Annotated in this window: 92 protein-coding genes and 2 tRNA genes (2 of these 94 running past the window's edge); 62 read left to right on the top strand and 32 right to left on the bottom strand. The window is 33.2% G+C overall.

Annotated elements, in window-relative coordinates; translation table 11 throughout:
- A protein-coding gene (gene fabF, locus ACM55K_RS01140; protein ID WP_416848390.1) for a beta-ketoacyl-ACP synthase II crosses the window boundary here: on the bottom strand, positions 1–1179 show its 5' portion. Its footprint begins 75 nt before the window's first position; the window shows 1179 of its 1254 coding nt (coding positions 1–1179); its start codon is at positions 1177–1179; its stop codon lies beyond the left edge, outside the window.
- Between the two features lie 179 nt (positions 1180–1358).
- The gene (locus tag ACM55K_RS01135; RefSeq protein WP_007137004.1) at positions 1359–1595 is read right to left on the bottom strand and encodes an acyl carrier protein; all 237 of its coding nucleotides are present in this window, start codon (positions 1593–1595) and stop codon (positions 1359–1361) included.
- Positions 1596–1769: 174 nt separating this feature from the next.
- Between ACM55K_RS01135 and purN the strand changes: the two genes are divergently transcribed.
- From purN to ACM55K_RS01115, 4 genes are all read left to right on the top strand, one after another.
- A complete protein-coding gene (purN, locus tag ACM55K_RS01130) occupies positions 1770–2339 on the top strand; it encodes a phosphoribosylglycinamide formyltransferase (protein WP_416848389.1) in 570 nt (189 codons plus the stop codon).
- Between the two features lie 2 nt (positions 2340–2341).
- Positions 2342–2824: a ribonuclease HI gene (gene rnhA / locus ACM55K_RS01125; protein WP_416848388.1), complete on the top strand. Its 483-nt coding sequence runs from the start codon at positions 2342–2344 to the stop codon at positions 2822–2824.
- 105 nt (positions 2825–2929) lie between these two features.
- On the top strand, positions 2930–3853 hold the full coding sequence (locus tag ACM55K_RS01120) for a PfkB family carbohydrate kinase (protein WP_416848387.1): 924 nt from the start codon (positions 2930–2932) through the stop codon (positions 3851–3853).
- Positions 3854–3995: 142 nt separating this feature from the next.
- Positions 3996–5894, top strand: a complete 1899-nt coding sequence (locus ACM55K_RS01115) for an amidophosphoribosyltransferase (RefSeq protein WP_416848386.1) — start codon at positions 3996–3998, stop codon at positions 5892–5894.
- Positions 5895–6191: 297 nt separating this feature from the next.
- On the opposite strand, the gene ACM55K_RS01110 is transcribed toward ACM55K_RS01115, so the two are convergent.
- Both ACM55K_RS01110 and ACM55K_RS01105 read right to left on the bottom strand, forming a co-directional pair.
- The gene (locus ACM55K_RS01110; RefSeq protein WP_416848385.1) at positions 6192–6800 is read right to left on the bottom strand and encodes a superoxide dismutase; all 609 of its coding nucleotides are present in this window, start codon (positions 6798–6800) and stop codon (positions 6192–6194) included.
- A 289-nt stretch (positions 6801–7089) separates the two neighbouring features.
- Positions 7090–7773, bottom strand: a complete 684-nt coding sequence (locus ACM55K_RS01105) for a ComF family protein (protein ID WP_416848384.1) — start codon at positions 7771–7773, stop codon at positions 7090–7092.
- A 97-nt stretch (positions 7774–7870) separates the two neighbouring features.
- On the opposite strand from ACM55K_RS01105, the gene ACM55K_RS01100 reads away from it, so the two are divergent.
- The 5 genes from ACM55K_RS01100 (at position 7871) to ACM55K_RS01080 (ending at position 13915) form a co-directional block, all read left to right on the top strand.
- Positions 7871–9412: a glycine--tRNA ligase gene (locus tag ACM55K_RS01100; protein ID WP_416848383.1), complete on the top strand. Its 1542-nt coding sequence runs from the start codon at positions 7871–7873 to the stop codon at positions 9410–9412.
- A 378-nt stretch (positions 9413–9790) separates the two neighbouring features.
- Positions 9791–10603 carry a LytR/AlgR family response regulator transcription factor gene (locus ACM55K_RS01095; protein ID WP_416848382.1) on the top strand — a complete coding sequence of 271 codons (813 nt, stop codon included), beginning with the start codon at positions 9791–9793 and terminating at the stop codon, positions 10601–10603.
- A 175-nt stretch (positions 10604–10778) separates the two neighbouring features.
- Positions 10779–11060 (top strand): 3-oxoacyl-ACP reductase, encoded by a 282-nt coding sequence (locus ACM55K_RS01090; protein ID WP_416848381.1) that lies wholly within the window; start codon positions 10779–10781, stop codon positions 11058–11060.
- 99 nt (positions 11061–11159) lie between these two features.
- The gene (locus ACM55K_RS01085; protein ID WP_416848380.1) at positions 11160–13223 is read left to right on the top strand and encodes an ATP-binding protein; all 2064 of its coding nucleotides are present in this window, start codon (positions 11160–11162) and stop codon (positions 13221–13223) included.
- Positions 13220–13915 carry a response regulator gene (locus ACM55K_RS01080; protein ID WP_416848379.1) on the top strand — a complete coding sequence of 232 codons (696 nt, stop codon included), beginning with the start codon at positions 13220–13222 and terminating at the stop codon, positions 13913–13915. The genes ACM55K_RS01085 and ACM55K_RS01080 overlap by 4 nt, the downstream gene beginning before the upstream one ends.
- Before the next feature lie 68 nt (positions 13916–13983).
- On the opposite strand, the gene thiL is transcribed toward ACM55K_RS01080, so the two are convergent.
- Positions 13984–15030, bottom strand: a complete 1047-nt coding sequence (gene thiL, locus ACM55K_RS01075) for a thiamine-phosphate kinase (RefSeq protein ID WP_416848378.1) — start codon at positions 15028–15030, stop codon at positions 13984–13986.
- A 107-nt stretch (positions 15031–15137) separates the two neighbouring features.
- On the opposite strand from thiL, the gene ACM55K_RS01070 reads away from it, so the two are divergent.
- Positions 15138–16070, top strand: a complete 933-nt coding sequence (locus ACM55K_RS01070; RefSeq protein ID WP_416848377.1) for a 1-phosphofructokinase family hexose kinase — start codon at positions 15138–15140, stop codon at positions 16068–16070.
- Between the two features lie 58 nt (positions 16071–16128).
- On the opposite strand, the gene lepA is transcribed toward ACM55K_RS01070, so the two are convergent.
- Complete coding sequence (lepA, locus tag ACM55K_RS01065; protein ID WP_073209088.1) at positions 16129–17925, bottom strand: translation elongation factor 4; 1797 nt, start codon at positions 17923–17925, stop codon at positions 16129–16131.
- Between the two features lie 294 nt (positions 17926–18219).
- On the opposite strand from lepA, the gene dusB reads away from it, so the two are divergent.
- Both dusB and ACM55K_RS01055 read left to right on the top strand, forming a co-directional pair.
- The gene (gene dusB / locus ACM55K_RS01060) at positions 18220–19212 is read left to right on the top strand and encodes a tRNA dihydrouridine synthase DusB (protein WP_416848969.1); all 993 of its coding nucleotides are present in this window, start codon (positions 18220–18222) and stop codon (positions 19210–19212) included.
- A gap of 22 nt (positions 19213–19234) precedes the next feature.
- Entirely contained in the window at positions 19235–19594 is a 360-nt protein-coding gene (locus ACM55K_RS01055) for a hypothetical protein (protein ID WP_416848376.1), read from the top strand.
- Positions 19595–19671: 77 nt separating this feature from the next.
- Here ACM55K_RS01055 and ACM55K_RS01050 read toward each other — a convergent pair whose 3' ends face one another.
- Together ACM55K_RS01050 and rbfA are read right to left on the bottom strand one after the other, a co-directional pair.
- On the bottom strand, positions 19672–20871 hold the full coding sequence (locus tag ACM55K_RS01050; protein ID WP_416848375.1) for an ABC transporter permease: 1200 nt from the start codon (positions 20869–20871) through the stop codon (positions 19672–19674).
- Between the two features lie 3 nt (positions 20872–20874).
- Entirely contained in the window at positions 20875–21267 is a 393-nt protein-coding gene (gene rbfA, locus ACM55K_RS01045) for a 30S ribosome-binding factor RbfA (RefSeq protein WP_416848374.1), read from the bottom strand.
- A 231-nt stretch (positions 21268–21498) separates the two neighbouring features.
- Between rbfA and ACM55K_RS01040 the strand changes: the two genes are divergently transcribed.
- From ACM55K_RS01040 to ACM55K_RS01025, 4 genes are all read left to right on the top strand, one after another.
- The gene (locus ACM55K_RS01040) at positions 21499–25143 is read left to right on the top strand and encodes a UvrD-helicase domain-containing protein (protein ID WP_416848373.1); all 3645 of its coding nucleotides are present in this window, start codon (positions 21499–21501) and stop codon (positions 25141–25143) included.
- Between the two features lie 45 nt (positions 25144–25188).
- On the top strand, positions 25189–26382 hold the full coding sequence (kbl, locus tag ACM55K_RS01035; protein ID WP_416848372.1) for a glycine C-acetyltransferase: 1194 nt from the start codon (positions 25189–25191) through the stop codon (positions 26380–26382).
- A gap of 133 nt (positions 26383–26515) precedes the next feature.
- Positions 26516–27949 (top strand): OmpA family protein, encoded by a 1434-nt coding sequence (locus ACM55K_RS01030; protein WP_416848371.1) that lies wholly within the window; start codon positions 26516–26518, stop codon positions 27947–27949.
- Positions 27950–28014: 65 nt separating this feature from the next.
- The gene (locus ACM55K_RS01025) at positions 28015–30789 is read left to right on the top strand and encodes a PD-(D/E)XK nuclease family protein (RefSeq protein ID WP_416848370.1); all 2775 of its coding nucleotides are present in this window, start codon (positions 28015–28017) and stop codon (positions 30787–30789) included.
- Here the strand turns inward: ACM55K_RS01025 and ACM55K_RS01020 are convergent.
- A complete protein-coding gene (locus ACM55K_RS01020) occupies positions 30786–31568 on the bottom strand; it encodes an alpha/beta fold hydrolase (RefSeq protein WP_416848369.1) in 783 nt (260 codons plus the stop codon). The genes ACM55K_RS01025 and ACM55K_RS01020 overlap by 4 nt on opposite strands.
- 106 nt (positions 31569–31674) lie before the next feature.
- Here ACM55K_RS01020 and ACM55K_RS01015 point away from each other — a divergent pair, with 106 nt between their 5' ends.
- On the top strand, positions 31675–32913 hold the full coding sequence (locus ACM55K_RS01015; protein WP_416848368.1) for an AbiH family protein: 1239 nt from the start codon (positions 31675–31677) through the stop codon (positions 32911–32913).
- A 34-nt stretch (positions 32914–32947) separates the two neighbouring features.
- Here the strand turns inward: ACM55K_RS01015 and ACM55K_RS01010 are convergent, their stop codons facing one another.
- From ACM55K_RS01010 to aceB, 4 genes are all read right to left on the bottom strand, one after another.
- On the bottom strand, positions 32948–33748 hold the full coding sequence (locus ACM55K_RS01010) for a TIGR00266 family protein (RefSeq protein ID WP_416848367.1): 801 nt from the start codon (positions 33746–33748) through the stop codon (positions 32948–32950).
- A 277-nt stretch (positions 33749–34025) separates the two neighbouring features.
- Complete coding sequence (locus tag ACM55K_RS01005; RefSeq protein WP_416848366.1) at positions 34026–35318, bottom strand: aminopeptidase P family protein; 1293 nt, start codon at positions 35316–35318, stop codon at positions 34026–34028.
- 161 nt (positions 35319–35479) lie between these two features.
- Positions 35480–36760 carry an isocitrate lyase gene (gene aceA, locus ACM55K_RS01000; RefSeq protein ID WP_416848365.1) on the bottom strand — a complete coding sequence of 427 codons (1281 nt, stop codon included), beginning with the start codon at positions 36758–36760 and terminating at the stop codon, positions 35480–35482.
- Positions 36761–36790: 30 nt separating this feature from the next.
- Positions 36791–38392: a malate synthase A gene (aceB, locus tag ACM55K_RS00995; RefSeq protein ID WP_416848364.1), complete on the bottom strand. Its 1602-nt coding sequence runs from the start codon at positions 38390–38392 to the stop codon at positions 36791–36793.
- Positions 38393–38511: 119 nt separating this feature from the next.
- Here aceB and ACM55K_RS00990 point away from each other — a divergent pair, with 119 nt between their 5' ends.
- Positions 38512–39993 carry a helix-turn-helix domain-containing protein gene (locus tag ACM55K_RS00990; protein WP_416848363.1) on the top strand — a complete coding sequence of 494 codons (1482 nt, stop codon included), beginning with the start codon at positions 38512–38514 and terminating at the stop codon, positions 39991–39993.
- 78 nt (positions 39994–40071) lie between these two features.
- Here the strand turns inward: ACM55K_RS00990 and ACM55K_RS00985 are convergent, their stop codons facing one another.
- Positions 40072–41433, bottom strand: coding sequence for a hydroxymethylglutaryl-CoA synthase family protein (locus tag ACM55K_RS00985; protein ID WP_416848362.1), 1362 nt, complete (start codon positions 41431–41433; stop codon positions 40072–40074).
- Between the two features lie 368 nt (positions 41434–41801).
- Between ACM55K_RS00985 and ACM55K_RS00980 the strand changes: the two genes are divergently transcribed.
- From ACM55K_RS00980 to ACM55K_RS00965, 4 genes are all read left to right on the top strand, one after another.
- A complete protein-coding gene (locus tag ACM55K_RS00980; RefSeq protein WP_416848361.1) occupies positions 41802–42467 on the top strand; it encodes a succinate dehydrogenase cytochrome b subunit in 666 nt (221 codons plus the stop codon).
- A gap of 12 nt (positions 42468–42479) precedes the next feature.
- Positions 42480–44480 (top strand): fumarate reductase/succinate dehydrogenase flavoprotein subunit, encoded by a 2001-nt coding sequence (locus ACM55K_RS00975; RefSeq protein WP_416848360.1) that lies wholly within the window; start codon positions 42480–42482, stop codon positions 44478–44480.
- 53 nt (positions 44481–44533) lie between these two features.
- Entirely contained in the window at positions 44534–45280 is a 747-nt protein-coding gene (locus ACM55K_RS00970) for a succinate dehydrogenase/fumarate reductase iron-sulfur subunit (protein WP_416848359.1), read from the top strand.
- Positions 45281–45361: 81 nt separating this feature from the next.
- Positions 45362–46132: an amidohydrolase gene (locus ACM55K_RS00965; protein ID WP_416848358.1), complete on the top strand. Its 771-nt coding sequence runs from the start codon at positions 45362–45364 to the stop codon at positions 46130–46132.
- A gap of 5 nt (positions 46133–46137) precedes the next feature.
- Here ACM55K_RS00965 and ACM55K_RS00960 read toward each other — a convergent pair whose 3' ends face one another.
- Entirely contained in the window at positions 46138–47790 is a 1653-nt protein-coding gene (locus ACM55K_RS00960; protein WP_416848357.1) for an Ig-like domain-containing domain, read from the bottom strand.
- Positions 47791–48017: 227 nt separating this feature from the next.
- Here ACM55K_RS00960 and mce point away from each other — a divergent pair, with 227 nt between their 5' ends.
- The 10 genes from mce to ACM55K_RS00910 all read left to right on the top strand — a co-directional run bounded on the left by mce (position 48018) and on the right by ACM55K_RS00910 (position 57343).
- A complete protein-coding gene (mce, locus tag ACM55K_RS00955; protein WP_416848356.1) occupies positions 48018–48419 on the top strand; it encodes a methylmalonyl-CoA epimerase in 402 nt (133 codons plus the stop codon).
- Positions 48420–48561: 142 nt separating this feature from the next.
- Positions 48562–48635: transfer RNA gene (locus tag ACM55K_RS00950), tRNA-Ile, on the top strand.
- Between the two features lie 166 nt (positions 48636–48801).
- On the top strand, positions 48802–49530 hold the full coding sequence (locus ACM55K_RS00945) for a hypothetical protein (protein WP_416848355.1): 729 nt from the start codon (positions 48802–48804) through the stop codon (positions 49528–49530).
- A 92-nt stretch (positions 49531–49622) separates the two neighbouring features.
- Entirely contained in the window at positions 49623–49910 is a 288-nt protein-coding gene (locus ACM55K_RS00940) for a helix-turn-helix transcriptional regulator (RefSeq protein ID WP_143376224.1), read from the top strand.
- 101 nt (positions 49911–50011) lie between these two features.
- Entirely contained in the window at positions 50012–51190 is a 1179-nt protein-coding gene (locus ACM55K_RS00935) for a VapE domain-containing protein (protein WP_416848354.1), read from the top strand.
- A 184-nt stretch (positions 51191–51374) separates the two neighbouring features.
- Positions 51375–52262 (top strand): toprim domain-containing protein, encoded by an 888-nt coding sequence (locus ACM55K_RS00930; RefSeq protein ID WP_416848353.1) that lies wholly within the window; start codon positions 51375–51377, stop codon positions 52260–52262.
- A gap of 208 nt (positions 52263–52470) precedes the next feature.
- Positions 52471–52989 carry a BfmA/BtgA family mobilization protein gene (locus ACM55K_RS00925; protein ID WP_416848352.1) on the top strand — a complete coding sequence of 173 codons (519 nt, stop codon included), beginning with the start codon at positions 52471–52473 and terminating at the stop codon, positions 52987–52989.
- A complete protein-coding gene (locus ACM55K_RS00920; protein ID WP_416848351.1) occupies positions 52989–54239 on the top strand; it encodes a DUF5712 family protein in 1251 nt (416 codons plus the stop codon). Before ACM55K_RS00925 ends, ACM55K_RS00920 begins: the two co-directional genes overlap by 1 nt.
- 579 nt (positions 54240–54818) lie before the next feature.
- Positions 54819–56894, top strand: coding sequence for a PIN domain-containing protein (locus ACM55K_RS00915; RefSeq protein ID WP_416848350.1), 2076 nt, complete (start codon positions 54819–54821; stop codon positions 56892–56894).
- Positions 56894–57343, top strand: coding sequence for an ASCH domain-containing protein (locus ACM55K_RS00910; protein ID WP_416848349.1), 450 nt, complete (start codon positions 56894–56896; stop codon positions 57341–57343). The genes ACM55K_RS00915 and ACM55K_RS00910 overlap by 1 nt, the downstream gene beginning before the upstream one ends.
- A gap of 398 nt (positions 57344–57741) precedes the next feature.
- Here the strand turns inward: ACM55K_RS00910 and ACM55K_RS00905 are convergent, their stop codons facing one another.
- The gene (locus ACM55K_RS00905) at positions 57742–58149 is read right to left on the bottom strand and encodes a helix-turn-helix domain-containing protein (protein WP_416848348.1); all 408 of its coding nucleotides are present in this window, start codon (positions 58147–58149) and stop codon (positions 57742–57744) included.
- Between the two features lie 180 nt (positions 58150–58329).
- On the opposite strand from ACM55K_RS00905, the gene ACM55K_RS00900 reads away from it, so the two are divergent.
- From ACM55K_RS00900 to ACM55K_RS00870, 7 genes are all read left to right on the top strand, one after another.
- The gene (locus ACM55K_RS00900) at positions 58330–58890 is read left to right on the top strand and encodes a hypothetical protein (protein ID WP_416848347.1); all 561 of its coding nucleotides are present in this window, start codon (positions 58330–58332) and stop codon (positions 58888–58890) included.
- 35 nt (positions 58891–58925) lie between these two features.
- Entirely contained in the window at positions 58926–60548 is a 1623-nt protein-coding gene (locus ACM55K_RS00895; protein ID WP_416848346.1) for a hypothetical protein, read from the top strand.
- Positions 60549–60984: 436 nt separating this feature from the next.
- A complete protein-coding gene (locus ACM55K_RS00890; protein WP_416848345.1) occupies positions 60985–63681 on the top strand; it encodes a tellurite resistance TerB C-terminal domain-containing protein in 2697 nt (898 codons plus the stop codon).
- Positions 63678–64991: an ATP-binding protein gene (locus tag ACM55K_RS00885; RefSeq protein WP_416848344.1), complete on the top strand. Its 1314-nt coding sequence runs from the start codon at positions 63678–63680 to the stop codon at positions 64989–64991. The genes ACM55K_RS00890 and ACM55K_RS00885 overlap by 4 nt, the downstream gene beginning before the upstream one ends.
- Entirely contained in the window at positions 64991–67126 is a 2136-nt protein-coding gene (locus tag ACM55K_RS00880; protein ID WP_416848343.1) for a DEAD/DEAH box helicase, read from the top strand. The genes ACM55K_RS00885 and ACM55K_RS00880 overlap by 1 nt, the downstream gene beginning before the upstream one ends.
- 332 nt (positions 67127–67458) lie before the next feature.
- A complete protein-coding gene (locus ACM55K_RS00875; RefSeq protein ID WP_416848342.1) occupies positions 67459–69279 on the top strand; it encodes an ATP-binding protein in 1821 nt (606 codons plus the stop codon).
- Between the two features lie 18 nt (positions 69280–69297).
- Entirely contained in the window at positions 69298–69603 is a 306-nt protein-coding gene (locus tag ACM55K_RS00870; RefSeq protein WP_416848341.1) for a hypothetical protein, read from the top strand.
- Positions 69604–69687: 84 nt separating this feature from the next.
- Here ACM55K_RS00870 and ACM55K_RS00865 read toward each other — a convergent pair whose 3' ends face one another.
- Both ACM55K_RS00865 and ACM55K_RS00860 read right to left on the bottom strand, forming a co-directional pair.
- The gene (locus ACM55K_RS00865) at positions 69688–73044 is read right to left on the bottom strand and encodes a TM0106 family RecB-like putative nuclease (RefSeq protein WP_416848340.1); all 3357 of its coding nucleotides are present in this window, start codon (positions 73042–73044) and stop codon (positions 69688–69690) included.
- Between the two features lie 1245 nt (positions 73045–74289).
- Positions 74290–75516 carry a phage integrase SAM-like domain-containing protein gene (locus tag ACM55K_RS00860; protein ID WP_416848339.1) on the bottom strand — a complete coding sequence of 409 codons (1227 nt, stop codon included), beginning with the start codon at positions 75514–75516 and terminating at the stop codon, positions 74290–74292.
- 386 nt (positions 75517–75902) lie between these two features.
- On the opposite strand from ACM55K_RS00860, the gene ACM55K_RS00855 reads away from it, so the two are divergent.
- On the top strand, positions 75903–76115 hold the full coding sequence (locus ACM55K_RS00855) for a hypothetical protein (protein ID WP_416848338.1): 213 nt from the start codon (positions 75903–75905) through the stop codon (positions 76113–76115).
- 38 nt (positions 76116–76153) lie between these two features.
- Here the strand turns inward: ACM55K_RS00855 and ACM55K_RS00850 are convergent, their stop codons facing one another.
- Positions 76154–76741: a riboflavin synthase gene (locus tag ACM55K_RS00850; RefSeq protein WP_416848337.1), complete on the bottom strand. Its 588-nt coding sequence runs from the start codon at positions 76739–76741 to the stop codon at positions 76154–76156.
- Between the two features lie 58 nt (positions 76742–76799).
- On the opposite strand from ACM55K_RS00850, the gene pdxA reads away from it, so the two are divergent.
- The 9 genes from pdxA (at position 76800) to ACM55K_RS00805 (ending at position 84208) form a co-directional block, all read left to right on the top strand.
- Positions 76800–77849, top strand: coding sequence for a 4-hydroxythreonine-4-phosphate dehydrogenase PdxA (gene pdxA, locus ACM55K_RS00845; protein ID WP_416848336.1), 1050 nt, complete (start codon positions 76800–76802; stop codon positions 77847–77849).
- A gap of 84 nt (positions 77850–77933) precedes the next feature.
- On the top strand, positions 77934–78485 hold the full coding sequence (locus tag ACM55K_RS00840) for a YceD family protein (RefSeq protein WP_416848335.1): 552 nt from the start codon (positions 77934–77936) through the stop codon (positions 78483–78485).
- 9 nt (positions 78486–78494) lie between these two features.
- Complete coding sequence (gene rpmF / locus ACM55K_RS00835) at positions 78495–78689, top strand: 50S ribosomal protein L32 (protein ID WP_007137315.1); 195 nt, start codon at positions 78495–78497, stop codon at positions 78687–78689.
- A 173-nt stretch (positions 78690–78862) separates the two neighbouring features.
- A complete protein-coding gene (locus ACM55K_RS00830) occupies positions 78863–79861 on the top strand; it encodes a beta-ketoacyl-ACP synthase III (RefSeq protein WP_416848334.1) in 999 nt (332 codons plus the stop codon).
- 22 nt (positions 79862–79883) lie between these two features.
- Positions 79884–80363 (top strand): acetyl-CoA carboxylase biotin carboxyl carrier protein, encoded by a 480-nt coding sequence (gene accB / locus ACM55K_RS00825; protein WP_416848333.1) that lies wholly within the window; start codon positions 79884–79886, stop codon positions 80361–80363.
- Positions 80364–80455: 92 nt separating this feature from the next.
- On the top strand, positions 80456–81802 hold the full coding sequence (gene accC, locus ACM55K_RS00820; RefSeq protein ID WP_416848332.1) for an acetyl-CoA carboxylase biotin carboxylase subunit: 1347 nt from the start codon (positions 80456–80458) through the stop codon (positions 81800–81802).
- Positions 81803–82086: 284 nt separating this feature from the next.
- Positions 82087–82398, top strand: coding sequence for a hypothetical protein (locus ACM55K_RS00815; RefSeq protein WP_416848331.1), 312 nt, complete (start codon positions 82087–82089; stop codon positions 82396–82398).
- Positions 82399–82438: 40 nt separating this feature from the next.
- Positions 82439–82744, top strand: coding sequence for a hypothetical protein (locus ACM55K_RS00810; protein WP_416848330.1), 306 nt, complete (start codon positions 82439–82441; stop codon positions 82742–82744).
- 126 nt (positions 82745–82870) lie between these two features.
- Positions 82871–84208, top strand: coding sequence for a sigma-54-dependent transcriptional regulator (locus ACM55K_RS00805; protein ID WP_416848329.1), 1338 nt, complete (start codon positions 82871–82873; stop codon positions 84206–84208).
- On the opposite strand, the gene ACM55K_RS00800 is transcribed toward ACM55K_RS00805, so the two are convergent.
- Positions 84205–86637: a hybrid sensor histidine kinase/response regulator gene (locus ACM55K_RS00800; protein WP_416848328.1), complete on the bottom strand. Its 2433-nt coding sequence runs from the start codon at positions 86635–86637 to the stop codon at positions 84205–84207. The genes ACM55K_RS00805 and ACM55K_RS00800 overlap by 4 nt on opposite strands.
- 118 nt (positions 86638–86755) lie before the next feature.
- On the bottom strand, positions 86756–88609 hold the full coding sequence (locus ACM55K_RS00795; RefSeq protein WP_416848327.1) for a S9 family peptidase: 1854 nt from the start codon (positions 88607–88609) through the stop codon (positions 86756–86758).
- Between the two features lie 202 nt (positions 88610–88811).
- Here ACM55K_RS00795 and ACM55K_RS00790 point away from each other — a divergent pair, with 202 nt between their 5' ends.
- A complete protein-coding gene (locus tag ACM55K_RS00790; protein WP_416848326.1) occupies positions 88812–89924 on the top strand; it encodes an NAD(P)/FAD-dependent oxidoreductase in 1113 nt (370 codons plus the stop codon).
- A complete protein-coding gene (gene mtgA, locus ACM55K_RS00785) occupies positions 89924–90664 on the top strand; it encodes a monofunctional biosynthetic peptidoglycan transglycosylase (protein WP_416848325.1) in 741 nt (246 codons plus the stop codon). The genes ACM55K_RS00790 and mtgA overlap by 1 nt, the downstream gene beginning before the upstream one ends.
- 87 nt (positions 90665–90751) lie before the next feature.
- Here mtgA and ACM55K_RS00780 read toward each other — a convergent pair.
- Positions 90752–90825: transfer RNA gene (locus ACM55K_RS00780), tRNA-Ala, on the bottom strand.
- 127 nt (positions 90826–90952) lie between these two features.
- On the opposite strand from ACM55K_RS00780, the gene ACM55K_RS00775 reads away from it, so the two are divergent.
- From ACM55K_RS00775 to ACM55K_RS00760, 4 genes are read left to right on the top strand one after another with little or no spacing between them, the layout of a single operon-like run.
- Entirely contained in the window at positions 90953–91720 is a 768-nt protein-coding gene (locus ACM55K_RS00775; protein ID WP_416848324.1) for an enoyl-CoA hydratase/isomerase family protein, read from the top strand.
- A gap of 6 nt (positions 91721–91726) precedes the next feature.
- Positions 91727–91900 carry a hypothetical protein gene (locus tag ACM55K_RS00770; protein ID WP_416848323.1) on the top strand — a complete coding sequence of 58 codons (174 nt, stop codon included), beginning with the start codon at positions 91727–91729 and terminating at the stop codon, positions 91898–91900.
- A 36-nt stretch (positions 91901–91936) separates the two neighbouring features.
- Positions 91937–92401 (top strand): 6-pyruvoyl trahydropterin synthase family protein, encoded by a 465-nt coding sequence (locus ACM55K_RS00765; protein WP_416848322.1) that lies wholly within the window; start codon positions 91937–91939, stop codon positions 92399–92401.
- Between the two features lie 4 nt (positions 92402–92405).
- Entirely contained in the window at positions 92406–93164 is a 759-nt protein-coding gene (locus ACM55K_RS00760) for a UDP-2,3-diacylglucosamine diphosphatase (protein WP_416848321.1), read from the top strand.
- On the opposite strand, the gene ACM55K_RS00755 is transcribed toward ACM55K_RS00760, so the two are convergent.
- From ACM55K_RS00755 to ACM55K_RS00730, 6 genes are all read right to left on the bottom strand, one after another.
- Positions 93161–93517, bottom strand: a complete 357-nt coding sequence (locus ACM55K_RS00755; protein ID WP_416848320.1) for a hypothetical protein — start codon at positions 93515–93517, stop codon at positions 93161–93163. The genes ACM55K_RS00760 and ACM55K_RS00755 overlap by 4 nt on opposite strands.
- A gap of 231 nt (positions 93518–93748) precedes the next feature.
- A complete protein-coding gene (locus ACM55K_RS00750) occupies positions 93749–95020 on the bottom strand; it encodes an MFS transporter (protein WP_416848319.1) in 1272 nt (423 codons plus the stop codon).
- A 13-nt stretch (positions 95021–95033) separates the two neighbouring features.
- Entirely contained in the window at positions 95034–96722 is a 1689-nt protein-coding gene (recJ, locus tag ACM55K_RS00745) for a single-stranded-DNA-specific exonuclease RecJ (protein WP_416848318.1), read from the bottom strand.
- A gap of 51 nt (positions 96723–96773) precedes the next feature.
- On the bottom strand, positions 96774–97118 hold the full coding sequence (locus ACM55K_RS00740) for a HopJ type III effector protein (RefSeq protein ID WP_416848317.1): 345 nt from the start codon (positions 97116–97118) through the stop codon (positions 96774–96776).
- Positions 97119–97125: 7 nt separating this feature from the next.
- Positions 97126–97839 carry a 16S rRNA (cytidine(1402)-2'-O)-methyltransferase gene (gene rsmI / locus ACM55K_RS00735; protein WP_416848316.1) on the bottom strand — a complete coding sequence of 238 codons (714 nt, stop codon included), beginning with the start codon at positions 97837–97839 and terminating at the stop codon, positions 97126–97128.
- A gap of 123 nt (positions 97840–97962) precedes the next feature.
- Positions 97963–98934, bottom strand: coding sequence for a hypothetical protein (locus ACM55K_RS00730; RefSeq protein WP_416848315.1), 972 nt, complete (start codon positions 98932–98934; stop codon positions 97963–97965).
- 197 nt (positions 98935–99131) lie between these two features.
- Between ACM55K_RS00730 and ACM55K_RS00725 the strand changes: the two genes are divergently transcribed.
- The gene (locus tag ACM55K_RS00725) at positions 99132–99722 is read left to right on the top strand and encodes a thymidine kinase (protein WP_039108599.1); all 591 of its coding nucleotides are present in this window, start codon (positions 99132–99134) and stop codon (positions 99720–99722) included.
- A gap of 184 nt (positions 99723–99906) precedes the next feature.
- Here the strand turns inward: ACM55K_RS00725 and ACM55K_RS00720 are convergent, their stop codons facing one another.
- From ACM55K_RS00720 to ACM55K_RS00705, 4 genes are all read right to left on the bottom strand, one after another.
- Positions 99907–101217 carry a fibrobacter succinogenes major paralogous domain-containing protein gene (locus tag ACM55K_RS00720; RefSeq protein WP_416848314.1) on the bottom strand — a complete coding sequence of 437 codons (1311 nt, stop codon included), beginning with the start codon at positions 101215–101217 and terminating at the stop codon, positions 99907–99909.
- A 259-nt stretch (positions 101218–101476) separates the two neighbouring features.
- Entirely contained in the window at positions 101477–102943 is a 1467-nt protein-coding gene (rpoN, locus tag ACM55K_RS00715) for an RNA polymerase factor sigma-54 (protein ID WP_416848313.1), read from the bottom strand.
- An 83-nt stretch (positions 102944–103026) separates the two neighbouring features.
- Positions 103027–104463 carry an asparagine--tRNA ligase gene (gene asnS, locus ACM55K_RS00710; RefSeq protein WP_416848312.1) on the bottom strand — a complete coding sequence of 479 codons (1437 nt, stop codon included), beginning with the start codon at positions 104461–104463 and terminating at the stop codon, positions 103027–103029.
- Positions 104464–104900: 437 nt separating this feature from the next.
- The gene (locus ACM55K_RS00705; protein WP_416848311.1) at positions 104901–107273 is read right to left on the bottom strand and encodes an efflux RND transporter permease subunit; all 2373 of its coding nucleotides are present in this window, start codon (positions 107271–107273) and stop codon (positions 104901–104903) included.
- Between the two features lie 197 nt (positions 107274–107470).
- Here ACM55K_RS00705 and ACM55K_RS00700 point away from each other — a divergent pair, with 197 nt between their 5' ends.
- From ACM55K_RS00700 to ACM55K_RS00675, 6 genes are all read left to right on the top strand, one after another.
- Positions 107471–109741, top strand: a complete 2271-nt coding sequence (locus tag ACM55K_RS00700) for a cation:proton antiporter (RefSeq protein ID WP_416848310.1) — start codon at positions 107471–107473, stop codon at positions 109739–109741.
- A gap of 2 nt (positions 109742–109743) precedes the next feature.
- Positions 109744–110073 carry a DMT family transporter gene (locus ACM55K_RS00695; RefSeq protein WP_416848309.1) on the top strand — a complete coding sequence of 110 codons (330 nt, stop codon included), beginning with the start codon at positions 109744–109746 and terminating at the stop codon, positions 110071–110073.
- Positions 110074–110118: 45 nt separating this feature from the next.
- On the top strand, positions 110119–110889 hold the full coding sequence (locus ACM55K_RS00690) for a sensor histidine kinase (RefSeq protein ID WP_416848308.1): 771 nt from the start codon (positions 110119–110121) through the stop codon (positions 110887–110889).
- Positions 110852–111571, top strand: a complete 720-nt coding sequence (locus tag ACM55K_RS00685; RefSeq protein WP_416848307.1) for a LytR/AlgR family response regulator transcription factor — start codon at positions 110852–110854, stop codon at positions 111569–111571. The genes ACM55K_RS00690 and ACM55K_RS00685 overlap by 38 nt, the downstream gene beginning before the upstream one ends.
- A gap of 121 nt (positions 111572–111692) precedes the next feature.
- Positions 111693–113963 carry a cation:proton antiporter gene (locus tag ACM55K_RS00680; protein WP_416848306.1) on the top strand — a complete coding sequence of 757 codons (2271 nt, stop codon included), beginning with the start codon at positions 111693–111695 and terminating at the stop codon, positions 113961–113963.
- Between the two features lie 510 nt (positions 113964–114473).
- On the top strand, positions 114474–115343 hold the 5' portion of the coding sequence (locus tag ACM55K_RS00675) for a T9SS sorting signal type C domain-containing protein (RefSeq protein WP_416848305.1). 2520 nt of this gene lie beyond the right edge of the window; the window shows 870 of its 3390 coding nt (coding positions 1–870); its start codon is at positions 114474–114476; its stop codon lies beyond the right edge, outside the window.

Here is a 115343-nt window from a genome sequence, read left to right as displayed (position 1 = left end):
CATTTCTCTTTTTTGAGGAACATTAAAAGTAAAATTTAATTTACTATCAATACTTTCGTCATTAGTAAAATGATTTATTGTAGGTGGTACTATTCCGTATTTCATAGAAAGAATCGAAGAAATAGTTTCAATTGCTCCGGCAGCACCAAGTAAATGACCTGTCATTGATTTAGTTGAATTCAAATTCATGGTATAAGCATGTTCTCCAAAAACATGTAAAATAGCTTTAGATTCTGCCATGTCTCCAAGAGGAGTAGATGTTCCGTGCATGTTTACACCATCAACATCACTTGCCTGTAAACCTGCGTCTCTTAAGCAATTCAACATTACATTTTTGGCACCTAATCCTTCAGGATGTGGAGCTGTAATATGATGTGCGTCTGCTGACATTCCGCCACCACCAATTTCGCAATAAATTTTTGCGCCACGAGCTACAGCATGTTCATATTCTTCAAGGACAAGAGCACCAGCTCCTTCACCTAGTATAAATCCATCTCTGTCTTTATCCATTGGTCTTGACGCTGTTTTTGGATCATCATTTCTTGTAGATAAAGCATGCATGGCATTAAATCCACCCATTCCCGCAATAGTTACCGCAGCTTCAGAACCACCTGTAACCATAGCATCTGCATGACCTAATCTTATGTAATTAAAAGCATCAATAATAGCATTTGTAGAAGAAGCACAAGCTGAAACGGTTGTGAAATTGGGTCCTCTAAAGCCATATTTTATTGAAATATGACCACCAGCTATATCGGCAATCATTTTAGGGATGAAGAAAGGATTGAATTTTGGTGTTCCGTCACCAGCAGCGAAATTAAGAACTTCTATTTGAAAAGTTTCTAATCCTCCAATTCCAGATCCCCATATAACACCCACTCTGTCTTTATCTAATTTTTCAAAATTGAAACCAGCATCAAGTACAGCTTCATCAGATGCAACCATAGCATATTGTGCATAGCGGTCCATTTTTCTGGCTTCTTTTCTATCTAAGAAATCTTCGGCATTAAAATTTTTCAATTCGCATGCAAATTGTGTTTTAAATTTTGAAGCATCAAAATAAGTTATTGGTGCTGCTCCACTAACGCCGTTAATGAGGCCATTCCAATACTCTTCAATATTATTCCCAATAGGAGTAAGAGCGCCTAAACCTGTTACAACAACTCGTCTTAATACCATAAATTCTTTATTTTGTTATCTTTAAACAAATAAAACCCATGCTTTCTTTATTGTATTATTCCTACAAAAGAGCCATGGGTATTACAATAAATATATTTTGATTGAAGTTCAATCTCGAATTTAATTTTTTAAAAAATAATAACACCCGTTTACAGTATTGCAAACGGGTGTGTAATTTATTATTTCTTAGCTTCCTCTATATAAGAGATTGCTTGACCTACAGTAGCAATGTTTTCTGCTTGATCGTCTGGAATTTGAATGTCAAATTCTTTTTCGAATTCCATAATAAGCTCAACAGTGTCTAATGAGTCAGCTCCTAAATCATTAGTGAAGCTTGCTTCTGTTACAACTTCGTTTTCGTCAACACCTAATTTGTCTACGATAATCGCTTTTACTCTTGATGCAATGTCTGACATAATCTTTAATTTTAGAATTTAATTTGTTGGCAAAAATAAAAAACTTTATTTGAAAACAACTATTTAGTTAATAAATGTGAGGTCTAATTTATAAAATATATTTGACAAAGGCTTCTGAATGTTATTTAATTTCATTTTTTATGCCTTTTTTTGCGTAATTAAAATTGTCAGGTTATGAAAAAAATAGTGATTTTTGCCTCTGGATCGGGGACTAATGCTGAAAATATCATCAAATATTTTGCTGCAACTGAAATTGCAAGAGTTGAAGCGGTGTTTACAAACAACCCAAATGCTAAAGTGATTGAAAGGGCTAGAAATTATGGTGTATCAACAGATATTTTTTCAAAAGAAGAATTAAATGAAAGCAAAGTATTACAAATAGTAAATAACATTCAACCTGATTTGATTGTTTTAGCTGGATTTTTATTAAAATTCCCGGATAACATTATCGCGACATATCCTAATAAGATAATAAATATTCATCCTGCATTGTTGCCAAAATACGGTGGAAAAGGAATGTATGGTATGCATATACACAGAGCAATTGTTGGGAATAAAGAAAAAGAAACCGGAATTACCATTCATTATGTGAATGAAAATTATGATGAAGGAAATATTCTTTTTCAAAAAAATGTAGTTTTATCAGGCGATGAAACTCCTGAACAAGTTGCCGAAAAAATTCATGAATTGGAGCAAAAATATTTTCCGGAAGTGATTGAAAAACTGTTAAGACATAATTTATAATTTTGAATACTCACGACGTACATATTTATACGGATGGCGCTGCCAAAGGAAATCCGGGTCCCGGCGGTTACGGAGTTGTGATGGAATGGGTAGGCAAGCCTTATAAGAAGGAATTCTATGAGGGTTTTCGTCATACCACTAATAATAGAATGGAATTGCTTGCGGTAATTGTGGGTCTTGAAAAATTAAAAAATCCAAATACCCGAGTTTTAGTTGTTTCCGATTCTAAATATGTGGTGGATTCCGTTGAGAAAAAGTGGGTTTTAGGCTGGGAAAAAAAAGGGTTTGTGGATAGGAAAAATTCTGATCTGTGGAAACGTTTTCTGGTTGTGTATAGAAAACACAAAGTTAATTTCAAATGGATAAAAGGACATAATAATCATGTTCAAAACGAAAGATGTGACGAGTTGGCAGTTATGGCCTCGATGCAAAAGCAACTTTCTGTAGATGCTTTTTATGAAAAAGAAGAAGGAAAGTTGTTGTAAAACAGTGGATTCCAGTAAAATAAATTAGCAAAACTTTACGACTGAGACCCTTTGCAATTTTACAACTTATGAACTATCTTTGCGCTTTAATTCGAAACACAAAAAATGAATAAATTATTGATTGTTGGAACTGTAGCTTTCGACGCAATTGAAACTCCTTTTGCAAAAACAGATAAAATCTTAGGCGGCGCAGCAACATACATCGGACTCTCAGCTTCTTATTTCAATTTACAATCTGCAATAGTTTCTGTAGTTGGCGATGATTTTCCACAAGAATATTTAGATTTATTAACCGCAAGAAACATAGATATTTCGGGTGTCGAAGTTGTAAAAGGAGGAAAAACTTTCTTTTGGAGCGGTCGTTACCATAACGATTTAAATTCAAGAGATACTTTAGATACTCAATTAAACGTTTTGGCAGATTTTCAGCCAAAAGTTCCTCAAAATTTCAAAAATTCGGATGTGGTGATGTTAGGAAACTTGCATCCATTAGTGCAAAGCAGTGTTTTAGATCAAATGGAAACACAACCTAAATTGGTAGTTTTGGATACTATGAATTTTTGGATGGACTGTGCTTTACCAGAATTATTGGATGTGATTAAACGTGTAGATGTTATTACCATAAATGATGAAGAAGCAAGACAACTTTCGGGAGAATATTCTCTAGTGAAAGCTGCTACAAAAATTCATGCCATGGGACCAAAATACGTGGTGATTAAAAAAGGAGAACACGGTGCTTTATTGTTTCATAATAAAGAAGTTTTCTTTGCTCCGGCATTACCATTAGAAGAAGTTTTTGATCCAACAGGAGCAGGAGACACTTTTGCAGGTGGATTTGCAGGATTTATTACTCAGAGTGAAAATATTTCATTCAAAAACATGAAAAACGCAATCATTTATGGTTCTAATTTAGCTTCATTTTGTGTGGAGAAATTTGGAACGGAAAGAATGATTGATTTAGATAAAGAAGAAGTGCTGTCAAGATTGAAGCAATTCAAATCATTGACGCAATTTGATATAGAATTATAATACATGAAACCTCGGAAACGAGGTTTTTTTTTAAATAAATTTGGCAAGAAATTACAGGGTTTAATTTTGGCCTAATTATAGATGTTCTTTTAAGGACAATAATTAGTGTATATCAACAAACACAACAACAAACAACAACACAATGAGCGACGCTTTACAACACGAATGTGGAATAGCCCTAGTTAGACTACTTAAACCGCTTGAGTTTTACAAAGAAAAATACGGAACAGCTTTCTACGGAATACAAAAAATGTATCTCCTTATGGAAAAGCAACACAATCGCGGGCAAGACGGAGCTGGTTTTGCAAGTATTAAAATGGATGTTGAACCCGGTGAGCGATATATAAGTCGCGTGCGATCAAATCATTCTCAGCCCATTCAAGATGTATTTAAACAAATAAATGAAAGAATAAATGAAGAAATGGCATCTCATCCTGAATATGCAGATGATGTTGCGCTTCAAAAAGAAAATATTCCTTACATAGGGGAGTTGTTTTTGGGACATGTGCGTTACGGAACTTTTGGAAAAAATAGTATCGAAAGCGTTCATCCATTTTTACGCCAAAGCAATTGGATGCATAGAAATCTGATATTGGCCGGAAATTTCAATATGACCAATGTAAAAGAACTTTTTCAAAACTTGGTAGAATTAGGGCAACATCCAAAAGAAATGGCGGATACGGTTACGGTTATGGAAAAAATTGGACATTTTCTGGACAAAGAAGTGATGCAATTGTATCAAGATTGTAAAGAAGAAGGTTTGTCTAAAAGAGAAGCATCTCCTGTTATTGCGGAACGCTTAGATATTGCAAAAATTTTGAGACGTTCTTCTAAAAATTTAGATGGAGGTTATGCTATGGCAGGACTTTTAGGACACGGAGATTCATTTGTATTTAGAGATCCTGCAGGGATACGTCCGGCTTATTTTTATCAAGATGACGAAGTAGTTGTTGTTGCTTCTGAAAGACCGGTTATACAAACCGTTTTCAATGTGCCTTTTGAAAAAGTACAAGAAATAGAACCTGGAAATGCATTAATAATTAAGAAAAACGGAACTGTTTCAATGGAAGAGATTCTTCCTCCAACAGTTAAAAAAGCATGTTCTTTTGAACGTATTTATTTTTCAAGAGGAAGTGATGCTGAAATTTATCAAGAAAGAAAAAATTTAGGAAAACTTATTTTGCCTGCTGTTTTGGAAGCTATTGATGAAGATACGGATAATACTGTTTTTTCTTATATTCCAAATACTGCTGAAACATCTTTCTACGGATTAGTTGAAGCGGCTCAAGATTTTTTAAACCAAAGAAAGAATAATTACATCCTTGAAAATAGAAATACTTTAACTAAGGATTCTTTACAAGAATTGCTTTCGGTAAAAATCCGTACGGAGAAAGTAGCGATTAAAGATGCGAAACTAAGAACATTTATTACAGAAGACAGTAGCCGTGATGACTTGGTTGCCCACGTTTATGATGTAACTTACGGCGTTATCAAACCAACAGATAATCTGGTGATTATTGATGATAGTATCGTACGTGGAACAACACTGAAAATGAGTATCATCAAAATGATGGATCGTTTGAATCCAAAACGTATTGTGATCGTTTCTTCTGCGCCACAAATTAGATATCCTGATTGTTACGGAATTGATATGGCTAAACTGGAAGGTTTGGTGGCATTTAAGGCAGCATTAGAATTGTTAAAGGAAAGAAACTTGTATCACATTGTTGATGAAGTGTATTTGAAATGTAAAGCACAGGAAAATTACATTGACAGCGATGTTGTAAATTATGTAACGGCAATCTATGAGCCTTTTCAACCACAAGAAGTTTCAAACAAAATTGCTGAAATGTTAAGCTCTCCTGAAATCAATGCTGAAGTAAAAATAATATTCCAAACTGTGGAAGATTTACATATTGCTTGTCCTAAAAACTTAGGGGATTGGTACTTCACTGGAGATTATCCTACACCTGGAGGAAATCGAGTAGTGAATCGTGCATTTATGAATTTTTATGAAGGAAAAGATGCTAGAGCATACTAGTAATTGAGCAAATTAAGTTCTTAATCGGTTTTATGTGTTGTTTGTCTAATTTATTTGTTTTGATTAAACAACTGATATAAATTTGAATCACCATAACATTAGTAGGTTAAGTTTATGGTAGATTTGGGGCAAAAAAGGTGGAAGAAATTCCACCTTTTTTATTGGAATAAAGTCAAAAATAGGATAAACAAAAAGCGCCGATTTCAAAATTTGAAATCGGCGCTTTTTGTTTTAAAATGAAAGAACCTAGACAACATTCATTTTTGAAGTCTTGATTCTTTCATCCTGTCTCTATTTTTATTTCTCTAAAGCATATCTTCTAGCTACTTCCGTCCAGTTAATTACATTGAAAAAAGCTTCAATATAATCTGGTCTTCTGTTTTGGTAATGTAAATAGTAAGCATGTTCCCAAACATCCATTCCTAAAATTGGAGTTCCACCACAACCTACACCTGGCATTAAAGGATTATCTTGGTTTGGAGTTCCACAAACATCCACTTTTCCACCTTTATGTACACACAGCCAAGCCCATCCAGAACCAAATTGAGTAGCTCCAGCTTTGCTGAATGATGCTTTAAATTCTTCAAAAGTTCCAAAAGCAGCTTCGATAGCAGCCAATAAATCTCCAGTTGGAAGTCCGCCACCGTTTGGTGTCATTACAGTCCAAAATAAGTTGTGATTGTAAAACCCACCACCGTTGTTACGGACCGCTGCGTTTTTCAAATCAAGATTAATCAAAATATTTTCAATTGTCTTACCTTCCATATCCGTCCCAACTATTGCGGTATTAAGATTGGTAGTGTAAGCATTGTGATGTTTAGAATGGTGAATTTCCATTGTACGCGCATCAATATAAGGTTCTAATGCGTCATACGCATAAGGTAATTGTGGTAATTCGAAAGCCATAATTATGATTGTTTAAATGATTTATAAAAAATTTTATCAAATTTATACATTTAACTTTGGAAACGGAAACTCTATTTTGTTATAATTTCATTAAATTAATTGATAGTTTGCTCTTTTTAATTGTAACAGACTTATTTTCAGGAGCCATTTCTTGCTTTCCGCTGTAATCTTTTTATTTGTCGGAAAGGCAAATAAAAAGGATTTTCACTTCAATCAGGACTAAAAAACGACTGTGATTTAAATTGCCATTCTATTTTAAATATACGTTTTTAAAACCAAAATTTCCAAATTAAGACTGTGCCATTGCCATACAAATAATGCTGATTTTTATACCGGGAATTTTCAATAAAGCATGGGAACAAGCTTCTAGTGTGGCTCCGGTTGTGATAACGTCATCAATTAAAAGAAAATGTTTATGATGGTCTTTTTCGGTAAAGGAAACATCAAAAATAGTTTCAATTCCTTCCGTTCTTCCTAATAGATTTTTCTTGGATTGGGTTTTTGAATAGACATTCCGAATCAATAGCGAATCATTATAATCTAAATTTAAACTCGAAGAAAGCGCTTTTCCAAAAGCTGTTACTTGATTGTATCCTCTTTCTTTTAGTTTTCTTCGATGCAATGGAACGGGGATAATTTCATCAACAGTTTTTAATAATTGGATATTCTTTAAATCTTCGGCGTACCATTCTCCCAAAATTGTTCCTATTTCCTCGTGCCCTTTATATTTCAAATTATGAATGAGTTCTTGAACAATTCCCTTTTTATGAAAATAAAATAATGCAGAAGTGTGAATTACAGGAATTCTTCCGTAAAATTTTTTGAAAGCATCATTCACTGGATTCAAATGATGATTGGTCAATGGAATATCATGTCTGCAAACCGTACAAATCACATTTTCATTTACTACTAAAAACGAGCTGCAACCAGAACAGACTTTTGGAAAAAAGAGATTTATAATGCTTTCAAACATGTAATCAAGGATTTATTTATAAAAATAGACAAATCAATGCTTCAATCTTTAACAATTTTCTTTTTTTTAAGTTCACTTTTTATATTTTTGCACTATTATGGCAAAACAAGAAGATTTATTTAAGAATGTAATTTCGCACGCAAAAGAATACGGATTTATTTTTCCGTCAAGTGAAATTTACGATGGTTTAAGTGCAGTCTATGATTATGCACAAAACGGAGTGGAATTAAAAAAGAACATACGCGAATATTGGTGGAAGGCGATGGTTCAAATGAACGATAACATTGTTGGTCTTGACGCTGCAATATTAATGCATCCAACCACTTGGAAAGCTTCAGGTCACGTAGATGCCTTCAACGATCCATTGATTGACAACAAAGATTCGAAAAGAAGATATAGAGCCGATGTTTTGATTGAAGATTATGCCGAAAAGCTGAATCAAAAAGCAATCAAAGAAATTGAAAAAGCGCGTGCCCGTTTTGGTGATGCTTTCAATGAACAGGAATTTGTGACAACAAATGCCCGTGTTATGGAGTATAAAGCCAAAGAAAGAGAGATTCTGGAAAGAATGGCACGTTCGCTTGGTAACGAAGATTTGGAAGATGTAAAAGCTTTAATTGAAGAATTGGAAATTGCTTGTCCGGAATCAGGTTCAAGAAATTGGACCGAAGTACGTCAATTTAACTTGATGTTCGGAACAAAATTAGGAGCATCAGCGGATACGGCAATGGATTTATACCTACGTCCAGAAACTGCTCAGGGTATTTTTGTGAATTTCCTGAATGTTCAAAAATCAGGAAGAATGAAAGTTCCTTTTGGAATTGCACAAACTGGAAAAGCTTTTAGGAATGAGATTGTAGCAAGACAATTTATTTTCCGTATGCGTGAGTTTGAACAAATGGAAATGCAATTTTTTGTACGTCCAGGCGATGAAATGAAATGGTACCAGCATTGGAAAACAGCTAGACTTAACTGGCATTTGTCTCTTGGTTTAGGAAGAGAGAATTATCGTTTTCACGATCATGAGAAATTAGCACATTATGCGAATGCAGCCGCTGATATTGAGTTTAACTTTCCTTTTGGATTCAAAGAATTAGAAGGAATTCACTCTCGTACTGATTTTGATTTGAAAGCACACGAACAGTTTTCAGGTCGAAAATTGCAATATTTTGATGCTGAATTGAATCAAAACTATGTTCCTTATGTAGTGGAAACTTCAGTAGGATTAGACAGAATGTTCTTAGCTGTTTTTGCAACTTCACTAAAAGAAGAAACATTAGAAGATGGCTCTACTAGAACAGTCCTGAAATTACCGGCAGTTTTAGCACCTACAAAAGCAGCAGTATTCCCATTGGTTAAAAAAGACGGATTGCCAGAAATAGCTCATAAAATCATTGAAGATTTAAAATGGGATTTCAATGTGGCTTATGATGAAAAAGATGCTGTAGGAAGACGTTACAGAAGACAAGATGCATTAGGAACCCCTTTTTGTATTACCGTGGATCATCAAACTATCGAGGATCAAACCGTAACAATTCGTCATAGAGATACGATGAAACAAGACCGTGTAAAAATTGCGGATTTGAAATCAATTATTGAGAATGAAGTTTCGATCAAAAATTGGTTGATGAAAATGTAATTGTTTTTTTGTTTATATAAGAAAAGCTTTCCGAAACGGAGAGCTTTTTTATTTTGCATAGGCCAGTAATTTTTTTAATGCACAATTAATTATAAAAGAAATAGTTATTAATTTCTTTTATAATAAGAATTTATGCGCTTTATCGGATTTATTTGCGCTTCATCTTAATGTATCAACATTTGTTAAAAACATATTAACAAGATCTATTAAAAAACGGTTAAATGCTTATTTTTAGACTGTTAAATAAAGGTTTTTATGCAATATTTTATGCTTTTGTTTAATTAGTTTCCCAAAACTACCAATATTACTTAATAATTTGAAGTGCATTTTACTTTGGAAATCTGATGTCATGCCTAACAATTTTAGGAATAGCCATTGATGAATTACTCGTACATTATTATTGACGATGATCAAGAAAGTGTTTCGAAAACGAAAGCCATTGCTGATAGTTTTTCGGAGCTTACTTTTGTGGCATCAGCAAATAATTACACGGATGGTTTAAATCTTATTTTAGAACACACTCCTCAATTAGTTTTTCTTGAAATTGACCCTACTAATAAGGAAAGTAATTTATCGTTAATACTCATTAATGAGTTATACAGGTACCTTAAAGTAATTCCGAAGATTATTGTTACTACCACAAAGAAAGATTTGGCTTTTGAGGCTATTCAATATGAAGTGGCAGATTATTTATTAAAACCATTGACGCGTATCGATATTGTAAAATCAATTTTAAAATTGAACAAATCGAATAACGCAGAAGAAGTTCTTTCGAAACAATCACCAGCCCTTGATGAAAAACCTACAGTTTCAGTTAGACAAGAAATACCAAATCAGGAGCAACCTCTTATTCTATGTATAAAATCATATGGTGATTACAGGTATATTGATGCTAAAGATATTTGCTATTTCCAAGCGGATAATAATTCTACTGATATACACCTAAATAATGGTGAAATGATAACTGCTTTCAAAACATTAAAGCATTTTGAGGGAATTTTATCTTTTCCTTTTATCAGGATCCATAACAGTTATATTGTAAACCGAAATTATATTTCTAGAATTCATACAGGAAATACGGTATGTTATATTAAAAATACCACTACAAAGCTTCCTTTCTCCAAATCGTATAAGGCAAATATTGACCTTATTATTTCCGATTTCTCTAACGGAAATTACTTGGAAATTTAAAAAATAGTCATTTACCATAATTTGAGTGTCATTCACTATCAAACGGCTATATTCTACCATATACGTCTTTTTTTGTAGGAATTTTTAAGATTACCTATGTAGTTTTACGAAACAATTTCCTGCAAAAGGAAGCGAAAAAAAGTAAAAAAACATAACAACATAAAAACCCCAAATTATGAAAAAAGCAATCTTAACAATCGGTTTATTCTCTTTAGTAATGATCTTAACATCATTCACTACACCAGAAACAAATAATAATACTGTAAAATCTGACACTAATGTTAATATTATTGGTGGAACTTCGACAGGAGGAAATGTTAAAGTAGATATTATTGGCGGAACTTCAACAGGAGGAAATGTTAAAGTAGATATTATTGGTGGGACTTCAACAGGAGGAAATGTTAAAGTAGATATTATTGGAGGAACTTCTACAGGAGGAAATGTTAAAGTAGACTAAATTTTTTCAAATTATATTTTAGGCTATCAATTATTTGATAGCCTTTTTTTATGTCAATAGTTTTATTTTACTATTTTTGATAAAATTCATTAGCGACTATTGAAAAAAAAATACTTCATATATCTATTATTGTTTCTGTTGTTTATTTTTTTTGGTTGTTCCAAAAAAAAAATAGAAAATATTACCGTTACTTCTTCTTCTTCAGAGGATAGTCTTTCTATTTATTTTTCATTAGCTAATGATTTCGGTTTGCCTAGAGAAAAAAGACAACAATATAATAATAAAGCGTTTGATATAGTTGTGAATCAAGAGAATGATTCGCTAAATCGAGTAAGTCTATTCAAAGTTGCTAACCGGTATTATAATATAGATAATTGGAAAGATTTTAATAAAACAGTGCATCTTGTTTTAGAAAAGTCTGAAAGTGCGAAGGATACTATAAATATAACGAAAGCGTACACCTATTTAGGCGATTATTATGAGTCACAAGCGGTTTTAGACAGTGCTTTTTTGTTTTATTATAAATCAGAAAAAATGTATACTAAACTGGGTGATAACTTTAATTTAGGAAAAACATTAATAAATAAAGCAAATTTGCAATATAAGGCAGGTGATTTTTTAGCTTCTGAAAAATCAGTTTTCAGTGTGTTGCGGATAATTAAAGGAGAAAAGCAAATAAATAATATTTTATACGATGCGTATAACCTTTTGGGAATAATATATGGTGAACTTGGCGAATACGAAAATGCAATAACCTATCATAATAAGGCATTATTAATTAGTGATGACGAAATAATACCTAAGGAATTTCAGTCCAAAGCTACCACTTTTAATAATATTGGGTTTCTTTATTTGAATTCACAAAATTATTATTTAGCGAAAAATTATTTTCAAAAGGGATTGGGACAAAAAAATTTGAGTAGTCAAAAACCTGCATTATATGCAATGTTATTGGACAATTTAGCCTATTCAAAATTCAAATTGAAAGATTCGGATGAGTTACCAAATTTATTTTTTCAATCCCTAAAATTACGAGATAGTTTAAAATTAACTTCAGGGATATTTATTAACAAGATCCATTTGTCAGAATATTTTGCTTCAAAAAAGGACAATATCAAAGCTTTACAGTATTCTAAAGAAGCATTATTACTTGCTCGAAACACCAATATTTCGCAAGATATTCTAGTTGCACTTAAACAATTAGCTATTATAGAGCCTGAAAAAGCATCTGTTTATTCAAAAGAATACATTCATATCAATGAAAATTTACAAAAAAGTGAACGTAAAATGGGGGATAAATTCTCTCGCATAGAATATGAAACAGATCAAATAAAAGGTGAGAATACGGATCTGGAAACTAAAAATAGGAATTTATTATTTGGGTTTAGCGCTTTTACTATGTTAGGTTTGTTTTTGTATATTATTAAAGCTCAAAAAACGAAGAATAGAGAGCTGTTGTTCAAACAAGAGCAACAAAAGGTAAATGAGGAAATCTATAATTTAATGATTTCACAGCAAAGCACTATTGAGACGAATAGAATTGTTGAGAAAAAAAGAGTTGCGCAAGAATTACACGATGGGGTGTTAGGAAGAATGTTTGGTGTACGTATGAATTTAGATGGCTTGAATAAATTTAATGATGACATTGCCGTTAATCAAAGAAATAGTTATTTGTCAGAATTAAAAAATATAGAACAGGATATTCGTGAAATTTCACATGATTTGAATAGAGAAAAATCAGAATTAATTAATAACTTCGTTGCCATTGTAAATAATTTATTTGAGGAACAAAAAAAGACATTTGAACCAAAATTAGTTACGATCATTGATCCTGCTATAAAATGGGAGTCATTAAGTAATGCTGTTAAAATAAATTTATATCGAATTATTCAGGAGTCGCTTCAAAATATTAATAAGTACGCTGATGCGAATACTATTAAAGTTAAAATCAAGAAAAAAGGGGATGATTTATTTTTGTCAATAAATGATGATGGCGTTGGGTTTAATGTGAACAAAGCTAAAAGAGGTATTGGTATACAAAATATACAATCTCGAACAAATGAATGTGATGGAACAGTAGAGATAAAATCAAATAAAGGAGAAGGAACAACTATTACAATTACAGTCCCAATAGAACAGAAACAAATACTTACAGAGAAATGACAATTGCCTCAACTGAAAAGATAATGATTCAAAATAATATATTAATTGTTGATGATCACCCTTTTATTATTGAAGGGTATAAGAATGCGATTACAAGATATAATCCTAAGGAATTTCAGTTTTTTATTAGTCAAGCTAAGGATTGTAAATCGGCATACGATATTATTACAAATCCAGATACTTTAGCTTTTGATATTGCTTTTTTAGATATTAGCATGCCACCTTATGAAGAAAAAGGTCTTTATTCTGGAGAAGATTTGGCTAAATTGATTAATGAAACCATGCCTGATTGCAAAATCATTTTGCTTACCATGTATACAGAATTGCTAAAAATAAAGACCATTATTAAAACAATAAATCCAAATGGGTTAGTAATAAAAAATGATCTCACATTTGACGAATTACTATTTGCCTTTGATAAAGTCATAAATAATAAAATTTATTATAGTCAATCTGTTCAAAAAATGTTAGACTTAGGAGAAAAGGACACAATAGAAATTGATCAATTTGATAAGCAAATTTTATTTCATTTGTCAAAAGGCACTAAGCTGAGTGAGATTCCGCAGTATATTCCGATTTCATTAGGAGAAATTGAAAGAAGAAAGCTAAATCTAAAAGAGTTATTAAAAATAGGGAATGATAGTGATATTGATTTAATACGCGAAGCAAAAAATCAAGGATTGCTTTTTTAGCTCTAAATGAATTTTTAACAAAAAACGACACTTTTTCAGGTGTCGTTTTTTATTTATTTTAGAGATTTCTATTCGCTCAAAGCATCCCAACCACGCGCTTTTAAAGCAATTTTTGTATTGGCACGAGTGACTAAATGGATTCCTTCACTTTCTTGTGTCATGTGACCAATAATCGTGAAATTTGGATTTCCTTTTATTTTTTCAAAATCCTCCATAGCAATGGTGAAAAGCAATTCGTAATCTTCTCCTCCATTAATTGCAACAGTTGTACTGTCGATGTTGAATTCTTCACAAACATTAATAAATTGAGGATCGATAGGTAGTTTGTCCTCATATAAATTACAACCCACTTTAGACTGCTTGCACAAATGCATAATTTCAGATGATAATCCATCAGAAATATCAATCATAGAGGTTGGTTTTATTTCCAAAGCGTGCAATAAGGTACGGACATCTTTTCTCGCTTCTGGCTTTAATTGGCGTTCTATTAAATAGGTATACGCATCTAAATCCGGTTGTGAATTTGGATTAACCTGAAAAACTTGCTTTTCTCTTTCTAAAACTTGTAATCCCATATAAGCAGCTCCAATATCTCCTGTAACCACTAATAAATCGGTTTGTTTAGCGCCATTTCTATATACGATTTCTTCTTCATCAGCTTCGCCAATTGCAGTAATGCTAATAATTAATCCTTTTTGTGATGAGGTAGTGTCTCCACCTATAACATCTACATTATATTCACGTGCTGCATGCGTAATTCCTGCAAATAATTCATCTAATGCTTCCAAAGGAAAACGGTTAGATACCGCAATGGACACCGTTATTTGTGTTGGTTTGGCATTCATCGCGCAAATGTCAGAAACATTGACAACAACTGCTTTGTAGCCTAAATGTTTAAGGGGCATATAAGCCAAATCAAAATGTACACCTTCAATCAACAAATCTGTTGAAACGACTATTTTTTTATCTTTGAAATCCAAAACGGCAGCATCATCTCCAATTCCCTTTAAAGTAGAAGGTTGATTAATTTCAAAGTTTTTTGTCAAATGGTCTATCAATCCAAATTCTCCTAATTGAGCAATACTTGTACGTTGTGGGGTTTTATCTTCGATCATTTTTTTTCATTGTTTTGAGGTTGCAAATATACAAAGAAATATTCGCCTTGAATTCTATCAAATTCTATCAATTTTATCCGACCTTTAGAGTATTAAATTCGTGAAAAATGAAGTCATTTGATATAGTTACCCTTACAGTTAATCCTGCTTTAGATAAAAGCACTCATTTTAAAGGGTTAGTCCCGGAACAAAAAATACGATGTGATGAGCCTCGGTATGATGCGGGAGGTGGCGGAATTAATGTTTCTAAGGCAATCTCCCGTCTAGGAGGAACATCTTTAGCAGTATTTACTTCTGGTGGACCAATGGGTAAAATGCTTGAAGAATTGGTGGCCAAAGAATCCGTTGAATTTAAAGCAATCGAAGTCCAGACTTGGACCAGAGAAAGTTTTGTCGCTGTAGATGACAACACCAATTCACAATACCGATTTGGGTTTACAGGCGGAAAAATTACGGTAGAAGAAAGCAAAAGAATATTAGAAACCATAGCTAACTTTGAACTAAAATTCCTAGTAGCCAGTGGCAGTTTGAATGAAGGTCTATCAGTAGATTTTTATCAAAAAATTGCTGAAATCGCAAAAAAATCAAATGCTAAATTAATTGTGGACACTTCTGGTGAATCATTAAAAAAAGCATTAGAAATTGGTGTTTATATGATCAAACCCAATGTTGGTGAGCTGGCAAAATTAATAGGTGTGGAGCGATTGGAACTGGGAGAAGTAAACGAAGCCGCAAAACAAATAATTGCTAAAGGCGGTGCCGAAATCGTAGTCGTTTCTCTTGGTCCACAAGGCGCAGTATTGGTTACAAAAGATTCTTATGAATTTGTTCCAGCTCCTAATGTTGCCAAAAAAAGTACTGTTGGTGCCGGTGACAGTATGGTAGGCGGAATGGTTTGGGCGCTTTCGCAAAATAAAAGCCTGAAAGAAGTGATCCGTTGGGGAGTCGCTTGCGGATCGGCAGCGACGATGAATGAAGGAACCCAATTGTTTAAATTCGAAGATGCAAAACGATTGTTTGAATGGTTGAAGAATAAATAAAAACAAAAAAACCTGATAATTTTACATCATCAGGTTTCTATCTTAATACTCAAAAATACTAGTCATTCAACTTCAAAACAGCCATAAACGCTTCTTGTGGAATTTCTACATTTCCAACCAGTCTCATACGTTTTTTACCTTTTTTCTGTTTTTCCAATAATTTACGTTTACGGGAAATATCTCCACCATAACATTTAGCGGTAACATCTTTACGCAACGCTTTTATCGTTTCACGTGAAATCACTTTTACCCCGATAGCCGCTTGAACAGGAATGTCAAATTGCTGGCGCGGAATTAATTCTTTCAGTTTTTCACACATTTTTTTACCAATAGAATACGCATTATCGGCATGCATCAACGAGGACAAAGCATCCACAATCGTTGCGTTCAATAAGATATCAACTTTAACCAAATTAGAAGTTCGCATCCCAATTGGCGTATAATCAAAAGAAGCATATCCTTTAGAAACTGTTTTCAAACGGTCATAAAAGTCAAATACAATCTCTGCTAACGGCATATCAAAAGTCAACTCTACACGTTCCGTTGTCAAATACGTTTGATTGGTAATCAACCCACGTTTTTCAATACACAAACTCATTACATTTCCAACATAATCAGATTTGGTAATGATAGTTGCTTTAATAAAAGGTTCTTCAACATGATCTAAACGAGAAGGCTCCGGCAAGTCCGAAGGGTTATTTACTATAAGTGGTGTTGTAGGATCTTTTTTGGTGTAAGCCAAATACGAAACATTGGGAACGGTAGTAATAACAGTCATGTTAAACTCTCTCTCCAAACGTTCTTGGATAATTTCCATGTGTAACATTCCTAAGAATCCGCAACGGAAACCAAATCCCAAAGCTGCTGAACTTTCCGGTAAAAACACTAACGAGGCATCATTCAACTGCAATTTTTCCATAGAGTTTCTCAACTCTTCATAATCTTCGGTATCTACAGGGTAAATCCCTGCAAAAACCATTGGTTTTACATCTTCAAAACCTTTAATTATATTCGTTGTTGGCGTTTTTGCATCGGTCAACGTATCTCCTACTTTTACTTCTTTCGCTTCTTTAATTCCAGAAATTAAATACCCAACGTCACCTGCTGAAATTACTTGTTTCGGAACTTGGTTTAATTTCAAAGTACCAATTTCATCTGCAAAATATTCATTTCCGGTAGCCATGAATTTAATCTTTTGGCCTTTTTTAATCTGTCCGTTTTTCACACGAAAAATAACTTCGATTCCTCGAAACGGATTGTAATGCGAGTCAAAAATCAACGCTTGTAAAGGCTCATCCACATTTCCTGATGGAGGCGGAATTTTTTCGATAATTGCTGCCAATATATTTTCTACACCAAAACCAGTTTTACCCGAAGCGTGAATAATATCTTCTAATTTACAGCCAAGCAAATCAATAATATCGTCACTTACTTCTTCAGGATTGGCACTTGGTAAATCCACTTTATTCAAAACCGGAATAATTTCCAAGTCATTCTCCAAAGCCAAATATAAATTCGAAATCGTTTGTGCCTGGATACTTTGTGCAGCATCCACAATCAAAAGTGCGCCTTCACAAGCCGCAATTGAACGAGAAACTTCATATGAAAAATCGACGTGTCCCGGAGTATCAATCAAATTCAGGATGTATTCTTGTCCTTTATAGGTGTATTCCATCTGAATCGCGTGACTCTTAATCGTAATCCCACGTTCGCGTTCTAAGTCCATGTTATCAAGCAATTGTGCTTTTTCTTCACGAGCGGTAACGGTTTGTGTTGCACCTAATAATCGGTCAGCAAGCGTGCTTTTCCCGTGATCAATATGTGCAATAATGCAAAAATTCCTAATATGTTTCATGTTCTGTTGATATCAAATTTATTTGGGTTTACCCTAAATTTATTTCAGGGCGTGACCACAAGGGTCGGGCTTTCCGCTACAATCTTTTCCTTTTTAAAGAAAAAAGGAAAAGGATTTCCACTGCAATCCCTCACGCAATCGCCAAACAGCGACAATTAATCTGCAAATATAAGCTAAATTCAACAGTTTCAAAGTCCCGAATTCGCAAACTAATCGCTTTAATACTAAGTCTTTCTTCTTTCTTCTTTTATCCTTTCATCTAAAAAACGTAATTTTGCACCAAATTAAATGATGATGGTCAAGATTGGCAACATAATATTACCCGAATTTCCTTTACTTCTCGCACCTATGGAAGATGTGAGCGATCCACCTTTTCGCAGATTGTGCAAAGCCCATGGCGCCGATTTGATGTATTCAGAATTTATTTCTTCCGAAGGATTAATTCGCGATGCCATCAAAAGCCGAATGAAATTAGACATCTTCGATTACGAACGCCCTGTAGGAATCCAGATTTTTGGTGGTGACGAAGAAGCTATGGCGATGTCCTCCAAAATTGTTTCCGCAGTAAACCCTGATTTAATAGATATTAATTTTGGTTGCCCTGTCAAAAAAGTCGTTTGCAAAGGAGCCGGAGCCGGCGTTTTAAAAGACGTTGATTTGATGATTCGTTTGACTCAGGCTGTTATTAATAGTACCCATTTGCCTGTAACCGTAAAAACCCGTTTGGGTTGGGACGATAATTCCATTAATATTGATGAAGTTGCGGAGCGTTTGCAAGACATTGGTGTTGCAGCTTTGAGCATACACGCCAGAACTCGTGCCCAAATGTACAAAGGCCATTCCGACTGGTCTCACATTGCCCGAGTAAAAAATAATCCTAGAATCACAATGCCAATTTTCGGAAACGGCGATATCGATTCTCCGGAAAAAGCATTACATTATAAAAACGAATACGGTATTGACGGAATAATGATTGGTCGTGCTGCGATTGGTTATCCTTGGATTTTTGACGAAATCAAACATTACTTCAAAACAGGAGAACATTTACCAAAACCTACCGTTGTCGATAGAGTAGAAGCCGTGCGAAATCACCTCACTTGGGCTATGGAATGGAAAGGCGAGAGATTGGGAATTGTTGAAACGAGACCACATTATACCAATTATTTCAAAGGAATTCATTCTTTTAAAACCCACAAACAAAAATTAGTAACCCTAGATCGTCCTGAAGAGTTGTTCGCCGCTTTGAATGAAATCGAAGAGGTTTATGCGGGTTATGAGGTTGTTTAACTAAATCATATAACGGACTACTATGAAAAATTTAAGGCTAATTATTTGTACTTGTTTGATTATATTTTTTACTTTTTTTTATTTCAAAGGAAAAATTAGCGGTGAAAAATTTGATTCTAAATTATGGAAAACTGCAGATCTTAACACTGAAAACAATATGTCTTTGCGATGGGATATGATGAATAGTTTGAGAAATAATTTCGATTTAATAGGGAAAAGTAAAAAAGAAATTGTCGATTTACTTGGAAAACCTTTGAATGAAAAGAGTTTTATTTATGATTATTATTTAGGGTACTCACACACTGGAATTAATACAGGATCATTAAAAATCATATTTGACACAAAGGGAAGAGTTTCTGAAATAATAGTTTGGCAAGGATAATAATTCGCGACAATAAATTAAAATTATTTTTTGTGTTTTTTTTTAAATCTGAAATCAAAAATCATTAATCTGAAATCTTACTCCAACAACTTCTTGCTCACGCGACTACTTGCAATCAATGAAGCAATGAATCCAAGTGTGACAATCGTTCCCATAACAATCAGTACATTTTCGAGAGAGAAAACTACGGGATACGCCAGTGTAGGCGTAATCATAACTAGTTGAAAATGTTGTTGCAGTAACACAATTATAATCCCTAAAACCAGTCCGATAATTCCGCCGAAAACACTCAATAGAGTACCTTGCAGCAGAAATATTTTTCGTAAATCTTTGATTTCGGTTCCAAGATTGAATAAGGTTTTTAGGTTTCCTTTTTTATCCAAAATCATCATAATCAGTGCACCAATCAAGTTGAAAAGCGCCACAACAATCACCAAGGTAAAAATTAAATACACCGCAATATTCTCTGTATTCAGCATTTTGTACAAGGATTCATTGAGTTGCGCCCTGTTTTTTACTGTAATGGTATTATTGAAAATAGTTTGAAGTTGGTCGATGATGGCACTTTCATCAGCGCCCGCTTTTTCTTTGATTTCAATCCCCGAAACCTGATTGGTTTTGTATTCCAATAATTCCTGCGCTAAACCTAAATCGGCAAAAACATATTTCGAATCAAGATCTTCGCTGATGGCATAAATCCCAACAGGAATAATTTCCGTTTTATTAAAAGCTTGTTCGGGATTTTCGATAGCGCCTTTCCCAGGTTTTGGGACTAAAACTTCCAATTGATGATTAAAATCAAACAGTCCCATCGAGAATTTCTGGGCAATTCCATAACCAACCACTACTTGATAGGTATTCGGTTTGAGCCATTGCCCGTTGAAAAGTTTCTTTTCAATAGCATTTACTTTGCTAAAGTTGGAATCAACTCCTTTTAAGTAAGTAACTTCCTGTTTTCCGTCAAAAGTGAATAAAACCCGCTCTTCTATTATTTTAGTATACGAAGCGAGCCCATCAATTTCGTTGATTTGGCTTTCTTGATTCGGAGAAATAAGGAGTGATTTCCCTAAAGTACTGCTTATTTTTAAATCGGGATCAATGTCATTCGTAAACGAAAGACTAAAAACTTTCAACCCGCTAAAAACAGATAAAACCACAAACAAAGCCATTGCGCCAACAATAATTCCCATGCTGGCAATCCGATTGATGATATTGATCGCATTGTTTTTACTATTGCTACGAATATAGCGTTTGGCTATGTAAAGGGGGAAATTCAAATTTTATTGAAATCTGCGTTTGTCCAAAAGATCTCTATTCTCAATAGGATTGTCTTTGTTAGCTAAGGCATTGTCAATTTTTTCGATATAGTCCAAAGAGTCGTCGATAAAGAAAACCAAATTGGGAACTTTTCTTAATTGTAAACGAACACGTTGTGATAAATCATGTTTTATTGTTTTAGAATTGGACTTAACTGCCTCTAAAATCTCTTTTGCTTTGTCCTGAGGGAAAACGCTTAAATGCACTGTAGCCACGGATAAATCTGAAGTTACAACAACCTTGGATACCGAAATTATCAAATTTGTAACTCCGTTTTTTCTCACTTCACCTTGTAGAATGTCAACCAAATCTTTTTGGATAACCCCACCTATTTTTTTCTGTCTATTTGTTTCCATGCTGCAAAAATACTACTTTTAAGTTTTATCCCGAAGTTTCGGGACAAATTTTAAAAGTAACCTAAAAATTGTTGTGTTTTTAGAAGCTATTTCCTGCTATTCGCTATATCTTATTTGCCGAACCCCGGCACATAAGGATGTCGCTGCTATCAGGGCTAGGGGATTTGGGAAATTAGAACGCTAATTCTAAACCCGAAATCTAAAATCGTTAATCAGAAATCTAAAATCGCAATGCAAAGACCTTCATTTTCCATATACGACGCATCGGCAGGTTCCGGGAAAACCTACGCGCTTGTCAAAGAATATCTGAAAATCATATTGGTTGCCAAAAAAAATGATGCCTACCGAAACATTCTCGCCATTACGTTTACCAACAAAGCGGTACACGAAATGAAAAGCCGAATCGTAGGTAGTTTATCCGAGTTTGCCAAAGACGAACCAAGTTCAAAAGCACAGGATTTAATGCAGGATTTGTCCATAGATACGGAACTTTCTATCATTGAAATAAAAACCAAATCACAGCAAATCATCAAGCACATTATTCATAATTATGCCGCTTTTGATATTTCGACGATTGATAAATTCACGCATAAAGTCATTCGGGCTTTTGCACACGATTTGAATTTACCCATGACTTTTGAAGTCACATTGGATACCGAAAATTTATTAATAGAAGCCGTCGATGCTATTATCGCGCAAGCCGGAGAGGATGAAACATTAACCAAGTTGTTAATTGATTTCACGATGGAAAAAACTGACGACGACAAATCTTGGGATATTTCTCGTGAAATTCTTGAAACTGGTCGGTTGGTTTTAAATGAAAATAATCGAAACGAAATCACTCATTTTCAAGATAAATCCATCGCTGAGTTTGTTGAAATCAAAGCCAAATTAACCGAAGCTTGTAAAGTTTTGGAAAAAGAAAGTGTCGTTTTTGCAGAAGAAGGGTTATTGCTAATCGAAAAAAATGGAATTGACACGAAATCCTTTTCCGCGGGACATTTTCCAAAACATTTGTCGAGTATTCAAGAAGGAAAATTCAATCCAAAAAACAAAACCTATCACGAATTTGATGACATAAAAATCAATAAAACTGCAAAAGATCGTGCGATTATTGAAAATATAATTCCTGATTTATTGCAATTTCTAGACAAAGTTTACAAAACTTTCGAAAAGATAAATTTTTATAAAGCTTTCTTGAAAAACATTACACCTTTATCATTATTAAATACGGTCAGTAATGAATTAGCCAAAATTCAGGAAGAACAAAACGTACTTTCCATTTCCGAATTTAATGCGATTATTCATCGTGAAATTCAAAATCAGCCCGCTCCTTTTATATATGAACGATTGGGCGAGCGCTACCGTCATTTTTTTATTGATGAATTTCAGGATACTTCCGAAATGCAATGGCAGAATTTAATTCCGCTCATTGATAATGCGCTTTCGGGTCAGGATGATTTTGGGGTAAAAGGAACTTTGATGATTGTGGGCGATCCCAAACAATCCATTTACAGATGGCGTGGTGGAAAAGCGGAACAATTTATTGAATTGAGTAAAGACCAAAATCCATTCAACAATCCCGATAAAAAACTGGAGCATTTAGATAAAAATTACCGCAGTTATTCTCAGATAATCGAATTCAATAATGATTTCTTTAAATTGTTATCGAATGAATTCGAGCATTTGGATTATAAAGATTTGTATGAAAATCACAGTCATCAAAAATCCAATGACAAAACCGGAGGTTATGTGAATATTTCTTTCATCCCAAAAGTAGAGAAAATAGATAATAATCACGAAGCTTCGGCAGATGAAGAGGCTTTGGATAAAACTGATTTGTATGTTTTAGCAACTTTAAATACCATTCAAAAAACGTTAAAACAAGGGTTTCAATACAAAGATATAGTGATTCTGACTCGAAAACGAGACCAAGGAATTGCGATTGCCAATTATCTGACGGAGCAAGCTATTCCGCTTTTGTCGTCAGAAACCCTAATGATTCAAAATGCCACCGAAGTCCGATTGATTATTCATTTATTAAAATACTTGAAAAACAGTTCTGATTTGGAATCCAAAGCAAATTTTCTTCAATATTTAGCGCAAAACAGTCAGGATAAATTACCGATTCATGATTTTATCGCTCAAGGAATGGCGTTATTTCAGGAAACTGATTTCGAAGACTGGTTGGTGAGTTTTGATGTTTTGCTTTCGTTTCAAAATATTAGAAAAAAATCATTGTATGAAGCGGTGGAAACTATAATAAGTAAATTCCTCTCCCCAGCCCTCTCCAAAGGAAAGGGTGACGGAATAGTGAATCGTGTGGATAAATTAGGGTACATGACTGGTGGAAATTATTCTCATCTTTTAATTGAAAAAGCAAAAGAGATGAGGAAACAGCCAACTCATGCCGAGAAAGTTCTTTGGATGGAGCTCAAATCTAAATCATTAGAAGATTATAAATTCAGGCAACAACATTTGATAGATGATTTTATTGTTGACTTTGTTTGTTTGTCAAAAAAACTGGTTGTTGAAGTAGATGGGGATTATCATTTTACCGAAGAACAAGTTGAGTTAGATAATAATAGGACAATTACTCTAAATAAATTAGGCTATAAAGTCATTCGATTTACCAATGAGCAAGTTATAAAGAGTATTTCAGAAGTTTTGAAAAGAATACAAGAAGAATTAATTCAACAAGAAGAAATTCAAAATTCCAACTTATCGGTTTCGTCTCCCTCCCCTTCGGGGAGGGTTGGGGAGGGGAATGCCTACGTCCAATATTTTCTAGACATTGTTCTGGAACGAGACATTCGCAATCAAGCAGGGATTTCTGATTTCCTGAATTTTTGGGATAAAAATGCAGAGAAATTCAGTATTCCATCTCCGGAAGGGACTAATGCCGTTCGAATTATGACGATTCATAAATCGAAAGGATTGGAGTTTCCGGTGGTTATTTTTCCTTTTGCTGAGGAAGATTATAATCGAAAACCAAAAGATAAATTATGGCTTAATGCTGAGGAACAAGATTTTGGTTTGCCAAAAGTTTTAATCGACAATAGCAGTGCGGTAGAAGGATTTGGCGAAGAAGCTGCTGGCGTTTACAATCAAAAAAAGCAGGAAGAATTATTAGATAATATCAATGTTTTATACGTTGCTTTAACAAGAGCTGAGGAGCAGTTGTATGTAATATCAAATATGAATTTATCTAGTAAAGGAGAAATTCCAAAGAATAATATGTGTAGTTTTTTTATTAATTATTTGGGTAACAAAGGCCAATTTGATGAAAATAAATTGGAATATGAATTTGGAAATGTAACGAAATTATCTTCAGTAAAACAACACATCGATACTTCAAAAACGATTCCTTTGGTTTCAGAAATTCTAAATCCAAAGAATATAAAAATAGCACAGCGAGAAGCATTAATGTGGGGGACACTCCAACAAGAAGCCATAGAGTATGGGAATGTCATTCACGAAATTTTATCTTTTGTAAGAACTAAAAACGATATTGATTTGGCGATTACAAAATCTATTGAAAATGGATTAATTACCCTGAATCAAAAAGAATTAGTTTATAAAACGATTCAGGAAATTGTCAATCATTTAGAACTTTCAACTTATTTTGCTGAAGGAAATGAAATTTTGAATGAGCAAACAATCATTCAAAAAGAAGGAAAAACAGTAAAACCGGACCGAATGGTTTTAACTAAAGATAAGGAAGTATTGTTACTGGATTATAAAACTGGAACGCATAATGTTAAATACCAACAACAATTGGAGAATTATCAGGATGCTATTGAGAAAATGGGATACAAAGTAGTTAAAAAGGCATTGGTATACATAGGGAAAGAAATCGATGTAGTAAATTTGTAAGCTACTATTGAAAGGAATAAATAACGGCTTTAATAAACTTATAAAATGTACGGAAAAATCAAAGAATACTTACAGTCAGAATTGCAAACTATTGAAGATAACGGAATTTTCAAAAAAGAAAGAATCATCACTTCGCCACAAGGAGCAGAAATCACTATTTCTACAGGTGAGAAAGTTTTAAATTTTTGTGCTAATAATTATCTTGGATTGTCATCGCACCCAGAAGTAATTCAGGCTGCTAAAGATGCTTTGGATACACACGGTTTCGGAATGTCATCAGTTCGGTTTATTTGTGGGACTCAAGATATCCATAAAACATTGGAAAAAAAGATTTCTGAATTTTATGGGACAGAAGATACTATTCTTTATGCCGCCGCTTTTGATGCTAACGGTGGTGTTTTTGAGCCGTTGCTAGGAGAAAATGATGCAATAATTTCAGATAGTTTAAATCATGCTTCTATCATAGATGGGGTTCGTTTGTGTAAAGCGGCTCGCTATCGTTATGAAAATAGCAATATGGAAGATTTGGAGCAACAATTAATCAAAGCTACTGAGGCTGGAACTCGTTTCAAATTAATTGTTACTGATGGCGTTTTTTCTATGGACGGAGTTGTGGCCCCTTTGGATAAAATCTGTGATTTAGCAGATAAATATGATGCAATGGTAATGGTGGATGAATGTCATGCTGCCGGATTCATAGGCGCAACCGGAAAAGGGACACTTGAGGCAAAAGGCGTAATGGGAAGGGTAGATATCATTACTGGAACATTAGGTAAAGCCCTTGGAGGAGCAATGGGTGGGTATACTACTGCTAAAAAAGAAATTATCGAAATATTGCGCCAACGTTCCAGACCTTACTTGTTTTCTAATTCCCTTGCGCCAGCCATTGTTGGAGCTTCTATAAAGGTTTTTGAAATATTAGAAAGAGATACTGTGTTACGCGATAAGTTAGAATGGAATACAAATTATTTCAAAGAGGGAATGAAAAAAGCTGGTTTCGATATTATTGATGGTGATTCAGCAATCGTTCCTGTGATGCTTTATGATGCAAAATTGTCCCAAACTATGGCAAATGAGCTTTTAAAAAGAGGAATTTATGTTATTGGCTTCTTTTTTCCTGTGGTCCCTAAGGATAAAGCAAGAATCAGAGTGCAGCTGTCTGCAGCACATACAATCGCTCATTTAGATAAGGCAATTAGTGCTTTTATTGAAGTTGGCAGAATGTTAAATGTTGTGTAATTTTGATTTGAAGTTATATAATTTCCACTTTTAGCGATTTTTATAGGTTTTTTTTAACATTTCATTTTGTAGTTAAAAATTTACGAGTTACTTTTGTCTGTAATTAACTAAATTGTAATTAAAAAAATTAAGTATGAAACATCTTAACAAACTTTTAGTTGCCGTAATGATGGTGATGGGTTTAAGCTCTCACGCACAAGACAGTAACAATCCATGGGCAATCTCTTTTGGGGTTAATGCCGTTGACACTAAAACTAGTGCTGGTGGTGGGCATAATTGGTTAGACCGACATTTTTCTCAGCCTTTCGCTGTTAAAGACAACTGGAACATTCTTCCTTCTGTGTCATACATTAGTGTATCTAGATACATAGGTGATAATTTCTCTTTTGGACTTACTGGTTCTGTAAACAAAATTGATAAATATGTGAAATTTGCTCCAACTGCTGTTGGTCATGATTCTCGTGGATACATAGTTTCTAATCCTGGAGACCTAATGTATTACGGTGTTGACGCAACTATTAAATACAGTTTGATGAACTTAATCAACTCTAAAGTAATTGATCCGTCATTATCTGTTGGTGGAGGATATACATTCTTTGGAGACAGTAGTTATGGAACTCTTAATCCAGGTGCTGGTCTTACTTTATGGTTTACTGAAAACATTGGATTAGAACTTGCAACAAAATACAAAAAATCTTTTGGTGATAGAGAAGATGCTTCGGGAACTCCTGACGCTCCATCACATTTTCAACACAGTGCAGGTCTTATTTTCAAATTTGGAGGTAAAGATACTGATGGTGATGGAATATATGACAAAGATGATGCGTGTCCAGAAGTTGCTGGTTTAAAACAATTCAATGGTTGTCCTGATACTGACGGAGATGGAATTCAAGATAGTGCTGATGCTTGTCCAGATGTTGCTGGTTTAGCTGCATTGAACGGATGTCCTGATACTGATGGAGATGGAATTGCTGATAAGGATGATGCTTGTCCAGAAGTTGCTGGTTTAGCTGCATTAAAAGGTTGTCCAGATTCTGATGGAGATGGAGTAGCTGATAAAGATGATAAATGTCCAACTGTTGCAGGTCCTAAAGAAAACGCAGGTTGTCCTTGGCCAGATACTGATGGAGATGGTGTTTTAGACAAAGATGATAAATGTCCAGACGTAAGAGGAACTGTTGCTAATCAAGGTTGTCCAGAAGTTTCAGAAGAAGTTATGAAAACTTTAAATAACTATGGTAAAATAATCTTGTTTGATTCTGGTAAAGCTACTTTCCAAAAAGGTACCTACACAGTTTTACAATCAATCACTTCAATCTTAAAAGAATATCCTTATTCAAGATTCATGATCGAAGGTCACTGTGATAGTGATGGTAGTAATGAACTTAACCAAACGTTATCTGAGAACAGAGCTGCTGCAGTTAAAAATTATTTAATTGAAAACGGAATTGCTGCTGATAGACTTAGATCTACAGGTTTTGGAGAAACTAAACCAATTGCAACTAACAAAACTGCAAAAGGTAAAGCAATGAACAGAAGAGTTGAAATATCTTTGATTAAAGAATAATTTCTTTCTAAAATATTTATGGAAAACGCCTCGATTTATCGGGGCGTTTTTTTTATTTTTATAGAATGACAAATACTTCTTTTTTAGATAAAATAGCCGCAGTTTTAATTAATAACTATTCAGATAATCTATCCAATACGATTGTTGTTTTACCAAACAAAAGGGCAAAAATATTTTTAATTGAAGCGCTGAAAAATCAGGTAACCTCAAATATACTTTCTCCTGAAATTATAAGCATTGAAGACTTTGTTCAAGACATAGCAGGCATTCGTACTATTGATCCGATTGAGCTCTTATTTGAATTTTATGAAGTATACCTATCTATTACTGATAAAACAAACCAACAATCATTCGAATTATTTGCCAATTGGGCTAAAACACTATTACAGGATTTTAATGAAATTGACCGGTACTTATTAGAACCTTCCCATGTTCTTTCGTATCTGAAGGATATCGAAGACATAAAAAAATGGGGAATTGAAGTTGAAAATAAGACTGTATTATTAGAGAAATATATCGATTTTTGGAAATTACTACCCAATTATTATCAATCACTTTATAGTCATTTATTGAATAAAGGAATCGGTTATCAAGGCTTGATTTATCGTGAAGCGGTAAATAACCTAAACCATTTTTCGAATTCAGTACAGAACAAACAATTTCTATTTGCAGGGTTTAACGCACTGAATGCTGCCGAAGAAAAAATAATCCAACATCTTATTGCTTCTGATCAAGCCAAGGTATATTGGGATGTTGATCAAACCTTTCTGAACGATCCATATCACGATGCAGGACTGTTTGTAAGGCGTTTCAAAGAAAGTTGGAAACATTATAAGCTGCATCCGTTTGAATGGATTGTAAATGATTTTTCGCAGACTAAAAACATTCGAGTTATTGGAACACCAAAAACGATTGGTCAGGCCAAAATAGCTGGAAGTATTATTGAAAATGTTATCAATGAAAATCCTGAAGGTAAGCTTGATAAAGTGGCTGTGGTTCTTGGGGAGGAAAATCTTTTGGTTCCACTTTTATACTCGTTACCGTCAAGCGTTGGTGCTTTGAATATTACTATGGGGTATTCGAGTAAGAACAATCCAGCCCAGATTTTGATTGCCAAATTGTTTAAAATGCATACTAATGCTATGTCTAGAAATGCCAAAAGTTATGTCTTGTATTACAAAGATGTATTGGATATCTTGACACACCCTTTGGTGGAACCGTATGCTAAAACTAATGTGTTAGTCAAAATTATCAATCAAAATAATTACACTTTTATTACCCATCATAAATTGATGGAATTAAATGTAAATCCATCGGAGTTGTTTCTTTTGTTATTTCAAAAATGGGAGCATGGTTCAATTCCGGTATTAGAGACAATTTCCAAATTATTGCAGACAATAAAAAACAATTTAAGCAACGACAACGAGGAAGAAAAAATCACCAAGTCTTTTGTCTTTGCCATTTTCAAAGTCATTAATAAATTGATTAATTACTATTCGAAACACGAACATATTGATAAAATAGAAACACTTTATGCCATCTACAAACAAGTAATTGATTTGGCCGAAGTTTCCTTTGAAGGAGAACCGTTGAATGGTCTACAGATTATGGGAGTTTTAGAAAGTCGTGTTTTGGATTTTGACACCGTTATTGTCACTTCAATGAATGAAGGGAAATTTCCAGCTGGAAAATCGCAGAATTCTTTTATTCCGTATGATGTGAAACGCGAATTGGGTTTGCCGACATTCAAAGAAAAAGATGCTATTTATACATATCACTTTTATCATTTATTACAAAGAGCAAAGAACATTTATTTACTGTATAATACAGAAAGCGAAGGGTTGGATGCGGGTGAAAAAAGCCGATTCATCACCCAACTGGAAGTCGAAAAGCAAAAAAATCATACCCTTACGCACGAAATTTATAATGCTGTTTTACCTGAAACAGCGTATAAACCGATGGTAATCCCAAAATCGGAAAGTGTGATGGTGCGATTGAAAGAAATTGCCGAGAAAGGTTTTTCTCCATCGGCATTGACGAGTTATATACGAAATCCGATTCAGTTTTATTTCCAGAAGATTTTACGCATCAGCGAAGTCGAAGAAGTCGAAGAAGTCGAAGAAAATATTGCGCTGAATACGTTGGGAACCATTATTCATGAAACTTTGAAGGTTTTATATGAGCCGTTCATTGGGAAATTTATTTCAGAAAGTGACATTTTAAACTGTTTCAAACAAATTGACGCTGAGGTTTTGAAGCAATTCAAATTGGTTTACAAAGAAGGCGAAATCAAAAAAGGGCGAAATTTATTGGCTTTTGAAGTGGCGAAACGAAATGTTTCAAATTTCCTGAAAGTAGAATTGGAAAGTATCAAAAATGGGGACGCAATCAAAATTATTGCTTTAGAACAAACATTCGCACGTACTTTAAATCATCCTAATTTACCTTTTCCGGTATTGATAAAAGGAAACGTGGATAGAATTGAAGAGCGCAACGGAATCATTCGAATTATCGATTATAAAACGGGTAAAGTAGAAAAAGCAAGCGTCACGCTAAAATCCTGGAAAGGATTAACCGAAGATATTAAAAGCGATAAAATCATTCAGGTTTTGGCTTATGCATTCATGTACGAAAATGAAGCACAAGGAAAACCAATTGAAGCAGGGATTATTTCTTTTAAAAATTTGAAAGCAGGATTTCTTCCGTTTAATTTTAAAGAAGACAAAGAAATAAATTCAATTATAAATGAAGAAGTTTTGAGTAAATATCTCGAACAAATAGTACTGTTATTAAGCGAAATATTAGATCAGAATATTCCTTTTGAAGAGAAAATAATTTAAATCCTTTTAAAAAAAGCTAATAAGACTTTTAATAATTCTTCTCGATTCTCAATATGAGACATGTGTCCGTCTGGAAATGTAACCAGTTCTACTTGAGTGTTTTCTATTTGTTCTTTAGTTTCTTCGTAATTTAGAACAGGATCTTTTTCGCCAAGAATTAATAGTTTTGGATACGGTGTCAGATGCAATAAAACTTCCCGGTCTTTTCTTGTTTTCATTCCTTCGAGTGAGGCAACAATTCCTTGAAGTGGCGTTTTTAAGGCTTCTTTTTTAACGCTTTCGATTTCTGATGACAATCTTTCTCGATTGGATTCGTTGAATAAATTTGCGATGGAGAGCGAAACAAAATTGATAAAAGATTGTTTTACGGCTTTAATAGCTCGGTCCCGATTTATTTTTCGTTCTTCGCTATCCGCTCTTGTAGTTGAATTTAGTAAAACTAATCCTTTTATGGTGTCAGGGTATAATTCGGCGAAAGCCAAAGCCACATAACCACCCATAGAATGCCCGACAAAAATGGCTTTCCGGATGCGCAGTTCCGATAAAACAGCATGAACCGCATCTGCATTATCTTCCATCGTTTGTACGTAACTCAAGCATTCCGTTGCGCCATGTCCTAATAAATCAATCGTGATGACGCGGTTTTTTTTAGCAAATTCCGGAATGTAAAAATCCCACATGCCTTTGTTTTCCAAGAAACCATGAAGCAAGACAATAACGGTTCCTTTTCCGGTATCGGAATAGGAGATGTTGGTGTTTTTAAAGAGAATTTGTTTCAAAATGGAAATTTAGTCTACAAAAGTAGCATTTTATTTTTTTAACCATTTAAGAAATATAAGTTCATGTAAGCAATTCATGAATACGCTTGTATTAAAAATAGTATATTTGAGAAAAGCAATTATAAATATGAACAGACTTGTGATTATTGGAAATGGATTTGATTTGGCTCATGGGTTACCGACGAAATACAGTGATTTTATTAATGATTATTGGAAGAATGTATGTGACACTAAAGGAACTAAAACCATAATAAACAAGAATGATGAGTTTGTTACAATTATATGCAAGTTTGGACACTCGTATAATTTATCTGAATATAAAGCTATTGATGACTTAAAATCTTATGAAGAATTAAATAATTTCATAGGAAGAAATGCGGAAAAGAAGTATGGTGAATTTGTTATGGAATTTAAAAATTTATTTTTTAAAAAAATTTCCGAAGATTCAATTCAAAATTGGGTTGATATAGAAAATGAATATTATAAACTTTTAAAAGAGTGTGTTAAACAAAATAATAATTATAAAATAATTAAATTAAATAAAGAATTTGAACAAGTTAAAGGTCTCCTAGAAAAGTATTTGCTTAAAAATGTAGAGGAGAAATATGATTTTTCAAAAGATTCAGTTGAGGAATTTGTTGAGATTTTTAACAAATGTTATTATGAAAAACATGAGCTTGATAGATTCTTAACGGAATTGTCTAATAGAGATGTTCAAGTTATCAAAGATAGATTTGATAAATTTGAAAAAGAATTTCTTTCGCTTGGAGATATTCCGAAACAAGGACTTTTTAAAGACGAATTAAGTTTAGATACCTACTTTCTAAGTTTTAATTATACAACTACGGTTTTTAATTACTCAAAATTATTGGGTTTAGATCTTGATTCACTTAATGAAATTCATGGAAGATTAGATGATAAAAGTAATCCAATTAACTTTGGTTTTGGGGATGAAATGGATAAACAGTATCAAGAAATTGAAGAGAAAAATGATAATGAATATTTAAAAAACATTAAATCTTTTCAATACTTACATACGTCAAATTATAAAAGACTTTTGGATTTAATTGATAGCGATATTTATCAAGTATATATAATGGGACATTCTTGTGGGTTATCGGATAGAACATTATTGAATACTGTTTTTGAACATAATAACTGTCGCTCCATTAAAATTTTTTATCATGAAACAAAAGATGAACATGGTAAAATTGTCAAGGATAATTATACTGAAATCACTCAAAACATATCTAGACATTTTAACAAGAAGAAATTAATGAGAGAAAAGATTGTAAACAAAACTCTTTGTCAACCTTTACCACAAATTCAACTTCCTTTAAAATAAAACGGCTCCCATTTCTGAAAGCCGTTTATAAAATTTAAAATCGTCTGTCGCCATCAAGAAGACTTCCTAATCCGCCTAATAAACTGCCTTCGTCGCGACTGTTTCCGCCAGCTTTTGGCGCAGATGCGATGATTCTGTCGGCGAGTCGGCTGAAAGGTAAGGATTGAATGTAAACCGTTCCCGGACCACGAAGAGTGGCATAAAATAAGCCTTCGCCGCCAAAAATAGAATTCTTTATACCGCCAATAAACTCAATATCATAATCGACATCTTTGGTAAAACCAACAATACAACCCGTGTCGACTTTTAGGATTTCGCCTGCGGCTAATTCTTTTTTTGCTAATGTTCCGCCGGTATGGACAAACGCCAGACCATCACCTTCTACTTTTTGCATAATGAAACCTTCACCACCAAACAATCCGCGACCGAGTTTTTTAGAGAATTCGATTCCTATAGAAACGCCTTTGGCAGCACATAAAAATGCATCTTTCTGGCAAATGAATTTTCCGCCAAATTGGGTTAAGTCAATTGGGATTATTTTTCCAGGATAAGGCGATGCGAAGGAAACCTTACTTTTGGTATTGTTTTGATTGATGAACGCTGTCATGAAGAGGCTTTCTCCGGTTAGGACTCTTTTTCCTGCGCTTAAAAGTTTACCAAACAATCCGGTTTGTTGTCCGGAGCCGTCGCCAAAGATGGTTTCCATTTGGATATTATTATCCATCATCATAAAACTTCCTGCTTCGGCAATTACAATTTCCTGTGGGTCTAATTCTATTTCCACATATTGCATTTCCTCGCCGTAAATGTGGTAGTCTATTTCGTGTGCTTGCATGATTTCTGTAGTTTAAGGTTTTTTAAATAAGTCGGAAGCTGGATTATAAAGTTACAGTTTTAAGATGGATTTTGGAATTGATGTTATGGAGTTATAGATTTTCTGGGTGCAGTGCGCAAGGGATAGTAGCGGAAAGCCCACAGCGCAGCATTTTTTTGCGGTGCGAGGACTTGTAGCGAATAGCCCGACGCAGCAGGAGTTTACGGAGGCTGGGTTGCGCCCCAATAAAAAACGGCCTACATTGCTGTAAGCCGTTCTGGTTATATTTGAAAGGATTTTAACAATTCATCAACGTTTCAATTTCATCCACTTCAATAGGAATGTTGCGCATCAAATTAAATGGTTCGCCGGTTTCCTGAACGATTACATTGTCCTCCAAACGGATTCCGAAACCTTCGGCAGGAATGTAAATTCCCGGTTCTACGGTGAAAACCATATTGGCTTGCATTGGTTCAGTCAGGATTCCATAATCGTGCGTGTCCAATCCCATGTGGTGGGAAGTTCCGTGCATGAAATGTTTTTTGTAAGCGGGCCATTCCGGGTTTTCGTTTTGTACATCGGCTTTGTCCAGCAATCCTAAACCAAGTAATTCTGAAGTCATGATTTTTCCCACTTCAAAATGATATTGTTTCCAAAGTGTTCCTGGTGTAAGCATTTTGGTCGCTTCGTTTTTTACACGTAAAACGGCTTCGTACACCTGTTTTTGTCTGCCGGTAAATTTTCCTGAAACAGGTATCATTCTCGTCATATCGCTGGAATAATTCGCATATTCTGCAGCCACATCCAATAAAATCAAATCACCTACGTGGCATTGTTGGTTGTTTTCGATGTAATGCAACACATTAGCATTATTTCCGGAAGCGATAATTGGCGTGTAGGCAAAACCTTTGGAACGATTGCGAATGAACTCGTGGATCAACTCTGCTTCGATTTCGTATTCGGTTACATTTGGTTTTACAAAGGATAATAATCTTCTGAAACCTTTTTCAGTAACGTTGCAAGCATTTTGGATTAAATCCAATTCTTCGGTTTCTTTTACAGAACGAAGGCGTTGTAATATGGGATTACTTTTTGCAACTGCATGCGCAGGATATTTCTCTTTCCACCATTTTACAAAACGGGCTTCACGGGTTTCGGTTTCCACGGTGGCGCGGTAATGCTCGTTGGTATTGATGTAAATCGTATCCGAATGTGTCATCATTTCGAATAAAATTTTCTCGAAATCCTGTAACCAATGCACGGTTTTGATTCCTGAAACTTCAAAAGCGCGTTCTTTGGTTAGTTTTTCGCCTTCCCAAATTGCAATGTGTTCGCTGGTTTCTTTCAAGAATACCATTTCTCTTTGATGCTCGTATGGTGCATCAGGAAAAAGCAATAAAATACTTTCCTCTTGGTCCACTCCGCTTAAATAAAAGATGTCACGGTGTTGTGCAAAAGGCATCGTACTATCGGCACTTATTGGATAAATATCATTAGAGTTGAAGACAGCAATACTTTTTGGCTTCATCTGAGCCATGAATTTGGTGCGATTTTTTATAAATAAATCCCGGTCAATTTGATGGTATTTCATAGCAATACGGTTTAAACTTTTAATTACTCAAAAATACTAAGTTTAAATCGTTTTTTATTATGAATTCGTCAAATTTTAAATAAAAAAAAACACAAAGCGCGCAAGAAAAAAAATACATTTTAAAATTGAACGCTTTGTGTTCTTAATGAAATAAGTTTTGCTTAAAACTGTGCTACTTCAGTAGAATCTTTCATGGCTATTGTAGAAGATTTTCCTGTTGTAACGGTGTTTTGAACTGCATCAAAATAAGATGTTCCTACAAAACCTTGATGTTTTACTGCTTTGAAACCGTGTTTTTGCAATGCAAATTCTCTTTCCTGTAATTCAGAATATCCAGCCATTCCTCTTTCTTTGTACGCTTTTGATAATTCGAACATGCTCGTGTTTAGTGCATGGAATCCAGCCAAAGTGATAAATTGAAATTTGTATCCCATTTCAGCTAAGTCTTCTCTGAAAGTTTCCATTTCGGCAACAGATAATTTAGCAGCCCAGTTGAAGGATGGAGAGCAATTATAAGCCAACATTTTGCCGGGAAATTCTTTGTGAATAGCATCAGCAAATTGTTTTGCGTAAGCCAAATCAGGATTGCTGGTCTCCATCCATATCAAATCAGCATAAGGAGCATAACTCAATCCTCTATCAATTCCTTGCTCAACACCACAATTTACATAGAAAAATCCTTCTCCCGTTTTTTCTCCTGTAATGAATTTTGTGTCTCTTGGGTCAATATCACTTGTCAACAAGTTGGCCGCATCAGCATCTGTACGGGCAACAATTAACGTTGGCGTTCCCATTACATCGGATGCTAATCGTGCTGCAATCAGTTTATTGATGGCTTCTTGTGTTGGTACTAATACTTTTCCGCCTAAGTGTCCACATTTTTTAGCAGAACTCAATTGGTCCTCAAAGTGAACCCCGGCAGCACCCGCTTCAATCATCGATTTCATTAATTCGAATGCATTTAGATTACCACCAAAACCAGCTTCAGCATCAGCAACTATAGGAACTAAGTATTGTTTTTTATCCGTAGCTCCGTTTACAACTTGTATTTGATCTGCACGTAAAAGCGCATTATTGATTCGTTTTACAACTAATGGAACGCTGTTTGCAGGATATAAAGATTGGTCAGGATACATTTCTCCTGCAACATTTGCGTCAGCAGCAACTTGCCATCCGCTCAAATAAATAGCATCTAACCCCGCTTCTACTTCTTGAATTGCTTGATTTCCGGTAAGCGCACCAAGTCCGGCAACAAAATCCTGAGAATTAAGTTTTTTCCATAAATTATTGGCGCCAATTTTAGCAACGCTATGTTCTATAACATAAGAACCTTGCAATTTTACAACTTCCTCAGCTGTGTATGGGCGTTCAACTCCTTTCCATCTTGGGTTTGTTATCCAATCGGCAACTAATTCCTGAATTCTTGTTTCTGTTGTTTTCATAATATGTTTTATGGTTTGTTTGGTTTATTTTTAGATGTATTTGTACCCTGGAATGGTTAAGAATTCGATGAAATTATCGTTTACAACAAGCGTGTCTAACAGTTGTTCCGCTAACCTGTATTTCTGTTTTTCATGATTTTCATCTCCAACAGTTTTTCTTATTTTTTCAAATTCTTCCATGGCTATTCTGTGATAGCATTCTTCATTTAATATTTTTTTATTATCCAAAACCACTTCGTTTTTGAGCCATTGCCACAATTGTGATCTCGAAATTTCGGCAGTGGCGGCATCTTCCATTAAATGATGTAATGCAGCAGCACCTTGTCCATTGAGCCATGAGGCTATATATAAAACGGAGATACTGATGTTTTTTCTAACGCCTTCCTCGGTAATTGTTCCTTCTGGGGTTTCCAGTAAGTCTTTTTCAGTAACGTGTACATCGTCTCTTTTTACATGAATTTGATTTTTCGTTGGCATATACTTGTCGAATACTGTCATGGCAATTGAAACCAAATCTGGATGGGCTACCCAAGTGCCGTCATGTCCATTTTTTGCTTCTCGTTCTTTGTCGGCAATCACTTTGTTGAAAGCAATTGTGTTGGCTTGCTCATCATTTTTTATAGGAATTTGAGCTGCCATTCCACCTATTGCATGTATGTTGCGTTTGTGGCATCTTTGAATTACCAATTGTGAATAGGCGCTCATAAATGGCGATGTCATTGTTACTTGATCTCTATTTGGAACAATAAAGGCGGGGTTATTTCTTAGTTTTTTGATGTAAGAAAAAATATAATCCCACCTTCCGCAATTAAGACCTACGATATGATCTCTCAATTCGAAGATTATTTCGTCCAATTGAAAACTGGCAGTTATTGTTTCGATTAAAACTGTTGCTTTGAAAGTCCCGTTTTGTTCTCCTAAATATTCTTGTGCAAATTCAAAAACTTCATTCCACCACCTTGCCTCTAAATAATGTTCCAGTTTTGGTAAATAAAAATAGGGTGCAGTTCCATTTTTTATCAGTTCTAAGTGATTATGAAAAGCGTATAAACCAAAATCAATAAGTGAACCTGAAGCCTGTTGACCGTGAATCAAAATATTTTTTTCTGATAAATGCAATCCTCTTGGACGAACAATTAAAACTGCTGTATTTTCATTTAATGAGTATTTTTTGTTCTTTAAAGGGTCGTCTAAAGTGATGGTTTTATTTACGGCATCTTTTAAATTTTGTTGACCAGTCATTAGGTTATTCCAAGTTGGGGAAGTGCTGTCTTCGAAATCAGCCATAAAGGTTTTTGCTCCTGAATTCAGTGCATTGATAACCATTTTTCTATCAACAGGGCCTGTTATTTCCACTCTTCTGTCTAATAAATCTTTTGGAATTGCTGCCGCACGCCAGTTGCTTTCTCTAATACTTTTTGTTTCGGTAGAGAAACAAGGTAAAGCACCAGCATCAAATCTGACTTGTTGGTTTTTTCTTTCCTCTAATAACAAAAGTCTTTTGTTATTGAAATTTTTGTGTAAATCAGTTAAAAATTCAATGGCTTCATCCGTCAATATTTCAGGATAATGCTGATTCGTTTCAGTAGAAAACTGGAACTCTCTTTCGGTTGTTTCTGGTTGGTGTATCATGGTTAATATGTTTTACATGACAATATTATAAAAAAGTTTTTACAAAACAAGCGAACGTACGCTAAAAATGAAAAAAATATTTTTTTGACATTTTTGTTTTTTAGCGTATCTTTGAATTTATGAATGTAGAAAAGGATTACATCAAGTTGATTTTTGGGTTGAAGCTCAAGCAGGCTCGAACAAATAAGAATTTGTCACTATTTGGTTTGGCAAAAATTACTGACCTTTCAAAATCGTATTTAAATGAAATTGAAAAAGGAAAAAAATATCCTAAAACAGATAAGATTATTCTTTTGTCTGAAAAATTGGACGTTTCGTACGATCATATGGTGTCTTTAAAGCTGGATAATAATCTGGCTCCTATAGGTGAAATCTTAAAATCAGGAATTTTAAAAGAAATTCCTTTGGAGATTTTTGGGATTCAAGAAAACGATCTTATCGATATCATTGCCAATGCGCCAGCTAAAGTGAATGCCTTTATAAGTACGATTATTGAAATTGCACAACATTATAATTTAACCCGTGAAAGTTTCTTCTTAGCTGCGTTGCGTTCGTATCAAGAAGCACACAATAATTATTTTGAAGATTTAGAATTGAAAGTGTTGCAATTTTCTAAAGCGTTTCATATAAATATTGATGCTAAAATTTCTATTGAAGAATTATCAGCCATATTAACTGAAGAATATGGTTATACAATTAATGAGATTGTTTTTTCGGAACAAGAAGAATTGGGTGATTTAAGGTCTATATTCGTCCCTAAAAGCAAGACTTTGTTGCTTTCATTAGATATTGATGAACCTCAAAAAGCTTTTATTTTAGCAAAAGAAATTGCTTATAATTACCTTGAAATTACCGAAAGGTTGTACACGTTCAGTTGGATAAAATTTGATAATTTTGATCAGGTTCTGAATAATTTTTACGCTTCTTATTTTGCTGGAGCGTTACTTATTCCTAGGCAAAAATTGATTGATGAGTTGAATGTGTTTTTGTTGAAAACGGATCCAAAACCACAGGAAATGATTGAGCTTATGGGTAAATTTAATGTTTCGCCTGAATCCTTCTATCAAAGACTGACGAATATTTTACCAAAGGATTTTCAGTTAAAAAATTTATTTTTCCTTCGATTGTCACACAAAATTGGTGCTGATACGTATCAAATTAAAAAAGAATTACACATTACCAATCAACAGGAGCCACACGCTAATGAAATGAATGAGCATTATTGTAGAAGATGGGTTTCAATTAAAACAATTGAAAATGCAATTAAACAAAATAAAATGCACTTTTTTGATGCGCAAATTTCACGTTATGACAATAGTAATAATGAGTATTTGGTATTTTCTTCAGCGACACTTGATCCTTTCAAAAAAGATTGTTTAAGAAGTATATCAGTGGGAATATTGATTACGCCAAGTGTCAAGAAAAAGTTTAAAATCATTGATAATAAATCCATACAAAAACAAATTGTTGGGGTGACTTGTGAAACTTGTGCGGTGAAAAATTGTTTGGAAAGAGCTTCGCCTCCAATTCAGTTAGAGCAAAAGACTCGAAATGAAAACACAGATTTAATCGTACAACAATATATGAGCAAATTCAGTTAAACGGATGCTCTGTTTAAGTAAAAAGCACCGAAAGTTCAATTAAGAATTCTCGGTGCTTTTTTCAGTAGGAATATAAAATTAATCAGCCCATTTGTAATAACGAGCTCCTAATAGGTTTGGAATTTCTTTTTCTATTCGGTCCAAAATCCATTCGTTTTTTGGAAGTTGAATGCTTTGTTTCTGTTCTTTTTTATGCAGTTTTTCATAAGTTTCAAAATCAATTTCAAAGCTTTGTTTTAAGGTTTCGAAAAGTTTAATGTCAGCTATTGCAGTTTTCCAATCGGGCTGAATTTCACCTTCGAAAACTTTAGATTTAGAACCACTTCCGTAAGCTAAAAAACCAAATTTTGAATTTGAAATTTCTTTTTTAGTATCATAAAAATGTGCCAAAGTAGAAAGTAACCCCATAAAAATGGAACCGGTATATAAATTACCAATTAATGAAGAAGCTAATTCAGCTGGCATTAATTTTTTATTTACAAAATTTTGGTATTCTTCAGATTTACTGATTCCCTTCAATTTATTTTGGTATTCCGAAGCGTCTTCATCTCCGGTGATAATTTTACTTTCTGCATCCAAGGCATAAATCTCAGATAACATGCGACGTCCTTGAAATGCATAAGGTAAATGCATGATGATGCTTTCCCATGAATTATAGATAGTTTCGCTTGTGTTTTTTAATTTTTTTAATGAAAAATAGGCGTTTCTGGTACGATCCATGTAACATTGGTTGGAATATTGTCCGTCAAAAACCGGTTGGTCTTTGTGGATTTCTATTTCCGCTTCAAGATTGTCAAACCATGATTCGTTGTTTTTATTTCCTGTGATTTCTTCTTTTGAAAGTGTTCTAAGCGGCTTAAAAAAATCAAAAACACCTTTTGTGCTTGTCGCCCAATTGTTGTCAAATGCAATAATTCTTGGATTTGAAGTTACCAGCATTGCTAAAGCTCCGGCACCTTGAGTGTATTCCCCGGTTGAATTTAAATCGTATTTCGCAAAATCTGTGGTGACAACAATTGCTTTCTTGGTTGGATTTAATTTTACAAAATCAATACAGTTTTGTAATGCATCAACACCGCCAATACAAGCAAATGTAAAATCAACTACATCACATTCGGACAAAGTGTTTTCTCCAAATTTTTGTTCCATTAATGCAATTAGAAATGAGCTGATTGGTTTTGAACTATCAATAGAACTTTCGGTTCCAACATATATTCTTGTAATTTCATTTAGATTCAGATTGTTTTCTTGGATCAGTTTAGTCAAAGCGTTTGCTGCAAAAACTACTGTATCTTGATGCGAATCTGGCAGTGTCATTTTGATTAATCCTAAACCTTTTTCTAATTTTTCAGGTTCAATATTTCTGGCTTTCGCCAAAGTTTTAATAGGTAAATGTATTTTAGCAACATCAAAAGAGATGGAATCAATTCCTGTTTTCATTATTCAAATTTTAAAATGTAAAGTTAAAAACGCATTGTCTTGGTACAATTGTTTTAGGAAATAAAATCAAGGTGCTTGGTGTTTTTATTAATTTATAAATAAATAATAATAAAAATTATTGAATCGGTAATTTTAGCCTCTTTGAGGATTGATTTTTGGTAAATTTCATTATCTCTTATTTAAGATTTATTTCTTTTTTGTTTAACCGTTTATTTTGCTGTTTTTTGAATTTTGTTTGATTTTTAAGGATTTCTTGGTGTTTTGTGTAAAACACTTTAAAATCATTATAAATAACAACGAAAAGGTTGTAGTTACTGTCTAATTGCTTTATTTTTGTAGAATTTTTTAAAACAAATTATATAAATCTTATGGCAAAATCTGCATTATTGAAATCGTCAATAGCAAAAAAAGTAGCTATGGCGCTTTCAGGACTTTTTTTGATGTTGTTTCTAGCACAGCATTTTTTTATCAATATGACATCGGTATTTAGTGCCGATACTTTTAATTCAATATCCCATTTTATGGGAAATAATCCATTAGTTCAATTCGTAATACAACCTATATTAATCATAGGTGTAGTTTTTCACTTTATTATGGGTTTTGTTTTGGATTTTAAAAATAGAAGTGCGAGGCCAATTGCTTACGCAAAGAATAACGGAGCTGCAAATTCTTCTTGGGCTTCAAGAAATATGATTATTTCGGGTTCAGTAATTTTGGCATTTTTAGGATTGCACTTTTATGATTTCTGGTTTCCGGAAATGGTGTACAAGTATGTAGAATGTAATCCGTTAGATGAAACAAGGTATTTTCATGAACTAGTTGCTAAATTTGAAAGCCCGGTTCGTACAGCATTATATAGCTTGTCTTTTCTATTGTTAGCATTACACTTACAACACGGATTTAGTTCTTCTTTTCAATCTGTGGGATTCAATAATAAATATTCTAAAGGTTTGAAAAATTTCGGATTAGGATTTGCTTATGTAGTTCCTGCCGGATTTATTTTTATTGCACTTTTTCATCATTTCAATCATTAATATTCAATTATAATGGCATTAGATTCAAAAATTCCTAGTGGTCCAATTTCGGACAAATGGACAAATTATAAAGATCATATTAATTTAGTAAATCCTGCTAACAAACGTAATTTAGATATAATTATAGTTGGTACAGGTTTAGCTGGAGGTTCTGCTGCTGCAACTTTAGCAGAATTAGGATATAACGTAAAAGCTTTTTGCTTTCAAGATTCGCCACGTCGTGCGCACTCAATTGCTGCACAAGGGGGAATCAACGCTGCAAAAAATTATAAAGGAGACGGTGACTCTGTTCACAGATTGTTTTACGATACTGTAAAAGGTGGCGATTATCGTGCTCGTGAGGCTAACGTACACCGTTTGGCTGAAGTTTCATCTAATATTATTGACCAATGTGTGGCGCAAGGGGTTCCATTGGCTCGTGAATATGGAGGATTGTTAGATAACCGTTCTTTTGGAGGAACTTTAGTTTCTCGTACTTTTTATGCACAAGGGCAAACAGGTCAACAATTGCTTTTGGGTGCTTACTCAGCAATGAACCGTCAAATTGGTCGTGGTAAAGTAAAAATGTACAACCGTCACGAAATGCTAGATTTAGTAGTAGTAAACGGAAAAGCAAGAGGAATTATCGCTCGTAACCTAGTTACTGGTGAAATAGAAAGACACTCTGCTCATGCTGTTGTTATTGCTTCTGGAGGATACGGAAACGTTTTCTTCTTGTCAACCAATGCTATGGGATCTAATGCTACTGCAGCATGGAAAATCCACAAAAAAGGAGCTTTCTTCGCAAATCCTTGTTACACTCAAATTCACCCAACTTGTATTCCGGTTTCTGGAGATCATCAATCGAAATTGACATTAATGTCAGAATCATTGCGTAATGATGGACGTATCTGGGTTCCTGCAAAATTAGAAGATGCGCAAGCGATTCGTGAAGGAAAGAAGAAAGCAACTGATTTATCTGAAGCTGAAAGAGATTATTTCTTAGAAAGAAGGTATCCTGCTTTTGGTAACTTAGTGCCTCGTGATGTAGCTTCCCGTGCTGCCAAAGAAAGATGTGATGCTGGTTTTGGAGTAAACAAAACAGGAGAAGCAGTTTATTTGGATTTTGCCGCAGCTATTCAACGTTACGGAAATGAGCAAGCCTATGTAAAAGGACTGGATACTAAGGATACTAAATTAGTAACTAAATTAGGTACTGAACTTGTAAAAAGTAAATACGGGAACTTGTTCCAAATGTATTATAAAATTGTAGATGAGGATCCTTATACTGCTCCAATGATGATTTACCCTGCGGTACATTATACAATGGGAGGTACTTGGGTTGATTATAACTTGCAAACTACAATTCCGGGTTGTTTCTCAATCGGGGAATCAAACTTCTCAGATCATGGAGCGAACCGTTTAGGAGCTTCGGCTTTGATGCAAGGTCTAGCTGATGGGTATTTCGTATTACCATATACTATTGGAGATTATTTAGCTCCAGATATTAAAATGGGAACAATATCTACAGATTTACCTGAATTTGTTGCTGCTGAAAAAGCGGTAAAAGATCAAATCGAAAAATTCATCAACAATAAAGGAACACATTCGGTTGACTATTTCCATAAGAAATTAGGAAAAATTATGTGGGACAAAGTTGGAATGGCGCGTAACGCAAAAGGATTAAATGAAGCGATTGTAGAAATTGCTGCTTTACGTGAGGAGTTTTACAAAGAAGTAAAAGTTCCTGGGGATGCTAATGGATTGAATCAAGAATTGGAAAAAGCGACTCGTGTTGCCGATTTCCTTGAATTGGGAGAATTGTTTGCTAAAGATGCTTTACATCGTAATGAATCTTGTGGAGGACATTTCCGTGAAGAATACCAAACTGAAGAAGGTGAAGCGCAACGTGACGATGAGAATTTCGCTTACGTAGCTGCATGGGAATACACTGGAAAACCAAGTGAAGCTGTTTTGCATAAAGAGCCGTTGGTATTTGATAACGTGAAATTAGTTCAAAGAAGTTATAAATAGTATTTCGAGGAAAATCTTGAAGATTACTCTTAATACTTAATACTTAAAAAAAGATGAAACTTACATTAAAAATATGGCGTCAGAAAAATGCCGCTACAGAAGGAAAAATAGTCGAATATCCTATAGATCATATTGAACCAGATATGTCATTTCTTGAAATGCTTGACATTTTGAATGATGAATTAATCATGAAAGGGGATGAGCCTGTAGCTTTTGACCACGATTGTCGCGAAGGAATTTGCGGAATGTGTTCTTTGTATATCAATGGTGAAGCTCACGGGCCAGACAGAGGTGTTACAACGTGTCAATTGCACATGAGAATGTTCAAGGATGGTGATACCATTTTTATTGAGCCATTTAGAGCAAAAGCATTTCCAGTAATTAAAGATTTAGTTGTTGACAGAAGTTCTTTTGACCGAATTCAACATGCTGGTGGATTTATATCAGTAAATACATCTGGTAATACAATTGATGCAAACACAATTCCAATTAACAAGAAAGATGCTGATGATGCTTTTGATGCAGCTGCTTGTATTGGTTGTGGCGCTTGTGTTGCGAGTTGTAAAAACTCATCGGCTATGTTATTTGTTGCTGCAAAAGTATCTCAATATGCTTTATTGCCACAAGGAAGAATTGAAGCTACCGACAGGGTTTTAAATATGGTTAGCCAAATGGATGCTGAAGGTTTTGGTAACTGTACTAATACTGGAGCTTGCGAAGTAGAATGTCCAAAAGGAATTTCTCTTGAAAATATCGCTCGAATGAACAGAGAATATATGTCTGCAAGTTTGAAAGGATAAAAACACATAAAATAAAATTAAGAAACGCATTCAATGTAAAAGTTGAATGCGTTTTTTTTATCTTTATAAAAATGATTTCAAATGAAAACGTCACTTATACAATCGTCTTTATATTGGGAAAACCCAAAACAAAATCGAGATTATTTCGAAGAAAAAATCAATACAATTAATGATGATATTGATTTGATTGTACTTCCTGAAATGTTTACATCCGGATTTACGATGAGTCCAGAAAATGTTGCGGAGACGATGCAAGGTGAAACCGTAACGTGGCTTAAAGCATTGGCCAAAGCCAAAAACACCGCTATAACAGGAAGCTTAGTTATAAAAGAAAATAGTAATTTCTATAACAGAATGGTATTCGTTTTTCCATCAGGAGAAATTCAATTCTATGACAAAAAACACTTATTTACTCTGGCCGGTGAAGACAAAGTGTATACAAGCGGAACCCAAAAAATCATTGTGGATTATTTAGGTTGGAAAATCTGCCTGCAAGTATGTTATGATTTAAGATTTCCTGTATTTACTAGGAATTTTGAGGATTATGATTTATTAATTTATGTTGCGAGTTGGCCGAAAATAAGAATAAATGCCTGGGATGCATTGCTTAAAGCCCGTGCAATAGAAAATATGTGTTATACGATTGGGGTTAACAGAATAGGAGAAGATAACAATGGGTATCAATATACGGGACATTCGCAAGTGGTAGATTTTCTTGGAAATTGTATTGTCGAACCGGTCGAATCTGAAAGTATTTTCTATGCTGAATTAAGTAAAGAAAAGATGTTGCAAACCAGACAAAAGTTAGGTTTTTTAAATGATAGAGATGTTTTTGAAATAAAAAAAGGATAGTTTATTTATTCTCTTTTATCAGTTTTCTTTTTAGGTTCAGGAATGTAAGGAATACTCAGGTCAAAAATTTGGTTTACATCCCAATTAGCGCGAATATCTATTTCTTTAGAAAAATAAATCACTTCTTCTGCTTGGTATTTTTCTAAATAATTTCCGGAATCCCATTCTTTATTTTTGTTTTCATCATAAATAGCTCTGAGTGTATAAAGCCCGGGCTCAATTAAATTAAAGTCAACTGTCGTGTTCTTTTCAGTGTATTCAGTGGCTAAAACTTCACCTTTTAAATTGGTCAATTCTACAATCACAGGAAATTGTTTTGCATTTTGTAAAGACACAGTGAGATTTCCGTAATCATCAGTACTTTTGGTGGTTATTTTATAAGTTAGTGAATCATTTGATTTTTGAAAAAAATCAATTAATGCGCCAGGGAGAATGGAAATGCTGTAGTTTTCTGAGGGTTCTTTCTTAAAATCGAAATACAATTTCTGATTAAATTCATCATATTCAGTTGTAAAAGGAACAGAAATAGCTGCTTTGTTAACTAATTTTATTTTAGAATTGTCAAAAGTTACCAATGGTGTAGCGGTTTCTAAAGTAAATCGTTCTTTAAAATTTGATCCACTATTTTGTACAGCAGTTATATTTAGAGTGTCTTTTTTCTGGTCTTTAACTTTAAAGGAAAAATTTACGCTGTATTTGTCTTTGGCTACAGCCAAAGCTAACGAATCGGTTTTTAGGGGTTTATACCATATTTGTAACGAATCTTTTTTAGATAATTGTGTTACAATGGTGGGAATGATTTCATTGTGATTTTTTAAGGTTATTTTTGGCCTTGAATTGGCTTGACTCATCTTTCCTTCATAGCCCATCAGTAATCTATTTCCAGACGCTTGGCTTGGTTTATAAGCCTTGAATGGGAGAACTTCTTTGAATAGTGTTAATTCGTAAATGGAGTCGTTTGGAACGGTAATGAATTGTTTATTAAATCCAATTTTATCTTTTTTTGGATTAAATTTATTATTATTATTGTAGTCTTTCATAGCTACAAGAAGGTATTTTCCTGCTTTAAGATTTTCAAGACGAAATGTTTTTAGACTATCCAATGTGCTTGTGATGTATCTCGGATTTTTAGTATACACAATTGAATCCTTAAAGGTGTCATTTACTTCATACAACAAGACTGAAACGAATGATTCCACTTCTTTTTCATAGGCATCTTTTACAGTTCCGCTAAGGGATAAAGAATCGATATAGTCTCCCGTTGAAAACACATACTTGAACTGGTTTAATGGATTTTCTTCATTATTATCTGCAATACTCTGACCAAAGTTGAAACTATAAGTCGTGTTAGGTTGCAGCGTGTCCTTTATTTTGATTGTAATAGATTTACTTACGGTTGTAGGAAGAATCAAAGGTTCGTTTTTCATTGGTGGTGAAATAACCAACTGTTTATTTAGATTCTTTAATTTTATATTTTCGTCAAAGACCAATTTAATTTCATTTCCTTTGAAATTGGTATTGAAATTCTTTGGGAAACTTGTTTTTAAAACGGGAGCAATAGTGTCTTTTAAGCCTCCGGTAATGCTTCCTCTTTTTGCACAGCCAATCATAAATAAAAGCAGGAATATGGAAATATATTTTAAATTGTTTTTCAACATATCAAATCAAAATTAGAATTTACAAAATAACAATTATAATTAATGTAATCGAAACTTTTTATCGAATTATTATGAGGGATTTAACGAGGCTTACTTTTATAATTCTTCTTGTTTTTTATGATTTTTAATGTTTAAATTTACATGGGTTTAAGGTTGGTAAATTTTAAAAAATACAATTTTTCTGCCTTTAAATTTTATAAATTAATTTTCAGTTGAATATTTAAATAATGAGAAAAATAGAACACATTGGGATTGCAGTTAATGATTTAGAAACTTCAAATTTAATTTTTGAAAAGCTATTAGGTGTTCCGGCCTATAAATTTGAAGAAGTAGAAAGTGAAGGGGTAACGACTTCTTTCTTTAATGTTGGTCCTAATAAAATTGAGCTTTTAGCAGCCACTAATCCCGATAGTCCTATTGCGAAATTTATTGCCAAGAAAGGAGAAGGAATACATCATGTCGCTTTTGATGTAGAGGATATTGTGCTGGAAATAGCGCGTTTAAAAAAAGAAGGCTTTGTTATTTTGAATGAAACTCCAAAGAAAGGTGCCGATAACAAGCTAGTCGCTTTTTTACATCCAAAAAGTACTAATGGTGTTTTGATTGAGCTATGCCAGGAAATTCGATAATTTTTTTTAGATAAAAAAGATAGAATTCTAATCTTCAGTTGGTTTCAATTAGAAAGTTCTTAATAATGAAACTATCTGAAAATCTAAGTCGAAAATATTTGGAGCAAATGAAAAATAGTAGTAATATTGCAAACTCTTAACCGGTCCTATAGCTCAGTTGGTTAGAGCACCTGACTCATAATCAGGTGGTCCCTGGTTCGAGCCCAGGTGGGACCACTAGTAAAATCAAGCCTTTACAGCAATGTAGAGGCTTTTTTGTTTTCATCAGTACAATATATGTATAACAAATTGCTGATCTCACAAAGATAGTAAACTTTTCATTCTGTTTCAATTAGCTGTATTTTTTAGTATTTTTACTTTTCAATTAAAAATAATTAGCGTTATGGCAAAAATAATTGAAAAAATTTTTTTCTTTCTTCATCAACAAATACAAAAGGTAAATTCTACAATAACCTCCAAAAAGGTTCCACTTATTTTAGCCCCGCTATTACCTATTTTGGTAGTTATCGTCAGTGCTTTTCAGTTATACAATGGTGATTTTATTCCATTCCATTTAATAATTCTAATTTTTGGAGTTATTTTTTCATTTTTACTTACAGTATCATCCATATATTTTTTAAAAGGTGATAATATTTTTAATCGATATAATAGAGAAAAGTCAAATAGTAATTTATCTCAGTTCCAAAATACATCAAAGTCTTCAAACAATGTGTCTGAAAAAAAAGTAGCTGATTTAATTGATGCTAATAGAGAAGCAATAAATTACTATTACGTTGAATTTAAAAAGATTGAACTATTTAACGATGACACATTATTAATTGACTTTCAAAGTTTGATTGCTAATTGCTTAAAAAAATCTAAGAACAATTATTTTTTTAAATTAGAAATTAGTGCTCAGGAAACACACGCTTTTATCAATGAATTTATGATTCCTTTCTTGATAAAATTAGATTCAAACCGTGTAATACCTAAAAAAAGTATAGCTTCTCTGTTACAATATAAAAAAGCCGGTAAATATATTCCTGTAAATGAAAAGTCATTATCCGATAAAAATAGAATAACCGTTACCCTTTGTCAAAAAAAGGTATATGAAAGTGTTCAAAAAATGTAAATTCCCCGAATTATTATGTGACCAAGTCGCAATTCCACGTTTCATCTAGTTTCATTCCAATAGTTTAGCCTCATAATTCTAAAACAAAAATTATGAACCCACAAAAAATTATTGAACAGTTAAATGAAATTAAAATGATGATTACAAAAGGTAATCAGTTCCAAAAAGAGATTTTTACTATTAAAGATCTCATGAACTATACAGGCTTTTCAGATAGTACGATTCATAAATTATCTGCTAAAAAATTAATCCCTCATAACAAGCCAACCAACGGGGCTTTATTCTTCGATCGAGTTGAGATAGTTGAATGGATTAGAAAGCACAAAGTCTATTCAGATGAGGAAGTTTTGTCTAAATTTTCCAAGCAGTTAAAAAAATAAGCGTTCAAAAATGCACTTTTGAACGCTTAGAAATTTTTATATGTAACTCAAAAGAGTATATGCAAATATAAGCATTATGCTCATTCATCAATTATTTATTTATGGACGAAATAAGCGTATATGATGTGTCATCACGCAAGGATTCTGTGTATGACAAAATTCAGGAAGAATTATCTAAGTATTTTAAAATCAAGTTTAATGAAATTGCATTGGAGTACGAAATTTTTGATGCAAACTCTTCATGTAAAATCGATTTTAACGAGTCCTCTCTGTTGATACATCTTCATAGAGAAAAATTAAATGTTAGTCCCCAAGTTTTTAAAACATATTTAAAGTCGCATTTTGTAGAACGTATCAATCCGCTGATAGAGTATTTTAAAAGCTTACAGCCCTGGAACGGTAAAGATCATGTCAAAAGGTATGCCGACTATGTAAATACGGACGACAACGAATTGTTTTACCTCCATCTTCTTAAATGGGCAGTTCGTGCTGTTAAAACGGTATTTCTGAAGGAGGCTATAAATAAACATGTATTGGTTTTAGAAGGAGGTCAGAGTTTTGGTAAATCTTATTTTTTAAATTTTCTATGTCCAACCCAACTTGAAAAATATTTATATACAAATTTAGGAGTAGGAAGGGATGAACGTATCAAGTTGGCTAAATCTTTGATTATTAATGTTGAAGAATTAGACGTAATGGGAAAATATGATATCAATGCTATTAAAGCACTGATAAGTCAAGTTTCTGTTAATGAGCGTTTACCATATGCAGATAAATCAACTTTACTATATCGGACTTGTTCATTTTTAGCGTCAACAAATCGTGCTGAATTTTTATGTGATGATACAGGTTCTGTAAGGTGGATTATTTTTAGCGTCATTGAGAAGATTGACTTTTCCTATAGTAAAGAATTTAATATAGATGATTTTTGGTCACAAGCTTACCATATTTTTAAAAATCAAAAAGACTTTAAATCAGATTTAACTCAGGAAGAAATAAAAGTTAATGAATTGAGAAATGAACGTTTTACCATACAATCAGTAGAGAATGAATTTGTTTTAAAATACTATTCGACTAGTGATAATCTTTCAGATTTTAGGACACCATCGGAAATTGTAACAGAACTACAGGTTATGGGGCATAAATTAAATGCTCAAAAAGTTGGCTCAGCACTAAAAAAACACAATTTTATCAGAATCAAGCATGCAAAACGTCAAGTATATGGATATTTAGCAAAAACCAAATTTAGGGATTCGCCTTGGGGATTTACAGATTCTTAAACATACTTACCTAGTTACCTGATTTTATTTTAATTAATTGAATTTAAACAACTTATATAGGTAGGTAACCAATGACAATCAATGCTTGGCTTACCTTAATTAGGTAACTAGGTAAATCAAAAATAAAGCACCTTTTTTTAATATGCCTATTATAGCTGTCCAATTTCACTAGGTAGCTAGGTAGGTGAAAATTCAAATTATAGTGAACGATATAGAAAAATTAAGAAATATTCCAATGATCAATATTTTGCAAAGATTAAATATTGAAACCATTGAAAAGAAAAAAGAACAGTTTTGGTTTAAAGCTCATTGGAGAAATGAGCAAACGCCTTCTGTAAAATGCGAGCATAATCTTTTTTATGACTTTGGTGAAGGTTTTGGAGGTAATACTGTGGACTTTATTATGAAGTATTTTTCCATTGGTTTTTTACAAGCAGTTAGATGGCTACAAAGTGAGGATGTTATTTTTTCTTTTGACCAGCCTAAACAAAATGTTTTTCTGGAGATGAAAAAAGAAAAGCAATATCGTGTGGAAAGAATTCAACTTTTACAAAATAAAATTTTAATTGATTATTTAAATACAAGAAAATTGAACATTGAAATATGCAAAAGATATTTAGATGAAGTGTATTATAAAATAAAGGATAGGAAATATTTTGGAGTAGGATTTAGGAATGATCAAAATCAATTTGAAATTCGAAATAAATATGCAAAATTATGTTTAGGAATAAAATGGTTTACATGGATTAACAAAAGTAATAAATCCATAATAGTCTTAGAATCGTGGTCGGATTTCATTTCATTATTGACGTTGTATCCAAAATGTGAAAAGTCAAAAGATTTCTTGATTTTAAATTCTCTATCCATGCTTTCGAAAGTAGACCAAGTATTAAATGTTTATTCTGAACTTTTGTTTGCGCTGGACAACGATGTTGCGGGTTCGAATGCAACAGAAAACTGTTTAAAGAAGTGGAATTTAGCAGGAGTTAGATGTAAAGATATCAGGTATCTGTTTCATGGCTCAAAAGATATAAATGATTTCTTGATTTTAAATACTAAAACAAGTGGTTAGGCTTGTGAGTGATACTTTGAAAGAGCTTATAATAGCAGTGTATTTAGTAGCAAGTAGGACAGGGGCGGAAAAACCCCTATCCTACTTGCTCTGCGAGGCTAGAGTCTTGAAAATAAGGCTTTCTTTAAGAATGAAGTTTATAAGATTTTATAATTTAAATATAATTTATTACTTAACTCATTGATTAACAGTTTTAAAAGTTATAATTATGACTAAAAAAAGTATTATTATAGATGAAAAAGCTCATGTAGAACTTGGGAAATTATCTGAAAGTTTACGAATGAATTTGGGTGCTCTTATACAAGAAATGATTTATTATTTCAAAAAAACAGGTATCGATCCCAAAGATGCTGTAAACAAAAATCCAGCTTTAATGGTTGCCGCTTTAGACAAAAGGATAGTCTCTTTTTTAAAAGTTCAAGAAAGAGATATTTTGAAACCATTAAGACAAGATGTTTTTAATTATCAAAATGCCCAAAAAGAAGAAATATCAAAATTAATTATTTCGATAAACAAACTTCTAGATCAACATTCAGAACGAATAACTGAAATAAAAAAAGCTCATCTTGAGAATCTAAACAAAATAAATAGCAATGATCAAGAAAGAACTAAAATGATAATTTCTGAATTACAAAAAAACAGACAAGCCATTTTGCTTATTTGTCAACTATTAGATGACAAAAACAAATCTGGTACTTTGGGTAAAATTAAATCTCTTTTTTCATAATGCCAATATCTAAACCACATAGTACACTTGGAGCGGACAATAAAGGAAGTTGTTCCAACTTGGCTATTTACTTAGAAAAGGAAAATGAAGAATTAGATAGAACCATCAAGAAGTCTTCCTCAATGAGTGAAATATCTCAGCTAGAAAATAGAAAACAAGGTTTCTTTACCGCTTCAGAGATTAATATCAGCACGATAGATGTTATTAGTTCTATCGATAATAATAAAAGAAAATTAGGCGCAAATGATGCTAAATATTTTGCTCCAACAATTAGCTTCAGCGAGAATGAGTTGGGTCATATTGCCTTTCTGGCTACTGGTAAAAGAGAAGTTACGAGTGTTTTTGACTTAAATTCATCTGAATTAGAGCAATTTAATAATCTTATAAGAGAGTATGGACGCAAAGTTATGGACAACTATGCTTTGAATTTTAATCGTCAAGACAAGGGGATTAAAACGGGTGCTGATTTAGTTTATTTTGCAAAAATTGAGCATTTTAGAAAATACAAGGGTACCGATAAAGAGGTTATTAATCGAAAAGAAATTTCTGGAGAGTATAAAAAGGGACTGCAATCTCATATTCACATAATTGTTTCCAGAAAAGATAAAACACAAATATTAAAATTAAGCCCTACTTGTAATGAAAAACAAACCAATAGAAAAATTGGCAATAACGAATATCAAGTGGGATTTGATAGAGTGAAATGGATCAATTCGAACGAAAAAACCTTTGATGAACATTTTAATTATAAACGAAAAGAACTTGAAAAATTTCAAAATCAAAATATTTTAAAAAATGGAAGTCCTCAGGACAAGCATGAAATCAATAAAAAATTAGAAATAGAATCGATTAATATGGATGATATAAAAAAACAAATTAGGAATGCTCATTTCAATGTTTTGAGGACAAAACCAAACAATTTAAAAGAGTATCAGCAACGAATGATAAAATTTGCTATTCAAGTTTTACCAACAATAAATAAAGGTGATTTTACCCAAGAGAATCACTTTTTTCACGAAAAATCAGGAATAGATTTCAAAGCGAGTGAAGTTGATCAAAACTTAAAACTCAATGAATTATTTAGTGCTGATAATAAAACAACGAAGCAATTGCAACAAACTGAACCGTCATTAGAGGATTGGAAGATTAATACCGAAAAATTAGTATCTATCTTATCATTTCTGCCCTTTGAAATTGCCCTAGCTGTTGATGATGAATTGCCAAAAAGAAAGAGAGTAATAAGAAATTGATAGTATCAAAACTAATAGAATAAAAACAAATGATTCTTTATATGTAGAATATGTTGTGTAGGCAAACGTAAAATATACAAAAGAGAAACCATTAAAACGGTAGGATTTATTACTCAGAATTCAACTAATCCAATTCTAAAGTCTTATTATTATTCTGTTAAACCTCCATCTAGTCGGGAGAATTAAAAAAGTGTTCCCTTTAATGAATTGTTTACAAGACGGGAGAATCATTTTATCATAATAAAGTAGTAATACAAACAAAACCCAATACTTGATCTGGATTCTGATATTAGGTTTTGTTTTTTTAGGGAAGTGTCCATTTTAGTGCCGATATTCAATAATTTGGGTTACTTTTTATTCTTTGAAAGGATAATTGCAGTTATTAAATTTTACTAAAACACAGTCTAATAAAAAATGAATATATTTGAAATAAACTTTCGATTTTCATCACTTTAAAAGCTAAATACAGCTTTTAGTATTTCCACGTAAATGTATAATTTAGAAGCTACTTTTAACAAAAAAAGCATTAATGTTCATATTAGATAATACAAATTGAACCATCATTTAAAAAAATAAAAATTGCAAATAGAAAAAATAAATAATATCACTTCAGAAAAATTTAAGAAAGCAGTTGAATTAGGAGATCGAAATTCAGCAACATTAGGTTTCTTGCCATATCAGGCTTTTGAAAAATACGCATCTGATAACCAGTTGATAGGCATTTTTGAAGAAGAAAGCGATGATTTAATGGGATACCTTCTTTTCCGAATTTCATTTAATCGTGTGACTATTGTACATTGTTGTATTAATGAAGTTCACAGAAAAAAAAATATTGCTCTTAAATTAATTGATTATTTAAAAAATAATACAAAACAGTTTGAAGGAATAAAATTAAGTTGTCGAAATGATTATGGAATTGATAAGGTATGGGAAAGTTTTAATTTCGTACCTGTAAAAGAAAAAAAAGGAAGAAGTAAATTAGGGTTGCCTTTAACCGTTTGGTGGTTCCCACATTATCAAAATAATTTACTATCTCAAATTTCAGATTTCGAAATTAGCAATAAAATTGTTGCTGTAATTGATATGAATGTGTTTCTGGATATCAAGGATAAAAGAGAAGATGAAAGTTTAGCATTAAACAGTGATTGGTTGTTAAGTGAGGCAATATTATTTGTTACAAGAGAAATAAACGTAGAAATAAATAGATCAAAAACACAAAAACAAAAAGAAAGTAGCAGACAACTTCTGGCACACTATAACGAGCTTCCGTTTAGGGATGAAGTTGAATATAAAAATATAATAGCTGACCTCAAATTAGTATTTCCGCTCAAAAGTCAAAATGATAAATCGGACTTAAATCATATTGCATATTCCATTGTTGGAGGAGCACATTTTTTTATAACTCGCGATCAAGAAATATTAAGTAAAGGAGATTATTTTAAAATTAAATACGATCTAAATATTTATAGACCGAGTGATTTTATTACTCATTTAGATGAGAATATTCAAGTAACAAAATATCAACCACAGCGATTAGTAGGGACTAATATCAATTCAAAAAGCGTTAATGCATCCAATATTAGTCACTTCACTAATGTTTTTTTAAAACCAACTGAAAAGAAACATCAGTTTGATAAAATAATTAGAAATTCCCTTTCACTACCAAATGACTTTGAATTAATAACAATTTCAAAAGATGATTTATTACTGGCATTTATAATCTTTGACAGAACTTCTAGTTCAGAACTTAAAATTCCAGTTTTTAGATTTCTAAAGAATGAATTAAAAATTACATTGTCAAAACATTTACTTTTCAAATCAATCCTAACATCTACAAAAGAAGATAGAATTTCAATCGAGATTACGGAACAGTGTTTAGATGATGATATTATTGACGTTATTAGAGAAGCTAGATTTGTTAATGTTGGAAATTCATGGCGGAAAATAAATCTCAAAGGAATAATTGAAGAAAAAAATATACTTACAGAAATATCCAAGAAAAATGATATCTCTTTTAATACAAAAGATACTCTGAATGAAATATTAAAAGAAACAGATTGTAATATAGATGATGATCAGTTTTTAATAAATTACAATATTGAACGACATCTATCTCCAATAAAAATCAAAGAATTAGAAATACCTACCTATATTGTTGCAATTCAACCACAGTGGGCAGAACAGTTATTTGATGATAAGTCAGACGAAAAATTAGCCTTGTTTGAACCTGAATATGAACTATTACTTAATAGAGAAAATGTATATTATCGTTCTGCTTTTCCGAAAATTTTAAAATCGCCTGCGAGAATTTTATGGTACATCAGCGAAAATAAAGCTACTAGAGGTAAAGGCAGAATAAATGCTTCGTCATATATTGATGAAATTTTTATTGATGAACCAAAAAAGTTATATAAACAATTTAAACAACTTGGCATTTATGAATGGAAGCATATTTCAGAAACAGCAAAAAATAATAATGAAGTAATGGCCTTCGTATTTTCTGATACTGAGATGTTTAAAAACTCAATATCGCTAAGTAAAATAAAAACACTAATTAAAAAATTAGAAAATAAAAACTTTATGGCTTTGTCGCCTGTAGAAATTAAAACTGAAACGTATCTTGCACTCTATAAATTAGGAATGGAATTAAAATAATGGAGAATAAAAATAATAGTTTGCTACTTATATCAATCAAACCCCAATACGCAAAAAAAATTTTTAAGGGTAAAAAAACTATTGAATTAAGAAAATCGGCTCCTTTAAGGGCTGGAATAGATAGCTATATGCTTATCTATGTTACCTCTCCTGTAAAAGAATTGTGGGGTGTTTGTAAAATTGCAGGTTTAATTAAAGATAAACCAGAAATCATTTGGGAAAAATTTGGTGAAAAGACAGGGATCAGTAAAGGAGAATTTGATAATTACTACGAAGAAACAAATAATGCTTTTTGTATTGAATTAAAAGAAGTTAAAAGCTTATTGGGACATACAATAAATTTAGAAAAGTTAAAAAAAATAATCCCTGGATTTAATCCACCGCAAACCTACCGATATATTGATAACGCTTTAATTAATCATAATGATTTGAAAGAATTATTCGTTTAATATATCTTTTTAATTTTTTTGATATTCTGAAAATAGGTAAACTAATCTGGAGTTATTAAGAGTAGTAAGTAAAGTAATAGTGTTAAACTATTTACGGATATATAATCCAACACAAAATTTTCTACTACTTCTTTTTTTGGTGAGAAGACGTCAAAAAGGATTTGATAATTTTTCATTTTCATATGCAAGGTAAATAATTTCGGTAAAGCCTTTTGTACTTAAATTTCCTTTTCAACTCTAAGTTTTATTCTTTTATTCATTTGGTTTGTTGTAAATTGAATTATCTAAATAACAGGAAACAAAAAAGAGACTAAAAGTCTCTTTCTGGAATTAATATATCTTTTACAAATGATTATTTCGAATTTTGTTTTTCCAAATATGAATAAGAATTATCCCAATTATTTATTGATTAATTTTTCAAGCCTTGCCATCATTTCATCTTTTTCTTTCAGCATGCGCTCGTACAATGCAATTTTTTCTTCATGAATTTTGATCAATTTTTCGATCGGATTAACATTAAATGTTGGACTATGACCTGTATTTAAGAAAGCGCCGTTATCAAATGTATTAGAAATGATATTTACTGCTTGCTCTTCATCAAAGTTTTCAAACGCCTCAACAGGAATTTTTAGTGCATTTGAGATTTGCCTAAGAATATTATCTTCAATTACATCTTTCTGTTCGAGCATAGAAATTTTCTTCTGATTCCAGTCTTCTCCCAGATCAAAAGCCAATGCCTCTTGCTTGATTCCAAGCATTTCTCTGAAGCGTTTTACGTTTCTTCCCTGATGTATTTTCTGTTCCATAGTGAGTATCAATTTTCTGAAGGCTCAAAGATAAAGCCATTTGGATTAAAAATTCTGAGTTTCAAAGATAAAAAAATATCCTGTAAAATATCCATTTTATCAGATATTATATCCGCTTTTCGAATAGATTATCCTTTTGAAAGAATGGAACTTCGCTGGTGAATATTAAATCTTTCCGCTATGAAAAAGAATAAAATATCCTTCGAAACAAGGTTTTGGGCGGGGTTTGTGGCACGAAATCCATTTGAGGCATTTGACGCTATTTTTGACTTTGCACATCTTGATTATTATAAAAAGAATTTAAGTGATGCGGTGCTTCACTGCTATAAGCGAAAAGTTTTCAAACAGGATGCACCCTGCAATGCTTTTGTCTTTTACACTGCTGTATGCTCTTTTCTCAAAGTCTGTTACTGCCTGAAGGCAAAAGACAAGAAATGGAAAGTAAAAGAGTCTTCCCGCTCTGAAACTGTATTTCATCTTTCTTCCCTGACCAAAGAAGAATTCGACAATCCTTTTTTGGTGCTTCAAAATGCATTTGAAGAGAGAACACTACAACAGTTCGAATTTTTCTTATGTGAAATCACAGAGCTTTCATTGTCTCCATATTATGTAGATCCTGACTCCGACCTTACGACACCTTATATTCATTTAATCAAAATGCTCGATGCAGGGGAACTAATGAGGGAAAGAGGTGTTGAGAGAATAAAGAAAACTGCTCAGACTGAACCTTCAGCGGAATAAAATATCCTTTATCTAATCTTCAAAAATACAGTATTATGAAAACTCTAGAAAAACTTTCATTTCCAAAACTCGAAAACGAGTATTTGGAAAACATTCTCAGACAATTAATCCATCAGTATAATGTTATTCAAATATTTTTTACCAGACAACAGTATTCGGAATTTAGTTGTCTTATTATCAATATTGAAAGCAATATAGACGCTCAGAAACTTCAGCAGAATAAGTGGGTAAGAAAAGTTAAAGAACACCTTCAGATTAATATAGCTTTTATCTTCTCCTCAAAACTTCGTCATCACTATTCTTTAGGTTCTCCTTTCCTTGCGTTTTACTGCCGTGAGTCTTCGGTTATCTACCAAAATAATGAGTTCGAAAATTCTATTTTTAGAACAGAGGAATGGCAAAAATTCAAAAAAAGGTTCAATGAGTATGAAAATAATTTTTACCACGATCATGATCTTCATGTGTGGCAGATTAAAAATCTCATTTCAGAAGGTTCTTCAAACAGCGTATTTACATCCTATGCAAGACTTATTGAATACGATCTTGATTATTTAGAAGAACTGTACATAGGAAGTAAATCTGTTTTGCAGAGCTTAGATGATAGGATCAATAATCTTATCCAATATATTCCTGATATTCAAAAATGTTTTATCAGAACCCCTTACAATAAATTTTATCTGACGGATTTATTTAGGAAAGCAAAAGAAGCTTCTGCGGATGATGATATAATTTATAAAGAAGAAATGTATGAAGCAGTTGGAATTGCCCAGAAAAGTCTCTATTTTCTTGTGGAAAAAAGGCTTGTCGAATTAAAGAAGCTTATAAAGAAAGGACTGCATGAAAGTAATGAGGCTGTATGTGAAATTGAAAAGGAGCCGAAGAATATAATTTTAGATACTGCAATAGAAACTATATTAGAAATGACAGAAGTTGAGGAAATCTATTTATATCATCAAATTACCTATGGCGAAAAAACGACTTATTATCTGATGCTTATAGCTGTCGGGACGGGTAATGAAAAATTAAAATTAATCACTCAATCTTTAAAAAGTAAAATAGGAGAAAAACATGATTTTGTTTTGTTAAGCCACAGTCGTTACTGGATACAGACTAATCTGTATCAGAATCAGAGTTTCTTTTCCAGCATTATTCAAAACGAATATCTGATATATTCATCGAGTAAATATCTTCCTTATTTTCACTGGGAGGTTCCTCACAATTCTTATCACGCTGATCTGCATTTTTATTATAAGCCTACCAAAAATATTGCCCTGCAATTTTTTGCAATAGCCAATGATGATAAAGAAAACTATCAAGGTTTAGAATACTTTTTTTCATTATTTATCATGTCATTTTGCAGGACGTACATTTTTGTAAAAACGTATTACCTACCTAATTATCTTTCTAATCAAACATTATGGCATTTATGTCTCTATGCAGATTCAGACATACGAAAGTATAATTATCTAATAGAGCAGTTCTGGACTGATTTCTTTCCTTATTTAGATAAGCATATGACCCTTCATCATAAGTTATCTAAGCTCAAAAAAGAAGAGGCTCTTCAGATGAATGTTATTGTTGAGAAACTGATGTATGAATTGCATAATTTGGTTATTGAAGACGGGTTATTGAGCTTTGAGCAAAATGAACCAGATTAGTAAACGACAATTTTGGAATAAAACTAATTTTTAATTCAAAATTTAAAATCCATGATATAAATAAGAAATAATTCAAAAATTGTTTTCATAAGACGGAAGAGCCTCACTATTATGCTTCTTTTTTCATCCGTTTACGGTTTTCCTCATTTTTCTTTAGATTGCTTTGTTATATATTTACATCTTATTGCTGAAAATTGTCTATTTAATGGCTGAAAAATAGTTTGAAGAAAAAATACATTTACTTTTAACAGAAGCAAAAGAAAGAATAGAAAGAAAAAAGTTGTTGAAAAACAGGAAAATATTACTAATGCTATTTATGTTTAGCTTCACACAGAGAGGGAATTGATAGAGTTGAAAGTGATAAAAATATTTTTTTTAATAAAATTTCTAAATGTTTGTTGGAATTTCCTGAATTAAGAAAAACACATCATAACAAATGAAAAGTAAAAAAACTGCATCTATATTAGCCTTATTATTTGGAGGAATTGGAATTCATAGATTTTATCTTGGACAAACTGCAAAAGGTGTTTTCTCTATAATTTTTTGTTGGACATATATTCCAATGATAATTGGAATTGTTGACTTTGTTATATTTCAATTTATGGGTCAAGGTTTTTTTGATTTTAAGTATAATCAAAAATCAAAAACACGTTGTTCGACTTGTCAAAATTCATTATCCAAAGAGACTATTTCATTTTGGGGTTTAGGAAATGAAAATCAAGTATGTAAAATATGTTTTCAAAAGATCAGGAAAAAAAGTAAGGAAACGGGTAAATATGAGTTTTCTGAATTAGAAACTCAAAAAATTATTTTTGGAGAAATAAAGGAAAAATCTTTGTTAGAATCTTCGAATTATTATAAAAATAATTCAATCATCGACATTACAGGGCAATCTCCGAAAATAAACTTAAATAACAGTATGATAAAATACAGTATTAATGTGCCTAAATGGAAACAACAATATATTTACTCGTATTCTGAAATAAACGGAGCAACTAGTGAGCAAAAGTTTTTTTATAGTACTTTCAAGGATAAGTTTCTAAAGGATATATTTATTGATTTAGAAGGTAATACAAATTACGCATTTATCTTATTATTTGACCTATTAAATGATTATGATAATCACAAAAACATCTCAAAACTTGAAAAACAATTTAAATATTTAGGACTGCATTATCCTAAAACAAAATCTTATTGTTCTTCTTTTCTAATGAAAAAAACATCAACAATAGATTTTGGATTAAATGCAGACGAACTCAAACCGCATCTAAATAAAACAAGTACTTCTGAAAGAATTAATCATATAAAATTAAAGAAAGAAAAGGAAATACAAAATAAATTAATTTTGAGTGTTATTGACAGTCTAAAAGAGAATAAAGTATCAACTGACTTGCAAACTAAGCTTAGCGACGATTCTATAATTGATGTTACAAATGAACATTACTTTATAAAAGAAGAAAATACTTTAGACCTGGTTAAGGTTCCTCATTGGGAGCATAAATATATTTATTATTTTTCTGAAATCGTTCGAGCTTCCAATGAACAAAAACATTTCTATTCCATTTTTAAAAACAACTTTTTAAATGGTAAGTATCTAGATTTAGAAGGTAACACAAATTATGCTTTTATCTTACTTTTCGACTTACTAAATGAATATGAAATTCATAAAGATATTTATAAGCTTGAAAATCTCACTAATACATTAGGACAATACTACCCTAAAACAAAACCCTATGCAATTTCCTTTTTAAAACAAAAATCAAAAAATGCCAATTATTCTTCAATTGAAAAAGAAAATATCTATTCATATGAAGAGTATTGGAAATTAGGAAACAATTACAAGGACAAGTTAAATCTGAACCAAGAAGAAGTAGAACTTCTTAACAAAATCTATAGTCCTAGTAATAATTTTTTTAACCTTGAATATTGTCGTCTTGAAATTCTGAAACTTTACATTTCATTAATTTCAGAGTTGAAAAATAAATATAATCAAGAAGGAACGACTATTGAAGCTCAATTCTTATCAGTTGCAAATGTAATTGCAAAAAGGCAGAATCTCAATCATAGTTATACTTATGGAATCAATTCAATAATTAATGAATTCTATTCGCACATTTTCAAATACTGTGAAAATACGGTTCGTGAAGTTTATGGTCATAAACGCAAACTAAGTGTTGACACATATTACACTGATAAAGAGGTAAAAGAAGATTTTGAAACAAAAATAATTTCTAAAGTTAGCGAATTACTTCCCCTGTTAATTTCAAAAGTTGCGTTACCAGATGAAGCTACCGAGATTGAGCTATATTCACAAAATACAAATCGTTGGAAAATTAAGTTTGAAGAATTAACAAGAGACTATAATGAAAATTCAAATGAATTTATTGATTCAATTTATTCTCTTGCATCACTAAATGAAAAGAATGCATCAATAGAAAACATATTTTTTGAAGCATCTAAATTCATATCGAAATATAATAAGGAATCGGCACTTACTTTTTATATTTATTATTTACACTGCGACTTGAAATCCGATACTTTCAACTACAAACAACTCACAAAAACCATTCAGAAAAGCTTATTTAACTCAAATGAACAATTACACGATTTTGAAAAAATAATTATTGAACTAATTAAAGATAAGGATTTAGATAAGGCTTTAGAAAGTGTTTCCAAGATATATAAAGTCAAACGTAAAAAAATACAATTAAATACAGCTTCAATAAAAGAAGTACAGCAACAACATTCTACAACTGTCGAACTCTTGAATGAGTATTTAAATGATGATTTTGAAGACGAAAACAATACCATAAAATCTCAAGAAATAAATAGCGAAGAAATCCAAATTAAGATAACTCAAAAAAACGAAGAGGTTCATCAATCCTCTTTTATAAGTGAATTAACTTTTACAGCAATACACACAACGGCATTAGAACTATTTGCGAAAAGCAATTTTTCAGTATCTCAAAGCGAATTTGAAGTATTTGCAAAATCAAAAGGAGTTTTCAAAAATCAATTAATAGAAAGCATTAACGATACTTGTTATGAGTTTTTGGATGATGTGCTGATTGACGATGAAGACGATTATTACACCATTAATACAAACTATTTTCAAAGAATTTCAACAAAATGATAGATAAAATTAAACCTAAAGAAGCCACATCAATTATCAATTCATTAATTGGGGGCGTAGTTCCAAAAATTGGTGTTCAACATATTGCCGTTGGGCGTTCCGAAGAAATAAATGCAGTAGTTACTGCATTAGAAGATGTGAAAAATGGTCATAGTATGGTAAAGTTTTGGATTGGAGACTTTGGCTCAGGCAAATCATTTATGCTTCATTTGCTTAATACTGTGGCTTTGAAACAGAAGTTTGTAGTTGCAAATGCCGATTTTACTCCCGATAACCGTTTATATTCTAATGATGGGAAAGGAGTTGCTCTCTACACTTCGATTATGGACAATGTGTCTATTCAGACCAAGCCTGAAGGGGGAGCATTGCCAACTTTGTTAGAAAAATGGATTGAGCAAGTTGTCACTAAAACAGCAGAAGACAATAAAATTTCATTGACTGAGATTCGTAAGGAAGAATATTTGAATCTGATTCAGACTAATATTCAAAAAACTATTAATGAATTAACCGATGTTGGTGGTTTTGACTTTGGATTGGTTGTAATGAAATATTATGAAGGATATATAAAAGACGATGAGCAATTAAGAAGAAATGCCTTGAAATGGTTGAAAGGTGAATATAGAACCAAAACCGAAGCAAGACAAGATTTAGGGATTAGAGAAATTATCAATGATTTAAATTATTATGATATGCTCAAAAATTTCTGTAAACTATTTGTAAGTATGGGGTATAGCGGTTTTATGATAAATCTTGATGAAGCTATTAATCTTTATAAGATTTCAAATTCTGCTATTAGAGAGAAAAATTACGAAAAAATACTTACTATCTACAATGATTGTTTTCAGGGAAAAGTAACCAATTTATTTTTCAATTTTGCTGGTACAAAAGAAGTTTTAGAAAACCAACGCAGAGGTTTTTTTAGCTATGATGCTTTAAAAACAAGATTGGTAACTAATAAATATGAAACAGCCGAAATAAGGGATTTTGCACAACCAGTTATTCGTTTACTTCCTCTTGACCACAATGAAATATTTGTATTGCTTAAAAATTTAAAAGCAATATTTGATTATAACTACAAAACGGATCTATTAATTAATGATGACGATATTCAACAGTTTATGGAAGAGTTATTTAACAAACCAGGAGCTTCTGAATTTTTAACACCAAGAGAAGTCATTCGAGATTTTTTAAATATTCTTAATATTATTCGTCAAAATCCAACTGTGGACAAAGTTAAATTATTTGGAGAACTTGAAATTTCAGATGAAAGACCTGCTGAATTTTCATTAGATAGCATAGAAGAACTATAATGTCATTTGATTTACTTTCAGAGCCAATTAGGAAATTCATTCGTGATAAAGGTTGGGAAGAATTGCGACCAATTCAGAATGCAGCTATTACAAGAATACTAGGGTCCGATGATAATTATATTTTAGCATCGAGAACAGCATCCGGAAAAACAGAAGCCGCTTTTTTACCAATACTTTCAAAAGTTGATTTCAACGAATCAGGTGTTCAAGTACTCTATATTTCTCCTTTAATTGCTTTAATAAATGACCAATTTTATCGCATTGAAGAACTTTGTAAAAATATTGATGTTACTGTCACAAAATGGCACGGCGAAGCTAGCAAAACATTTAAAGACAGATTAATCAAACAACCTAACGGAATAATTTTAATCACGCCCGAATCATTGGAAGCAATGTTTGTAAACAAACCTTACAATGTCAAACAGTTGTTTTCAAATTTAAAATATGTAGTAATAGATGAAATACATTCATTTATTGGTACAGATAGAGGAATTCAGTTGAAATCTATCTTATCAAGATTACAACAAGTAAATCATAAATCATTCAGTATTGTTGGATTATCAGCTACAATGAGTGAAGAAAATAAATTTTTAGAAGTAAAAGAATTTACTGGTAATGTTGAGAAGACAAAAATATTAATAGATAGGACAACAAAAGAAATAAATGCTTTATTCCGTTATTTTAAAAACGAAGGGAATGAATTGCCATTGGAGCTTTTAAAAGATTTATATATTGAAACTAAAGACAATAAAGTTTTAATTTTTCCAAACAGCAGAGGAAAAGCGGAAGAAGTTGCTGTGAAACTTAGAAAAATTTCAGACAGAGTAAAAGGTCATACAAATTACTTTTCACACCATTCGTCAGTCGATAGAGAAGTAAGGGAATATGTCGAATATTTTGCAAAGAATAACAATCGACAAAACTTTTGCATTTCCTGCACATCAACGTTAGAACTCGGTATTGACATTGGAACGGTAGATGCAGTTGTACAAATTGATGCAACACATAGTATAGCTTCCTTAATTCAAAGAGTTGGTAGAAGTGGACGGAAAGATGGAGAAATCAGTAATTTGTATTTATATGCTACAGATAAATGGAGTTTACTTCAATCTATTGGATGCTGGTTATTATACAAAGAGGGTTTTATTGAACCGCCTCAAAAAAATGAAAAGCCTTATGATATTTTAATTCATCAAGCTTTGTCTATAACAAAAGGACATTCAGGAATTAAACTAACGGATTTAATAAATCAGCTTATTGGAAATTCAGCTTTTAAACGCATTGAATTATTTGAAATAGAACAAATTCTTCAGCATTTAATAGAAGTTGATTTCCTTGAAAAATTACAACACGAAGTTATAATTGGTGTTGAAGGAGAGAAAATAGTAAACAGTCGTGATTTTTACAGCGTATTTAAGACTGAAGAAAATTTCAAAGTTGTAAATGCAGGTAATAAAATTGGGGAAGTGCCATTTTCTCCACAAATTATTGAGGATGAAAACATTTTACTTTCTGCTAAAATATGGAAAATAAAATTTGTTGACCATAAAGCAAAAAAGATAGAAGTGATTCCAACAAAAGATGGGAAAAAGCCAATGTTTTTTGGTAGTAGTGGCGTAATACATCAAAGAATTAGAGAAAAAATGGTTGACGTTCTTTATTCTAAAACGGATTACGATTTTCTCGACCAGTCAAGTTGTGATGAAATAGAAATCCTTCGAAAAGATTTTTCTGTTTTCAATATTAAGGATTTACATTCTGAACGACCTTTGCTATCATCAGAAAAAAACCTGCAACTTTTTACGTTCACAGGAACACGAATAAACAGAACAATTAAATTAGTTTTAGATATATCTGGGATAAAAAATATGCTTGACGATGCGAATAGTTCATTTTATATTCAAGTTTCTAAGCAAGAATTAATTTCTAAATGGAGTTCTGTATCTGCACCATTGGAAAATATTGATAGCCATATTTCTAAACTTTTGAAGTCAAATCCAGCTTTATTAGATTTTTCTAAATGGGGAGTTTATTTACCAGATGACTATCAAGTTAAACTTATAAAAGACAAGTACTTTGATATTGAACAAACTAAAGAATTTTTAGCAAAAATAAAATTGATTGAAAATAAATAAATTGTTGTTTTCTGACAGGCAAAAACACAATATTATTTACATCATACTGATTTTTTTTCTATATTATTTAATAACACTTTTATTATCCCGATTTCCACGAATTAAGAATAGTATTGTACAATAATAATTTTATTTAAAATCAACAGATATATAGATATATTTACCCATTAAAATAAAATGCCATTATCTCATTCAGCTTCACAAAAAATGCTTCTAGTCCAAATATTCCTAGCATCATTCTTTGTTTAGAGACTAGCGGTATCTTAGAATTAATTAAGTAAAAAAATTAGATTATGCTTAATTTTGCGCAATCAATATAGTAACAACATCTTATGGAACCCATCAAAGACATTTTAGAGCATTTAAATATCACAGACGAATGTACCACAATTGAAGCCAAAAAAGGTTCCGCAATTGATACTTCCATTATGGAAACCATTTGTGCATTTTCTAATGAACCAGGTTTAGGGGGTGGGTTAATTGTGCTTGGTGTTGTAAAAGATGAAACTTCGTTATTCCAAAACTATTTTATTGAAGGAATTACAAACCCGGATAAGTTACAATTAGATATTGCTTCACAAACGGCAACATTATTCAACCAACCGGTTAGACCGGATATAGAAATTGAAAAACTATCAAATGGTAAACTAATCCTGAAAATGTTTGTTAAAGAATTGCCAGATGGTCAAAAACCATTGTATTTCAAAAACAAAGGATTGCCACAAGGAGCATACAGGAGAATTGGTTCAAGCGACCAAAGATGTACCGAAGATGATTTGTTTATTTTCTACAACAAAGAAGACAGTTTAGACAGTACCATTGTAAACGACACCAGCATTGACGATGTTAGCGAAGAAGCCATTTCATTATACAAAAGCTTGCGTGCCAAAGTAAACGAATATGCAGAAGAATTAGATTACAGCGATTTTGATTTATTAAGATCTTTGGGTTGTATTAAAAAAGATAAAGACGAGTGGAAATTAACCTACACAGGATTATTAGTTTTCGGTAAACGTCAAGCATTACGAAGATTGTTGCCAATGGTTCGTCTAGATTACATCCGAGTTCCAGGTAACGAATGGGTGGAAGACCCTGAAAACAGATTTACTACCATAGATATGCGTGGTCCACTTATTGAGTTGGTTCAAAGGGCATTTAGTGCTATAGCAGACGATTTGCCAAAAGGATTTTTGTTAGGAGATGATAAATTACAAGCAGATGCAATTGGTTTACCTTCAAAAGTTTTGCGTGAAGCATTAGTAAATGCCTTTATTCACAGAACGTATAGAGAAAATCAACCTATTCAAATAATCCGATACGGAAACAGAATAGAAATCAAAAACCCAGGATTTTCTTTAAAACCGGAAGAGCAGTTGGGAGAACCAGGATCTAAAAATAGAAACCCATTTATAGCATCAATATTTCACGAAACGAACCTTGCGGAAACAAAAGGAAGCGGAATTAGAACGATGAGAAACTTGATGGAGAAATCCTCATTGGCACCGCCAACTTTCGAAAGTGACCACACAGCAAATTTATTTACGACAAGATTACTGTTGCATCATTTTCTTAACGAAAGCGATTTACAATGGTTGAATACGTTTAGTAAATTCGATTTAAATACAGAACAGAAAAAAGGGTTAATCTTTATTCGAGAAGCTGGAGCAATTGATAATTCTACATACCGACAACTTAATGCTTGTGATGTTTTAAAAGCGAGTAACGAACTAAGAGGTCTTAGAGATAAAGGACTTATAGAACAAAAAGGTAAAGGAAGAGCAACATATTATATATCTAGTGTTATTCTTAACACAGAACCTGATTTGCTTAACACAGAACCTAATTCCACTAATACAGAACCTCTGTCGCTTAATACAGAACCTCATTCCTTATTACAAGAGTTACCTTCTGTATTAAGAGAGCAACTAGAACAGTTAAAAGTAAGAGAGAATGACCCTAATAAAATAAAAGATGTAATTTATGAACTTTGTAAATACAGAAGTTATTCTGCAAAACAATTAGCGGCCTTATTAAATAGAAAAGAGAATACGGTTTTTCGTAGTTACCTAACTCCATTACGTGAAGAAGGTAAATTGAAATATACATTTCCAGATATGCCAAACCACCCAGACCAAGCATACAAATCCGTTTAAACCTAAATAGTTGTTTCGATGACAGAAGATGATCTTAATGGTTTCAAAGAATTAGCAGAAAGTATAGAGAAAATTACACAAGAAGCTTTCATAATATACGAAGTACAGGTTGATAGAATTTACCATAATACGGTCAAAGACGAAAAGGAAATTGAACGTGTAATAGAAATTTTATTAGATTACTGCTACGACGATAAAATGCTATTACTTTTTAAAAGATTATGCAGGTATTATTATGAAATCAATCCAATTGCAACCTTCGAATATGTAAATATCTACCGAGAAATGTGGGACGAAGGTGCTGCTGAAGAAATTCTAGAATAACAATAAAATAGCATTACTCCATTCACCTGTACAAAACCCTCGTTTAGTCCAGGAATTCTTTAAACCATCATTATTTTTGTTTTCTCAAGGTACAATTGTAGCCAACTCCATAAACCTACAAAATGGATTGGCTAGTTTTATTTGCTCTGGTGATTTACAATCTGGTTCAAATAATCTAGGATTCCCAACCATAATAAAAATAACTTTTGCTCTTGATACAGCTACATTGAATCTGTTTGGGCTATACAAAAAATCCATTCCGCGTGGGGCATCTTCTGGTGTTGAACTGGCTAAGCTGTAAATGATAACAGGAGCTTCTTGTCCCTGAAATTTATCAACTGTTCCTATTTCTACATTGGGCATTCTCTTTTGTAACTCAAATACATTACTATTATACGGTGTAATAATTTTTATATCAGTATGTTGTAAAAGGTGTTTGTTGTTTTTTTCATCAAACCAAAAGACATCACCTTTTGTAAGCTCTTGAATTATTTTTTCAATGGCGTCAATCTCTTCTATAGATAAATTTGTATTTCCTTCATGAATAACTGATTTATAAAATAACCCAGAGCCTTTATAAATAGTATTTCCTTCAACTTTTTGATTTTCAAGCCCATCTACAGAGTGTAATCTTGATTCATAAAACATATCAGAATCAAATGAACAAATGTCCGGATGCATTCTCCATGTTTCTTCCAGAAAGATTCCCTTTTCTTCAGGAATTGTTTTTTTACCTTCTAATAAATGCTCCAATGCAGACACTTCAGTTCCTTCGGGATGAACACCTTTAATAGGTTGCTTGAGTTGTTGATGATCGCCTAATAATATTATATTTTTTGCAGCATGTGATACTACTACAGTATCAATCAAAGCAAATTGACCGGCTTCATCAATAAAAAGAAAATCTACAGCGTTTTTCAATTTTTCATTGCACCACATAAAACTCGTACCTGCAATAATGTGATAGCTAGAAAGGTTAGAAGCTACTACATCAATAGTTTTAGCACTATCCCATGGATATTCATCTTCATTTGTTGTTGAACCTTTATATAGAATTTTTATATCAAATTTTTCATTTTCAGCAATTTGCTTTACTTTATGTAGTAGATTGATAATTACTTTATGGCTTAAGGCTGTTACACCTATTTTCTTTCCATTTTTAATAAGCTCATAAATCATATGACTTGCAGTATAACTTTTTCCGGCACCAGGGGGGCCTTGAATGGGTAAATAACTGCTATCTAATTTAGTTGCCCAATCAATACTTTTTTCTAATATATTTTTGTAATTATTTAATGGAATAGATACTCTTGGTGGTGTATTTAATAAAAGGTCACGTGTTGCTTTGTAGCTATTAATAGTATTTTCAAAACCATTAATTACTATCCATTCTGCAAATTGTAATAAAGTTTCAACCTTATCTTTAGTACTAAACTGCTCAAATTTAATTACTGTTTCTGGGTGAACATCTTTAATACTAGGTCCTTTTTTTAATTTTATGATATTTTTAATTTCATCAATTTCAATGATTTCGCCAGCACTACCACCATTTTCATTTTTTATTTGATTTCCAACTCTAAGTTCACATTCTTGATTTGGGAAAGTATAGGTGTCAGCTACACTTTTTTTAACAATTTCTCTTTCTCCTGTAAATTGTAAATAAGTAAGTGCTGTTTTCTCATCTAATAACTCATCAGGTTCTAATTCCTTAATTCTGAAATATTCCCACCAAAATGATTTTTCTTCTCTTCGATACCAATCTAGCATATTAGCTAATATATATTTAGCTTGCTCAATAGGAGTTCGTTCATCTGACATAAGAGGAACATCTTTCATTAGAGCAGTAAATAAAGGTTCAATTCGTTCCAAATGAGCATTAATATTTTCAGATATTTCTACGGAATTGTAAATAGGTCTTGGTATAATTTCAGAATTATTAATTAAATTTTCTCTTTCCTTTTCAAACCAATTATGAAGATTTTGAGTAGATAAACAATCATCTTGGTTATAAAGTTGAATAGAATCTTTCATTTCATCAGTAATAACATCAATCTTTTTTGATTCTAATAAAAATTCAAAATTTGATTTAAATTTTGAAAGTGTACGTAAATCCATTTCTCTTGTATAGCCATGATATTTCTCTAAATCTTTTAAAGAATATCGTTCAACTCCGGCTCTAATGGACTGCCTTAAAATACGATGTAAATCAACAAAGGATTGAGTGCGTAAAAGAATATCTATTTCATTTTCTTTAGTTGCATATTTCCCCATCATTCTTTTTAGTGCTATGGTTTCATAAGGAGCAAAATGATAAATATGTAGTGTTGGATATTCTTTTCTTTTTTCAAATACGAAATCAATAAATTCCTCTAGGGCGACTTTTTCTTGTTCCATATTCATTACCCATATTTTATAGTATTTATTTTGAAATACCCATCCAAATAAATATTCCAATCCTGATGGTTCAACCAAAGGATCTCCTTCAAAATCTAAGTAAATATCACCTTCAGTAGGTTCAGGTAAATTGTAAAAACCCGTATTTTCAACTCTTTCTAAAAGTTCATATATTGGTTTTTTTGTAGTCCTCGTTTCGTTTTGAATTCGTGCCTGCTCCCGTAGTTTAATAAAAGTTTCTTTAGAACCTTTGCTTGGTTTAAAAGGCAGTGGTAATGGTAGTTTTGACATGGCATCTAATGTTTCAACCCCGTGTAATTTGACTTCCTTAATTTGAGAAGTCCCCATACCTGCAATAAAACTTAAATGGTCATCTTTCCTTCTTATACTATTACAATGTTCCCACCAATTACAAATATCACAATGCGCACAAGGTTCAGGATAAGTGGAAGTAGGAGTCAAAATGGCTGTATCTAATCTCTTTTTTATCAATCGTAAATAGGAAATATAATCATTAACGCGATAATTTATCTCATTCTCAGGTGTTCTGACATGCATATATTCCGGTAGGACACCTTGAATTTCTTCTAAAATTTCAGAATAAAGAGCAATTTGCAAAATTGTACCTGCTCTTGTATGTGTCGATAACTTCGTATCTATAACTTCGTAAGACCAATCACCTAATTTACTTGGAATTAAAACCTTTACTAAAAAATCTGCCCATCCTTGCCATTTATCATTACATAATCTAGCTTGATAAATATAATCAATACCTTGTAGCATAGCATTAATTGTTTTTTGCTGTGCATCTGTTTCATTGGTATCAATTTTTATTATTGAATGACCTTGTGCTTCAATAGATGATAAAAATGCATTTTCAAATTCGACACCTCGTTCTCTTAATAGATCTAAAACCCTATTGTTATTAATAGATTTTTCTAACAAACCATCTACAACATCTTTGTTAAGTTTTGTTGAATGTTTACAATGAATATGATTTGATAAATCAGAAGCAGAAAAAATGAATTGGTTTTTAGATTTTCTCATCGAAAGGTTTTCTTTTTTAGTTTTTAATGTCGTTTTAGAAGATTAAGTTGTGCTTTTTTTGAGGGGAAATCAAATATATGAATTTAAAATCAATTAAAACATTGTACAATATTTCGTACTCAAGTATTTGTCCTTTCCAATTCTCTAAAAAAAATCATCATCACACTTTTTCAAACAAAAACACTTTTTTTTGTGTCTTATAGCAGTAATTTTTTTTACAAAAGTTTTTTAAAAAAAAAGGAAATTATAGCCAATAAAGAAAAAATACGCATCTCTAAACAAACTAGTTCAAAAAGAACATTTCCGTTAAAAAGAATACGGGCAATCAAGCGGTCTCTCTTCGGTCGCTTCCTTTGTTCCGCTCGGCTGTTCCAGTCGGTCGTCGGCAGAAAAAGCCTCCTTCCTCAGTTCCACAGGCACTTCACAGCACAAAAAAAAGAGCAGCTTAGAAAAAAAAGCAGCTCTTTTTTTTGCGCCGTTTCATTCCTTGTCTTCACACGGTCGCTTCCTGCGTTTGTCGGGGCTACTACATCCACAATACCGCTTCATTCCGTTTCGCTCCGCAAGCTACGCTCCACTGCATTCCAGCAGTATTGTGTCTGTCGCCCCTTATTTTTTCGGCGGTTGCTCCTTCGCACAGCCATCGGGGTTTGCTCCGTTATCACTTTGCATTTGAATAAGGAACGCCCCGCAGAAAAAGCGGGACTGATTTTTTAGTCACCCCGCCGTTTCACGCTCATACCCGCTCCTTTTCGCTCCGTGCCTGCGCTGTACTCCCGCGTCTATGGTGGCAGTTCGATTGCCGCAACCCCGCCACTGCGCTCCTCGAATAATAATAATTTCCGCTATCGCTACAATCATTATTTTCTGTGGTGCTTGGGGGTGTTTGATTGCCATTCTCATAAGAACTTTTCCAACTTCCTCAGAAGCATACTGCTATAATATAAAAAAAATAAAAAAAAGAAAGCAAAGCTAAGTTCCGGTTTCAAAAAGTAAAGTTCAGGCCCTCCGGGTTTTTGATAAAATCTCCACCCATTCGGGTTGTATTTTATCAAAAAAACTTGACTTATTTTGAAACCTCCTCTAATGCGAGGACTTTCTTTTTTTTCTTTTTTTCTTTGTGAAAATTATAAAGGAAAAAACCATGGATTGATAATCCTTCTGATTATAAAAAAGTAAGTTTATCAGAAACTATAATTACATTCGTAAAAGATGAAGTTTTTGTATTATAAGGTTCCAATAATTTTAGATTAAGTTCTCAAAGGCGAAATCTAAATCTGTAGTGTTGAAATCTTCTAAATAAGTTTCAGTTGTTTTAATAGATTGATGTCCTAAGGCTTGCTTAATCATGACGGTATTGATACCTTTTTTTAAAGATATTGTTGCGAAGGTGTGTCTAGCAGTATAAAAAGTCACTTTGTTTTTAATACCACATTGGAGTGCAATAATGTTGAGAAGTTTCCCATAATAATTTAAAACACTTTTTTTTCTATCTCTCAATTCTTCTTTTGTGTATAGCTTTTCATCTTTGTCTAAAATTGGGAAAATATAATCGGTATCAAATGGTCGATAAATTTTAAAGTAGTTTAGAATAGTTTTCGTATAATTATTATTTGGAATTTTTACATTTAATTTTACTTGCGTTTTATTTCTAATATACGAAAAACTGCTTAAATCAACATCTTCCCATTTTAACTCAGCTACATCTGTGAAATTCATGCCTCGGCAGTAAAAACTAAATAGATAAGCATACAATGCTTTCGCACCCTCTTTGTTTTCAGATATGTCATAGTCCAGTAATAGTTGTAAATCTTGTTTACTTAAAGCCTTCTTTACTTTACTGGATTTCAATTTTGAAATTATATAATCTTTAAAAGGATAAAATTCACTAGAAACAATTTTAGATTTTATTGCTGAGTTATATATTGCTCTAATATTGCGCATATATACGCCAATACCACCATCGTTACAGTCATGAGCTCGTAAATGAGATTCAAAAGCTATTAGAAAATCGTAATTAATTTTTGTAAAATCGTAAGTTATAATTGTTGATCTAAATCTCATAAGAGCAGAAATGGTGTCACGATAGGAACAGCTTGAACTTATTTTTCCAGATTCTTTTAATTGAAGTTTTCTCTCCTCAAAATAAGCGATAAAGCTTAGTTTTTTAACTTCTTCAGGTCTAAATAAAGAGTCAAATGATTCAAGAGAATAGTTATTACCTTCCTCGATCATTATATTTAATATTTTAGAAGCATCTTGTTTTATCGAATTTAATATTCGATTACATTGTAAATAATTTGGGAATTTAGATGTAAATTCATTTGCTTTGTTGTTCCAAAATTTTGGTAATACATTGTAAGGGGTTTTGTAGAATTTCGATTTTCTGTTTATCGTTATTCTTAAATTAATTGGAAAAGTACCATCATTAAGCATTGTTTTTTTTAGGATGATTTTTACACTAGCTTTCATTTTTAATATTTTTAAAAGTTCAACATACGTACAACAAATGCATACATATTGTGAAGCAGGATGAAACAAAAATATTTTTTAAAAATGATAAATAGCTATAATACAGTAGCTTTGAAGCTAAATGCAATTAAATACAAACATTAATAGTCTATCTCATAATCAGGTGGTCCCTGGTTCGAGCCCAGGTGGGACCACATAAAAAAGCCTTTCAAAATTTTTGAAAGGCTTTTTTTATAACAATATAAAAAGCAAATTTCATGTAAAAAAATCATACTTTTGTCACGAATACTGTTGTTTTTGTTAAAACGATATGGTTTTTTTTGTAAAAGAATAAATATGGTGGAAAAATATTCGTGTTAGATAATTATCTCTTATTTTTCTGATTTATGAAAGTTATTAAATTTTTTTTTCTTACTATAATCGTATTTACGCTTGGCATTTTTGATGTTTTGGGTCAGGGTCCTCCTGCGCCAGCGCCGCCTCCGCCTCCGCCAGGGTTGCCTATTGATGAAGATATTTTTATAGGAATTATAATTGCGTTACTATTTGGGATTTATGTCATTTATAGCTTTAGATTAAAAACAAAAACTCCAACTTAAGTTGGAGTTTTTGTTTTTATAAGGTGTCTCGTTATTTTCTATTTGTTGGCGTATAGTCTAGCCACGTATTTGCCTATTACGTCAAACTCAAGATTAATTTTTGTGCCTACTTTAAAGGAATTAAAATTGGTATGTTCATGGGTATATGGGATAATTGCTACGCTAAACTGATTTTTATTTGAGTTTACTACAGTCAAACTTACTCCGTTTACTGTAATTGAACCTTTTTCAATGGTAATGTTGTTTAGTGTTTCATCATATTCAAAAGTATAAAGCCAACTTCCATTAGTTTCTTCGGCTACGATGCAAGTTCCTATTTGGTCAACATGGCCTTGAACTATATGGCCGTCGAGTCTGTCGCCTAACTTCATTGCTCTTTCAAGATTTACGCTGTCTCCTTCTTGCCAGGAACCTAAATTTGTTTTTTTTATAGTCTCGTCAATGGCAGTTACGGTATAGGAAGTGTCATTTAAGGCAACTACCGTTAAACAGATTCCATTGTGAGCTACGCTTTGGTCTATTTGTAATTCGCTGGTGATTGAAGAATTCATTGTGATATGAATGTTGTCTTTCTCTTTTTTTATTTCTTGGATTACACCAAGGGTTTCTATGATTCCTGTAAACATTTCTTATTTTATTTTACTAAATTTGCACTTCAAAATTAGCAATAAATAACGTGAGGTCATGATGAAAAAAGCAGAAAATATAATCGTAGGAATTTCTATAGGAGATTTGAACGGTATTGGAAGCGAAGTGGTACTGAAAACATTTGAAGATTCACGCATGCTGGAACTTTGTACGCCGGTTATTTTTGCCAATGTTAAAATAATGTCTTTTGTAAAAAAGAGTTTTGAATCTACTTCAACGCTTCATGGGATTGATAGATTAGATCAAATTGTTCTGGGAAAGATCAATGTTTTGAATCTTTGGAAAGAGGGGGTTGATTTGAATCCGGGTATAAATGATGAAAAAGTAGGAGAGTATGCTATAAAGTCATTTGTTGCTGCGACCAAAGCTTTAAAAGAAGGTTTGATTGATGTGTTGGTAACAGCTCCAATTAATAAATATAATATTCAATCAGAAACGTTTAAATTCCCTGGTCACACTGATTATCTAAATCAAGAGTTAGAAGGGAATGCATTAATGTTGATGGTTCAGGATAATTTAAGAGTTGGTTTGTTGACGGATCATATCCCTTTAAATGAAGTTGCATCACATTTAACAGAAGAGTTGATTAAGCAAAAAATAGAAACCGTAAAGCAATCGTTAATTCAAGATTTTAGCATTAACAAGCCGAAAATTGCTGTTTTAGGATTGAATCCACATTGTGGTGATGGCGGAGTGATAGGTACAGAAGATGATTTGATAATAAAGCCAGCATTGAAAAAAATATTTGATAAAGGAACACTGGTTTTTGGTCCTTTTGCAGCGGATGGATTTTTTGGTAGTAATCAATATGAGAAATATGATGCTGTTATTGCAACTTATCATGATCAAGGATTGATTCCTTTCAAAACATTATCGTTTGGAAAAGGAGTGAATTATACGGCAGGTTTAAATAAAATTAGAACCTCGCCAGATCATGGTACCGCTTATGATATTGCTGGAAAAGGCGTGGCTGATTATAACTCATTTAAGGAAGCGGTTTATCTTGCTATCGATATCTTTCATTCTAGAAATCAGTACAAGGAAATCAGTCAAAAACCTTTGAAAACAAAAGAAAAACAGTTGTGAACAAAAAAAGGTGAATAACATTATTAGATTTGTAATAATTTTATATCTTTGCACTCCCGAAGTTTAGGGTAAATTGTTGTTGAAATGAACAAGACAAAAGAATATTTAATTCCTTTCGTAGGATTAAAGCTAGGGAAACATCAATTTGAATATCAAATAAGTAATGCGTTCTTTGAAATCTTTGATTATAATGAATTTGAAAATTCAGACATCAAAGTAAATGTAGTTTTAGAGAAGAAAAGTACAATGCTGGAATTAAGTTTAAAGCATAAAGGAACCGTAAATGTTCCTTGTGATCTTACCAGTGAAGATTTTGATTTGCCTGTTAAGGGTAAAATGAAATTGATTGTTCGTTTTGGAGAAATGTTTAATAATGACAATGAAGAATTGTTGATTTTGCCACACGGAGAGTTTGAAGTAGATATTGCACAATATATCTATGAAATGGTAGTATTGTCCGTGCCTCTAAGACGAGTTCATCCAGGAATAAAAGATGGAAGTTTAAATACTGAAGCCTTAAAAAAACTGAAAGAACTGACAATAAAAGAACAAAAAAAAGAGCATAAACAAGAACAAAAAGAAGAAAATATTGACCCGCGTTGGGACAAATTAAAGCAACTATTAACGGATAAATAATATAGTAAAATGGCGCATCCTAAGAGAAAAATCTCCAAAACAAGAAGAGATAAAAGAAGAACACATTACAAAGCTACTGTAGCACAAATCGCTACTTGCCCAATCACTGGGGAAGCGCATTTATACCACAGAGCCTACTGGCATGAAGGGAAAATGTATTACAGAGGGCAAGTTGTTATAGATAAATCTGTAGCTGTTGCTTAATACATTTTTGTAAATGATATTCGAACTCTCACATCGTGAGAGTTTTTTTGTTGTTTATAATTTTCATTAAATAAGAAGTTCTAAATCAATACGTTTTGGTATTTTTTTTGTAATTTTCAAGTCTTTTAAGAATTTTTCAAATGGTAGCATTTGATAAGAAATAATCGAATACAATGAATACAATTACCGCCGCAATTACCGCTGTTGGAGGCTATGTGCCAGACTTTGTGCTTTCAAACAAAGTGCTAGAAACAATGGTTGACACAAATGACGAGTGGATTACCTCCCGTACAGGAATAAAAGAAAGAAGAATCCTTAAAGATGAAGATAAAGGAACTTCTTACTTAGCCATTATGGCAGCAAAAGATTTATTGGCTAAAGCAAACATTGACCCTTTAGAAATAGATTTATTAATAATGGCAACCGCTACCCCGGACATGCCAGTTGCATCAACAGGTGTTTATGTGGCCACTGAAATAGGAGCTATAAATGCTTTTTCTTACGATTTACAAGCCGCATGTTCCAGTTTTTTATATGGAATGTCAGCAGCAGCAGCCTATATTCAATCGGGTAGATATAAAAAAGTACTTTTGATCGGGGCAGATAAAATGTCCTCTATCGTTGATTATACGGATAGATCAACCTGTATTATTTTTGGTGATGGTGCCGGAGCAGTTTTATTCGAACCTAACTACGAAGGTTTAGGATTGCAAGATGAATATTTGCGTAGTGATGGTGTAGGACGTGACTTTTTAAAAATTCCAGCTGGAGGTTCTTTAGTTCCCACAACTTTCGAAACTGTAAAAGACAATAGACACAATATCATCCAAGATGGTAAAACTGTTTTTAAATATGCAGTTACAAATATGGCTGATGCCAGTGAACTAATTTTAAAAAGAAATAATTTGACCAATGACGATGTCGATTGGTTAGTTCCACATCAAGCAAATAAACGAATCATTGACGCTACAGCAAGCCGAATGAATTTAGAAGATTCAAAAGTTTTAATGAACATAGAAAAATACGGAAATACCACTTCTGCAACATTGCCTTTAGTACTTTACGATTTTGAATCTTTATTTAAAAAAGGGGATACCATTATTTTTGCAGCTTTCGGAGGAGGATTCACTTGGGGCTCTATTTACTTAAAATGGGCATACGATAAAAAATAAATTTAAACTAAAATAAATAATTATGGATTTAAAAGAAATTCAAAATCTAATCAAGTTTGTAGCAAATTCAGGTGTTGCAGAAGTTAAATTAGAGATGGATGATGTTAAAATCACCATTAGAACAACTTTAGAAGGGAATGTAACTGAGACTACGTATGTTCAACAAATGCCAGCTCAAAACGCACTTCCACAAGCAGCAGCTCCACAACAAATTGCTCCTGCCGTAGCGGTTGCTGAAGCTCCAGTAGTAGAAAACTCTCATTATATCACTATAAAATCTCCAATTATTGGAACTTTCTATAGAAAACCATCACCGGATAAACCTATGTTTGTTGAAGTAGGAAAAACTATTTCTAAAGGAGATGTGCTTTGTGTTATTGAAGCAATGAAATTATTTAATGAAATTGAATCTGAAGTTTCTGGTAAAATTGTAAAAATATTGGTTGACGATATGTCTCCAGTAGAATTTGACCAACCATTATTCTTAGTAGATCCATCATAAGAAATTTTGAATGATGAATTTTGAATGAACAATTGTTTTTCGATCATTCAAATAATTTAAAATTTATAATTATAATTTATAATTTCAAGAAGATGTTTAAAAAAATATTAATTGCAAATAGGGGAGAAATTGCGCTTCGCGTAATTAGAACATGCAAGGAAATGGGTATAAAAACAGTAGCCGTTTATTCTACTGCTGATGCTGAAAGTCTGCATGTAAAGTTTGCTGACGAAGCGGTTTGTATAGGGCCACCTCCAAGTAACTTATCTTATTTGAAAATGTCAAATATTATTGCCGCTGCCGAAATTACCAATGCAGATGCAATACATCCAGGTTATGGATTCCTTTCTGAAAATTCAAAATTTTCTAAGATTTGTCAAGAACATGGTATCAAATTCATTGGAGCATCTCCTGAAATGATTGATAGAATGGGGGACAAAGCTTCCGCTAAAGCAACTATGATTGAAGCTGGTGTTCCATGTGTTCCCGGTTCAGTAGGGATTCTAGAATCGTATGAACAAGCCTTACAATTATCAAGAGATTTTGGCTATCCGGTAATGCTTAAAGCAACTGCTGGTGGTGGTGGAAAAGGAATGCGAGCAGTTTGGAAAGAAGAGGAATTGCTTAAAGCATGGGAAGGTGCCCGTCAAGAATCTGCTGCTGCTTTTGGAAATGATGGGATGTATTTGGAGAAATTAATCGAAGAACCTCGTCATATTGAAATTCAAGTAGTAGGTGATGCTTATGGGAAAGCGTGTCATCTTTCGGAAAGAGATTGTTCAGTTCAAAGACGTCATCAAAAATTGACCGAAGAGACCCCATCTCCATTTATGACGGATGAACTTCGTGCTAAAATGGGTGAAGCAGCTGTAAAAGCAGCAGAATATATTAAATACGAAGGTGCAGGAACTGTAGAATTTTTGGTTGATAAACACCGTAATTTCTACTTCATGGAAATGAATACCCGTATTCAAGTAGAGCATCCTATTACAGAGCAAGTTATTGATTATGACTTAATTCGGGAACAAATTATGGTAGCTGCAGGAATACCTATTTCGGGTAAAAATTATTTGCCACAATTGCACGCTATCGAATGTAGAATAAACGCGGAAGATCCTTATAACGATTTCCGTCCATCTCCAGGAAAGATTACAACACTTCATATGCCAGGAGGACACGGTGTTCGTTTGGATACGCATGTTTATTCAGGTTATACCATTCCACCAAATTACGATTCTATGATTGCAAAGTTAATTACTACTGCACAATCACGAGAAGAAGCAATCAGTAAAATGAGAAGAGCATTGGATGAATTTGTGATTGAAGGTATAAAAACTACCATTCCTTTTCACAGACAATTAATGGACGACCCAAGATATATTGCAGGAGATTATACAACTGCTTTTATGGATACTTTCAAAATGAACGATCCAGAATAATTTGGAATATTATTTATTTAGAATAAGCCTTACAGTAATGTAGGGCTTTTTTTTGTCCTGCTGTTTTTTTCCTATGAGAGTGAGTAAACGCGATTGGTGTGTAATTATTATACAGGCTTAAATGCAGAATACACACTTTAATGGATTTTAAAATCATCTGAATAATTAATAAGTCGTTGTAAAACAGTAAGTTGGTTGTGATTGGGTTTGTGTGAGTAACTATGGTATGATAATTTCATTAGTTTAAATAACAATAAAACATTAAATTTTTAAAATCTATCATTATGAAAAAGTTAATCTTATCAGCAGCAATCTTTTTAGGAAGTTTATCAACATTTGCACAAGCATCAGCTGCTACAAAAACAGAAGAAACTACTCAAACTACTCAAACCGTTGAGGAAAAATATACAGAAATTAAGGCAGAAGAACTTCCGGATGCTGTTAAAGGCGCTTTGAAAAAAGCCTTTCCAACGGCTGTACTAGATAAAGCATTCGTGAACGAAAAGAAAGAGTATAAATTACAAGTTACTGTAGGTGAAAAAGTAGGTGCTCTTTATGTAGATGCAGCTGGGAAATGGATCACTAAACAATCTTAGAAAGCAACATAAAATTTAAATCATTAGAAAATAGATTAGTATGAAAAAGTTAATTTTATCAGCAGTAATTGTTTTAGGAAGTCTGTCAACTTTTGCCCAGTCCTCAAAAGTTAAGAAAGTAGAAAAAATAGAAACTACAACAAAAGTTGTTGAAGAAAAGTTTACAGAAATTAAATCAGAAGAGGTTCCGGAACCATTACAAGTAGCTTTGAAAGCAGCTTATCCAGAGGCGGTTATTGAGAAAGCATTTGTGAATGAAAAGAAAGAATTTAAATTAGAAATCAAAAATGGTGATCAGAAGGCTACTGTTTATGCGGATGCTAATGGAAACTGGATCAAAAAATAAGTTTGGGTAACTTAGGTTTATTTTTAAAAAGAGAGATTGTTTTTTACAATCTCTCTTTTTTTTACAAATTTTTTATGAAAATTCGAGTTTAATAACTTTAAATTAGCATTCAAAGTTAAAAAAACCATGTCAAAAATTTTATTGATAGAAGATGATGTTTCTTTTTGCAAGTTGTTAGAGAAATTTCTCGTCAAAAAATCATTTCTAGTAACGACTGCTTTTACAGCTGAAGATGCAAAAATTAAAATTAATAATGAAGAATTTGACCTTATAATTACGGATTTAAGACTTCCTAATTATGATGGAATCGAATTAATGACAGAGTTCAAAAAATTACATCCGACAATTCCAGTCGTTCTTATGACAGGTTATTCTGATGTGAATACTGCCGTAAAAGCAATAAAAAAAGGTGCTTCAGATTATATTTCTAAGCCATTTAATCCTGAAGAAGTTTTATTGGTTATTGCTAGTGCATTGCAAACTACAGTTATAAATACTTCAAAAAGTCCAATAACAAAAAACAAAAAAAGCAATGTAATTTCAGAGAATAAATTTGTTTCAGGTATTTCTGCAGCTTCAAAAAAACTTGCTGAATACATTCAATTAGTGAGTCCAACAAATATGTCTGTTTTGATTATTGGCGAAAGTGGAACGGGTAAGGAAGTTATTGCAAAAAGTATTCATCAACAAAGTTCCAGGAAAGACAATAGTTTTATTGCGGTTGACTGCGGAGCAATACCAAAGGAATTGGCTGCAAGTGAATTTTTTGGACATGTAAAGGGCTCTTTTACAGGGGCTATTGGTGATAAAATAGGTTATTTTCAGGCCGCAAATGGCGGTACAATTTTTCTGGATGAAATAGGAAATTTATCGTATGAAAATCAAATCCAGTTGCTGAGAGCTTTACAGGAAAGAAAGATAAAACCTGTTGGAAGCAATAAAGAAATCGACGTTGACATTAGAATAATTACCGCTACCAATGAGGATTTACGGGAAGCAGTTAAAAATGGTGATTTCAGAGAAGATTTATATCATAGAATCAATGAATTCTCTATTCATTCGCCTTCATTGGTAGATAGAGAGGAAGATCTGATGATTTTTTCTGATTTTTTCCTTGAAAAAGCAAATCAAGAATTGAATAAAGAAGTAATAGGATTTTCTTCTGAAGTGGTGACCATTTTTCAAAATTACCGATGGCCCGGAAATTTAAGAGAACTTCAGAATAGTATTAAAAGAGCGACACTTTTATCTCAGGGAGATTTTATCGAAAAAACAGCACTTCCCGTTGAATTTTTTCAAAAATCTGATAAGGGAGCAAATGATTTTTCGTTGTCTGAAAACGAAAAAGAAGCTATACTTGATGCTTTAAAGCAAACTAAAAACAATAAATCTGAAGCGGCCAGGTTGCTTAAAATCAACAGAAAAACACTGTATAATAAATTGAAGTTATACGATATTGATTAATTTATTGCCTTCTCTAAAAGTATAAAAAGAGTTGCTATTTTATTTTTTAATTCCTTAAAATTAGCGTTGATAACTGCTATTGAGAGATCTTTCAATTCTAGATCATCTAATATTTCAGTTATAGTATTCGCCTGAATTTGTTTAAACATTGGACATATTCGATGTGAAATTTCTTTAATTTTCAGGATATTATTATCTACAACTGCATTTTCTAATTGGATTAAATTTTCCTTTGTACTTTTTATAAACGACGTTAAAAATTCTTTTAAAGCTTCATCATCATCTGTAAAGAATGATTGTAATGATAGTAAAGAATAAGGCTTGTTTAAATCACTTTCTTCAAATAGTTGGTCTGAAGTTGCTTGATTATTATTTGGATTAAAAATAGCGTTTAATGCAATTAACAGTTTATTTGGGGCATATGGTTTCTTAACAACTGCCATAAATCCAGCTTTTTTATAAACCTCTAAATCTAAATCGGTTCTTCCCGTAACAGCTATTATTGGTTGATTTTTATATTTTGATGCTGTAGCATTTTTTAGTTTTTCTAAAAACAAGAAACCGTCAATTTCCGGCATTTGAATGTCGGTAATTATAAAATCAAAATAACTTGTTCTTATTGCCTCAAGTGCATCAGCAGCGTTATTAAAAGGAATGACGTTGTAATTGTTTTGTTTTAAAATTTCAGCAGTCAGTTTCAATAAATTAATATCATCGTCAATAATAATAGCCGTTAATTCATCCTTTGGATTATTAGTAATTGATGTTTTTTGTGGTAAAGAAGTGTTAAATTGTAATGGAAGTTCGATTTCAAAAATACTTCCTTTCCCTAAAACACTTTTTAAACTCAATTTTCCTCCTAAAATTTCAACCATACTTTTTGAAATAGTAAGTCCTAATCCAGTTCCACCATATTTTTTTTCGATGTTTCCATTTGCTTGTGTGAACTCTTCGAAGATTAATTGTTGTTTTTTTTCCGCTATTCCAATTCCGGAATCTTCAACCATGATTTTGATTTTATGGTTTTCAATATCGATTTTGGTTTCAATTTTTATGAATCCTTTTTCAGTAAATTTATAAGCATTCCCAATTAGATTGGTTAAAATCTGCCTTAATCTAAAAGGATCTCCCATTATAGGATTATTTAATTTCTCGTCAGTTTCAATCAAAAGTGCGATCGATTTTGGTTCATAGATGGATTGAATGCTTTTTGCAACATCTGAAATGATATCATTTAATGAAAACGGAATGTGTTCAATTGCTATTTTTCCTGCTTCAATTTGTGTGAAATCCAGTAAATCCTGAACTAATTTTGAGATGTATTCAGAAGAGGTTTTGATGTTTTTTGTAAAATAGAGTTGTTTTTTATTTAGATCAGAATTATCTAAAAGTTCAGTGTAGCCTAAGATTGTACTTAATGGAGTTTTTAAATCATGGCTCACAGTGGAGATGAGTTGTTCTCTGTTTTTAAGAAGTGATTTAGTTCTTGTATTGGCAATTTCAAGTTGTTTTTTATAGGATTGTGTTTTTGAAAAATCATTCAAAATTAAAATCAAGAAAAACAACGTAGATAATGATCCTACTGCGGCTGCTATAGTTACTATTTGGTTCGTTTTTTTTAATGAATTTTCTCTGTCGAAATAGTTTTTAGTCGTGTTTTTGATGATTTCACTTTCAACAATGCTTAAGACTTTTCTCAATTGTTCAGATATTGAAAGCTCGTTTTGAAGCAATTTATTTTCTTCAAAATTTAATGATTCTTTCTTTTTTGCGGTCTCTTCTTTAACTTGATTCAATAAAGCTTTAGAAGCTAATAAAATCGAATCGGAAGCTTTTTTGGTCAGTGTATTTGTACTGTCATCAGGAATGTTTTGATTTAAATAAGCAACATATTTTTTAAGTACATTTCGCTGATACGTTCCCATTGCTGAAGGATATTTTACAAAATCTTCTAATTGGAGCTTTCTCAGAGAAGCTTCCATTTTAGTTAAATCTGTAATGGCATTTTTTACTGAAGCTTCATCGTCAGTTTTATTTTTTATAGCTTTTAGCTGCTTTATATTTTGAGTTTTTTTAGATAATAAAAATTTTACACTATCCAATAATGTACTTTGATATGGAGTAGTGACCAATAATTTTAAAGAATCAATATCTGATTTTAAAGTGTCCGTTTTAGCGACATAATTCTTGAAATCCTTTTCAGAATTAGACTGAATGGCTATCCGGGCTAAACTTTCCGTTTTATAAACATTGGAAAGCAAATTGCTTACTTTTAAAATCTTACTGTTTTCTTTAGCAATCTTACTTTCCGTTTTCGAAAAAAAGTTACTTTCCGAATACAAAAACCAGCCTACTCCAACGAATAAGGCTGCCAAGATTAAGTAACTGATGAGAATTTTAATAGGAATGTAACTTTTTTTGCTATTCATCTTTCAAAGATAAAAATTACAAAAGTGTTTAAAGTTAAGTTATTCAGAATGTTTTAGTTGAAAACAAAAAACCTCACAAAAAAGTAAAGTTTTTTAGAATGGGCATTTAATTATTGTTTTACAAGGTTTCTTTCAGCCATTTGAAAAACTCACCTTGCCAAACTTGAGCATTCTGTGGTTTTAGAACCCAATGGTTTTCTTCTGGAAAATATAAGAATCTACTTTTTATACCTCTCAATTGAGCCGCTTGAAAAGCTTCCTGCCCTTGTCCTATTGGTACACGAAAATCTTTACCACCTTGGATAATTAAAATAGGTTTGTTCCATTTCTCGACACTATTTATTGGGTTGAATGTAGTATAAGCTTTTTGTGCTACAGTATTGTCTTTTTCCCAATAAGCGCCATCAAAGTCCCAGTTGCAAAAGAAAATTTCTTCGGTGGTTCCAAACATGCTTTGAGTATTAAAAACACCATCGTGAGCAATGAACGTTTTGAATCTGTTGTTGTGAATTCCGGCTAAGTAAAACACGGAATAACCACCATAACTGGCGCCCACACATCCCAAACGAGCTGCATCAACATATGCTTCTCTCGTTATATCATCAATAGCCGAAAGGTAATCATCCATTACCTGACCACCCCAGTCTTTGCTGATTTGCTCATTCCACTCCACACCATGACCTTGCATTCCACGACGGTTTGGCGCCACTACAATATAACCGTTAGCAGCCATTAACTGAAAATTCCAACGAAAGGAATAGCCTTGTGTTAATGGAGCCTGTGGTCCTCCTTGACAAAATAAAAGTGTTGGGTATTTTTTTGATGCATCAAAATTAGGCGGGAGTATTACCCAAACTAACATTTTTTTGCCATCGGTTGTGGTTACATATCGTCTTTCGGTTTTGCTTAACGCCAATGAATTATAACTAGTGGTATTTACATTTGATAATTGTTTCCAGCTGTTTTTATTTAAATCAAAAGAGAAAATTTCCGATGCATGGTTCATATCAGTTCTCGTTATAATGATTTCGTCGCCTGAAAAACCAATTAAATCATTGATGTCAAAATCACCATTTGTGATTTGGTTAACGTTGATTGTGATTTTAGTCCGTCCTGGAAAATTAACTTCAAATAATTGTTTTGTCCCGTCAATTGGTGCAATAAAATAGATTTTTTGTCCATCATTACTCCAGATAAAATGGTTCACGGTACCATCCCAATTAGCTGTCAGGTTCCTATTCATTCCTTCGAAACTAACGATTATATCATTTTTATCGGCCTCGTAACCATCTCGCTTCATTTGTAGCCAAGTCAAATTTCCTGTAGGAGAAAATTGTGGAGCAGTATCATAACCTTGATTTTCTTCGGTTCTGTTAATGGTTTCTCCAGTTTCTAGATTGTATTCGAAAATATTAGTATTGGTAGAAGTAGCGTATTCTGTTCCAATTTTTTTCTTGCAAACATATAAAATGCTTTTGCTGTCTGGCGACCAGATATAATCGTCATCATCACCAAAAGGTTTTTGAGGGCTGTCAAAATTCTCTCCTTTCAGAATGTCAATTCCAACTGCGCCTTCTTTGTTTTCTTTGTAAAAAACATGGTTAAATTTGCCTTCGTTCCAAGTGTCCCAATGACGATAATCCAATCCATCGTAGATTTGAACTTCGGATTTATCCAATTCCGGATAAAAATCTTTTCCAAGAACTTTATCGATTTTTACTTCTTCATGATATAGAATATACTTTCCGTCTGGAGCTATGTTCTTGTCTTTTAATACTGCTGCTGTGTCTTTTATTTCGCTTGGATTTCCACCATTTATGGGTAAGGTGTAAAATGTCGTGTCCGATTTATTTTCTGTAACAGAAGGAGTTTCTACTTTATAGACTACATTTTTTTCATCTTTGGAGATGCCTAAAGGAGTTATTCTTCCTAATTTCCAAAGCAATTCGGGGGTCATTACATCTTGTGCCATAGCATATAAACGAATTAAAATATATTTTTTTCTTAGCTATAAAAATAGCCAATTTTATTTGATGTTTGTCGTTTTAATAATTGCTTTTTAGCCCTGATAGCAGTGGAAATCCTTTTATTTTTTTTCTTTAAAAAAATAAAAGATTAGAACGAATAGCGGGATTAGCTTCTAAAAATTATTATTTTTATAAAAACATTTAGACATGGATTTGAGTTATTGGGAATTAAAAAACTGGTTTACTGACGTAGATTATACGATTGTTGGGAGCGGTATTGTGGGCTTGCATGCTGCATTACGCTTGCGCGAAAAATTCCCTGAAAGTAAAATTCTGGTTTTGGAAAAAGGGATGTTGCCGCAAGGAGCCAGTACAAAAAATGCTGGTTTCGCTTGTTTTGGAAGTCTGTCTGAAATTATAGAGGATTTAAAATCCCATTCGGAAGAGGAAGTTGTCAACCTCGTTCAAAAACGGTGGAAAGGCTTGCAGTTGTTGCGAAAAAGACTTGGTGACGACACGATTGATTTCAAGCCTTACGGCGGCTATGAGCTGTTTTTGAATACCGATGAAAATAGTTATGGCGAATGCGTTGGAAAATTGCCTTTCATCAATGAAATTTTAAGACCACTTTTCAAAGCTGATGTTTTTGCTAAAGAAGTGGATCGTTTTGGGTTTGGCGGCATTCAGGAATATTTGATTTTTAATCCTTTTGAAGCGCAGATTGATACCGGAAATATGATGCAGGCTTTGTTGAAACAAGCTAGTAATGAAAATATTTTGATTCTAAATAAACAAACGGTGACATCGTATATAGATAAAGAAAATGGTGTCGAAGTGGCGCTTGGCGATTTTAGTTTTGTCACTAAGAAATTATTTTTTGCCACAAACGGTTTTGCAAATGCGCTGACCAATGGAGCGGTAAAACCAGCGAGAGCACAAGTTTTGATTACAGAGCCAATTAAAAATTTAGATATAAAAGGGACGTTTCACTTGGATAGAGGGTATTATTATTTCAGGAATATTGGCGACAGAATATTGTTAGGTGGCGGAAGAAACCTTGATTTTGAGGCGGAAACTACAACTGAATTTGGTCAAACAGAAATCGTACAAAAAAAATTGGAACAATTATTAAAAGAAGTAATTTTGCCGAATCAGGATTTCGAAATTGCACACCGTTGGAGCGGAATCATGGGCATTGGCAACAGTAAGAATCCTATCGTTTCACAAGTATCAGATAATGTATATTGTGGCGTACGATTAGGAGGAATGGGAGTGGCCATAGGAAGTTTAATAGGAACAGAATTAGCAGATTTAGTATAATGGCAACGAAAATAATACCGAAAAGATCAAAACAACCCGCAAAAAAAGAACCAACAACATTTATGAACAAACTAACCCGTTTTTTATTTAAAGTTTTCTTGTGGTTCATTGGACTGTCTTTGTTTTTTGTGGTGCTTTTTAAATTTGTCCCAGTACCATTCACTCCTTTGATGGTGATCCGGGCCATTGAAAATAAAATGGCGGGAAAAGAAAATTACTTCAGCCATGATTGGGAATCTCTTGATAATATTTCAGTCAATCTTCAAAAAGCGGTTATTGCCAGTGAAGACGGAACTTTCTTGAAACACAATGGTTTTGATTTTACCGCGATGCAAAAAGCCTATAAAAGTAATGAAAGAGGACGCAGAATAAAAGGAGGAAGTACGATATCACAACAAACAGCCAAGAATGTATTTCTTTGGCAAGGTCGTAGTTATTTAAGAAAAGGACTGGAAGCTTATTTTACTGTTTTGATAGAAACCATCTGGGGGAAAAAACGCATCATGGAAGTATATTTGAATAGTATCGAAATGGGTGATGGTGTATATGGTGCGGAAGCTGCAGCACAACACTGGTATAGAAAAGATGTTTCAAGCTTGACACTACAACAAGCCGCTGGAATTGCGGCGATATTACCAAATCCAAGAAAATATTCAGCTACAAGTTCGTCGTCTTATATCAATAATAGAAAAGCTAAAATTGTCCGTGTGATGCGACATGTGGGGAAAATAGAATATTAGATTCTTTAGTTGAAGAAGATAATCACACAAAAACTAAAAATAAAAAACCGTAAACTCTTAATTAAAAGATTTTACGGTTTTATTTTGTGGAGAATACCGGATTCGAACCGGTCACCTCTTGCCTGCCAGGCAAGCACTCTAGCCAAATGAGCTAATCCCCCAAACTATATCGCAAATATAAGATATTAATAAAGCAAAAAGCAAATTTCATAAATACAAATCCATACTATTTGAAAAAAAAGCAAAAGCATACTTTACTTTTTTTAACTTTACATCAAAATAGGTGCTATGGTAACAGAAATTCCAACAGGTTCACTCATCACAACAATCGAAAATAAAATCGTAACACTTGAATTTGGTCATCCGGCGAGCAATTCCTTTCCAAGAGAATTGTTAGACCGCTTAACAAATGAATTCAATAGTTTGAGTACTAACCCAGCTGTTTCAGTGATTATTGTAAAAAGCGAAGGCTCGGGTGCTTTTTGTGCCGGAGCTTCGTTTGATGAACTTTTGGCGGTTTCTAATCAAGAAGAGGGAACGAAATTTTTCTTAGGATTTGCACATTTGATTAATGCCATGAGAAATTGCTCAAAACTAATTGTTGGTCGTATTCACGGCAAAGCAGTAGGTGGAGGAGTGGGCATTGCTTCGGCTTGCGACTATACATTGGCAACAAGAAATGCTTCGATCAAATTATCGGAGTTGGCGATAGGAATTGGGCCGTTTGTAATTGAACCGGCAGTTTCCAGAAAAATGGGAAAAATGGCAATGGCCGAAATGACACTGGCAGCGCACGAATGGAAAACGGCAGACTGGGCAAAAGAGAAGGGATTGTACGCCAGTACTTTTGAAACTGTCGAAGCACTTGATACTGCAATAGCTGATTTTAGTGCTAAATTGGCAAGCTATAATCCAGAAGCGTTAGCCGAAATGAAAAAGGTTTTGTGGGAAGGAACCCAAGACTGGGAAACACTATTGCTGGAACGTGCCACAATTTCTGGAAGATTAGTGTTGTCTGATTTTACAAAAAAGGCGTTGTCACAATTCAAAAAATAATTCAGCATGACAATTTCAGCACTTGTTCAGCAAGTAAATATAGAAGGAAAATTAAAAAGCGCAACAGATAACAGTTATCAAACAGGGATTATTATTGGATCATTTATTCCATTTGTTGTTTTAATTGGCTTGGCATACTGGATGTATACAAGTGCCAAAAAAAGAGACAAAGACCTTTAATTATTTACTAAATTTGCAATCAAAATAAAAACCGCAATGAGCAATATCAGAATTACAAAACAATTTAGTTTCGAAACCGGTCATGCTTTATATGGTTATGACGGAAAATGTAAAAATGTTCACGGGCATAGTTATAAATTGTCAGTAACCGTAATAGGGAAGCCAATCGAAAACCGTAACGACGTAAAATTTGGAATGGTGATCGATTTTTCTGATTTGAAGAAAATTGTAAAAGAAGAGATTGTGGATCAATTTGATCACGCAACGGTTTTTAACGAAACGACTCCTCATATTGAATTGGCAAACGAATTAAAGAATCGCGGACATCACGTTATTTTAGTAGATTATCAACCAACAAGCGAGAATATGGTAGTCGATTTTTCACAAAGAATAATAAGAAGATTACCGGAAGGAATCACACTTTTTTCCTTGAAATTGCAAGAAACAGAATCTTCTTTCGCCGAATGGTTTGCAAGTGATAATATGAAATCTATACTATAGCTTCATGAAATTACCGAACAACAAAAAAATATATTTCGCCTCCGATCAACATTTTGGCGCACCAACACCGGAATTGAGTTTTCCAAGAGAACAAAAATTTGTGGCTTGGCTCGATGAGGTTAAAAAAGACGCGGAAGCTATTTTTTTAGTAGGTGATTTATTTGATTTTTGGTTTGAATACAAAACAGTAGTTCCAAAAGGGTTTATTCGTGTTCTAGGCAAACTCGCCGAAATTCGCGACAGCGGAATCCCTATTTATTTCTTCGTAGGAAATCACGATTTATGGATGGAAGATTATTTCCAGAAAGAATTGAATATTCCGGTGTATCATGATAATCAAGAATATACTTTTGGAGATAAAACATTCTTAGTCGGTCATGGCGACGGAAAAGGTCCTGGCGACTTGGGATACAAACGAATGAAAAAAGTATTTACAAATCCATTCTCTAAATGGCTTTTTAGATGGCTTCATCCTGATATTGGAGTAGGGCTGGCGCAATATCTTTCGGTAAAAAACAAATTGATTTCCGGTGATGAAGATGTGACCTTTCTTGGCGAAGACAAGGAATGGTTGATTCTCTATTCCAAAAGAAAACTGGAAACCAAACACTACAATTACCTTGTTTTTGGACACCGTCATTTACCTATGAAAGTAACGGTAGGAGAAAATTCCGAATATGTCAATCTGGGTGATTGGATCACGTATTTCACGTATGGTGTTTTTGATGGCGATACTTTCGAGATTAAAAAATATGGAAATTAATTCATCCCCACACCATACAAATAATCATCCAAATTTATTTTAAACAAAGTTCCTTCCACCAAATCTTTTACGGCATTTAATTCTTCCATGGAAACGGCCAAATCAATTTGGGAACAAGGTGTATTTAGCAAAAATTTGTGGCATTTGTTTTTCAGTTCGCAATCATCGCAACATTTGTTTAGTATACTACTTTCTTCTATGCAATATTTAAAAAGTTGGAGTTCGTGTTTGGTAAGATAAAATCCCGTTTCTCTAAAAATCAATTGCACTTTATCCGTTACCACTTCATCCTCTTTTTTCCAGTAGAAAGAAGTTCCTGAATCATTGTAATATATTTGTTTTATTTCTTTCATGTAGAATTTCTTTAAAACAAATATAATAATTATTTAGATTTATTCTAAATAAAAATATATAAAAAACTCATAAAAAATCCGATGGAAAATTCTGTCGTCTGGATACATCTTAAAATAGAAGACAGATTACACGGATCGAACAAATTAAAAAAATCTGTGACAATCTGCCTAATCTGTCAAATCTGTGTTCTATTCCAATGTATAAATATATTTGTGTCCAGACGGAAGTAATTAATCGCCTTTTTCGTGTTCGTCAATATCCTTTTGCAAATCCAGTTTTCTAAAGGCTGGTGAGAATATTCCAGTTCCAAGCACGATCAAAAGGGTCATACTCCCTCCAAAAACCACTGATGTTACCGTTCCCATTAGCTTTGCGGTCAATCCGCTTTCAAAAGCACCCAATTCATTGGAAGAACCCACAAAGATAGAATTCACTGCCGAAACTCGGCCTCGCATGTGATCCGGTGTTTTCAATTGCATAATAGTTTGGCGTATCACCACCGAAATTCCATCAACAGCACCGCTAAAAAATAATGCCAATACAGACAACCAGAAAATAGTGGAAAGTCCAAAAACAATGATACAGATTCCAAAGGCAAAAATGGCTGACAAAAGCTTAATTCCTGCATTTTTATTCATGGGCACATAGGCTGAAATAATCAGTGTTAAAAAAGAACCAACAGCTGGAGCGGCGCGCAACACACCAAAACCTTCGGGTCCAACTTTTAAAATATCTTGGGCAAAAATGGGTAACAACGCTACCGCCCCGCCAAAAAGAACCGCTGCCATATCCAGTGATAAAGCTCCCAAGACGGTTTTGTTAGTGAAAACAAATTTCACGCCCTCTTTCAAACTTTCCATAATGGGTTCCCCAATTTTTGGATTCAAAATAGGTTTAGCGGCTATTTGTGACAAAGCGATTAAAGAAAAAATAGAACATAAAAAAACGGAACACATCGACCAATGAACGCCAATCAAAGTAATAGAAAAACCCGCAACTGCCGGTCCTAAAACAGCTCCTATTTGCCAAACGGAACTGCTCCATGTAGCAGCATTTGGATATACTTTTTTAGGGACAATTAAGGATAAAAGGGAAAATATGGTTGGACCAAGAAAGGAGCGTACAATCCCACCCAGAAAAACTAGAAAATAAATACCATACAAAATTGCTTTTGTAGAATACTCACTTACAATCGGCGGCCATGTTAACATAAATAAACCAAAACTGATTGCCGAAAATCCTAAAATACACTTGAAAAGAAGTCCTTTTTTCTCATTTTGATCCACAATGTGTCCTGCAAATAAGGCCATGGCAACAGCAGGAATTATTTCCATTAATCCAATGATTCCTAATGAAAGCGGATTTTTGGTCAAACTATATACTTGCCATTCAATAACAATAAACTGCATGGACCAGGCAAAAACCATGGCAAAACGTAATAATAAAAATGTATTGAATTCTTTATAACGCAAGGCGGCGTAGGGATCGTGAGTTTTTTTCATTTTGTTAACCTAATTATTTAATATCTCTTAATCGTAATTGTAGACTGACATTTCCTTTCCATTCGTTTTCATCAATAGAATAAACCATTTCAAAGGGTTGTCCGTTCTTAGTAGTTTCTAATTTTTTGCCTAAGCCAAAGCCAATCGCAGCAATGCCTTCGGAATTATTTTGTTTTACAAACAGTTTCAAGTGTTCGTCTTCTTGCCCCATTGGTTTTCCGTAACCAGTGTCTTTTACATTTTTAGTCAGGAAAACGGGTGTCATATTTTGGGGTCCAAAAGGCTCAAATTGTTTTAGAATCCGAGTCAGTTTTGGAGTAATATCGGCAAAATCAATTTCGGCATCAACTGAAATTTCCGGAGTCAGCATATCCGGATGAATGGTTTTTTCGACTTCTTTTTCGAAAGCATCTTTGAAAAGTTGGTAGTTTTCTTCTTTTAAAGTCATTCCGGCAGCATACATGTGACCGCCAAATTGTTCTAAATGTTCAGCACAAGCTTCCAATGCATTATAAACATCAAATCCTTTTACGGAACGCGCCGAAGCTGCGTATTTATCGCCACTTTTGGTAAAAACTAAGGTCGGACGATAATAGGTTTCTATCAATCGGGAAGCTACAATTCCAATAACTCCTTTGTGCCAATCCTCTTGAAAAACTACGGAAGTAAAACGCTCTTTTTCCTTGTTGTTTTCAATTTGCGAAAGTGCTTCTTTGGTGATTTGTTTGTCTAATTCTTTTCGATCCGAATTGTATTTTTCGATTTCAGAGGCAAATTGTTGGGCTTGCTCAAAATCAAATTCGGTCAATAATTCCACCGCGTGATTGCCGTGTTTAATGCGTCCGGCAGCATTAATTCTTGGGGCGATGATAAAAACGACATCAGTAATATCTAAAGTTTGTTTTTTTACTTGGTGAATCAATGCTTTGATTCCAGGTCTCGGATCAGCGTTGATGACTTGCAATCCATAATACGCCAATACTCTGTTTTCTCCGGTCATCGGGACAATGTCCGCTGCAATTGCAGCCGCAACTAAATCCAAATAGGGGAATAAGTCTTCGATGGTTTCGTCACGGTTTTGGCCTAGTGCCTGAATCAATTTGAAACCAATGCCGCAACCGCATAATTCATCGTACGGATAGTTGCAATCATCTCGTTTTGGGTCGAGAACTGCAACGGCTTCTGGTAAATTTTTACCGGGTCTGTGGTGGTCACAAATGATAAAATCAATGTTTCGCTCTTTGGCGTAGGCCACATGATTTATGGATTTTATACCACAATCCAAAGCAATAATAAGCGAAAATCCATTGTCATCGGCAAAGTCAATTCCTTTAAAGGAAATTCCGTATCCTTCGTCATAACGATCCGGAATATAAGTGGCAACATTAGGGTAATAGGTTCTTAAATAGGAAGAAACCAGTGAAACGGCTGTAGTTCCATCGACATCATAATCTCCAAAAACAAGGATATTCTCCTGATTTTCAATTGCTTTTTCGATACGTTCCACCGCCTTTTCCATATCTTTCATCAAGTATGGGTCGTGTAAATCATCTAAACTGGGACGAAAAAATCGTTTGGCATCTTCGAAAGTTTCAATACCACGTTGCACTAATAATGTTGCCACAAAATCTTCCACATTCAAAGCTTGAGCGAGATGTTTCACGGTATCTTCGGAAGGTTTTGATTTAATGGTCCAACGCATATAGTTTGGTTTTTTATATTTAGAAAAGAGAGTTTTACAATTTTAGCAATGCTATTTTGAGATCAAAGCAATTCCATCAAATTGAATTCCGTTCCAACCCGTTTTCATAAAGTTGCGAATGTTTTGGTGATCCGTTGATTCCGGGTTTTTCAAAACGTCTTCATAATAATATGCTCCAAAACAAGATAATGTTTCTGCTTCGGTTAAGTTCTGTAATTGGGCAAAAGCAAATAATTTGCAAGAACCGGAATTTTCTCCTGCAACATTGATTTGAGAACCGTTCTGAAATGTGGTTGGAGTAAAAATATAGTTGTCTTCAATGGTGGCAATGGTATCAGTAAATGCGATTGCTTCTGGAGTTTGTTTTAGTTTTTCTAAGAAAGATGCTTGGCTCATATTTATATTATTCTTCTGATGAAAATTTTGATTTTTTAGGCTCTTTGGTAATTGTTTTTCCACTGACCACCACGACAATTTCGCCTCTTGGGGCTATTTTTTCAAAATGGGCTATGACTTCTTGGACCGTTCCGCGGATGTTCTCTTCATGCATTTTTGATAATTCCCGTGAAACCGATATTTGTCGGTCTTCACCAAAATAGGTAATGAACTCCGCTAAAGTTTTTACTAATTTATGCGGAGAAACATACAAAATCATCGTGCGCGTTTCTTCTGCCAAAGCTAAATATCGGGTTTGACGTCCTTTTTTGTCGGGCAAGAATCCTTCAAAAACAAACTTGTCATTGGGTAAACCGCTATTGACTAGTGCCGGAACGAAAGCGGTTGCCCCTGGCAAACATTCGACATCAATTCCGTTTTCGACACAAGCGCGGGTTAATAAAAAACCGGGATCCGAAATGGCAGGAGTTCCCGCATCCGAAATCAAGGCAATATTTTCTCCGGCTTTCAATCTAGAAATTAAATTTTCGATGGTTTTGTGTTCGTTGTGCATGTGATGGCTGTACATGTGCGTACCGATTTCGAAATGCTTCAACAATTTCCCACTGGTTCGCGTGTCTTCGGCGAGAATCAAATCGACTTCTTTAAGAATCCGAATCGCTCGAAAAGTCATGTCTTCGAGATTACCAATAGGCGTGGGAACGATATATAATTTTGACATAAATTAAAAAATTAAACACATCCCGAATTTTCGAGATAAGAAGTAAAACGGAATGAATTTTAAAACTTAAAATTCATTCCGTTTTTTATTTTGTTTTTGTTCAAAGGAACTATTGAAACGGAATTACAGGAATTTTTTCTCGATAATGTCCATAAAACGTTCCTCGTAATCTTGTTTTCCTTCCCAGTTATTGTAATCTGGTTTTACCATTTCCTGAATAAAATCTCTGGTTTCGTAGAACGTATCAAACGTGATTAATTGATTTAAAACACGGTTGTAATCCTCACTGCTGTTGCCAAAAAGGTGTTTTGTAAATGCAATGCGATCATTCAAGTCGATATTGATATTTTTTGCTAATTTTTCGTTTAAAGAAGCTGTTTTTGGTTCCACCGGTTCGGGTTTCACTTCTTCAATGGTGTCCAATTGTTTTTCTTCGAAATCAATGGCAATGGCAGTAGGAATGTTTTCAAGCGGATGCACTTTTACAAACTGTGCATCACTATAATTTCCGCCTAATAAATCTTCGAAAGAGATCTGTACTGCTTCCGGTTTTTTTGGCGTTTCAATTTCTGCTGCTTTTTCTTCTTCAACTTCCTCTTCTTTTGATAATTCGAAAGCAGGAAGGAATGGAGCAGTTTCCGGAGCGGTTATTTTTTCTTCAATTGCGGCTTCTTCCTCAGTAACTATTTCTTCTTCAATTACAGGTTCTTCTGCAACAACTATTTCTTCTTTTTCCTCTAAAGGCGTTTCGATAGTTTCCTCTAAAATTATTTCATCAGGAACAATAGTCGCAATTGGCTGAAATAATCCAGTTTTTTCTGCGGTTTTTTCCGTTGTAATTTCTTCAACAGCTGTTTTAGTTTCAGGTTGTACAGTTTCTTTTTGGTCAAAAACCTCTTCAATTTTTTTCTCTATTTCAGCAATTCCAATTGTTGGTTTTACGTCACTAAAATGCTCGTCTACAAATCGCAAGACAGAAAGTTTTTCATACAGTTTCTGCGTTTCCAGATATAATTGATTGATATCAGATTTATTTTTTAGTTGTAATATTCTGTGTGCAATGCTGATTAAATCGGCTTCCAATTTTTTTTTCATAACTTTGAAATTATAGTGTTTTAGGCGGGTCTTTTTCAATAAGTTTCTTCCTGAGTTTTATTTAGCATAAGGAAGAAGTAACCTTTAATAAAAATGTCATACTTTTGAAACGACGTAAAAGTATAAAATTTTTAAGTTGGTTTTATCCGTTACAAAGTAATAAAAACTATTCATTTTTTAAGTCAGAAAAATACAAAATGTTTCTCGAAAATACAGTAAATCATAAAGAACAATTTGGTTGGATTGAAGTCATTTGTGGCTCCATGTTTTCGGGTAAAACCGAGGAACTCATACGTCGTCTGAAAAGAGCGCAATTTGCCAAGCAAAAAGTAGAAATTTTCAAACCTGAAATTGATACACGCTATCATGATGATATGGTAGTTTCGCATGACGCTAACGAAATCCGTTCCACGCCCGTTCCTGCGGCCGCAAATATTGCTATTTTGGCGCAAGGTTGTGATGTGGTGGGAATTGACGAAGCGCAGTTTTTTGATGACGAAATTGTTAAAATTTGTAACGATTTGGCAAACCAAGGAATCCGTGTAATTGTTGCCGGATTGGATATGGATTTCAAGGGAAATCCTTTTGGTCCGATGCCCGCATTAATGGCTACTGCCGAATATGTAACCAAAGTTCACGCCGTATGCACCCGCACCGGAAATCTCGCTAATTATAGTTTTCGAAAAACCGACAATGACAAACTCGTCATGTTAGGCGAAACCGAAGAATACGAACCGTTGAGCCGTGCTGCGTATTATCATGCGATGCGGAAAGATCAGGAGAAGTAAAATAAAGAAAATTTGATTTTTTATAAATAGAAAACCCTTTCAGAGTTCGAAACTCTGAAAGGGTTTTTTAATTATTTCACTAAAATTTTTATAGAATGGTTACAGTTCAATCTGAATTTTTACTTTTCATTTTATTTTTCTAAATAGTATTGTTTCATTAAATGATTATTCAATATTGAATTTTCTAATCCTTTAAACAACGTACTGAAAGACCTTGATTTAAATTTGCTGCATTAGTTCCTGAATAGCCAACATCTGAATTCAAAACTCTATAAGTTTTACCATAATAATCACTACTTTCTGAAGTGGACCACCAGAATCCTTCATAATTAATTTGGGAGAAATCAACCGCATTGGGATTTGAAATCCTTAATCCACCTGGGATTCCAGTGAAACCAGAGCTATTTGTTGCTCCATCATTAGTTGGCAGCCAATGAGCAGTTCCAATCTCTTTCATCTTAAATCCTGCGGAAACCCATCCACCCAAACAATTTTCAAGTGTAACCCATTCATTATTTGAAGGAATATGCCAACCTGCTGGAGCTAATCCGCGAGAATCATTTACCGCATACCAATTATATAATTTACCATACACGGTACCATTTGCAGTCTGATTTGCATAATAACACCATGCTCCAGTGGTTAGATTATTCCATTGAGTTGCATCTTGTACTTGTGGTATAACATCACCATTACGATATTTACTTACATTAAGATTTTTTTTCATCCATAATTGACTACATATTAGTGTAGTAGGATAGATATTTCCATCTATATCAGTTACGGTTGTAACTACATTGTTTGATGTTGTAGTCAAAGAAATTTGATTCCCATAAGCAGTTCCGATACTATTAGTTGCATATGCTCTAATATAATATGTCGTATTAGCTGTTAAATTAGTAATGGATGAATTAAAAACACCAACACCACTACCATCAATAGTTTTTGAATTTGTGACAATCGGATTTTGGTTTATACTCCATGCGATACCACGATTTACGATTGTTGATCCTCCATCTGAAGTTATATTGCCACCACTAATTGCAGTTGAAGCTGTAATATTGCTAATAGAAGAAGTTGTAAGTGTGGGTAATGTTGAAATTGCGGAAGTTATATATGTAATTTCATTTCCATAGGCTGTACCAACACTATTGGTTGCATAAGCTCTAAAGTAGTAAGTAGTATTTGATAACAAACCGGTAATGGCTGAATTGAAGTTTCCTATTCCTATCCCATCAATAGTTTTTGAATTCACAATTGTTGGATTTTGACTAGTATTCCATACAATTCCTCGGGAAGTAATGCTTTTGCCACCATCTGAAGAAATGTTACCGCCAGATGAAGCTGTAGTAGTTCCGGATTTTGTAACAGTCAATGTAGAAATTATAGGTAAAGTTGGGGTGTTTTCTGTAGAAGGACCATTTTCAGAACTACAACTAAAAGCAATAATTATAGTTAATAGTATTCCTCCTAATAAATAAATTTTCTTTTTCATCTTTTAAGTTTATTTTAATGTTAGTCTGTTTTGCCATTAATTTCAAAGGCAATTCAAATGTGTTAATGACACAGTGCGTTTAATTGTTTGACTTTTAATTATTTACATTTCTAATCTAAAAATAAGTTTTTTTAAAGCCATACACAATACCCACTTTTAGTGATATTTAACATCTTGTAAATCAGTAAATTTGCTCCATAAAAAAAGGGAAAACTTGCTTCAAAACAAATTTCCCCTTTTTAGTATTTTAATTTCCAGTTTACATCTTTTTCCTCATTCTCGCTACCGGAATATCGAGTTGTTCCCTGTATTTTGCAATCGTTCTTCTTGCAATTGGATAGCCTTTTTCTTTAAGGATTTCGGCTAATTGATCGTCTGGAAGTGGTTTTTTCTTGTCTTCTTCCTCAATCGTATTCTGAAGAATTTTTTTGATTTCAAGCGTAGAAACATCTTCGCCTTGATCGTTTTTCATCGATTCCGAAAAGAATTCTTTTATCAGTTTAGTACCATAGGGTGTTTCCACATATTTGCTGTTGGCCACACGCGAAACGGTCGAAATATCAAGACCTACCATGTCGGCAATGTCTTTTAGAATCATCGGTTTCAACTTAGTTTCATCACCATCGAGGAAATATTCTTCCTGATAATGCATAATCGCATTCATGGTTACAAAAAGCGTTTCCTGGCGTTGGCGTATTGCATCGATAAACCATTTAGCCGAATCCAATTTTTGCTTGATAAACTGTACCGCGTCTTTTTGCTGTGCTGATTTATCTCGGGAATCCTTATAGGTTTGCATCATTTCCTGATAATCTTTGGAAACATGCAGGGAAGGAGCATTTCGTCCGTTTAAGGTCAGTTCCAGTTCGCCGTCCACAATTCTGATGGCAAAATCAGGAACTACATTTTCAGTAACTTTATTATTTCCGGTAAAGGAACCACCTGGTTTTGGATTCAATTTTTCTATTTCGTGAATGGCTTTTTTAAGCTGCTCATTCGAAACATTGTATTTTTGAATTAATTTATCGTAATGTTTTTTGGTAAACGCATCAAACTGATTTTCGATAATATCAGTTGCTAATGCTACGTATTCCGTTGGTGTTTTATGTTTCAATTGCAACAACAAACATTCCTGTAAATCTCGTGCGCCAACGCCTGAAGGTTCCAATTCATGAATAACCTGCAGCATTTTCTCCACCATTTTCTCATCAGTATAAATTCCTTGGGTAAACGCCATGTCGTCAACGATATCAGGAACGCTACGACGGATGTAACCCATATCATCAATACTTCCTACCAGAAATTCGGCAATTTCACGCTCTTCATCATTCAAAATGAACGTATTCAACTGATTGATTAAATCCTGATGAAAACTTACAGGAGCCGCAAAAGGCGTTTCGCGATCATCGTCATCGTCACTGTAATTGTTGGCCTGTGTTTTATAATCGGGTGTTTCGTCGTTGCTTAAATATTCGTCTATATTAATATCTTCGGCATCAATTCGCTCCGATTCGGCGTCATCATAATCATCATAATCTTCGTTGTCGAACTCGTCTTTCTCGTAATCCTCTTCCTCTTTTCCAGTTTCCAGTGCTGGATTTTCGTTCATTTCTTCCAATAAACGTTGTTCGAAAGCTTGCGTTGGCAATTGAATTAACTTCATCAACTGGATTTGTTGAGGAGATAATTTCTGGGATAATTTTAAATTTAAGAATTGCTTTAGCATTTTTATTGTTTAAAAGTTTAAGGTTTATGGTTTACCGTTGCAGAACTATCGACAACTTTAAACTTTAAACCTGAAACAAATTTTTAAAATTCTGCATTCATTGGCGTTCTAGGAAAAGGAATTACGTCACGAATGTTCGTCATTCCTGTTACAAACAATACCAAACGTTCGAATCCAAGTCCAAAACCAGAGTGAACCGCAGATCCAAATCTTCGAGTATCAAGATACCACCACAATTCTTCCTCATCAATTCCTAAGGCTTTCATTTTTTCAACCAAAACATCAAAACGCTCTTCTCTTTGTGAGCCACCCACAATTTCTCCAATTCCAGGGAAAAGGATATCCATCGCGCGAACTGTTTTTCCGTCTTCGTTCAAACGCATGTAAAATGCTTTGATATTTGCCGGGTAATCGAACAAGATTACCGGACATTTAAAGTGTTTCTCCACCAAATAACGTTCGTGTTCCGATTGTAAATCAGCACCCCATTCGTTAATGATATAGTTGAATTTTTTCTTTTTATTTGGCGTACAATCTCTTAAAATATCAATTGCTTCCGTGTACGAAACACGTTTGAAATTGTTTTCCAAAACAAAGTTCAATTTTTCCAAAAGCGGCATTTCGCTTCTCTCTGCAACTGGTTTAGATTTTTCCTCATCCAATAATCTTCCTTCCAGGAATTTCAAATCCTCCGGACATTTGTCCATTGTGTATTTGATTACATATTGAATAAAATCTTCGGCTAGATCCATGTTATCATTCAAATCATTGAAAGCCACTTCTGGCTCAATCATCCAAAATTCCGCAAGGTGACGCGAAGTATTCGAGTTTTCGGCTCTAAAGGTTGGTCCAAAAGTATAAATCTGACCCAAAGCCATTGCAAAAGTCTCTCCTTCCAGTTGTCCCGAAACCGTAAGGTTCGTTTCTTTCCCGAAGAAATCTTCTTTATAATTCACTTTTCCGTCTTCGGTTCTTGGCGTTCCGTCAAATGGCAAAGCGGTAACTTTGAACATTTCACCGGCACCTTCCGCATCCGATCCCGTGATGATTGGCGTATTCACATACACAAAACCTTTCTCTTGAAAATAACTGTGAACCGCATACGACAATACCGAACGTACGCGCATAATTGCTCCAAACATATTAGTACGCACTCTTAAATGCGCATTTTCACGCAAGAAATCCAAGCTTGGTTTATTTTTAGGTTGTATTGGGAACTTCTCAGCATCCGAATCTCCAAGGATTTCCAGTTTTATCACCTGAATTTCAAATTGTTGTCCAGCGCCTTTGCTTTCTACCAAAGTTCCGGTTACAGAAATCGCTGCGCCAGTAGTAATTCTCTTTAAAGTCTCATCTGGAGTATTCTCAAAATCGACAACACATTGTATATTATTGATTGTTGAACCATCGTTCAACGCGATAAATTGATTGTTTCTAAAAGTTCTCACCCATCCTTTTGCATTAACTTCATGAAGCGTCGTGGTACTGTTTAGTAAGTCTTTAACTTTTGTATGTCTCATTTTAATTATATAATTGATATTAAAAATTGTCTTGTAACCGAAGTGCAAATATAAAGGATTTGTTTTGAAAGTCATTGCGGGAAATAGGGTAATCAGGAGCTATTTCCCGCTATCCGCTATATCTTTTACTTTTTAAAGAAAAAAGTAAAAGGATACCGCTGCTATCGGGGCTAAACGAATGGAGAGATTTGGAGTTTTAGGAAATATTTTTTCGGAATATCCTGCACCATTTTTTTAACCTTGTAAGTTTGACATAAGTAAATCTTAATACCTACAAGGTTAAAAAAATGGTGCAGGATAAAAGTGCGAATTGATTAAATAGATTATAAGTTACCACAATTTCCTAGCCCTGATTGAAACGGCATCCTTTTCTTGTCTCTTTTTTTGAGACAAGAAAAGATAGAGTGTAAAGCGGGAAATAGCTCCAAATAAAAAAACTAATTCACTAACTCGACCTCTACAAGGTCTTCTTTTTTTGCTTTTTTCTTTTCAAAAGTCAATACCAGTGCCGGTAAAACCAATAAGTTAGCAAACATGGCAAACAACAGCGTACAAGAAATCAAACCGCCAAGCGCAATGGTACCGCTAAAGCTGGAAAGTGTAAAAGTCGCAAATCCAAGAATCAAAACCACCGAAGTATAGAACGTACTAATTCCTGTTTCTCTCAATGCACTGAATACTGATTTTTTTACTTTTCCATTGTTTTGCAGTAAATCGTGACGGTATTTTGCCATAAACTGAATCGCATTATCCACCGAAATCCCAAAAGCAATACTGAAAACCAATATCGTAGATGGCTTCAATGGAATGCCAAAATAACCCATCAATCCGGAGGTGATGCAAAGCGGTAAAACATTAGTGATTACGGACGCCATTACCATTTTACCCGATCTGAATAAATAGGCCATTAGTAATGCTATCAAGAAAATAGCGAAAATCAAGGATTCAATCAGGTTGTCAATTAAGTAAGAAGTTCCTTTTTGGAAAACCAAAGCTTTTCCGGTAAGTGTCACTTCGTAACGGTCTTTTGGGAAAACTTTATCTATTTTTTGTTGCAACTGATGTTCCACTCTTGCCATTTCTACGGTTCCAATATCTTTCATGAAAGTGGTGATTCTGGCATATTGCCCAGTAGAATCAACATAGCTTTTCATTAAGTTTTCTTTCGTGTTTTTAGTGGCATTTTTGGCATATGAAAGGATGAATGCCTGTTCTTGCGAAGTAGGTAACTCGTAATATTCCGGATTGCCGTTGTAATAGGCTTGCTTGGAATATTTAACCAAATTTACAATAGAAATAGGTTTTGATAATTCTGGAATGGTAGCAATAGTCTCTTGCAACTCGTCCATTTTTTTCATCGTGGACAATTTCATAACCCCTTTTTTGCGTTTGGTGTTAATCATGATTTCCAATGGCATAACGCCGTTGAATTCCTTTTCGAAGAAAACAATGTCTTTAAAGAAAGAAGCGCTTTTTGGCATTTCACCAATCAAACTTCCCGAAACTTTCATTTGTGAAACCCCAATTACGCTAAGTAAAAGTAGCAAAGCGTAGATGATATAAATCGTTTTTCGTTTGTATTTTACAATGTTTTCTACCCAATCCAACAAGGTTGAAATGTAGGTTTTGCTCAAGTGATACAGGTGTTTTTCCTTTGGTAAAGGCATAAAACTGTAAAAAATTGGCACAACAACCAGCGTCAACAGATATACGGAGATAACGTTGATGGAAGTCACTAATCCAAATTCAAAAAGTAAGTCGTTGCCCGTAATCATAAATGTAGCAAAACCGGCAGCTGTTGTTAAATTCGTCATCAGCGTAGCAACACCAATTTTGGAAATTACACGTTGTAAAGCTTTGGCTTGATTCTGGTGAATTTTTATTTCCTGCTGGTATTTATTAATCAGGAAAATACAGTTTGTAATCCCAATAACAATAATAAGTGGCGGAATAATAGCCGTTAAAATCGTGATTTTGTAATGGAATAATCCCAGTGTTCCAAAAGACCACATGACTCCAAAAAGCAAAATGCAAATCGAAATAAAAGTCGCTCGAAACGAACGGAAGAATAAAAAGAATATTAATGATGTAATGAACAAAGCCGCACCAATGAAAAGACCAATTTCACCTTTCATGTTCTCGGCATTTATCGTTCGGATGTATGGCATTCCAGAAACGCGAAGGTCAATTCCAGTTGTTTTTTCGAATTTCTCGATTTTTGGAACCAGATTCTCAATGATAAATGTCTTTCTTTCGGCTGTATTGACAATTTTCTTGTTTAAATAAACCGCTGAACGAATACTTCCCGATTGTTTGTTGAACAATAATCCTTCGTAAAAAGGGAGATTATTAAAGAGTTCGTTTTTTATTTTCTGTAAATATTCTGGGTTTACAGTTTGAGTTTGGTCGATTAGTGGGACCAATTCAAATTTTTCGGCAGCTTCGTTTTTTTGTAACTTTTTTAAATCATTCAAAGAAACAACCAGTTCTACTTCTTTGGAATTTTTTAAGCCAGTCATTAATTCATTCCAGGCAGCAAAAGCTTTTGGAGTGAAAAAAGTGTTGTCTTTGAAGCCTATAACAATCAAATTGCCTTCTTCACCAAACTTGTTTAGGAAGTCTTCGTATTGTTGATTTACAATGTGTTTTTTAGGAAGTAAATTGGCTTCGGTATACGTCATACCAAGGTTTTTCCATTGTAATGCCAGAAAAACGGTTAAGGCAAGAATAACTCCTAGTATTACGATTCTATTTTTAAGTACAATTCGGGCGATTAATTCCCAAAATCCTACTGTTATTTTCTTTTTCATAGCTGATTTAAAAATGCATGCAAATGTAATCAAAACCGTTATAAATCATAAAGTTTAAAGCAAACTTTTTCTATTGTTACAGGGATAATCCTTTGTTTTTTATTTTACATTAATATAATTTATGAGATATAAATTATATATTTGGTTTTCTCATCTTTGCATTTTTAAAAGAGGAGTAAGTTCACATAAAAATAAATATGAAAAACTACAAAAATGCATTATTTTATTTCGGTGTAACCGGTGGTTTCACTGCTTTAATGTATTGGATTATTAAAAAAGGAAAACATTTAGAAGGAAGTAAAAAAATCACCATTGCTACAAGTGAGAATGGTTCTTGGAATGATTTTATAGCTTCTATGCAACATAGTTTCCAAGATCCTTTAGCGATACTTTTAGCCCAAATTATAACAATTATACTTGTAGCCCGTTTTTTTGGCTGGGTTTTTAAAAAAATTGGTCAGCCCTCAGTAATAGGGGAGATTATTGCGGGTATTGTTCTTGGTCCATCTTTATTAGGGATGTATTTTCCTGAATTTTCAGCCGCTTTATTTCCAGTGGAATCGTTAGGAAATCTAAAGTTTTTAAGCCAAATAGGATTGATACTTTTTATGTTTGTCATAGGCATGGAACTCGATTTGAAAGTATTAAAAAATAAAGCCAATGAAGCAGTTGTAATTAGTCATGCCAGTATAGTTATTCCTTTTGCACTTGGTATTGGTTTAGCTTATTTCGTTTACAATAGATTTGCTCCCGAAGGCGTAAAATTTCTTTCCTTTAGTTTGTTCATGGGAATTGCGATGAGTATAACTGCTTTTCCGGTTTTGGCAAGGATCGTTCAGGAAAGAGGAATTCATAAAACTAGGTTGGGTGCGATTGTTATTACATGCGCCGCTGCTGATGATATTACTGCTTGGTGTATTCTGGCGGTGGTAATTGCGATTGTAAAAGCGGGTACATTTGTAAGTTCGCTATACATCATTTCACTGGCTATAATTTATGTTCTATTGATGATTTTTATTGTAAAGCCTTTTTTGAAAAGAATCGGGGATTTATATGGAACGAAGGACAGTATAGTAAAACCGGTTGTAGCCATCTTTTTTTTGGTGCTTATACTTTCTTCGTATGCTACTGAAGTTATTGGTATTCATGCACTTTTTGGGGCTTTTATGGCAGGAGCTATTATGCCTGATGTTCCAAAATTCAGATCTATATTTATTGAAAAAGTCGAGGACGTAGCTTTGATACTTTTATTGCCTTTGTTTTTTGTCTTCACTGGTTTAAAAACTGAGATTGGACTTCTTAATGATCCTTATTTATGGAAAGTAACTGGATTTATCATTCTGGTTGCGGTGGTCGGGAAGTTTTTAGGGAGTGCTTTGGCTGCTAAATTTGTAGGTCAGAGTTGGCGAGACAGTTTAACTATTGGTGCCTTGATGAATACTAGAGGATTGATGGAATTAATCGTGCTGAACATTGGATTAGAGCTTAAAGTGTTGACTCCTGAAGTGTTTACAATGATGGTAATTATGGCGTTGGTCACTACTTTTATGACGGGACCGGCTTTGGATTTAATCAATTATATTTTTAAAACTAGAGATGGTGTTGACTCTGAAGAAGAAACAAACCACAATAAATTCCGAATATTAATTTCGTTTGGAAATAACGAAAAAGGAAAATCGCTTTTACGATTGGCCAACAGTTTAGTAAAGAAAACAAAAGAAACGTCCACTATTACAGTAATGCATTTGTCTTTGAGTGATGAAATGCATCAATTCAATATGGATGATAAAGAGAAAAATAGTTTTATTCCAATTGTTGAAGAATCTAAAATACTAAAACAGGAAATCACCACTATTTTTAAAGCGACGATTGACATTGAAACGGATATTGCTGATATTGCGAATCAAGGCGATTACGATTTATTACTTATAGGTTTAGGAAAATCAATTTTTGAAGGTACAATCCTCGGAAAAGTGATTGGTTTTACCACAAGAATAATTAATCCGGACCGATTGATTGACAAGTTTACCGGAAAAGAGGGATTGTTTGAGAATTCTCCTTTTGACGAAAGGACCAGACAAATTATTTCTAAAACCAAGATGCCTATTGGGATTTTGATTGATAAAGATTTGCAAAATGTTGACGAAGTTTTTCTTCCAATTTTTAGTTCCGAAGATTCATTTTTGTTGGATTACGCCCAAAAATTAATTTACAATAACAATTCTAAAATAGTGATTTTGGATGTAAATGGCCATATCGATTCCAATTTTGTAATCAAAAGCACCATAAATTCTTTGGAACTAAAATATCCTAAAAACATCACTTTGATGCGAGACAAGATTCTTGAAGAGGATTTTTTATCTAAGGAAGACTTAATGGTAATTAGTCACGAAAATTGGAAAACGCTTGTCGATTCAAGAAGTGTGTGGCTGAGAGGAGTTCCGTCGGTGTTGATATTAAAACATTAAAAATGAACTGGATTTTATTGATTATTGGAGGTCTTTTTGAAGTGGGTTTTGCTACTTGTTTAGGCAAAGCCAAAGAAAGTTCAGGCGTTACCGCTACACTATGGTTGGGTGGATTTTTAGTTTGTTTGACCATTAGTATGATGTTACTTTATAAAGCCACGCAAACATTGCCTATAGGAACTGCTTATGCGGTTTGGACAGGAATAGGAGCAGTGGGAACTGTTTTGGTAGGGATTTTTATTTTTAAAGAACCGGCTGATTTCTGGAGGGTTTTCTTTATCACTACTTTAATAGCTTCGATTATTGGACTAAAATTCGTGTCGAGCCATTAGATATAAAAAATGATTTTACATTCTAAAGTATTTTAAACATAAAATATGAATAAAATTCAAGAAAATAATGGTGTGATTTATATGTTTCTGGCAATTATTATGATACTGATAATTGCGCTTTGCTACCTTATTTATCGATTAATCCAATCAGGAAAAGCAAAAGAAAGTGTGGAAGAGAAATTTCATTTGCTGGAAATGAAAGTGAATACTTTACAGTTGGAAACATTAGAATCTAAACTTAATCCACATCTTTTTAAAAACATTCTCAATTCAATTCAGTCACACGCCTATCAAACGTACTTTGCGTTGGATAAATTGGCGAATGTGCTGGATTACATTTTATATGAAAGCCAAAAAAAGTTTGTTTCACCAAAAGAAGAAATCGAGTTTGCACTGAATCTGATAGAAATCAATAAAATTAAAGTCAGTCCGCTTTTTGAATTGAAAGTGAAAACCAAAATCAATGAAGGCGAGATGCTTTATGAACAACGGCTGTTAGCACCTTTAATTTCGATTGATTTAATTGAAAATGCGTTCAAACATGCTGATTTGCAAAGTGCTGATGCGTTTATTTCGGTATTATTTGAATTCAAAGACAATTGTTTCTATTTGACGGTTTCGAATAAAATTTCAGATAAAAAGACATTGAAAAAAGAACGAAGCGGTATTGGAGCGACTACATTGGAACAACGATTGAAAATTATATACAAAAATCAGTTCAAACTGGATAAATTTGTCGAAAATGACATTTATATTGCGCACTTAAAAATCAATCTTCTTGAATACAAAACTCAAATGCTTGCTGCTGGACGATGAATTACCGGGATTGACGTACCTGAAAATGCTTTGCGAGCAAATTCCGGAATTAGAAATCGTAAAAGCATTCGATAATCCTGAAAAATTACTGGCAGAAATTCCAAAACTCGATTTTGATTTGTGTATTTCAGATATCGAAATGCCAGGAATTGATGGTTTGACTCTTGCGAGTTTACTACAGAATAAATTAGTCATTTTTACCACTGCCTACAAAAACTACGCTGCCGAAGCATTTGATATTGATGCAGTTGATTACATCACAAAACCGGTTACAAAAGAGCGTTTGCAAAAAGCAGTTGCAAAGGCTTTGGAACGATTCAATAAACCCGCAGTTACTAAAAAATTCATTCATTTAAATACTGATAAAGGGAAAGCATTGTTATATTTTCATCAGATTCAATACATCAAAACTGCTGTGAGTGACAGTAGAGACAAGGAAGTATTTCTTGTTGACGGCAGTTCCCTGATTTTAAAAAACATTAATTTTGATTTGCTTTTGAGTCAGCTTCCTGAGACTGATTTTTGTAGAGTGAATAAAAAGGAAATTATTGCGATGACGGCGGTGAAATTTTTCAATCACAATGAAATTACGCTGAACCATCAAGAACAAAACGGAAAATTCACCACATTAATTTTGAGCGAAACCTATCGTTCTGATTTTTTAATAAAAGTCAAAATCTAACTTATTACAAAGTTTTCCATTCTTGTTACATTTGGCGGAAATTACCTTGTGTTTCCCTTTATTTCTCAAAAATCACTTCCCATATTTGCATCGTAAATGATTGATAATTTAAAAAGGTTGTATGAGAAGTTTTAAAAATTCGTTTTTTTATCTGATAATTATAGGGGGATCTTCTGCTTTGATGTATTGGATTGTGCTAAAAGGAAAAACGCTGGAAATAGGACGAAATATTGTTACTCACCAAATAGAAAACGGACATTGGAATGATTTTTTAACGTCGATGAACCACAATTTACAACATCCTTTAGCCATTCTTCTGGCACAAATCGTCACTATTATTTTGGTAGCTCGATTTTTTGGATGGGTTTGCAGAAGAATTGGGCAGCCAACAGTAATCGGGGAGATGATTGCAGGGATTGTTCTAGGTCCCTCTTTAATCGGGATGTATTTTCCCGAATTTTCGGCAATGTTATTTCCAAAAGACTCGTTAGGCAACTTGCAGTTTCTGAGCCAAATTGGATTAATCCTTTTCATGTTTGTTATTGGGATGGAATTGGATTTAAAAGTGCTTAAAAATAAAGCGCATGATGCTGTCGTTATCAGTCATGCCAGTATTATTATTCCGTTTACTTTAGGATTGGGACTTGCTTATTTTATATACCATTCTTTTGCTCCTCCAGGTGTTGAATTCCTTTCTTTTGGATTGTTCTTAGGAATTGCCATGAGCATTACCGCATTTCCAGTTTTGGCAGGTATTGTTCGGGAACGCGGAATTCATAAAACTAAATTAGGGGCAATTGTAATTACTTGTGCTGCTGCCGATGATATTACGGCATGGTGTATTTTGGCAGCAGTAATCGCCATTGTAAAAGCAGGTTCTTTTATGAGTTGTTTGTATGTTATTGGACTGGCGATATTCTATGTTATTGTAATGCTAAAAGTGGTTCGGCCTTTCCTAAAAAGAGTGGGTGATTTGAATTCCACCAGAGAAAGTCTGAATAAACCAGTTGTGGCTATTTTCTTTTTGACCTTATTATTGTCTTCTTATGCGTCTGAGTTGATAGGGATTCACGCTTTGTTTGGAGCATTTTTGGCTGGGGCAATCATGCCGGAAAACAATAAATTCCGCACTATTTTTATCGAAAAAGTAGAAGACGTTTCCGTTGTAATCTTACTTCCTCTGTTCTTTGTTTTTACGGGTTTACGAACCCAAATAGGATTAATCGACGACCCTTATTTATGGAAAATTACAGGCTTGATTATTTTGGTTGCAGTAGTTGGTAAATTTTTCGGGAGTGCCCTTGCGGCAAAGTTCGTAGGTCATAGCTGGAAAGACAGTCTGTCAATTGGTACCTTGATGAATACTAGAGGTTTGATGGAATTGGTGGTGCTGAATATTGGGTATGATTTAGGCGTTTTGTCCACTCAAATTTTTACCATGATGGTTATTATGGCACTGGCTACCACCTTCATGACTGGTCCGGCTTTGGATTTAATTAATTATATTTTTAAAACCAAAAACAGCATCGTGCCAGAAGAAATTAGCAATAAAAGTAAATACAAAATCCTGATTTCTTTTGCCACACCCGAAAAAGGAAAAATATTATTGAAAGTGGCCAATAGTTTGGTTAAAAAACAAAGTGGGAATACGGTTGTTACCGCAATGCATTTATCATTAAGTTCAGAGTTGCATTCCTTTGATGTGAAAGATTATGAACGAGAAATGTTTTTACCGGTTATTTCAGAATCAGAAAATTTGAATCAAAAAATAATTACCCTTTTCAAAGCATCAAATGATATTGATTCGGATATAACGGATACCGCTAATCATGGTGATTATGACTTGTTATTAGTAGGTTTAGGACAATCTATTTTTGAAGGAACACTGCTAGGGAAAGTGCTTGGTTTTACAACAAGAATCATCAATCCGGATCGTTTGATTGATAAATTTACAGGGAAAGAAGGTTTGTTTGAAAACTCTCCTTTTGATGAAAGAACAAGACAAATTATCGCTAAAAGCAAAATGTCAGTTGGAATTCTTGTGGATAAAGAATTAGATGAAATCAATCAAGTTTTTATGCCTATCTTTAGTGATGAAGATGCCTTTTTGATTGAATTTGCCCAAAAATTGATTCACAATAATGGTTCTCAAATTACGGTTTTGGATGCGGTTGGGCAAATTAGAAACAATCGTAAAATCCAAGAAGGGATTCGTTCCATAGAACAAATAGCACCTAATCACATTATGATGATGCAGGAAAGAACGATTAAAAAAGAGTTTTTAGAGCAGCAGGATTTGATGATCATTAGTTTAGAAAGTTGGAAAAAACTGCTGGATTCTCATAGTATTTGGCTCAATAATACACCATCGGTTTTGATTATTAAACCATAAAAATAATTGAATTAAAAGTAAAGTCCTGCATTTTTATAGAGACATGCAGGACTTTATTTTTAGTTTAAAGCGCTAAATTGAGTGCATAACTTATGCAGCAATATTATCTTCAAATTTAGGAAGTTGATTGGGCCCGTAACGGTAAACCAACTTAATTCCAAATCTTTAAAATTTGATTGAATTCTATTCCTGATTGAAAAAAAACCTTTGTTTAAAGGTCTTTCAGATTCATTTTGAAATCTATTTTTCTAAAGTCAAAAATCATTCTGTTGCGACAAAAATAAAACAGATATGTCTTTTTTAGGACGACATTTTTTGAGATTTATTCTTCTTAATATTAGAATTTTAAGAGTTTGTAAAAACAGCTACACAACGAGTAAATATGCATATGAACGACTTTATTATGTTATGCAAATTTGTTTTTTTTATTTTGTTTTTTAATGTAAGTTTTTTCTTTTAGAAAAACATGATTTCAAAAATGAATTTATTAAAAATAATGCAAATACTTTTATGAAAATATTTTTACCTAAGTCTACTTTTTTTATAATTATATTTTTGTTGTTTGCTTTTTATGGAAATGTAATTGCCCAAACATATACAATTACAGGAAATGTAAATGCTAGTACTTTAAGCTGCAATACATTTACAGGGTTTAATATAATAAACATTGGTAATGGGGCTACTACTTCTAATTTAATAATGGATGGGGATTTAGACTTGACAACTTGTTCTTTAGAACCAATTCAAATAATCGTAAACAATGCTACAATCGATTTTTCAACAGCGAATAAACGGGTGTACCTTCCAGAAGGTTCTTCAATAGTATTTATTAATGGCGGAACTTTAAACCCTGCTGGGGGGACTAGTGGAGGTTGTACCGGAAATGATAGGGTATATATAGGTGGTGTACTAATGGCAACTTGTCAAGGAGGATCGGGTCTTTTGGGTTTTGATGACTTAATTACTTTAGGTGGAACTGGGAGTGCAACATCAAATTCTCCAGTTTGTGTTGGAAACGCTATTAATCTTAGTGCAACTCCATCACCAAACGGAGGGCCATACACCTATTCATGGTCTGGCCCCAATGGGTTTTCAAGTACTAGCCGGAATCCTACGATTACTAATTCTGTAACTGCAGCTGCGGGTATATATACAGTAATAATGACTTCAACAACTCTAAGTTCTAATAAATCCATTGTAGCTAAAGCCACAATTGTCGTTAATTCTGGCTCGACTACAGCAGCTCCAACAGTGACTCTTACACAGCCAACTTGTTCTGTTTCAACAGGAAATATAACAATAACAGCACCTACAGGTTCTGGAATGAAATACAGTATTGATGGCTTAACATACATAAATACAAATGGTGTCTTTGCTACA

This window comes from Flavobacterium arabinosi (genome assembly GCF_048158725.1).
Lineage (GTDB): Bacteria > Bacteroidota > Bacteroidia > Flavobacteriales > Flavobacteriaceae > Flavobacterium > Flavobacterium arabinosi.
Note: the sequence above shows the minus strand (reverse complement) of the source record. Positions and strands in the feature narration are given on the sequence as shown.

Excerpts from the sequence above, each read along its gene's own strand:
- ACM55K_RS01135 (WP_007137004.1), bottom strand. The coding sequence starts at position 1,595 with ATGTCAGACATTGCATCAAGAGTAAAAGCGATTATCGTAGACAAATTA.
- purN (WP_416848389.1), top strand. The coding sequence starts at position 1,770 with ATGAAAAAAATAGTGATTTTTGCCTCTGGATCGGGGACTAATGCTGAA.
- ACM55K_RS01120 (WP_416848387.1), top strand. The coding sequence starts at position 2,930 with ATGAATAAATTATTGATTGTTGGAACTGTAGCTTTCGACGCAATTGAA.
- ACM55K_RS01115 (WP_416848386.1), top strand. The coding sequence starts at position 3,996 with ATGAGCGACGCTTTACAACACGAATGTGGAATAGCCCTAGTTAGACTA.
- ACM55K_RS01110 (WP_416848385.1), bottom strand. The coding sequence starts at position 6,800 with ATGGCTTTCGAATTACCACAATTACCTTATGCGTATGACGCATTAGAA.
- ACM55K_RS01105 (WP_416848384.1), bottom strand. The coding sequence starts at position 7,773 with ATGTTTGAAAGCATTATAAATCTCTTTTTTCCAAAAGTCTGTTCTGGT.
- ACM55K_RS01100 (WP_416848383.1), top strand. The coding sequence starts at position 7,871 with ATGGCAAAACAAGAAGATTTATTTAAGAATGTAATTTCGCACGCAAAA.
- ACM55K_RS01095 (WP_416848382.1), top strand. The coding sequence starts at position 9,791 with ATGAATTACTCGTACATTATTATTGACGATGATCAAGAAAGTGTTTCG.
- ACM55K_RS01090 (WP_416848381.1), top strand. The coding sequence starts at position 10,779 with ATGAAAAAAGCAATCTTAACAATCGGTTTATTCTCTTTAGTAATGATC.
- ACM55K_RS01080 (WP_416848379.1), top strand. The coding sequence starts at position 13,220 with ATGACAATTGCCTCAACTGAAAAGATAATGATTCAAAATAATATATTA.
- thiL (WP_416848378.1), bottom strand. The coding sequence starts at position 15,030 with ATGATCGAAGATAAAACCCCACAACGTACAAGTATTGCTCAATTAGGA.
- ACM55K_RS01070 (WP_416848377.1), top strand. The coding sequence starts at position 15,138 with ATGAAGTCATTTGATATAGTTACCCTTACAGTTAATCCTGCTTTAGAT.
- lepA (WP_073209088.1), bottom strand. The coding sequence starts at position 17,925 with ATGAAACATATTAGGAATTTTTGCATTATTGCACATATTGATCACGGG.
- dusB (WP_416848969.1), top strand. The coding sequence starts at position 18,220 with ATGGTCAAGATTGGCAACATAATATTACCCGAATTTCCTTTACTTCTC.
- ACM55K_RS01055 (WP_416848376.1), top strand. The coding sequence starts at position 19,235 with ATGAAAAATTTAAGGCTAATTATTTGTACTTGTTTGATTATATTTTTT.
- rbfA (WP_416848374.1), bottom strand. The coding sequence starts at position 21,267 with ATGGAAACAAATAGACAGAAAAAAATAGGTGGGGTTATCCAAAAAGAT.
- ACM55K_RS01040 (WP_416848373.1), top strand. The coding sequence starts at position 21,499 with ATGCAAAGACCTTCATTTTCCATATACGACGCATCGGCAGGTTCCGGG.
- kbl (WP_416848372.1), top strand. The coding sequence starts at position 25,189 with ATGTACGGAAAAATCAAAGAATACTTACAGTCAGAATTGCAAACTATT.
- ACM55K_RS01030 (WP_416848371.1), top strand. The coding sequence starts at position 26,516 with ATGAAACATCTTAACAAACTTTTAGTTGCCGTAATGATGGTGATGGGT.
- ACM55K_RS01025 (WP_416848370.1), top strand. The coding sequence starts at position 28,015 with ATGACAAATACTTCTTTTTTAGATAAAATAGCCGCAGTTTTAATTAAT.
- ACM55K_RS01010 (WP_416848367.1), bottom strand. The coding sequence starts at position 33,748 with ATGCAAGCACACGAAATAGACTACCACATTTACGGCGAGGAAATGCAA.
- ACM55K_RS01005 (WP_416848366.1), bottom strand. The coding sequence starts at position 35,318 with ATGAAATACCATCAAATTGACCGGGATTTATTTATAAAAAATCGCACC.
- aceA (WP_416848365.1), bottom strand. The coding sequence starts at position 36,760 with ATGAAAACAACAGAAACAAGAATTCAGGAATTAGTTGCCGATTGGATA.
- aceB (WP_416848364.1), bottom strand. The coding sequence starts at position 38,392 with ATGATACACCAACCAGAAACAACCGAAAGAGAGTTCCAGTTTTCTACT.
- ACM55K_RS00990 (WP_416848363.1), top strand. The coding sequence starts at position 38,512 with ATGAATGTAGAAAAGGATTACATCAAGTTGATTTTTGGGTTGAAGCTC.
- ACM55K_RS00985 (WP_416848362.1), bottom strand. The coding sequence starts at position 41,433 with ATGAAAACAGGAATTGATTCCATCTCTTTTGATGTTGCTAAAATACAT.
- ACM55K_RS00980 (WP_416848361.1), top strand. The coding sequence starts at position 41,802 with ATGGCAAAATCTGCATTATTGAAATCGTCAATAGCAAAAAAAGTAGCT.
- ACM55K_RS00975 (WP_416848360.1), top strand. The coding sequence starts at position 42,480 with ATGGCATTAGATTCAAAAATTCCTAGTGGTCCAATTTCGGACAAATGG.
- ACM55K_RS00970 (WP_416848359.1), top strand. The coding sequence starts at position 44,534 with ATGAAACTTACATTAAAAATATGGCGTCAGAAAAATGCCGCTACAGAA.
- ACM55K_RS00965 (WP_416848358.1), top strand. The coding sequence starts at position 45,362 with ATGAAAACGTCACTTATACAATCGTCTTTATATTGGGAAAACCCAAAA.
- ACM55K_RS00960 (WP_416848357.1), bottom strand. The coding sequence starts at position 47,790 with ATGTTGAAAAACAATTTAAAATATATTTCCATATTCCTGCTTTTATTT.
- mce (WP_416848356.1), top strand. The coding sequence starts at position 48,018 with ATGAGAAAAATAGAACACATTGGGATTGCAGTTAATGATTTAGAAACT.
- ACM55K_RS00945 (WP_416848355.1), top strand. The coding sequence starts at position 48,802 with ATGGCAAAAATAATTGAAAAAATTTTTTTCTTTCTTCATCAACAAATA.
- ACM55K_RS00940 (WP_143376224.1), top strand. The coding sequence starts at position 49,623 with ATGAACCCACAAAAAATTATTGAACAGTTAAATGAAATTAAAATGATG.
- ACM55K_RS00935 (WP_416848354.1), top strand. The coding sequence starts at position 50,012 with ATGGACGAAATAAGCGTATATGATGTGTCATCACGCAAGGATTCTGTG.
- ACM55K_RS00925 (WP_416848352.1), top strand. The coding sequence starts at position 52,471 with ATGACTAAAAAAAGTATTATTATAGATGAAAAAGCTCATGTAGAACTT.
- ACM55K_RS00920 (WP_416848351.1), top strand. The coding sequence starts at position 52,989 with ATGCCAATATCTAAACCACATAGTACACTTGGAGCGGACAATAAAGGA.
- ACM55K_RS00910 (WP_416848349.1), top strand. The coding sequence starts at position 56,894 with ATGGAGAATAAAAATAATAGTTTGCTACTTATATCAATCAAACCCCAA.
- ACM55K_RS00905 (WP_416848348.1), bottom strand. The coding sequence starts at position 58,149 with ATGGAACAGAAAATACATCAGGGAAGAAACGTAAAACGCTTCAGAGAA.
- ACM55K_RS00900 (WP_416848347.1), top strand. The coding sequence starts at position 58,330 with ATGAAAAAGAATAAAATATCCTTCGAAACAAGGTTTTGGGCGGGGTTT.
- ACM55K_RS00895 (WP_416848346.1), top strand. The coding sequence starts at position 58,926 with ATGAAAACTCTAGAAAAACTTTCATTTCCAAAACTCGAAAACGAGTAT.
- ACM55K_RS00890 (WP_416848345.1), top strand. The coding sequence starts at position 60,985 with ATGAAAAGTAAAAAAACTGCATCTATATTAGCCTTATTATTTGGAGGA.
- ACM55K_RS00885 (WP_416848344.1), top strand. The coding sequence starts at position 63,678 with ATGATAGATAAAATTAAACCTAAAGAAGCCACATCAATTATCAATTCA.
- ACM55K_RS00880 (WP_416848343.1), top strand. The coding sequence starts at position 64,991 with ATGTCATTTGATTTACTTTCAGAGCCAATTAGGAAATTCATTCGTGAT.
- ACM55K_RS00875 (WP_416848342.1), top strand. The coding sequence starts at position 67,459 with ATGGAACCCATCAAAGACATTTTAGAGCATTTAAATATCACAGACGAA.
- ACM55K_RS00870 (WP_416848341.1), top strand. The coding sequence starts at position 69,298 with ATGACAGAAGATGATCTTAATGGTTTCAAAGAATTAGCAGAAAGTATA.
- ACM55K_RS00865 (WP_416848340.1), bottom strand. The coding sequence starts at position 73,044 with ATGAGAAAATCTAAAAACCAATTCATTTTTTCTGCTTCTGATTTATCA.
- ACM55K_RS00860 (WP_416848339.1), bottom strand. The coding sequence starts at position 75,516 with ATGAAAGCTAGTGTAAAAATCATCCTAAAAAAAACAATGCTTAATGAT.
- ACM55K_RS00855 (WP_416848338.1), top strand. The coding sequence starts at position 75,903 with ATGAAAGTTATTAAATTTTTTTTTCTTACTATAATCGTATTTACGCTT.
- ACM55K_RS00850 (WP_416848337.1), bottom strand. The coding sequence starts at position 76,741 with ATGTTTACAGGAATCATAGAAACCCTTGGTGTAATCCAAGAAATAAAA.
- pdxA (WP_416848336.1), top strand. The coding sequence starts at position 76,800 with ATGATGAAAAAAGCAGAAAATATAATCGTAGGAATTTCTATAGGAGAT.
- ACM55K_RS00840 (WP_416848335.1), top strand. The coding sequence starts at position 77,934 with ATGAACAAGACAAAAGAATATTTAATTCCTTTCGTAGGATTAAAGCTA.
- rpmF (WP_007137315.1), top strand. The coding sequence starts at position 78,495 with ATGGCGCATCCTAAGAGAAAAATCTCCAAAACAAGAAGAGATAAAAGA.
- ACM55K_RS00830 (WP_416848334.1), top strand. The coding sequence starts at position 78,863 with ATGAATACAATTACCGCCGCAATTACCGCTGTTGGAGGCTATGTGCCA.
- accB (WP_416848333.1), top strand. The coding sequence starts at position 79,884 with ATGGATTTAAAAGAAATTCAAAATCTAATCAAGTTTGTAGCAAATTCA.
- accC (WP_416848332.1), top strand. The coding sequence starts at position 80,456 with ATGTTTAAAAAAATATTAATTGCAAATAGGGGAGAAATTGCGCTTCGC.
- ACM55K_RS00815 (WP_416848331.1), top strand. The coding sequence starts at position 82,087 with ATGAAAAAGTTAATCTTATCAGCAGCAATCTTTTTAGGAAGTTTATCA.
- ACM55K_RS00810 (WP_416848330.1), top strand. The coding sequence starts at position 82,439 with ATGAAAAAGTTAATTTTATCAGCAGTAATTGTTTTAGGAAGTCTGTCA.
- ACM55K_RS00805 (WP_416848329.1), top strand. The coding sequence starts at position 82,871 with ATGTCAAAAATTTTATTGATAGAAGATGATGTTTCTTTTTGCAAGTTG.
- ACM55K_RS00800 (WP_416848328.1), bottom strand. The coding sequence starts at position 86,637 with ATGAATAGCAAAAAAAGTTACATTCCTATTAAAATTCTCATCAGTTAC.
- ACM55K_RS00795 (WP_416848327.1), bottom strand. The coding sequence starts at position 88,609 with ATGGCACAAGATGTAATGACCCCCGAATTGCTTTGGAAATTAGGAAGA.
- ACM55K_RS00790 (WP_416848326.1), top strand. The coding sequence starts at position 88,812 with ATGGATTTGAGTTATTGGGAATTAAAAAACTGGTTTACTGACGTAGAT.
- mtgA (WP_416848325.1), top strand. The coding sequence starts at position 89,924 with ATGGCAACGAAAATAATACCGAAAAGATCAAAACAACCCGCAAAAAAA.
- ACM55K_RS00775 (WP_416848324.1), top strand. The coding sequence starts at position 90,953 with ATGGTAACAGAAATTCCAACAGGTTCACTCATCACAACAATCGAAAAT.
- ACM55K_RS00770 (WP_416848323.1), top strand. The coding sequence starts at position 91,727 with ATGACAATTTCAGCACTTGTTCAGCAAGTAAATATAGAAGGAAAATTA.
- ACM55K_RS00765 (WP_416848322.1), top strand. The coding sequence starts at position 91,937 with ATGAGCAATATCAGAATTACAAAACAATTTAGTTTCGAAACCGGTCAT.
- ACM55K_RS00760 (WP_416848321.1), top strand. The coding sequence starts at position 92,406 with ATGAAATTACCGAACAACAAAAAAATATATTTCGCCTCCGATCAACAT.
- ACM55K_RS00755 (WP_416848320.1), bottom strand. The coding sequence starts at position 93,517 with ATGAAAGAAATAAAACAAATATATTACAATGATTCAGGAACTTCTTTC.
- ACM55K_RS00750 (WP_416848319.1), bottom strand. The coding sequence starts at position 95,020 with ATGAAAAAAACTCACGATCCCTACGCCGCCTTGCGTTATAAAGAATTC.
- recJ (WP_416848318.1), bottom strand. The coding sequence starts at position 96,722 with ATGCGTTGGACCATTAAATCAAAACCTTCCGAAGATACCGTGAAACAT.
- ACM55K_RS00740 (WP_416848317.1), bottom strand. The coding sequence starts at position 97,118 with ATGAGCCAAGCATCTTTCTTAGAAAAACTAAAACAAACTCCAGAAGCA.
- rsmI (WP_416848316.1), bottom strand. The coding sequence starts at position 97,839 with ATGTCAAAATTATATATCGTTCCCACGCCTATTGGTAATCTCGAAGAC.
- ACM55K_RS00730 (WP_416848315.1), bottom strand. The coding sequence starts at position 98,934 with ATGAAAAAAAAATTGGAAGCCGATTTAATCAGCATTGCACACAGAATA.
- ACM55K_RS00725 (WP_039108599.1), top strand. The coding sequence starts at position 99,132 with ATGTTTCTCGAAAATACAGTAAATCATAAAGAACAATTTGGTTGGATT.
- ACM55K_RS00720 (WP_416848314.1), bottom strand. The coding sequence starts at position 101,217 with ATGAAAAAGAAAATTTATTTATTAGGAGGAATACTATTAACTATAATT.
- rpoN (WP_416848313.1), bottom strand. The coding sequence starts at position 102,943 with ATGCTAAAGCAATTCTTAAATTTAAAATTATCCCAGAAATTATCTCCT.
- asnS (WP_416848312.1), bottom strand. The coding sequence starts at position 104,463 with ATGAGACATACAAAAGTTAAAGACTTACTAAACAGTACCACGACGCTT.
- ACM55K_RS00705 (WP_416848311.1), bottom strand. The coding sequence starts at position 107,273 with ATGAAAAAGAAAATAACAGTAGGATTTTGGGAATTAATCGCCCGAATT.
- ACM55K_RS00700 (WP_416848310.1), top strand. The coding sequence starts at position 107,471 with ATGAAAAACTACAAAAATGCATTATTTTATTTCGGTGTAACCGGTGGT.
- ACM55K_RS00695 (WP_416848309.1), top strand. The coding sequence starts at position 109,744 with ATGAACTGGATTTTATTGATTATTGGAGGTCTTTTTGAAGTGGGTTTT.
- ACM55K_RS00690 (WP_416848308.1), top strand. The coding sequence starts at position 110,119 with ATGAATAAAATTCAAGAAAATAATGGTGTGATTTATATGTTTCTGGCA.
- ACM55K_RS00680 (WP_416848306.1), top strand. The coding sequence starts at position 111,693 with ATGAGAAGTTTTAAAAATTCGTTTTTTTATCTGATAATTATAGGGGGA.